Source organism: Allobosea lupini (assembly GCF_900109525.1).
Taxonomy (GTDB): domain Bacteria; phylum Pseudomonadota; class Alphaproteobacteria; order Rhizobiales; family Beijerinckiaceae; genus Allobosea; species Allobosea lupini.
Genome location: NZ_FOAN01000003.1, coordinates 503,390 through 615,353 on the forward strand (window position 1 = coordinate 503,390; position 111,964 = coordinate 615,353).

General features: G+C 66.9%; 106 protein-coding genes and 1 tRNA gene (2 of these 107 cut by a window edge). 46 read left to right on the forward strand and 61 right to left on the reverse strand.

The window, feature by feature from the left end; genetic code table 11:
* Nucleotides 1-483, reverse strand: the 5' portion of a protein-coding gene (locus tag BMZ21_RS11745; protein ID WP_425285430.1) for an ABC transporter ATP-binding protein. It extends 357 nt beyond the left edge of the window; 483 of the gene's 840 nt are visible here — the first part of the coding sequence; the start codon lies at nucleotides 481-483; its stop codon lies beyond the left edge, outside the window.
* 239 nt (nucleotides 484-722) lie between these two features.
* Here BMZ21_RS11745 and fepB point away from each other — a divergent pair, with 239 nt between their 5' ends.
* From fepB to BMZ21_RS11790, 9 genes are all read left to right on the forward strand, one after another.
* Complete coding sequence (fepB, locus tag BMZ21_RS11750) at nucleotides 723-1,688, forward strand: Fe2+-enterobactin ABC transporter substrate-binding protein (RefSeq protein WP_091833754.1); 966 nt, start codon at nucleotides 723-725, stop codon at nucleotides 1,686-1,688.
* Nucleotides 1,685-2,689: a FecCD family ABC transporter permease gene (locus BMZ21_RS11755; protein ID WP_091833757.1), complete on the forward strand. Its 1,005-nt coding sequence runs from the start codon at nucleotides 1,685-1,687 to the stop codon at nucleotides 2,687-2,689. The genes fepB and BMZ21_RS11755 overlap by 4 nt, the downstream gene beginning before the upstream one ends.
* On the forward strand, nucleotides 2,686-3,717 hold the full coding sequence (locus BMZ21_RS11760; RefSeq protein ID WP_091833760.1) for a FecCD family ABC transporter permease: 1,032 nt from the start codon (nucleotides 2,686-2,688) through the stop codon (nucleotides 3,715-3,717). The genes BMZ21_RS11755 and BMZ21_RS11760 overlap by 4 nt, the downstream gene beginning before the upstream one ends.
* A 212-nt stretch (nucleotides 3,718-3,929) precedes the next feature.
* Complete coding sequence (locus BMZ21_RS11765) at nucleotides 3,930-5,534, forward strand: ABC transporter substrate-binding protein (RefSeq protein ID WP_425285438.1); 1,605 nt, start codon at nucleotides 3,930-3,932, stop codon at nucleotides 5,532-5,534.
* 79 nt (nucleotides 5,535-5,613) lie between these two features.
* Nucleotides 5,614-6,627 (forward strand): ABC transporter permease, encoded by a 1,014-nt coding sequence (locus BMZ21_RS11770; protein ID WP_091833765.1) that lies wholly within the window; start codon nucleotides 5,614-5,616, stop codon nucleotides 6,625-6,627.
* Between the two features lie 13 nt (nucleotides 6,628-6,640).
* Nucleotides 6,641-7,531 (forward strand): ABC transporter permease, encoded by an 891-nt coding sequence (locus BMZ21_RS11775; RefSeq protein WP_199777424.1) that lies wholly within the window; start codon nucleotides 6,641-6,643, stop codon nucleotides 7,529-7,531.
* Between the two features lie 3 nt (nucleotides 7,532-7,534).
* Nucleotides 7,535-9,238: a dipeptide ABC transporter ATP-binding protein gene (locus tag BMZ21_RS11780; protein WP_091833771.1), complete on the forward strand. Its 1,704-nt coding sequence runs from the start codon at nucleotides 7,535-7,537 to the stop codon at nucleotides 9,236-9,238.
* Nucleotides 9,239-9,288: 50 nt separating this feature from the next.
* Entirely contained in the window at nucleotides 9,289-9,669 is a 381-nt protein-coding gene (gene hpxZ, locus BMZ21_RS11785) for an oxalurate catabolism protein HpxZ (RefSeq protein ID WP_091833773.1), read from the forward strand.
* A gap of 88 nt (nucleotides 9,670-9,757) precedes the next feature.
* Nucleotides 9,758-10,450: a GntR family transcriptional regulator gene (locus BMZ21_RS11790; protein WP_091834379.1), complete on the forward strand. Its 693-nt coding sequence runs from the start codon at nucleotides 9,758-9,760 to the stop codon at nucleotides 10,448-10,450.
* 98 nt (nucleotides 10,451-10,548) lie between these two features.
* Here BMZ21_RS11790 and atzF read toward each other — a convergent pair whose 3' ends face one another.
* Nucleotides 10,549-12,339, reverse strand: a complete 1,791-nt coding sequence (gene atzF, locus BMZ21_RS11795) for an allophanate hydrolase (protein ID WP_091833775.1) — start codon at nucleotides 12,337-12,339, stop codon at nucleotides 10,549-10,551.
* Nucleotides 12,340-12,624: 285 nt separating this feature from the next.
* On the opposite strand from atzF, the gene BMZ21_RS11800 reads away from it, so the two are divergent.
* From BMZ21_RS11800 to BMZ21_RS11815, 4 genes are read left to right on the forward strand one after another with little or no spacing between them, the layout of a single operon-like run.
* The gene (locus BMZ21_RS11800; protein ID WP_091833778.1) at nucleotides 12,625-13,311 is read left to right on the forward strand and encodes a cysteine hydrolase family protein; all 687 of its coding nucleotides are present in this window, start codon (nucleotides 12,625-12,627) and stop codon (nucleotides 13,309-13,311) included.
* Between the two features lie 15 nt (nucleotides 13,312-13,326).
* Nucleotides 13,327-14,937 carry a regulator gene (locus tag BMZ21_RS11805; RefSeq protein ID WP_091833781.1) on the forward strand — a complete coding sequence of 537 codons (1,611 nt, stop codon included), beginning with the start codon at nucleotides 13,327-13,329 and terminating at the stop codon, nucleotides 14,935-14,937.
* Nucleotides 14,934-15,158, forward strand: coding sequence for a DUF4089 domain-containing protein (locus BMZ21_RS11810; RefSeq protein ID WP_091833784.1), 225 nt, complete (start codon nucleotides 14,934-14,936; stop codon nucleotides 15,156-15,158). The genes BMZ21_RS11805 and BMZ21_RS11810 overlap by 4 nt, the downstream gene beginning before the upstream one ends.
* Nucleotides 15,155-16,549 (forward strand): AtzE family amidohydrolase, encoded by a 1,395-nt coding sequence (locus tag BMZ21_RS11815; protein ID WP_091833787.1) that lies wholly within the window; start codon nucleotides 15,155-15,157, stop codon nucleotides 16,547-16,549. The genes BMZ21_RS11810 and BMZ21_RS11815 overlap by 4 nt, the downstream gene beginning before the upstream one ends.
* Before the next feature lie 70 nt (nucleotides 16,550-16,619).
* On the opposite strand, the gene BMZ21_RS11820 is transcribed toward BMZ21_RS11815, so the two are convergent.
* Complete coding sequence (locus BMZ21_RS11820) at nucleotides 16,620-17,639, reverse strand: glycosyltransferase (protein ID WP_091833790.1); 1,020 nt, start codon at nucleotides 17,637-17,639, stop codon at nucleotides 16,620-16,622.
* Here BMZ21_RS11820 and BMZ21_RS11825 point away from each other — a divergent pair.
* Nucleotides 17,638-18,954, forward strand: coding sequence for a glycosyltransferase (locus BMZ21_RS11825; protein WP_244543810.1), 1,317 nt, complete (start codon nucleotides 17,638-17,640; stop codon nucleotides 18,952-18,954). The genes BMZ21_RS11820 and BMZ21_RS11825 overlap by 2 nt on opposite strands.
* A gap of 18 nt (nucleotides 18,955-18,972) precedes the next feature.
* On the opposite strand, the gene BMZ21_RS11830 is transcribed toward BMZ21_RS11825, so the two are convergent.
* The 3 genes from BMZ21_RS11830 to BMZ21_RS11840 all read right to left on the reverse strand — a co-directional run bounded on the left by BMZ21_RS11830 (nucleotide 18,973) and on the right by BMZ21_RS11840 (nucleotide 21,538).
* Nucleotides 18,973-20,439, reverse strand: a complete 1,467-nt coding sequence (locus BMZ21_RS11830) for a mannose-1-phosphate guanylyltransferase/mannose-6-phosphate isomerase (protein WP_342029029.1) — start codon at nucleotides 20,437-20,439, stop codon at nucleotides 18,973-18,975.
* Complete coding sequence (locus tag BMZ21_RS11835) at nucleotides 20,436-21,200, reverse strand: hypothetical protein (protein ID WP_091833793.1); 765 nt, start codon at nucleotides 21,198-21,200, stop codon at nucleotides 20,436-20,438. The genes BMZ21_RS11830 and BMZ21_RS11835 overlap by 4 nt, the downstream gene beginning before the upstream one ends.
* 110 nt (nucleotides 21,201-21,310) lie before the next feature.
* The gene (locus BMZ21_RS11840; RefSeq protein WP_091833796.1) at nucleotides 21,311-21,538 is read right to left on the reverse strand and encodes a hypothetical protein; all 228 of its coding nucleotides are present in this window, start codon (nucleotides 21,536-21,538) and stop codon (nucleotides 21,311-21,313) included.
* A gap of 192 nt (nucleotides 21,539-21,730) precedes the next feature.
* Between BMZ21_RS11840 and BMZ21_RS11845 the strand changes: the two genes are divergently transcribed.
* The 8 genes from BMZ21_RS11845 (at nucleotide 21,731) to BMZ21_RS11880 (ending at nucleotide 31,855) form a co-directional block, all read left to right on the forward strand.
* Nucleotides 21,731-23,068: a polysaccharide biosynthesis/export family protein gene (locus tag BMZ21_RS11845; protein WP_143079693.1), complete on the forward strand. Its 1,338-nt coding sequence runs from the start codon at nucleotides 21,731-21,733 to the stop codon at nucleotides 23,066-23,068.
* A gap of 71 nt (nucleotides 23,069-23,139) precedes the next feature.
* Nucleotides 23,140-23,763 (forward strand): LuxR C-terminal-related transcriptional regulator, encoded by a 624-nt coding sequence (locus BMZ21_RS11850; protein ID WP_091833802.1) that lies wholly within the window; start codon nucleotides 23,140-23,142, stop codon nucleotides 23,761-23,763.
* Between the two features lie 295 nt (nucleotides 23,764-24,058).
* Nucleotides 24,059-24,751 carry a sugar transferase gene (locus tag BMZ21_RS11855; protein WP_091833805.1) on the forward strand — a complete coding sequence of 231 codons (693 nt, stop codon included), beginning with the start codon at nucleotides 24,059-24,061 and terminating at the stop codon, nucleotides 24,749-24,751.
* A 75-nt stretch (nucleotides 24,752-24,826) separates the two neighbouring features.
* Nucleotides 24,827-25,984 (forward strand): glycosyltransferase, encoded by a 1,158-nt coding sequence (locus BMZ21_RS11860; RefSeq protein ID WP_091833808.1) that lies wholly within the window; start codon nucleotides 24,827-24,829, stop codon nucleotides 25,982-25,984.
* A gap of 37 nt (nucleotides 25,985-26,021) precedes the next feature.
* Nucleotides 26,022-26,714, forward strand: a complete 693-nt coding sequence (locus BMZ21_RS11865; protein WP_091833811.1) for a class I SAM-dependent methyltransferase — start codon at nucleotides 26,022-26,024, stop codon at nucleotides 26,712-26,714.
* A gap of 64 nt (nucleotides 26,715-26,778) precedes the next feature.
* A complete protein-coding gene (locus BMZ21_RS11870) occupies nucleotides 26,779-28,182 on the forward strand; it encodes a hypothetical protein (RefSeq protein ID WP_091833814.1) in 1,404 nt (467 codons plus the stop codon).
* A complete protein-coding gene (locus BMZ21_RS11875; RefSeq protein WP_091833817.1) occupies nucleotides 28,179-30,182 on the forward strand; it encodes a glycosyltransferase in 2,004 nt (667 codons plus the stop codon). The genes BMZ21_RS11870 and BMZ21_RS11875 overlap by 4 nt, the downstream gene beginning before the upstream one ends.
* A gap of 62 nt (nucleotides 30,183-30,244) precedes the next feature.
* A complete protein-coding gene (locus tag BMZ21_RS11880; protein ID WP_091833819.1) occupies nucleotides 30,245-31,855 on the forward strand; it encodes a hypothetical protein in 1,611 nt (536 codons plus the stop codon).
* Nucleotides 31,856-31,860: 5 nt separating this feature from the next.
* Here the strand turns inward: BMZ21_RS11880 and BMZ21_RS11885 are convergent, their stop codons facing one another.
* The 3 genes from BMZ21_RS11885 to BMZ21_RS11895 all read right to left on the reverse strand — a co-directional run bounded on the left by BMZ21_RS11885 (nucleotide 31,861) and on the right by BMZ21_RS11895 (nucleotide 36,552).
* Nucleotides 31,861-33,003, reverse strand: coding sequence for an acyltransferase family protein (locus BMZ21_RS11885; protein WP_167561611.1), 1,143 nt, complete (start codon nucleotides 33,001-33,003; stop codon nucleotides 31,861-31,863).
* Nucleotides 33,000-34,472, reverse strand: a complete 1,473-nt coding sequence (locus tag BMZ21_RS11890) for an oligosaccharide flippase family protein (protein ID WP_342029030.1) — start codon at nucleotides 34,470-34,472, stop codon at nucleotides 33,000-33,002. The genes BMZ21_RS11885 and BMZ21_RS11890 overlap by 4 nt, the downstream gene beginning before the upstream one ends.
* Before the next feature lie 103 nt (nucleotides 34,473-34,575).
* Nucleotides 34,576-36,552 carry an HAD family hydrolase gene (locus BMZ21_RS11895; RefSeq protein ID WP_091833828.1) on the reverse strand — a complete coding sequence of 659 codons (1,977 nt, stop codon included), beginning with the start codon at nucleotides 36,550-36,552 and terminating at the stop codon, nucleotides 34,576-34,578.
* A 264-nt stretch (nucleotides 36,553-36,816) separates the two neighbouring features.
* Here BMZ21_RS11895 and BMZ21_RS11900 point away from each other — a divergent pair, with 264 nt between their 5' ends.
* The 3 genes from BMZ21_RS11900 to BMZ21_RS11910 all read left to right on the forward strand — a co-directional run bounded on the left by BMZ21_RS11900 (nucleotide 36,817) and on the right by BMZ21_RS11910 (nucleotide 40,315).
* Complete coding sequence (locus tag BMZ21_RS11900) at nucleotides 36,817-38,166, forward strand: FAD-dependent oxidoreductase (RefSeq protein ID WP_091833830.1); 1,350 nt, start codon at nucleotides 36,817-36,819, stop codon at nucleotides 38,164-38,166.
* A gap of 75 nt (nucleotides 38,167-38,241) precedes the next feature.
* Nucleotides 38,242-39,336 carry a glycosyltransferase family 4 protein gene (locus BMZ21_RS11905; protein ID WP_091833834.1) on the forward strand — a complete coding sequence of 365 codons (1,095 nt, stop codon included), beginning with the start codon at nucleotides 38,242-38,244 and terminating at the stop codon, nucleotides 39,334-39,336.
* A gap of 46 nt (nucleotides 39,337-39,382) precedes the next feature.
* On the forward strand, nucleotides 39,383-40,315 hold the full coding sequence (locus BMZ21_RS11910) for a glycoside hydrolase family 16 protein (protein WP_091833837.1): 933 nt from the start codon (nucleotides 39,383-39,385) through the stop codon (nucleotides 40,313-40,315).
* A gap of 242 nt (nucleotides 40,316-40,557) precedes the next feature.
* Here BMZ21_RS11910 and BMZ21_RS11915 read toward each other — a convergent pair whose 3' ends face one another.
* From BMZ21_RS11915 to BMZ21_RS11955, 9 genes are all read right to left on the reverse strand, one after another.
* Entirely contained in the window at nucleotides 40,558-43,104 is a 2,547-nt protein-coding gene (locus tag BMZ21_RS11915) for an excinuclease ABC subunit UvrA (protein WP_091833840.1), read from the reverse strand.
* Nucleotides 43,105-43,345: 241 nt separating this feature from the next.
* Nucleotides 43,346-43,768, reverse strand: a complete 423-nt coding sequence (locus BMZ21_RS11920; protein WP_091833844.1) for a GlcG/HbpS family heme-binding protein — start codon at nucleotides 43,766-43,768, stop codon at nucleotides 43,346-43,348.
* A 29-nt stretch (nucleotides 43,769-43,797) separates the two neighbouring features.
* The gene (locus BMZ21_RS11925; RefSeq protein ID WP_091834388.1) at nucleotides 43,798-44,511 is read right to left on the reverse strand and encodes a type 1 glutamine amidotransferase domain-containing protein; all 714 of its coding nucleotides are present in this window, start codon (nucleotides 44,509-44,511) and stop codon (nucleotides 43,798-43,800) included.
* Between the two features lie 24 nt (nucleotides 44,512-44,535).
* Nucleotides 44,536-45,531 carry a zinc-dependent alcohol dehydrogenase family protein gene (locus tag BMZ21_RS11930; RefSeq protein ID WP_091834391.1) on the reverse strand — a complete coding sequence of 332 codons (996 nt, stop codon included), beginning with the start codon at nucleotides 45,529-45,531 and terminating at the stop codon, nucleotides 44,536-44,538.
* A gap of 97 nt (nucleotides 45,532-45,628) precedes the next feature.
* Complete coding sequence (locus BMZ21_RS11935; RefSeq protein ID WP_091833847.1) at nucleotides 45,629-46,198, reverse strand: type 1 glutamine amidotransferase domain-containing protein; 570 nt, start codon at nucleotides 46,196-46,198, stop codon at nucleotides 45,629-45,631.
* Nucleotides 46,199-46,349: 151 nt separating this feature from the next.
* The gene (locus BMZ21_RS11940; protein ID WP_091833850.1) at nucleotides 46,350-47,549 is read right to left on the reverse strand and encodes an alcohol dehydrogenase catalytic domain-containing protein; all 1,200 of its coding nucleotides are present in this window, start codon (nucleotides 47,547-47,549) and stop codon (nucleotides 46,350-46,352) included.
* Between the two features lie 67 nt (nucleotides 47,550-47,616).
* Entirely contained in the window at nucleotides 47,617-47,916 is a 300-nt protein-coding gene (locus BMZ21_RS11945; protein ID WP_091833853.1) for a putative quinol monooxygenase, read from the reverse strand.
* A gap of 466 nt (nucleotides 47,917-48,382) precedes the next feature.
* A complete protein-coding gene (locus tag BMZ21_RS11950) occupies nucleotides 48,383-49,030 on the reverse strand; it encodes an MEDS domain-containing protein (protein ID WP_091833856.1) in 648 nt (215 codons plus the stop codon).
* Between the two features lies 1 nt (nucleotide 49,031).
* Nucleotides 49,032-49,607 (reverse strand): GAF domain-containing protein, encoded by a 576-nt coding sequence (locus BMZ21_RS11955; RefSeq protein ID WP_091833859.1) that lies wholly within the window; start codon nucleotides 49,605-49,607, stop codon nucleotides 49,032-49,034.
* Nucleotides 49,608-50,268: 661 nt separating this feature from the next.
* Between BMZ21_RS11955 and BMZ21_RS11960 the strand changes: the two genes are divergently transcribed.
* The 3 genes from BMZ21_RS11960 to BMZ21_RS11970 all read left to right on the forward strand — a co-directional run bounded on the left by BMZ21_RS11960 (nucleotide 50,269) and on the right by BMZ21_RS11970 (nucleotide 53,056).
* On the forward strand, nucleotides 50,269-51,834 hold the full coding sequence (locus BMZ21_RS11960) for a PAS domain-containing sensor histidine kinase (RefSeq protein ID WP_167561612.1): 1,566 nt from the start codon (nucleotides 50,269-50,271) through the stop codon (nucleotides 51,832-51,834).
* A gap of 7 nt (nucleotides 51,835-51,841) precedes the next feature.
* Nucleotides 51,842-52,459, forward strand: coding sequence for a response regulator transcription factor (locus tag BMZ21_RS11965; RefSeq protein WP_091833865.1), 618 nt, complete (start codon nucleotides 51,842-51,844; stop codon nucleotides 52,457-52,459).
* A 120-nt stretch (nucleotides 52,460-52,579) separates the two neighbouring features.
* The gene (locus tag BMZ21_RS11970) at nucleotides 52,580-53,056 is read left to right on the forward strand and encodes a hypothetical protein (RefSeq protein ID WP_244543811.1); all 477 of its coding nucleotides are present in this window, start codon (nucleotides 52,580-52,582) and stop codon (nucleotides 53,054-53,056) included.
* A 66-nt stretch (nucleotides 53,057-53,122) separates the two neighbouring features.
* On the opposite strand, the gene BMZ21_RS11975 is transcribed toward BMZ21_RS11970, so the two are convergent.
* The 9 genes from BMZ21_RS11975 to BMZ21_RS12015 form a co-directional block, all read right to left on the reverse strand.
* Nucleotides 53,123-53,551, reverse strand: a complete 429-nt coding sequence (locus BMZ21_RS11975; protein WP_091833871.1) for a PRC-barrel domain-containing protein — start codon at nucleotides 53,549-53,551, stop codon at nucleotides 53,123-53,125.
* A gap of 135 nt (nucleotides 53,552-53,686) precedes the next feature.
* Complete coding sequence (locus tag BMZ21_RS11980; RefSeq protein ID WP_091833874.1) at nucleotides 53,687-54,229, reverse strand: DsbA family protein; 543 nt, start codon at nucleotides 54,227-54,229, stop codon at nucleotides 53,687-53,689.
* The gene (locus BMZ21_RS11985) at nucleotides 54,195-54,707 is read right to left on the reverse strand and encodes a redoxin domain-containing protein (RefSeq protein WP_091833877.1); all 513 of its coding nucleotides are present in this window, start codon (nucleotides 54,705-54,707) and stop codon (nucleotides 54,195-54,197) included. Before BMZ21_RS11985 ends, BMZ21_RS11980 begins: the two co-directional genes overlap by 35 nt.
* Nucleotides 54,708-54,729: 22 nt before the next feature.
* Nucleotides 54,730-55,341, reverse strand: a complete 612-nt coding sequence (locus tag BMZ21_RS11990) for an HdeD family acid-resistance protein (RefSeq protein ID WP_091833880.1) — start codon at nucleotides 55,339-55,341, stop codon at nucleotides 54,730-54,732.
* Between the two features lie 164 nt (nucleotides 55,342-55,505).
* Nucleotides 55,506-57,206 (reverse strand): cation:proton antiporter domain-containing protein, encoded by a 1,701-nt coding sequence (locus tag BMZ21_RS11995; RefSeq protein WP_091833883.1) that lies wholly within the window; start codon nucleotides 57,204-57,206, stop codon nucleotides 55,506-55,508.
* A gap of 327 nt (nucleotides 57,207-57,533) precedes the next feature.
* A complete protein-coding gene (locus tag BMZ21_RS12000) occupies nucleotides 57,534-58,187 on the reverse strand; it encodes a BON domain-containing protein (RefSeq protein ID WP_091833887.1) in 654 nt (217 codons plus the stop codon).
* A 218-nt stretch (nucleotides 58,188-58,405) separates the two neighbouring features.
* Nucleotides 58,406-58,909, reverse strand: coding sequence for an Hsp20/alpha crystallin family protein (locus BMZ21_RS12005; protein WP_091833890.1), 504 nt, complete (start codon nucleotides 58,907-58,909; stop codon nucleotides 58,406-58,408).
* A 13-nt stretch (nucleotides 58,910-58,922) separates the two neighbouring features.
* Entirely contained in the window at nucleotides 58,923-59,306 is a 384-nt protein-coding gene (locus tag BMZ21_RS12010; RefSeq protein WP_091833893.1) for an Hsp20/alpha crystallin family protein, read from the reverse strand.
* Between the two features lie 13 nt (nucleotides 59,307-59,319).
* Nucleotides 59,320-59,760: an Hsp20/alpha crystallin family protein gene (locus BMZ21_RS12015; RefSeq protein ID WP_091833896.1), complete on the reverse strand. Its 441-nt coding sequence runs from the start codon at nucleotides 59,758-59,760 to the stop codon at nucleotides 59,320-59,322.
* 190 nt (nucleotides 59,761-59,950) lie between these two features.
* On the opposite strand from BMZ21_RS12015, the gene BMZ21_RS12020 reads away from it, so the two are divergent.
* Together BMZ21_RS12020 and BMZ21_RS12025 are read left to right on the forward strand one after the other, a co-directional pair.
* A complete protein-coding gene (locus BMZ21_RS12020) occupies nucleotides 59,951-60,862 on the forward strand; it encodes a DnaJ C-terminal domain-containing protein (RefSeq protein ID WP_091833899.1) in 912 nt (303 codons plus the stop codon).
* A complete protein-coding gene (locus BMZ21_RS12025) occupies nucleotides 60,863-61,216 on the forward strand; it encodes a chaperone modulator CbpM (RefSeq protein WP_091833902.1) in 354 nt (117 codons plus the stop codon).
* A 3-nt stretch (nucleotides 61,217-61,219) separates the two neighbouring features.
* Here the strand turns inward: BMZ21_RS12025 and BMZ21_RS12030 are convergent, their stop codons facing one another.
* From BMZ21_RS12030 to BMZ21_RS12060, 7 genes are all read right to left on the reverse strand, one after another.
* Nucleotides 61,220-61,807 (reverse strand): nucleotide exchange factor GrpE, encoded by a 588-nt coding sequence (locus BMZ21_RS12030; RefSeq protein WP_244543812.1) that lies wholly within the window; start codon nucleotides 61,805-61,807, stop codon nucleotides 61,220-61,222.
* On the reverse strand, nucleotides 61,788-63,698 hold the full coding sequence (gene dnaK / locus BMZ21_RS12035; protein ID WP_091833905.1) for a molecular chaperone DnaK: 1,911 nt from the start codon (nucleotides 63,696-63,698) through the stop codon (nucleotides 61,788-61,790). Before dnaK ends, BMZ21_RS12030 begins: the two co-directional genes overlap by 20 nt.
* Before the next feature lie 223 nt (nucleotides 63,699-63,921).
* Nucleotides 63,922-64,632: a helix-turn-helix domain-containing protein gene (locus BMZ21_RS12040; RefSeq protein WP_244543813.1), complete on the reverse strand. Its 711-nt coding sequence runs from the start codon at nucleotides 64,630-64,632 to the stop codon at nucleotides 63,922-63,924.
* Between the two features lie 499 nt (nucleotides 64,633-65,131).
* Nucleotides 65,132-65,206, reverse strand: a tRNA-Thr gene (locus BMZ21_RS12045).
* 195 nt (nucleotides 65,207-65,401) lie between these two features.
* Nucleotides 65,402-66,064 (reverse strand): ligase-associated DNA damage response endonuclease PdeM, encoded by a 663-nt coding sequence (pdeM, locus tag BMZ21_RS12050; RefSeq protein ID WP_091834399.1) that lies wholly within the window; start codon nucleotides 66,062-66,064, stop codon nucleotides 65,402-65,404.
* Between the two features lie 44 nt (nucleotides 66,065-66,108).
* Nucleotides 66,109-68,595, reverse strand: coding sequence for a ligase-associated DNA damage response DEXH box helicase (locus BMZ21_RS12055; RefSeq protein WP_091833908.1), 2,487 nt, complete (start codon nucleotides 68,593-68,595; stop codon nucleotides 66,109-66,111).
* Nucleotides 68,596-68,650: 55 nt separating this feature from the next.
* The gene (locus tag BMZ21_RS12060; protein ID WP_425285431.1) at nucleotides 68,651-69,283 is read right to left on the reverse strand and encodes a L,D-transpeptidase; all 633 of its coding nucleotides are present in this window, start codon (nucleotides 69,281-69,283) and stop codon (nucleotides 68,651-68,653) included.
* A gap of 163 nt (nucleotides 69,284-69,446) precedes the next feature.
* Here BMZ21_RS12060 and BMZ21_RS12065 point away from each other — a divergent pair, with 163 nt between their 5' ends.
* The gene (locus tag BMZ21_RS12065; protein WP_091833914.1) at nucleotides 69,447-70,376 is read left to right on the forward strand and encodes a LysR family transcriptional regulator; all 930 of its coding nucleotides are present in this window, start codon (nucleotides 69,447-69,449) and stop codon (nucleotides 70,374-70,376) included.
* A 21-nt stretch (nucleotides 70,377-70,397) separates the two neighbouring features.
* Here BMZ21_RS12065 and BMZ21_RS12070 read toward each other — a convergent pair whose 3' ends face one another.
* Complete coding sequence (locus BMZ21_RS12070) at nucleotides 70,398-71,336, reverse strand: class I SAM-dependent methyltransferase (RefSeq protein ID WP_167561613.1); 939 nt, start codon at nucleotides 71,334-71,336, stop codon at nucleotides 70,398-70,400.
* A gap of 60 nt (nucleotides 71,337-71,396) precedes the next feature.
* Between BMZ21_RS12070 and BMZ21_RS12075 the strand changes: the two genes are divergently transcribed.
* The 4 genes from BMZ21_RS12075 (at nucleotide 71,397) to BMZ21_RS12090 (ending at nucleotide 75,221) form a co-directional block, all read left to right on the forward strand.
* A complete protein-coding gene (locus BMZ21_RS12075; protein ID WP_091833921.1) occupies nucleotides 71,397-72,452 on the forward strand; it encodes a ligase-associated DNA damage response exonuclease in 1,056 nt (351 codons plus the stop codon).
* Nucleotides 72,449-74,083, forward strand: coding sequence for a cisplatin damage response ATP-dependent DNA ligase (locus BMZ21_RS12080; protein WP_091833924.1), 1,635 nt, complete (start codon nucleotides 72,449-72,451; stop codon nucleotides 74,081-74,083). The genes BMZ21_RS12075 and BMZ21_RS12080 overlap by 4 nt, the downstream gene beginning before the upstream one ends.
* Before the next feature lie 115 nt (nucleotides 74,084-74,198).
* Nucleotides 74,199-74,864: a response regulator gene (locus tag BMZ21_RS12085; protein ID WP_425285432.1), complete on the forward strand. Its 666-nt coding sequence runs from the start codon at nucleotides 74,199-74,201 to the stop codon at nucleotides 74,862-74,864.
* A gap of 84 nt (nucleotides 74,865-74,948) precedes the next feature.
* Nucleotides 74,949-75,221 carry a DUF6460 domain-containing protein gene (locus tag BMZ21_RS12090; RefSeq protein WP_091833930.1) on the forward strand — a complete coding sequence of 91 codons (273 nt, stop codon included), beginning with the start codon at nucleotides 74,949-74,951 and terminating at the stop codon, nucleotides 75,219-75,221.
* 42 nt (nucleotides 75,222-75,263) lie between these two features.
* Here BMZ21_RS12090 and BMZ21_RS12095 read toward each other — a convergent pair whose 3' ends face one another.
* Nucleotides 75,264-75,572 carry a hypothetical protein gene (locus BMZ21_RS12095; RefSeq protein WP_091833933.1) on the reverse strand — a complete coding sequence of 103 codons (309 nt, stop codon included), beginning with the start codon at nucleotides 75,570-75,572 and terminating at the stop codon, nucleotides 75,264-75,266.
* Between the two features lie 32 nt (nucleotides 75,573-75,604).
* Nucleotides 75,605-76,636 (reverse strand): Bug family tripartite tricarboxylate transporter substrate binding protein, encoded by a 1,032-nt coding sequence (locus BMZ21_RS12100; protein ID WP_167561614.1) that lies wholly within the window; start codon nucleotides 76,634-76,636, stop codon nucleotides 75,605-75,607.
* A gap of 96 nt (nucleotides 76,637-76,732) precedes the next feature.
* Here BMZ21_RS12100 and BMZ21_RS12105 point away from each other — a divergent pair, with 96 nt between their 5' ends.
* Entirely contained in the window at nucleotides 76,733-78,319 is a 1,587-nt protein-coding gene (locus tag BMZ21_RS12105; protein WP_167561615.1) for a winged helix-turn-helix domain-containing protein, read from the forward strand.
* On the opposite strand, the gene BMZ21_RS12110 is transcribed toward BMZ21_RS12105, so the two are convergent.
* Both BMZ21_RS12110 and BMZ21_RS12115 read right to left on the reverse strand, forming a co-directional pair.
* Nucleotides 78,320-79,408, reverse strand: coding sequence for a quinone-dependent dihydroorotate dehydrogenase (locus BMZ21_RS12110; RefSeq protein ID WP_091833943.1), 1,089 nt, complete (start codon nucleotides 79,406-79,408; stop codon nucleotides 78,320-78,322).
* Nucleotides 79,405-79,746 carry a DUF952 domain-containing protein gene (locus BMZ21_RS12115; RefSeq protein WP_091833946.1) on the reverse strand — a complete coding sequence of 114 codons (342 nt, stop codon included), beginning with the start codon at nucleotides 79,744-79,746 and terminating at the stop codon, nucleotides 79,405-79,407. Before BMZ21_RS12115 ends, BMZ21_RS12110 begins: the two co-directional genes overlap by 4 nt.
* 244 nt (nucleotides 79,747-79,990) lie before the next feature.
* On the opposite strand from BMZ21_RS12115, the gene BMZ21_RS12120 reads away from it, so the two are divergent.
* Nucleotides 79,991-80,617 (forward strand): S24 family peptidase, encoded by a 627-nt coding sequence (locus BMZ21_RS12120; RefSeq protein ID WP_091833949.1) that lies wholly within the window; start codon nucleotides 79,991-79,993, stop codon nucleotides 80,615-80,617.
* A 166-nt stretch (nucleotides 80,618-80,783) separates the two neighbouring features.
* Here the strand turns inward: BMZ21_RS12120 and BMZ21_RS12125 are convergent, their stop codons facing one another.
* The 4 genes from BMZ21_RS12125 to BMZ21_RS12140 all read right to left on the reverse strand — a co-directional run bounded on the left by BMZ21_RS12125 (nucleotide 80,784) and on the right by BMZ21_RS12140 (nucleotide 87,434).
* Nucleotides 80,784-82,238: a sensor histidine kinase gene (locus tag BMZ21_RS12125; protein ID WP_091833952.1), complete on the reverse strand. Its 1,455-nt coding sequence runs from the start codon at nucleotides 82,236-82,238 to the stop codon at nucleotides 80,784-80,786.
* An 11-nt stretch (nucleotides 82,239-82,249) separates the two neighbouring features.
* Nucleotides 82,250-83,695: a dihydrolipoyl dehydrogenase family protein gene (locus BMZ21_RS12130; RefSeq protein WP_091833954.1), complete on the reverse strand. Its 1,446-nt coding sequence runs from the start codon at nucleotides 83,693-83,695 to the stop codon at nucleotides 82,250-82,252.
* Between the two features lie 248 nt (nucleotides 83,696-83,943).
* The gene (locus tag BMZ21_RS12135) at nucleotides 83,944-86,295 is read right to left on the reverse strand and encodes a putative bifunctional diguanylate cyclase/phosphodiesterase (RefSeq protein ID WP_158673360.1); all 2,352 of its coding nucleotides are present in this window, start codon (nucleotides 86,293-86,295) and stop codon (nucleotides 83,944-83,946) included.
* A gap of 176 nt (nucleotides 86,296-86,471) precedes the next feature.
* Entirely contained in the window at nucleotides 86,472-87,434 is a 963-nt protein-coding gene (locus BMZ21_RS12140; protein ID WP_091833960.1) for an enoyl-CoA hydratase-related protein, read from the reverse strand.
* 726 nt (nucleotides 87,435-88,160) lie between these two features.
* On the opposite strand from BMZ21_RS12140, the gene murA reads away from it, so the two are divergent.
* From murA to BMZ21_RS12165, 5 genes are read left to right on the forward strand one after another with little or no spacing between them, the layout of a single operon-like run.
* Nucleotides 88,161-89,450, forward strand: coding sequence for a UDP-N-acetylglucosamine 1-carboxyvinyltransferase (murA, locus tag BMZ21_RS12145; protein ID WP_091833963.1), 1,290 nt, complete (start codon nucleotides 88,161-88,163; stop codon nucleotides 89,448-89,450).
* A 31-nt stretch (nucleotides 89,451-89,481) separates the two neighbouring features.
* Nucleotides 89,482-89,922, forward strand: a complete 441-nt coding sequence (locus BMZ21_RS12150) for a DUF2948 family protein (protein WP_091833966.1) — start codon at nucleotides 89,482-89,484, stop codon at nucleotides 89,920-89,922.
* 26 nt (nucleotides 89,923-89,948) lie between these two features.
* Entirely contained in the window at nucleotides 89,949-91,241 is a 1,293-nt protein-coding gene (gene hisD / locus BMZ21_RS12155; protein ID WP_091833969.1) for a histidinol dehydrogenase, read from the forward strand.
* 46 nt (nucleotides 91,242-91,287) lie between these two features.
* Entirely contained in the window at nucleotides 91,288-91,761 is a 474-nt protein-coding gene (locus tag BMZ21_RS12160) for a UPF0262 family protein (protein ID WP_091833972.1), read from the forward strand.
* Nucleotides 91,762-91,807: 46 nt separating this feature from the next.
* A complete protein-coding gene (locus tag BMZ21_RS12165) occupies nucleotides 91,808-92,212 on the forward strand; it encodes an arsenate reductase/protein-tyrosine-phosphatase family protein (RefSeq protein WP_091834402.1) in 405 nt (134 codons plus the stop codon).
* Nucleotides 92,213-92,216: 4 nt separating this feature from the next.
* On the opposite strand, the gene BMZ21_RS12170 is transcribed toward BMZ21_RS12165, so the two are convergent.
* Nucleotides 92,217-93,896 (reverse strand): pilus assembly protein TadG-related protein, encoded by a 1,680-nt coding sequence (locus BMZ21_RS12170; protein ID WP_091833974.1) that lies wholly within the window; start codon nucleotides 93,894-93,896, stop codon nucleotides 92,217-92,219.
* Nucleotides 93,897-93,930: 34 nt separating this feature from the next.
* The gene (locus BMZ21_RS12175) at nucleotides 93,931-94,359 is read right to left on the reverse strand and encodes a TadE/TadG family type IV pilus assembly protein (protein ID WP_091833977.1); all 429 of its coding nucleotides are present in this window, start codon (nucleotides 94,357-94,359) and stop codon (nucleotides 93,931-93,933) included.
* 190 nt (nucleotides 94,360-94,549) lie between these two features.
* Here BMZ21_RS12175 and BMZ21_RS30355 point away from each other — a divergent pair, with 190 nt between their 5' ends.
* Both BMZ21_RS30355 and BMZ21_RS12180 read left to right on the forward strand, forming a co-directional pair.
* Nucleotides 94,550-94,909, forward strand: a complete 360-nt coding sequence (locus BMZ21_RS30355) for a hypothetical protein (RefSeq protein ID WP_100961151.1) — start codon at nucleotides 94,550-94,552, stop codon at nucleotides 94,907-94,909.
* Complete coding sequence (locus BMZ21_RS12180) at nucleotides 94,906-96,363, forward strand: methyl-accepting chemotaxis protein (protein WP_167561616.1); 1,458 nt, start codon at nucleotides 94,906-94,908, stop codon at nucleotides 96,361-96,363. The genes BMZ21_RS30355 and BMZ21_RS12180 overlap by 4 nt, the downstream gene beginning before the upstream one ends.
* 64 nt (nucleotides 96,364-96,427) lie before the next feature.
* On the opposite strand, the gene BMZ21_RS12185 is transcribed toward BMZ21_RS12180, so the two are convergent.
* The 10 genes from BMZ21_RS12185 to BMZ21_RS12230 all read right to left on the reverse strand — a co-directional run bounded on the left by BMZ21_RS12185 (nucleotide 96,428) and on the right by BMZ21_RS12230 (nucleotide 105,614).
* Entirely contained in the window at nucleotides 96,428-97,645 is a 1,218-nt protein-coding gene (locus BMZ21_RS12185; RefSeq protein ID WP_091833983.1) for a phosphopentomutase, read from the reverse strand.
* On the reverse strand, nucleotides 97,645-99,273 hold the full coding sequence (locus BMZ21_RS12190) for an ABC transporter ATP-binding protein (RefSeq protein ID WP_091833986.1): 1,629 nt from the start codon (nucleotides 99,271-99,273) through the stop codon (nucleotides 97,645-97,647). Before BMZ21_RS12190 ends, BMZ21_RS12185 begins: the two co-directional genes overlap by 1 nt.
* Entirely contained in the window at nucleotides 99,270-99,695 is a 426-nt protein-coding gene (locus tag BMZ21_RS12195; RefSeq protein WP_091833989.1) for a type II toxin-antitoxin system VapC family toxin, read from the reverse strand. The genes BMZ21_RS12190 and BMZ21_RS12195 overlap by 4 nt, the downstream gene beginning before the upstream one ends.
* A 10-nt stretch (nucleotides 99,696-99,705) precedes the next feature.
* A complete protein-coding gene (locus BMZ21_RS12200; RefSeq protein ID WP_091833992.1) occupies nucleotides 99,706-99,948 on the reverse strand; it encodes a hypothetical protein in 243 nt (80 codons plus the stop codon).
* A 34-nt stretch (nucleotides 99,949-99,982) separates the two neighbouring features.
* Nucleotides 99,983-101,161 carry an ABC transporter permease gene (locus BMZ21_RS12205; RefSeq protein WP_425285433.1) on the reverse strand — a complete coding sequence of 393 codons (1,179 nt, stop codon included), beginning with the start codon at nucleotides 101,159-101,161 and terminating at the stop codon, nucleotides 99,983-99,985.
* A gap of 1 nt (nucleotide 101,162) precedes the next feature.
* Nucleotides 101,163-102,254, reverse strand: coding sequence for a microcin C ABC transporter permease YejB (locus BMZ21_RS12210; RefSeq protein WP_091833998.1), 1,092 nt, complete (start codon nucleotides 102,252-102,254; stop codon nucleotides 101,163-101,165).
* Between the two features lie 76 nt (nucleotides 102,255-102,330).
* Nucleotides 102,331-102,696: a HepT-like ribonuclease domain-containing protein gene (locus BMZ21_RS12215; protein ID WP_091834001.1), complete on the reverse strand. Its 366-nt coding sequence runs from the start codon at nucleotides 102,694-102,696 to the stop codon at nucleotides 102,331-102,333.
* Nucleotides 102,693-102,983: a nucleotidyltransferase family protein gene (locus BMZ21_RS12220; protein WP_091834004.1), complete on the reverse strand. Its 291-nt coding sequence runs from the start codon at nucleotides 102,981-102,983 to the stop codon at nucleotides 102,693-102,695. Before BMZ21_RS12220 ends, BMZ21_RS12215 begins: the two co-directional genes overlap by 4 nt.
* 49 nt (nucleotides 102,984-103,032) lie before the next feature.
* Complete coding sequence (locus BMZ21_RS12225) at nucleotides 103,033-104,901, reverse strand: extracellular solute-binding protein (RefSeq protein WP_091834007.1); 1,869 nt, start codon at nucleotides 104,899-104,901, stop codon at nucleotides 103,033-103,035.
* Nucleotides 104,902-105,068: 167 nt separating this feature from the next.
* Nucleotides 105,069-105,614 carry a c-type cytochrome gene (locus tag BMZ21_RS12230; protein WP_091834010.1) on the reverse strand — a complete coding sequence of 182 codons (546 nt, stop codon included), beginning with the start codon at nucleotides 105,612-105,614 and terminating at the stop codon, nucleotides 105,069-105,071.
* A 173-nt stretch (nucleotides 105,615-105,787) separates the two neighbouring features.
* Between BMZ21_RS12230 and BMZ21_RS12235 the strand changes: the two genes are divergently transcribed.
* Both BMZ21_RS12235 and BMZ21_RS12240 read left to right on the forward strand, forming a co-directional pair.
* Entirely contained in the window at nucleotides 105,788-106,525 is a 738-nt protein-coding gene (locus tag BMZ21_RS12235) for a 3-deoxy-manno-octulosonate cytidylyltransferase (protein ID WP_091834013.1), read from the forward strand.
* A 16-nt stretch (nucleotides 106,526-106,541) separates the two neighbouring features.
* A complete protein-coding gene (locus BMZ21_RS12240) occupies nucleotides 106,542-107,396 on the forward strand; it encodes a prephenate dehydratase (protein WP_091834017.1) in 855 nt (284 codons plus the stop codon).
* 153 nt (nucleotides 107,397-107,549) lie between these two features.
* Here the strand turns inward: BMZ21_RS12240 and nudC are convergent, their stop codons facing one another.
* The 6 genes from nudC to BMZ21_RS12270 all read right to left on the reverse strand — a co-directional run.
* Entirely contained in the window at nucleotides 107,550-108,506 is a 957-nt protein-coding gene (gene nudC, locus BMZ21_RS12245) for an NAD(+) diphosphatase (RefSeq protein WP_091834021.1), read from the reverse strand.
* Nucleotides 108,507-108,588: 82 nt separating this feature from the next.
* Nucleotides 108,589-109,530, reverse strand: a complete 942-nt coding sequence (mmsB, locus tag BMZ21_RS12250; RefSeq protein ID WP_143079695.1) for a 3-hydroxyisobutyrate dehydrogenase — start codon at nucleotides 109,528-109,530, stop codon at nucleotides 108,589-108,591.
* Nucleotides 109,531-109,588: 58 nt separating this feature from the next.
* Nucleotides 109,589-110,743 (reverse strand): isobutyryl-CoA dehydrogenase, encoded by a 1,155-nt coding sequence (locus tag BMZ21_RS12255; RefSeq protein ID WP_208862264.1) that lies wholly within the window; start codon nucleotides 110,741-110,743, stop codon nucleotides 109,589-109,591.
* Complete coding sequence (locus tag BMZ21_RS12260) at nucleotides 110,740-111,159, reverse strand: type II toxin-antitoxin system VapC family toxin (RefSeq protein WP_091834028.1); 420 nt, start codon at nucleotides 111,157-111,159, stop codon at nucleotides 110,740-110,742. The genes BMZ21_RS12255 and BMZ21_RS12260 overlap by 4 nt, the downstream gene beginning before the upstream one ends.
* On the reverse strand, nucleotides 111,146-111,394 hold the full coding sequence (locus tag BMZ21_RS12265) for a FitA-like ribbon-helix-helix domain-containing protein (protein WP_091834031.1): 249 nt from the start codon (nucleotides 111,392-111,394) through the stop codon (nucleotides 111,146-111,148). Before BMZ21_RS12265 ends, BMZ21_RS12260 begins: the two co-directional genes overlap by 14 nt.
* Nucleotides 111,395-111,443: 49 nt before the next feature.
* On the reverse strand, nucleotides 111,444-111,964 hold the final stretch of the coding sequence (locus tag BMZ21_RS12270) for a CoA-acylating methylmalonate-semialdehyde dehydrogenase (RefSeq protein ID WP_091834034.1). It continues 976 nt past the right edge of the window; 521 of the gene's 1,497 nt are visible here — the last part of the coding sequence; its start codon lies beyond the right edge, outside the window; it ends in the stop codon at nucleotides 111,444-111,446.

Here is a 111,964-nt window from a genome sequence, read left to right on the forward strand (position 1 = left end):
CGCGATCCAGACCCGCTGGCGCTGGCCGCCGGAGAGCTCGTCGACCGGGCGTGTCGAAAGCGTGTCGACGCGCGTCGCCCGCATCGCGGCGGCGACCGCCGCTTCATCCGCCTTCGACCATTGCCGCAGGAAGGATTGGTGCGGATAGCGGCCGCGGGCGACGAGGTCGGCGACCGTGATGCCGTCCGGCGCGATCGCGCTCTGCGGCAGGAGGCCGAGGCGCCGCGCGACCTCCTTGGCCGGGCGCTCGCCGATCTGCCTGCCGTCGAGGACCACCTGGCCGGCGGCTGGCGTGAGCAAGCGCGACAGGGCCCGCAGCAGGGTCGACTTTCCGCAGGCATTGGGTCCGACGATCACGGTGAACGAGCCGTCGGCGATCGAGAGCGAGAGGCCGGTCGAGATCGTGCGCGCCTCGTAGCGGAGCGTCAGCGCATCGGCGTGGAGACGGGAATCGGGTCGCGAAGTACTTTTCAATTCTTCCAATCTACAGTCGATGTCGTCGGGCTCGAGGCTTTCGACGGCATCCCTTTCGGCTCTAGTTGTGGTAAAGCAGTCACCGTCGGTGGATTTACGTTCGATAACTGACTCTCTGTCCTGCGTCCATATTGCATCGCGGAATATGATCCGTCATGAGGAATGACACGCCTGGGCTCGATGGAGCAGGGCGGTGGTCGGAGCCAGGCTCCCGACCCGCAGGACGACACCGGCCAGACAGATCGACGATGCCCCTGATCAAGCTCTTCATCGCCATCATCACCATCGCGGCTGCCCTGAATGGGAATGGCCGGCCGGCTTATGGCCAGGAGGCCGGCTGGCCCCGTACCATCAGGCACGCCGCCGGCGAGTTGACGCTGGCCAGGAAGCCTCTGCGCATCGTCTCGACCACGCCGAGCGTCACCGGCATCCTGCTGGCGATCGAGGCGCCCCTGCTCGCGACTGCGGCGACGACGCCGAGCCCGCTCACCGACGCCAAGGGTTTCTTCTCGCAATGGGCCGGCGACGCCGACAAGCGCGGCGTCAAGGTGCTCTATCCGAACCTGAAATTCGACATCGAGGCGGTGCTCGGCTGGAAGCCGGACATGGTGATCGCTTCGACAACCGGCGCCGACAGCATCCTGCAGCACCGGGCCGAGCTCGAAGCGCTCGGCGTCCCGACTCTTGTGGTCGATTATTCGAGCCGGAGCTGGCAGGAGCTGGCAACCGACCTCGGCAAGGCGATCGGCCTCGAAAAGGAGGCTGCCGCCGCGATCGCGCGCTTCGACACCGATCTCACCGCCGCTGCGGGCGCCATTCCAGCAAGGGGCGCGAAGGCCAGCATCGTCGGCTACAACATCGCCGGCAGCTATTCGGTAGCGCGGACAGCGAGCCCGGTTTCCAAGCTCGTCTCGGCTTTGGGCTTCGAGATCGTCGGCCTGCCGCCGGAGCTGAAGCCGAATTCGGCGCGTCCCTCGGATTTCGAATTCTTCTCCCGCGAGAATCTCTCGGCCGCGATCGCTGCCGACACCGTCTTCCTCCTGCGCGCGACCGAAAAGGACGTCGAGGCCTTCCTGGCCGAGCCGGTGCTCGCCAATCACCCGGCGGTCATCGGCAAGCGGGTCTATCCGCTCGGGCTGACCTCCTTCCGCATCGATCCCTATTCCGGGCGCCAGGTCATCGAACGGCTGCGCGAGAGCTTCGCCAGGCGATGAGATGGCATAGGCGCCGGTGGTGGCTCGCCATCGGCATCATCGCGCTCGCTTTGCTGGCGCTGGCGAGCCTCGCGGTCGGCTCGCGGCCGATCCCGCTGGCCACGGTCGTCGCCGCGCTGCGCGCCTATGATCCCGGCAACGATCTGCATCTGGTCGTCTGGCAGTTGCGGGTGCCCCGATTGCTCACGGCCGTTCTCGCCGGTGCGGCGCTTGGCCTTGCCGGGGCGATCATGCAGGCGATCACCCGCAATCCCTTGGCCGAGCCGGGCCTGCTCGGCATCAATGCCGGTGCGGCGGTCGCCGTCGTGCTCGGAGTGACTCTGCTCGGCCTGACCCGGCCCGTCCACTATGCCGGGCTCTCCGCGCTCGGAGCGGGCCTTGCCGGCGCTGTCGTGTTCCTGCTCGGGCGGGCGCACGAGACCGGGACCAATCCCGTTCGGCTCGTGCTCGCCGGCGCCGGCCTCTCGATCGTGCTGGGCGCGATCACCGGCATCATGGTGCTCAACGCCTCGCCCATCGCCTTCGATAATTTCCGTCATTGGGCCGCTGGATCGGTGGAGGGAGCGAGCTTCGAAGTCGCCCTCATACTGGCAGTCGGCGTTGCGGCGGGCTTCGGCGTCGCCTTGTCGATCGTCGGTGGTCTCAACGTGCTGGCGCTAGGGCAGGAACTCGGCCAGGCGCTCGGAGCCACGCCGCGCACGATCTGGCTGTCGGCCTGCCTTGCGGTGATGCTGCTGGCGGGCGCCGCCACCGCCGCAGCCGGGCCGATCAGCTTCGTCGGCCTGATCGCCCCGCATCTGGCGCGGGCGCTTGTCGGCCCGGACCATCGCTGGATCCTGCCCGGCTCGGCGCTCTTTGCCGCGCTGCTCCTGCTCGGCGCCGATGTGATCGGGCGCGTGGTCGCGGCGCCCTCCGAGGTCGCCGCCGGCATCGTCGCGGCGCTGCTTGGCGGCCCCTTCTTCATCACGGCCGTGCGCCGCTTCCGGGTGAGCCGGCCATGAGTGCGCCCGCAACGCTCAGGATAGGTTCGTTCTCGCTGCGCTGGCGGCCGCGCACTGCGCTGGTCTGTGCGGCGCTCGCCGGAGCAGCCCTTGCCCTCGCCGTCGCCCTGCTGGGTATGGGCACGCTCGCCTTCACGCCGGCCGAAGTCGTCGCCGCGCTATTCGGCAAGGCTGGAAATCCGCTGGCCGAACGCGTCATCTGGAGCCTGCGCCTGCCGCGTGTCGTCACGGCGGCCTGCGTCGGGGCGGCGCTCGGCATGGCCGGGGCGATCTTCCAGTCGGTCTCGCGCAACGCGCTGGGCTCGCCCGATATCATCGGCTTCACCACCGGAGCGGCGACCGGCGCGATCGTGCAGATCATCCTGTTCGGCGCCGATCCCTTCGCCGTCGCGCTGGCAGCGGTGCTGTCGGGCATGGCGACCGCAGCGCTCGTCTTCATGCTGGCGCTGAAGGGGCGCGTCACCGGCGGTTACCGGCTCGTGCTGGTCGGCATCGGTGTCGGCGCGACGCTGTCCGGCGTCAATACGATCCTGCTTGTGGCGAGCGACCTTGACCGCTCGATCTCCGCCCAGATCTGGCTGGCGGGTTCGCTGACGGCGCGCAGCTGGTCCCACGCCGTCCCGGCCGCTCTCGGCCTGGTGCTGATCGTGCCGGTCGCGCTCCTGAATGCCCGGCGCCTCGCTCTGCTCGAGATGGGCGACGATGCTGCCAGCCAGCTCGGTGTTCCGGTCGAGCGCACGCGGCTCGCCATGGTGATGACGGCCGTCGGCCTGACGGCGATGGCGACGGCGGCGGCCGGGCCGATCGCCTTCATCGCCTTGGCCGGCCCGCAGCTCGCGCGGCACCTGTGCCGCTCGCCGGAGGTGCCGCTGCTGCCTGGGGCCGCTATGGGCGCCGTCCTGCTGCTGGCGGCGGACCTGGTCAGCCAGCGCGTTCCGTCCGGCCTCAATCTGCCGATCGGCCTGACGACCGGGCTCCTGGGCGGAATCTATCTGCTCTGGCGGCTGGTCCGCGACGAGAAGGTCTGAGCTGCGATCGGGCCTGCCAAGATGGCTGCCATAGTGGCTGACAATCAATTGCAAATTAATTGAGCAGAATTTTGCCAAATGTATGCAACGACGAGAGCGAAAGCTCGCTGATAGAGATAAGCCCATTGTTATCAAGGGGGTGTGAACCGGCACGGTAACTGCATCGGCTTCTCCGAGGTGAAGCGTTCGGGCCTTTGACGGCTCCGGCAGCAATCGGGGAGAGCACAATGGGTATCACGCGTCGGGCGGCTATAGCTGGAGGTTTGGCAGCTCCCTTCGTCATGAGGCAGGGCGCGCATGCACAGGCGCCGAGCCGCAGCGAGACATTGCTGCTCGTCCAGGAATACGGACCCAACAGCCTGGACATGCAGGGCATCGGCTCGTCGCAGCCGGTGAATGGCGTCGCGTTGAACTGCTATGATCGCCTGCTGCGCTTCAAGCCTGTGCCGATCCCCGGCGGCGGCGGCAACCAGGTCTCGATGGGCGAGCTCGAGGGCGAGCTGGCCGAGAGCTGGCAGCTCGCCTCCGACGGCATGAGCTGCACCTTCAAGCTGCGCGACGCGAAATTCCATTCCGGCCGTCCGGTGACCGCGACGGACGTGAAATGGTCGCTGGATCGGGCCTGCACGATCGGCGGCTTCGCGACCACCCAGATGAATGCCGGCTCGCTGGAGAAGCCCGAGCAGTTCGTCGTCGTCGACGACAAGACCTTCCGCGTCGACTTCGTCCGCAAGGACAAGATGACGCTGCCCAACCTCGCCGTGACGATCCCCTTCGTCTTCGATTCCGAGCTCGCCATAAAGAACGGCGGCGGTGACCCGCACGCCAAGGAGTATCTCAAGAACAACATCGCCGGCTCGGGCGCCTACAAGGTCGAGAGCTGGAAGCCGGGTGTCGAGACGATCTATGTCCGCAATGACGCCTGGGCTTGTGGGAAGCTGCCGCAGCTGCGCCGCATCATCGCGCGCGACATCGCCTCGCCCGCGACGCGACGGGCCCTGATGGAGCGCGGCGACGCCGACGTGTCCTACGGTCTGCCGCCGAAGGATTTCAAGGATCTGCTCGATGGCGGCAAGGTCAATGTCGTCGGCGTGCCGATCCCCAACGGCGTCTGGGGCTGCTATCTCAACACGCAGGTCGGCCCGTTCAAGGATGTGCGGCTGCGCCAGGCGGTCGCCTGGGTGATGCCCTATGAGAAGATCCTGCAGGCTTCGCTGTTCGGGCGCGGCGTCGACATGTCGGGCGGCACGACGCCCAAGGTCGCCTGGCCGCAGCCCTTCCCCTACAAGACCGACGTGGCCAAGGCCAAGGCGCTGGTCGATGCCGCCGGCGGCCCCTTCTCGACGACGCTGTATTTCGACGCCGGCAACGCCACCGTTGCCGAGCCAATGGCTGTGCTGATCAAGGAGGCGCTGGCTTCGGTCGGGATCACCGTCGAGATCAACAAGGTCCCGGGCGCGAATTTCCGCACCGAGATCGCCAAGAAGACCAATCCGATGGTGCTGAACCGCTTCGCCGGCTGGCTCGACTATCCCGACTACTACCTGTTCTGGACGATGCACGGCAACAATTCGATCTTCAACATCGCCGCCTACCAGAACCCGGCGCTGGACAAGCTCGTCGACGCTGCCCGCTTCGCGCCCGACAAGGCGGCCTACGACGCCAATGTCGTCGACTTCATCAAGCTGGTGAACGCCGAGGTGCCGATGGTGCCGATCAACCAGCCGACCCATGACGTCGCATTGCAGAAGTCGATCGGCGGCTACCAGTTCCAGCCCTGCCGCGAGCCGGACTTCCGCTACCTGACCAAGGCGTGACGACGCAGGAAACAGCCCGTCATGCCGGGGCGCGCCGCCCGCGCGAACCCGGCCTGACGGCAGCAGCGGAGGCTTCCCCATGCTCGGCCTGATCATCGCCCGGCTGAAGACGACGATCCCGTCGATCCTCGGCGTCATCATCGTCACCTTCCTGCTGACGCGCGTGCTGCCCGGCGACACAGCAGCCTATTTCGCCGGGCCTGCGGCGACGCCGCAGGCCATCGCCGAGATCCGCAGCAAGCTCGGGCTCGACCAGCCGTTGCCGGTGCAGTTCGTGTCCTATGTGACGGCGCTGGTAAAGGGCGATCTCGGCCAGTCGCTGACGACGGGCCAGCCGGTGACGGCCGATCTGGCCCAGCGCCTGCCGGCCTCGGCCGAGCTGACGCTGTTCGGCCTGCTGATCTCGATGGCGATCGCCTTGCCGCTCGGCGTGCTCGCGGCGGTCAGGCAGGGCTCCTGGATCGATCATCTCTGCCGCATCGTCGCGACGGCCGGGGTTTCCCTGCCCGTGTTCTTCACCGGCCTGCTGCTGGTCTACGTGTTCTATTTCATCCTCGGCTGGGCGCCGGCACCACTGGGGCGGCTCGACGCCTTCGCCTCCGAGCCGCCCCGCGTCACCGGCTTCCTGCTGATCGACAGCCTGGTCGCGCGCGATCCTGAAACCTTCCGCGCCGCACTCTCCCAGATCGCGCTGCCGGCGCTGACCCTCGCGATCTTCTCGCTGGCGCCGATCACACGCATGACCCGCGCCTCGATGCTCGCCGTGCTCGGCGCCGATTTCGTCCGCACCGCGCGCGCCAGCGGCCTGTCCACGCGGGCGGTGATCGGCACCTATGCCTTCCGCAACGCCATGCTGCCGGTGGTCACCACGCTCGGCATGGTCTTCTCGTTCCTGCTCGGCGCCAATGTGCTCGTCGAGAAGGTCTTCGCCTGGCCGGGGGTCGGCTCCTATGCGGTCGAGGCGCTGATCGCCTCAGACTACGCGCCGATCCAGGGCTTCGTGCTCACCATGGCGATCCTCTACGTCGCCCTCAACCTCGCGATCGACATCCTCTACGGCGTGATCGACCCCCGCGTCCGGCTGGAGGCCTGAGCCGATGAACGACATGAGCAAGGTCGAGCCGCCGCCGCTGCGCTTCGAGGCCCCGCCCTCGACTTCGCTGCTGGCTCATGCCCGGCACATCGTCTCCGAGAACCCGGTGACAGGCCTCGCCTTCGGCCTGTTCGCCCTGATCCTGTTTGCCGCGATCTTCGGGCCGCTGGTCGTGCCTTACGATCCACTCGCCTCGAACACCAGTTCGGCGCTCAAGCCGCCGAGCGCCGCCCACTGGTTCGGCACCGACCAGCTCGGGCGCGACATCTTCAGCCGGGTGATCGCCGCGACGCGGCTCGACTTCACCATCGCCGTCGCCTCGGTCGCGCTCGTCTTCCTGCTCGGCGGGCTCGCCGGCGTCGCCGCCGGCTTCTTCGGCGGCTGGGTCGACACGATTATCGGGCGCGTCGCCGACACGATCATGGCCTTTCCGCTCTTCGTGCTCGCCATGGGCATCGTAGCCGCACTCGGCAATTCCGTGACCAACATCGTGATCGCCACCGCGATCATCAATTTTCCGCTCTATGCCAGGGTGGCGCGGGCCGAGGCGAATGTCCGGCGCGAGGCCGGCTTCGTCCAGGCGGCCCGGCTCTCCGGCAATTCGGAATGGCGGCTTCTGCTGACCCAGATCGTGCCCAACATCATGCCGATCATGGCAGTGCAGATGTCGCTGACCATGGGCTATGCCATCCTCAACGCCGCCGGCCTGTCCTTCATCGGTCTTGGCGTGCGTCCACCGACGCCGGAATGGGGGATCATGGTCGCGGAGGGCGCGAGCTTCATCGTCTCGGGCGAATGGTGGATCGCCTTCTTTCCGGGCCTGGCCCTGATGACGGCGGTATTCTGCTTCAACCTGCTCGGCGACGGCGTGCGCGACCTCGTCGATCCGCAGAGGAGGAACTGAGCGATGGCAGCCAGTCCGCTCCTGGAAGTCAGGAACCTCACCGTCGAGTTCGCGACCCGCCGCGGCAAGGTGCAGGCGGTGAAGTCGATCGACATCAGCGTCGGCAAGGGCGAGACGGTCGCGATCGTCGGCGAATCCGGCTCGGGCAAGTCCGTCACCTCCTATGCGGTGGTGCGTATCCTCGACCGCGCCGGCCGCGTCGCCGAAGGCTCGATCGGCTTCTCGGGCATCGATCTCGTCGGCGCGAGCGAAGCGCAGATGCGCGACCTGCGCGGCCGCGAAATCTCGATGATCTTCCAGAATCCGCGCGCCGCGCTGAACCCGATCCGCAAGGTCGGCAAGCAGATCGAGGACGTGCTGCTCCAGCATGTCCAGGCGACCCGGGCGACAGCGCGCGAGAAGGCCATTGCGGCGCTGGAGAAGGTGCGGATCGCGCGCCCGCAGGAGCGCTATGACGCCTATCCCTTCGAGCTCTCGGGCGGCATGTGCCAGCGCATCGTGATCGCGCTGGCGCTCGCCTGCCAGCCGCAGCTGCTGATCGCAGACGAGCCGACGACCGGTCTCGACGTCACCACGCAGAAGGCGGTGATGGACCTGATCGTCGAGCTCACCCGCGAGCGCGGCATGTCGACCATCCTGATCACCCATGATCTCGGCCTTGCCGCCGCCTATTGCGACAAGGTCGTGGTGATGGAGAAGGGCCGCGTCGTCGAGACCGCGGCCGCAGCCGAGATCTTCCGCAATCCGCAGCACCCCTATACGCGGCGGCTGATGAAGGCGACGCCACGCGTCGGCATGCAACTGCGTGACCTCCTGCCGGACGCTCCGCCCGAAGCAATGACGGCCTCCCGGACCAGCGTTCCAAACCTGGATCAGGGCGGCGCTCCGCTGCTGATCGTCGAGAACCTGGTCAAGGAGTATCCGCGCCCGGCGGCGGGCTCGCTCCTTGCGAAGCTGACCGGCAAGGCCGAGCCGGAAAAGCCCGCCTTCCGGGCCGTCGACGGCATCGGCTTTTCGGTCCGGCGCGGCGAGACGCTCGGCCTCGTTGGCGAATCCGGCTGCGGCAAGTCGACGACCTCGATGATGGTCAACCGACTGCTCGACCCGACGGCGGGCCGGATCGTCTTCGACGGGCAGGATATCGGGTCGATCCCGGCCAGGCAGTTCGCGTTGACGCCGCTGCGCCGGCGTATCCAGATGGTGTTCCAGGATCCGACCGACAGCCTGAATCCGCGCTTCACCGCCGAGCGCGCCATCCTCGATCCCGTTCTGCGTATGGGCTCGCTCAGGGGCCGCGACGCCCTGCGCGCCCGCTGCGAGGAACTGGCCGGGCTGGTCGGACTGCCGGTCGAGCTGATCGACCGCTTCCCTCACCAGCTTTCGGGCGGGCAGAAGGCACGCGTCGGCATCGCACGAGCGATCGCCCTCAATCCCGATCTCGTCATCCTCGACGAGCCGACGGCGGCGCTCGACGTCTCCGTGCAGGCGGTGGTGCTGAACCTACTCGAGGAGCTGAGGCAGCGCCTCCGCATGAGCTACATCTTCGTCTCGCACGATCTGAACGTCGTGCGTCTGCTCTGCGACCGCGTGATCGTGATGCGAAGCGGCCGGATCGTCGAGGAGGGCACGGCCGAGGCGGTGTTGGGCGCGCCGCAGGCGGACTACACCAGGGAATTGCTGACCGCGATCCCGCATCCGCCCCTGTGAGCGGGAGCACGGCTGGCGCAAGAAGACGATGACCGGATGAGGAAACCCCGATGAAGATCAACGACCCGGCCGTGCTGGCCGAAGTCGAGGCGGCCTTCGCCGAGTACGAGCGCGCGCTGACGACCAACGACGTCGCGACGCTCGACCGGCTGTTCAAGGACAGTCCGGCCACGCTGCGTTACGGCGTCGCCGAAAATCTCTATGGCTATGCCGAGATCGCAGCCTTCCGCTCGGCGCGCTCGCCGGTCGGCCTGGAACGCGCATTGGAACGAACTGTCATCACCAGCTATGGCGAGGCCATGGCGACCGCGAACACGCTGTTCCGCCGCGACTCGATGGTCGGAAAGGTCGGCCGCCAGAGCCAGACCTGGGTGAAGTTTGAGGAAGGCTGGCGGGTGGTCGCCGCCCATGTCAGCGTCATCGCCGAATGACGTCCGTCCGCCACCGCCCCGCGTCATGACGCTGCGGTTTCCGCCTGCTAAGAACGGCCAGGCGAATCCGCCGCCCCGGACGCAATCGATGCCGCCCCAAGCCGTTCTTTCCGACAAGCCGAAACCGGCCTCTCAGCCTCGTACCAGAACGGAGACGCTGCGCGCCAGGCTCGCCGACGAGATCGTATCGGGCGTCCTGGAGCCCGGCACGCCGCTGGACGAGCATGAACTCGCCAACCGTTTCGGGGTCTCGCGCACGCCGGTCCGCGAAGCGATCCGTCAGCTTTCAGCGTCGGGCCTGGTCCGCGTCCGCCCTCATCGCGGCGCCGTTGTCGCCCTGCCGACGCCACGCGAGCTCAACGACATGTTCGAGGTGATGGCCGAGCTGGAGGCGCTTTGCGCCGGTCTCGCCGCGCGCAGCATGACCGTGGTCGAACGGCGGGCCCTCGAGACGCTGCACCAGGATCTGCGCGTGCTGGTGCACAAGGGCGATCCCGCCAGTTATCACGACAAGAACGAGGCCTTCCACGCGGCGATCTATGCCGGCTCGCACAACAGCTATCTCTCCGAGCTGACCCTGATGACGCGGGCTCGCGTCGCGCCTTTCCGCCGGGCCCAGTTCCGCGCCGCCGGCAGGCTCGGCGGCTCCTATTCCGAGCACGATCTGATCGTGCAGGCGATCCTGCGCGGCGATCAGGCCGGGGCAGCGGCGGCGATGCGCGCCCATATCGGCATCGTACGCGATGCGTTCCGGAGCTATGCGGAAACCGCGACCGGCTAGACGATGTCCCCAATTCCTAGAATCGCGGAACTGCTCCAGGTCCTTGTTTTATCGCATTGTCGTCACGCGGACTGGTGTCCACTTCGCTCGAAAATGCTCTAGATCTGCGCCGCGACGAAAGCGCGCCAGCCGCCGAAATTGCTGATGTCGCGAGCGCCGTCCGTCGCCGCCGCCTCGCAGAGGAAGCCCTTGACCCGCGATCCGTCGGCGAGCGCGAGCGTCCCGATGCCGAGCGGTGCGGGTATGCCGGCGACGAAGGCACCGAAGCCCGCGACCGGCAGCGACCAGACTTCGAGCGCGATCGGCGCGCCCTCGCCGGGGCCTAACCGCAGCAGTCCGGGCCGGGCCGGCGGCCCACCTGGCAAGGCGAAGAGACGATAATCCGCGGTCGTCGTCGTGGCGCGCAGGAAGCTGCCGCCGAGTGCCGTCAGTTCGCCGTTGAGCGGCATGCCGGAGAGATGGGCACCGACAACAGCGATCTCGACCGTATCGGGTGCAGCGCCGACAGGCAGCTCCGCCAAGGGCGGATGCGGCACGCCGGTCGCGCCGAGCGGCAAGCCGGATGCGGCGTGGAAAGCTGCGCCGATCGACGCCAGCGCAGCGTCTTGCCCGCTCGGCGCGATGAAGGTGACACCTCCCGCCGTCCCATCGTCAGCGAGGCTGGCCGGAACGGCGAGGGCGCAGAGATCGAGCAGGTTGACGAAATTCGTGTAGCGGCCGAGCATCGAATTGGCGCCGATCGGGTCGGCTGTCATCTCTGCCAGGGTCACCGGACGCGGGGCCGTCGGCACCATCAGGGCACCGAGCCCCTTCAGCGCGGCGCGAGCGGCGAGCGAAAGCTCGGCGAGGCGATAGCGGGCGGCGAAGGTCGCGGCCGCATCGGGCAAGGGCTTGCCGGCGATGACCGCGCGGATCACCGGCAGGATTTCCTCCGGCTCGCGCTCATGCAGATCGCGGATCGCGAGCCAGCGCTCGGCGACCCAGGGACCATCGTAGAGAAGCTGCGCCGTCTGGTAGAACGGTGTCATGTCGATCGGCACGATCTCGGCGCCGAGGCCTTGTGCACGCACAAGCGCTTGCTCGAAACCTGCTCGCGCTTCTTCATCTCCGGCGAAGTCCAAATCCTGCTCGCGCGGCACGCAGAGCCGCAGCCTCGGCGGGCAGGCGCCGAGGCGCCCGAGCGGGACGGCCCGGGAGAACGGGTCGTCCGCGTCCGGGCCGGCCAGCGCCTGCAGGACGAGCCAGGCGTCAGCGACCGTCAGGGCGAAGACGGAGACGCAATCGAGCGTGCGGCAGGCCGGCACGACGCCGGCCGTCGGAACGAGGCCGAGGCTGGGCTTCAGGCCGACGAGGTTCTGCAGGCCGGCCGGTATGCGGCCCGAGCCCGCCGTGTCCGTGCCGAGCGCGACCGGGACGATGCCGGCGGCGACTGCGCTCGCCGACCCCGAGCTCGATCCGCCGGGAACGAGATCGGCACGCAACGTGTTGCGAGGCGTCCCATAAGGCGAACGGGTGCCGTTGAGGCCGGTCGCGAACTGGTCGAGATTGGTCTTGCCGAGGATGATCGCGCCGGCAGCCTTCAGGCGCGCGACAGCGCTGGCGTCCCTCCGTGGCTCATAGGCATAGGCTGGGCAGGCGGCGGTGGTCGCCAGCCCGGCGACGTCGATATTGTCCTTCACCGCGACCGGCACGCCCCAGAGCGGGCGCCCTTGCGGCCCCTCCGCCTGAAGACGCTCCGCCTCGGCCAACGCCTCCGCTTCCGGCTTGAAGCTGATGAATAGGGCCTCGTCGGCATGGGCGCGCAGACGGGCATAGGCGGCAGCGACCGTCTCGGCGATCGTGCGGCTGCCGTCATGATGGCGGGAAAGGATACTGGTCAGCGTCGGCACGAGATCATGTCCATGTCTTGAGTCAGCCTATCTGTTAGGCAATTTCTCGAGCATTGCATGCAAAGATTATGCATCTCTCCGGCAGAAGGCTGGCGAGGGCGGTCGCCACGCGGTCCGTCCCGGCCTCTCCGGCAAGGGCCGCGGCCGCAAATGCCAGCGGGATTCGTCGACGTTTCAAAGCCATGGCCGCTACTCCCTGACGTCTCGCGCCCTGCTGGCCGGATGAGGAGGCCGGCGGGCACAGCCCTTGCAAAGCCCGTTCCGTCAGCCCCGACGGAGGCCGCCATGAGTCGCTCCGAGATCGCAGCCAAGCCGTTCCCGCTCAGCGTCGATCTGGCGCGCGCCGCACTCGTCATCATCGACATGCAGCGCGACTTCCTCGAGCCCGGGGGCTTCGGCGCGGCGCTCGGCAACGACGTCTCGCTGCTGATGGCGGCAGTCGAGCCCTGCCGGCGCATGCTCGCCGGCGCGCGTGCCGCCGGCCTGCTCGTGATCCACACCCGCGAGGGCCACCGGCCCGATCTCTCCGATGCGCCGCGCGCCAAGGTCGAGCGCGGCGCGCCCGAGAAGCGCATCGGCGCGCCCGGCCCGATGGGGCGCATCCTGATCCGCGGCGAGGCCGGCCACGACATCGTTCCGGCTCTGGCGCCGCTTCCCGAGGAGCCGGTGATCGACAAGCCCGGCAAGGGCGCCTTCTACCAGACCGATCTCGACCTGATGCTGCGCAATCGCGGCATCGAGACGCTGCTGGTCTGCGGCGTCACCACCGAGGTCTGCGTCCACACCACCGTGCGCGAGGCCAATGACCGAGGCTATCGCTGCCTCGTGCTGGCGGACGCCTGCGCGTCCTACTTCCCGGAGTTCCACGAGGTCGGCCTGCGCATGATCGCGGCCCAGGGCGGGATCTTCGGCTGGGTCTCGACAACGGACACCGTGCTGGCGGCGCTCGCCGCGCAGGACCAGGCAGCTTAGGAACGGGAGGGGGAGATGGCGACGACCACCGCGACGACAGCCTCACCGAAGCTCTGGACGCCGGGCGACTGGAACGCCCTGTTCGGCTTCGGCACCAACATCCTGGTCAACCTGTTGGTCCTGACCGGCCTGCTGCAGTTCGTCCTGAAGATGCCGAGCCAGATCGTCTTCGGCCGCATCCTGCCGGCGCTCGGGCTGATGATGCTGCTCTCGACCGGCTATTACGCCTGGCTCGCCTGGAAGCTGGCGAAGGAGACCGGCCGCGACGATGTTTGCGCGCTGCCGTCCGGCATCAGCGTGCCGCACATGTTCGTCGTCACCTTCGTGATCATGCTGCCGATCGCGAGCATGACCGGCGACCCCCTTAAGGGCTGGGAGGCCGGCCTCGTCTGGGTCTTCTTCCAGAGCTTCATCCTGATGATCGGCGGCTTCATCGCCCCGCTCGTCCGCAGGATCACGCCGCGCGCTGCCTTGCTCGGCACGCTGGCAGGAGTCTCGATCGCCTTCATCTCGATGCGGCCGGCTCTGGAGATCTTCCTGACGCCGGCGATCGGGCTTACTTGCCTCGCCATCATCCTGGTGAGCTGGTTCGGCGGCGTGCGCTATCCGCGCGGCATCCCGGCCGGGCTCGTCGCCATCGTTTTCGGCATGGCGATCGCATGGGGCGCGGCGTCGTTCGGGCTCGACGTCGGCGGCCTGAGCCTCGCCAGGCTCGGCGCCGCCTTCGCCAATTTCGGCTTCTCGCTGCCGCTGCCGGCGGTCGACCACGTCTTCTCGGGCTTCACCTATCTCGGCATCATCCTGGTGACGGCCATTCCCTTCGGCATCTACGACCTCGTCGAGGCGATGGACAATGTCGAAAGCGCCGAAGCGGCGGGCGACCATTATCCGACGACGCGGGTGCTGACCGCCGACGGCGTCGTCTCGCTGATCGGCTGCCTGATGGGCAACCCCTTCATCAACGCGGTGTATATCGGCCATCCCGGCTGGAAGGCGATGGGCGGACGCATCGGCTATTCGGCCGCGACCGGCGTGATCGTCGCGGCCCTGTGCTGGTTCGGCGTCGTCGCGCTGCTGCTGGCGCTGGTGCCGATCGTCGCGATCTCGCCCATCCTGCTCTATATCGGCATGCTGATCGGCGCGCAGGCGTTCCAGACCACGCCGGCGAGCCATGCCCCCGCAATCGTGCTCGCCCTGACGCCGCATCTCGCCGCCTGGGCCAAGGTGCTGATCGACGGCGCACTCGGCGCGGCCGGCACCACTGCGGCCGCGGTTGGTATCGACAAGATGGCCAATATGGGTGTGCTCTACCATGGCCTCGAGCTGATGGGCGGCGGCGCCATCCTCTCCGGTCTCGTGCTGGGCGCGATCGCCGTCTTCGTGATCGAGAGACAGTTCCTGAACGCTGCCGCCTTCGCCGCCGCCGGCGCGGTGCTGACCTATTTCGGCCTGATGCACGGCGAGGCGATCGGGATCGGCAAGGGGTTCGGCGTCACGCCCGCGATCAGCCTGGGCTATGCGATGGTCGCGGGCTTCCTCTGGCTCTGCGCGCGCCAGCTCGCGGGCGAGGGGGCCACGAAGACGATGACGAGCGAGCCGCATGCGCGGCTGGAGCCGGCGGAATGAGCGAGGCGAAGCGCGAGTTCGATCCGGCTGCGCATCTCGATGCGACGGCACCTTCGCTGGGGCTTGCGATCACGGCGGAGCAGCGGCCGGGCGTGATCCGCTTCCTGGCGACCGCGGAAGCGATGGCGAGGATCGTGCAGGCGGCACCGGTCGGCGACGACACGCTCGAGCTCGCGCCGGTCTTCCGACCAGGGCGGGTGCGGGTGGAGGAAGAGGCGTGAGCGTCGATGTCTTCGCACCGGCGCATCGAATCGCAGCCCAGGTCAGATCAGGAGAGGTGGGCGCCGAGGTCATGGCCCGCGCCTTCCTCGACCGGATCGGCCGGATCGACGGCAAGATCAACGCCTTCACCGATGTGACGGCGGCACGCGCGCTCGCGCAGGCGGCCGCGATCGACAGGGCCCGCGCGGCGGGCGAGCCGCTCGGCCCGCTCGCTGGCGTCCCCTTCGCCGCCAAGAACCTGTTCGACATCGAGGGCCTGCCGACACGGGCGGGCTCGAAGATCAACCGCGAGCGGACGCCAGCCTGGCGCGACGCGGTGCTGATCGAGCGCCTGACGGCGGCCGGCGCCGTGCTGATCGGCGGGCTCAACATGGGCGAATACGCCTATGACTTCACCGGCGAGAACGTCCATGACGGGCCTTGCCGCAATCCCCATGACCTCTCGCGCATGGCAGGGGGCTCCTCCTCGGGCTCCGGTGCGGCGACGGCCGCCGGCATGGCGCCGATCTCACTGGGCTCCGACACCAACGGCTCGATCCGCGTGCCGTCCTCGCTGTGCGGCGTGTTCGGCCTGAAGCCGACCTATGGCCGCTTGCCGCGCACGCGCAGCTTTCCGTTCTGCGACTCGCTCGATCATCTCGGCCCATTCGCACGGGATGTCACCGATCTCGCCTTGGCCTACGACCTGCTGCAAGGCCCGGACCCGCATGATCCGGCCTGCGCGCAGCGGCCGGTCGAACCAGTCTCGGCGCAGCTGACGAAAGGTGCCTCGGGCCTGCGGATCGCCGTGGCGGGCGGATATTTCGCCACCGACGGCCTGCCGGAGGCTGCGGCTGCGGTCGGTGCCGTGGCGCAGGCGCTTGGCGCAACACGTACGGTCGCGCTCGATGGTGCTGAGATCGCGCGGGCGGCGGCCTTCCTCGTTACCAATGCAGAGAGCGCTGCCCTGCATCTCGGCCGTCTGCAACTGCGAGCGGACGATTTCGACCCTGATACGCGCGATCGCTTCCTCGCCGGGGCCATGTTGCCGGCTGCCTGGTACATCCAGGCGCAGCGGGCGCGGCGCTGGTTTCACGACCAGATGATGCGGACCTTCGAGGAGGTCGACCTGATCATTGCGCCAGCGACGCCCTGTCCGGCGCCGCCGATCGGCCAGAAGGTGCTTGAGATCAGGGGCCAGACGCTGCCGCTGCGCCCCAGTCTCGGCCTCTTCACCCAGCCGATTTCCTGCATCGGCCTGCCGGTCGCGGCGGTGCCGGTCGCGGGCGGGGGGCTGCCGATCGGGGTCCAACTCATCGCTGCGCCCTGGCGAGAGGACATCTGCCTGAGAGCCGCTCGCGCTTTGCAAGAGATGACGATCTGCAGCGCCGAGCCGCCGAAAGGGATCTGATTCTCGGAGATGATGGCCCGCTGGGCGATCGAGCAGTCGGCTCGGAGCCTGGTCCCGGGCCTGCCTGGCCTCAGTTTCCGGTACCGATCAGCGTCCTCGCGAGCGCGCTGGCGGATCGGCGTTCCGGGCGATAGCGAATCTCGATGAGACGACGTGACATCCCGACGGGCAGGAATGCGATCAGGATGTGGAAGAGCGAGAGGGCGAGCTTCCGCTTCGGAGAGAAATCATCGGCGCTGATGACCTTGATGAGGTTCGGAAGCTGCCGAAAGCGATCCATCCGGCGATCGATGGAGGCAAGAATCGACCGCTTCTCCAGGTAAAAGAAGGTTCGTTCGACATCGAGTTGCGGCGGCCTGCTGCCCGCGGGCACGGCTCGATTGAGATGGGCGATGAGGCTTTTGAAGCGCTGCATGTGCTGCTCGATCCTGCCGGTGTCGATCGCCCGCCCGACACCGGAGATGTTGCGATCGTGGACGCGGTAGAGCCCGAGTTCCTTCGGCAGGGAGACGACCTCGCCGAAAAAGGGGGCCGCGAGGACGATGATTCCGTCGACTGCGTCGTCATAATCGGCATCGCGCAGCAATTCGCAGAGGTCGCGCCTGAAGACGTTTCCGGAGGTTGGCGGGCTGATATAGACGCCGGTTCGGCGGACACGTTCGCTGAGGTCTCCCGTTACGCGGATCTGATCGGGTTCGGGAACGGCCGAGCCCAGCTTGTTGCCGTCTCCGTCGATGCGGCTGAGGCAGAATTGCAGCTTGGCGATCGATGGCCCGAGCCGCGGGATGATCGCATCGAGTGCGCCGGGAGCGAGTTCGTCGTCGGCATCGAGGAACAGCACGAAGGGCGCCGTCGTCCGGTCGAGGCCGAAGACGCAGGCCCGGCGCTGGCCGCCGTTCTCGATCCGGTAGGCTGTGACCCCCGTCCTGCCGATGACCTCCCAGGAAGAGTCGGTCGAGCCATCGTCGACGACGATCAGTTCGAAGTCGTCGCGACCCTGCGCGAGCACGCTGCGGATCGCGCGCTCGACATAGTCCGCATAGTTGTAGCAGTTCACGATCACCGCGAGCCTTGAGGTCGAACCGGTCATGCGCTGCTCCGCTGAAGCCTGGACCCGGGCGGCGCTCGCATGGCGACTGGTCTGCGCCATCGGCGACGAGGCGCCCCCTTGGCGCAGACATTGCAAGAGCCGTACCGGGCCGATCGACGGCGCCGGAACGATTGTCGAGCACGCAATGCCGGACAGGAAGACTAGGGTTCTCTATATCGTGCCGCCGACGCGGTCCTTTGCCGGCATAGAGCGTGTCACGGATTCGATCTGTTCGGCGCTGGCGATCGAATACCAGATCGACCTCGACGTTTCAGTCCTCTACACGTCGCCCTTCGAGCAGATCGTCGGCCAACCGCGGCCATACCACGTCATTCTCAGCTTCTCCGACGGGCGGCTTGATCTGCTGCGGCGGGTCCGGAAGACGATCGCCGGCGGCCGGTTCGACCTCGTCGTGGTGCCGCAGGTCGAAGCGACCGCCGTTTTCTGGCTCGCCTGTCTCGGCATCAGGCGCCGCTTCATCCTCTATCTTCACGGCAATCCCCGCCTCGAGCGACGTTCCTTCAAGGCGAGCGCGCTGTTCGAGGCGATGCGGTTTCTGGTCTTGCCGCGGCTGGCGCGCGTCTTCGGGACGTCGCCGCGCCAACTCGACGCCTTCCGAAGCGACTATCCCAGCAAGGTCGAACATGTCTGGGTGGCCAACCCCGTGCGCTCCTTCGATACGCCCGTCCCTGTGCCGGCCCCCGCCATCGGCCGCCCGGTCCGCTTCGTCACAGTCGGTCGCTTCGCCTATCAGAAGGGCTACGACATCCTTCTGCGCGCCTTCGCGGCCTTCTGCGAGAAGCGCGGGGATGCCGAGCTCGCGCTCGTCGGCTATGGCGAGGAGGAGCCCGCGATCCGCAGCTTGATCGACGAGCTCGGCCTCGCCGGCCGGGTCACGATCCAGCACTACCCCGATAGCCCCGCCATTCCATTGTCGAACAGCGACGTCTATTTGTCGGGCGCGCGCTGGGAAGGCTGGTCCCTCGCCATTTGCGAGGCGCTTCGCTTCGGCCTGCCGGTGGTCGCCTTCGACTGCGAATTCGGACCGAGCGACATCATCGTCGATGACCGGCTCGGCCGGCTCGTCCCGCTGGGCGATACTGCCGGTTTCGTCAAGGCGATGGTGCATTACCACGACCATGTCGTGTCGGAGCGCCGCCATGCGCAGTACCGCATCGACTACATCGATCGTTTCAGCCTCGACAAGGTGGTGCACGCCCATGCGCGAGCCTTGCTCGCCGCCGACGGACGTGTCGAGACACGGACCAGTGCCGCTGCGGACAGCCTGAGAGCTGAGCCAGCCGGAGCGTCCTGACTCCGGGGACTGCTCCGCTCATACCCGGCGGTAAACGTCCTCGTAGCGGACAATGTCGTCCTCGCCCAGATAGGAGCCGGACTGGACTTCGATGATCTCGAGCAGGATCTTGCCCGGATTCGCCATGCGGTGAACGCAGCCGATCGGCAGATAGATCGACTCGTTCTCATGCACGAGGATGGTTTCGGCATCGCGCGTCACTTCGGCCGTGCCGCGAACCACCACCCAGTGCTCGGCGCGATGATAGTGGCTCTGCAGGGACAGCTTCTGGCCGGGATCGACGACGATGCGCTTGACCTGGAAGCGCGCGGCGAGGTCGAGCGTCTGATAGTACCCCCAGGGCCGATCGACACGGCGGGAGCTCACCACCGCCGGATGGCCGTCGGCCTTGAGCCGCTCGAAGGCGCCCTTGACCTCCTCGGCGCGCTCGCGCTTCGTCACCATCACCGCGTCGTTCTCGACCACGACCACGGCATCCTCCATGCCGACGAGCACGGTGAGCGGGCCGCTGCTCTGAACATAACAGTTGCGGCTGTCGACGAACTCGACATTGTCGCCGCCGGCATTGCCGGCCTCGTCCCGTGCCGAAGCCTCCCACACGCTCGACCAGCTGCCGACGTCAGACCAACCGAAGGAGGCGGGAACGACGCTGGCGAGTTCGGTTCGCTCCATCACGGCGTAGTCGATCGATTTGCGGGGCGCGCTGGCAAAATGTTCGGCGTCCAGGCGATGGAAGCCGATATCCTCCTTGGCATGCGCCACGGCCGCCGTCGCGGCGCTCGCGATCGCCGGCTCGTGCCGGCCGAGTTCAGCCATGAAGCTGTCGGCGCGGAACAGGAACATGCCGCTGTTCCAGAGATAGCCCTCGTCGAGATAGCGGGCCGCGGTCGGCGCATCTGGCTTCTCGACGAAGCTCAGCACCTTGCGGGCGCCGGCATCGCCCGGTTGGGGGCGGATGTAGCCATAGCCTGTCGCGGGCTTGTCCGGGACCATGCCGAAGGTGACGAGCTGGCCTTGGATCGCGGCAGCGGCCGCGATCTCGACGGCGCTGCGGAAGGCCGGCAGGTCGCCGATCAGATGGTCGGAGGCGAGCACTAGGACGAGCGCTTGGGGATCGCGCTGCTGGATGAAGCTCACGGCGGCGGCGATGGCCGGTGCGGAATCACGGCGCGCCGGCTCGAGCAGGATCTCGCCCGCCATCTGGACCTGCTTCATCTGGCTCAGCACGAGGAAACGGAAATCCTCGTGGGTCACGATCACGGGGGCGCCGAATAGCGGGTGCCTGATCCGGCACAGCGTCTGCTGGAACATCGACTCCTCGCCGAGCAGCGAGATGAACTGCTTCGGGAACGCTTCGCGCGATGCCGGCCACAGCCGTGATCCAGCGCCGCCGCACAGCACGATCGGCACGATCGTGCCGGCGCGAGCGACGAGAGGTGGCTCGACCGCGGTCGCAGAAGCCTGGGTGATAGGATCGATCTTCACAAGCTCCTCGCAGATGGTTTGAGCCGCTCGACGCCGGAGACGAGCGCAAAGCCCAGCCCAAGGCCGATGGCCTTGATCCAGACGTCGTGGATGGTGCCGTGCCGCGTCGGCGACCAGTTCTGGGCGAGTTCGAGCGAGATCACCGCAGCAAGACCGACAGCGAAGATGAGAAAGCGCTGCCGCGGATAGCCGATCGCGAAGGCGGCGGCCGCGGCGAGAAAGGCGAGTCCGCGTTCAAGATCGGGGATCAGCCATGAGACGGACGGCCGCTGCTCGATGCCGGACAGCGTCGCATAGACGATGACGAGCATCAGCGCCCAGCCGGAGAAGCGTGAGAGGCGGCGGATGGCCGCCATCCGCGCCCGCACCAGCCGCACGAGGCGGGAGAGCCACCTGCTCGCTCTGGTTCCGCCACGCAGCGCGCCGCCGATGCCGGTGTCCTCGATCTCTGTGCGCCAGGCTGCCAGCATCGACCTTTGCGCCCGCAGCTGTTCCAGGCGGCGGAATGCGGCCATCATCTGCGCCTCCGCCTCGACCAGCCTGGCCTCGTCGGCCGGCTCGCGCTCGAAATAGATGCCGTCCTCGTTCCCGAGCAGCGCTGCGGCGCGGGTGCGCGCCTCGTCGAGCCGCCGCGACAACCCGGCGCTTTCGCGCTCGATCCCCGCAAGCGCCTGCTCGAGGTGGCGGTAGAGCGGTCCGAGCCTGTCGAGATCGGTTTCGCGATCTCGATCCAGGCTACGAAACCGGGCAGGCAGCGTCATTGCCCTGTCTCCCCTCGCAATGCGGGTAGCGGCACGACGCGCGATCGCGCCAACCGCTGTTGCGGGGATGATCAGCAATTCATGTGCCAGAAGGCCGGCGCAGCGAAGCGTCAGCGAGGCTGACGCGGCCCAAGGATGTCGAGGACGCCGCGCGAGCGCGGTTCTTTGCCGGTTGCGGTCCGCGACCTGAGGACTGTGACGAGCGCGGCGAAGGCGGCGACGGCCGCGCTGGCGACCACGGCGGTGGCGATCAACGCGACCACCAGCCCATGCGGCCACATGAGCCAGAGGGTCAGCGCGCCGCTGGCAATGGCAGCCAGGAAGAAGACGATCAGCATCACTTGTGCTTTCGCGGCTCGCTATCGGCCAGTGACTATAGCTTTGCTCGCCGGTTCGAGAAAGGCTTCACGGGCGTGCGGACTATCCACCAGCCTGAGCCGTCGTGGTTAAGGGCGCGCTAACGGCGCTCGAAGGGGGCTGGCAACGGATTTGCTTGGGAGCTGCCGGATCAGTCCGCAGCGGAGAGTTTCGTGAGACGTCTCACCCTCCTCGACCATTTTTTCCCAATGCGTATGCACGCTTGTGCCTGGGCACTCGCCCCCTTGCTGACGGTGTTGTCTCTGACGCTTGCCGGCGCTGGGCAGGCCTGGGCGAATGACTTCGAATACCGTGTCGCCGCGCAGGATCGGCTTAAGATCAAGGTGTCCGAGTGGCGGCCGAACTCGCGCGAACTCTTCGAATGGTCGGCGCTGAGCGGAGAGTTCGCCGTCAGCTCGACCGGCATGCTTTCGCTGCCGGTGGTCGGCACGTTCTCGGTCGATGGCAAGGCCCCGGCCGAGATCGCGGCACTGATCTCGGAGCGGCTGAAGGGAACGGCCGGGCTCGTCAACGCGCCTGCAGCCGCCGTCGAAATTGCCCAGTATCGGCCGATCTATGTCGTGGGCACCGTCGAGAAACCCGGCGAGTACGCGTTCAGGCCGACGATGACCGCGTTGCAGGCCGTCGCGATTGCCGGCGGATTCCAGCGCATGGAGCTGGCGCTGGGCCGTTTCGAGCGCGAGACGATCGTCGCCGAGGGCGAAATTCGCGTCCAGCAGACGCAGTTGCTCGCCCTGCAGGTGCGCCGCGACAGGCTGCTGGCGGAAACGCGCCAGGCGGAAGCGATCACCTTCTCCGAGGATATCCGCAGGAGCCTCGATGACAGCGCCGCTCAGGCGATGCGCGAGGAGAACGCATTGTTCGGCTCGCGGCGCAAGGCGGTTCGCTCGCAACTCGATCTCCTGCAGCAATCGCGCGGGCTGCTTGAGGAGGAATTGCGCACGCTCGGCGCCAAGGCGGTGACCCAGCAGCGTCAGCAGGATCTGATCCGGCGTGAGCTCAACAATATCAACAGCTTGATCAGCAAGGGACTGGCCGTGAGCCCCCGCCAGCTCGCGGTCGAGCAGAATCTCGCGCAATCCGAGAGCCAGGCGCTCGACCTGATGCTCGCAACGGCGCGCGCCAAGCAGGAGATCAGCCGCATCGACCGCACGCTGGCCGATCTGGAGAACCAGCGCGAGATCGATACCAGGCGCGAACTGCGCGAGACCCAGCTTTCGCTCAAGCAGTCCGAGGACCGGATCGCGGCGCTACGCGCGCTCATCCACGAATCGACCGCACTAGCGCCAAGGCTGCAGAGCCAGCAGGAGAAGCAGCTCGCGCGCATGCGCTTGAGTGTGCAGCGCCGCCAAGGCGACGCGGTGAACGAGATCGCGATCGAGGAAAGCTCGCCGATCCTGCCCGGAGATATCGTCAGGGTCGAGCGAGCCTCACTGCAATCGATCATCTCGTCGCTGCCCTCCACCAGCACGGCCGGGGCGCAGAACTAGATATCGCAGGAAACCCCCGGGTCGATTTGCGGCCGCTGAAAGCAGGCTCCCGTCCATGCGGAGGTAGGCCTATGTTGTCATTCTCGCGACCTGCTCGCATTTTTCTTGCAGACGAACATCCGATCTTCCTGGCAGGACTGCGCTTCTGCTTGGCCGACCAATCGAACATGATCGTCGTCGGCGAGGTCCATTCATCCGCAGACCTCGCACGGGTGGTCGAGAAGGCAGCTCCCGATGTCGCCGTCGTCGGCGAGCATTTCAACGGTGTTTCGGTCGTCGAAAGCCTGCTGAACGACCTTCCAGCCCTGCGGATCCTCGTCGTTGCCGAGGAGCGCGACAATGCCCGCGCCCATCGCCTGCTTGCGTTCGGCGTACGCGGCTATGTCCTGAAGCAATCGCCTGGCTCGATCATGTGCAAGGCGATCGCGACAGTTCTCCGCGGCGGCTGCTTCCTCGATTCAGTGGAGCCCGTTCCGCTTCAGGCAGGGGGGCGGCGGGCAGCTGTCCTGACCGAGCGCGAGCAGGAGGTTCTGCGCTTGATCGCGCTGGGATTCAGTATTCGCGAGGCAGCCGAACGCATCGGAATCACCGCAAAGTCCGCGGAAACCTATAAGATGCGCGCCAGTGCCAAGCTGAGCATCGATAGCCGGCAGCAGATCGTGCAATACGCCATCACGCGCGGATGGTTTGAGTAGCGCTTCTAAAGAATTTAGATCGCGGTCGGTTCATCCATTTGTTTTATTCGGATCTCCCGCTGCGTCACCGCGACGCAGCGGAGGGCTGGTGCGCGGCTGGGCGCAGTTCGCCGATATGCTCCCGAAAGAAGCGAATTTCCGTCAAATCTGTCAGGAATTTTACTGACAAAGCTCAGCTTGCAGTCAGGCAGCTGCATTGCTGAACAAATATGCTGCATCGCACAAAAGCCTATTGTTATGTATTCGTTGCGCGTTAATAATCTATTAAGATGCGGTTTATGCGTAGGGTGCTGCAATGAGCCGATTTCCGGACTCGCAAAATTTGTCGGCGTCCTTCTCTCTACCCATGCGTGTATCGCAAGGGGAGTACAGATTCGCCAGGGGCGTAGTAAAGAGAGGGTTCGACCTTACGGCGGGAATCCTCCTTCTCTTTCTGCTCGCGCCCCTTATGCTGCTCATAGCTGCCCTGGTCAGGGCCGGCGATGGCGGTCCAGCCCTCTTCAAGCAGCCGCGGGTTGGCCGCGGCGGGAAAAGCTTTCGCTGCTGGAAGTTCCGCACCATGGCCTGCAACGCCGATGAGGCGTTGCAGCATCTGCTCGCCACCGATCCCGCTGCCGCCAAAGAATGGGCCGAGAGTCAAAAGCTGACACGCGATCCGCGGATCACGCCGGTCGGCGCCTTCCTGCGGCGCTCGAGCCTCGACGAACTGCCTCAGCTCTTCAACATCATCGCCGGCGAGATGAGCTTCGTAGGGCCGCGCCCTATCGTAGCAGCCGAGCGCGAACGCTATGGCGAGGCCTTCAATCACTGCTTTTCGGTCCCGCCCGGGCTCACCGGTCTTTGGCAGATCAGTGGCCGCAGCGATTGCTCCTACGCCACCCGAATCTCGCTCGACAGCCAGTACGCGTCGGAATGGCACCTCATGCTCGACGCCAAGATTCTGGTGAAGACGGTCCCGGCAGTGCTGATGCAGCGGGGGAGTCGATAAGGCCCGCCGAAGTCCGCGAGCCTGATCCGCAAGTTCACGCCCAGCTCAGATGGGTTCCATGGAGTTCCTCGGCCCATGAAAATCGCGATCGTCCACTACTGGCTCGTCGGCATGCGCGGTGGCGAGAAGGTGATCGAGGCGCTGTGCCGGATGTATCCGGACGCGGACGTCTTCACCCATGTCTACGTTCCCGAGGCGGTCTCCGACGAGATCCGGCGACACAAGGTGACGACGAGCTTCATCGGCAGGCTGCCGCGGGCCGCGAAGCTCTACCAGCGCTACCTGCCGCTGATGCCGCTGGCCCTCGAGCAGCTCGACCTGCGCGGCTACGACCTGATCATTTCCAGCGAGTCCGGTCCGGCCAAGGGCATTGTGCCGCCACCGGGTGCGATGCACATCTGCTATTGCCATTCGCCGATGCGCTATATCTGGAACATGTTCCACGAATACAGGGAGCGCTCCGGACCGATCACTCGCCTGCTCATGCCGACATTGGCCCATTACATCCGCAATTGGGATAGTGTCTCGGCCAATCGTGTCGATCACTTCGTCGCCAACTCCGAGACGGTGGCCACCCGGCTGCATCGCTACTATCGCCGCGCCTCGACGGTGATCCATCCGCCCGTCGATGTCGACGCCTTCGAGGTGCTGCCCAACGGTCTCGTCGAGGATTACTGCCTCATGGTCGGCGAGCTCGTCGGCTACAAGCGGCCGGAGCTCGCAGTCGAAGCGTTCAATCGCACCGGCCGACGCCTCGTCGTGATCGGCGGCGGCGAGATGCTCGCCGAGCTCCGCCGCATCGCCAAGCCGAATGTCCAGGTGCTTGGGCCACAGCCCTTCAGCGTCCTGCGCTACCATTATTCGCGCTGCCGCGCCCTGATCTTCCCCGGCGAGGAAGATTTCGGGATCGTGCCGGTCGAAGCCATGGCGAGCGGGCGGCCGGTGATCGCCTTCCGCCGCGGCGGCGCCACCGAGACGGTGGTCGACGGCATGAGCGGCGTCTTCTTCGACGAGCAGAGTGTCGATGCGCTCATCGCTGCCGAGGAGAGGGCCAGGGCGATTGCCTGGCAGCCGCGGGAGATCGCGGACTATGCCCGCAGTTTCTCGACCGCCGTCTTCGAGAAGCAGATGGCGCTGCACATCAACCAGCTGCTCAAGCCGCTCGCCGGGACGATCTCGATGGCCATGCCGCCGGTGCAGCCACGCCCTGCCCTGGTCCAGAGCCTGGCGTGAACGAGACCTGCCCTTCGCGATACCGAGGAAGAACCCGATGCAGACGATCTACCAGAGCGACGTCTATGCCGACCTGAACCCGACCTGGCACGAGGAAGACTCGCCGTGGAAGGCGCGGCAGATCGAGGCGATCCTGCGCAAGAACGCGATCGCCTTCGACAAGGCCTGCGAGGTCGGCTGCGGCACTGGCGAGATCCTGTTCAACCTGGCGAAGGCTTTCCCGCAGGCACGTTTCGATGGCTACGAGATCTCGCCGCACGCATTTCAGCGCGCCAAGTACAAGGAGACCGACAAGGTCAACTTCTCGCTCGGCGATTTCACGACCGAGGGCCCATCGGATTACGACCTGCTCGTGATCGCCGACGTGATCGAGCATGTCGAGGACTACATCGCCTTCATCAAGGCCTTGCGCGGCAAGGGCCGCTACAAGGTCTTCCACATTCCGCTGGATCTGTCCGTCCAGTCGCTGCTGCGCGGCTGGCCGATCACCAAGCTGCGCGAGAACGTCGGCCACCTGCATTACTTCTTCAAGGAGACCGCCCTCGCGACCCTCGCGGACTGCGGCTACCGCGTCATCGATCACGCCTACACCGCGAGCCGGCTGGAGCTGCCGAACCAGGCGCTGAGCAGCCGATTGATGCGCCTGCCGCGCCGGCTCTGCTTCTCGCTCAATCCGGACCTGACGGTCCGCGTGCTGGGCGGCTACTCGCTGATGGTGCTCGCCGAATGACCATGGCGCGCGGATACGATCAGGGCGGAGGCGGGCTGGCGCCACCGCGGAAGGCTCCGCTGCCATGAGCATGGAGCCGATCGGCGTGCTGACTATTCTGATCGGCCTGATCTGCCTGACGCTCGGGACGGGCGCGCTCGTCCATGGGCTCGCGATCCTGGCGGTCCTGGGGGCAGCCGCGGCCATGCTGATCGGTGCCGCCAACATTCAGCCCGGGCATGTGATGCTGGTGTTCCTCGCCTTCGGCGCGCTGAGCCGCCGCCGCGAGGCCGCAGCCGCCATCCGCGCGCTGCATCCGAACGAGCCCGGCTTCTGGTTCGCCTGCCTCGTCATCTATGGTGTCGCCACCGCCTTCCTGATGCCACGCCTGTTCGCCGGCATCACCGAGATCGTCCCACTCGGCACCACGGCCTTCGACGATACCGGCTCGACCGTGCCGCTCGCACCCGTCTCGAGCAACGTCACCCAGAGCCTCTATCTTTCGACCACTCTGCTCTGCCTGGTCACACTGACCGCCATCGCTGGGACGCGTCAGGGCTTCTCGGCCGTCTTCAATGCGCTGCTCGCCTGCTGCATCGCCAATACGGTCTTCGCCGTCCTCGACATCGCGACCTATGCGACCGGCACGCAGGAGTTGCTCGGCTTCATCCGGAACGCCCGCTACACGCTGCACACCGACACCGAGATCGCCGGTATGAAACGGATCGTCGGCTCCTATACGGAGGCTTCGGTCTTCGCACGCTCGACCCTCGGCGTGCTCGGCTTCACCGGCACCTTGTGGCTCTGCGGCGTGCGACCGGGGCTCACCGGCTCGATCGCCGGGCTTTCGCTCGTCCTGATCGTCCTCTCGACCTCCTCGACCGGCCTGGCCGGCGCTCCTGTGATGCTGCTCCTGCTCCATGCCTTCGCCATGACCCGGCTCGTGCTGGGCAATGCGGCGCGGCAGGCGGCCTTCTTCGCCCTCGGCGCTCCGGTCATTGGACTGGCGGTCGTCCTGCTGCTTCTGCTCGATGCCGAAGCGATCGCGAAGATCTACGGCTATGTCGACCTCGTCGTGCTGAACAAGGCGAGTTCCGATTCCGGCATCGAGCGCAGCTCCTGGAACGTGATCTCCTTCCAGAATTTCCTCGACAGCTGGGGGCTCGGCGTCGGGGTCGGCACCGCGCGCGCCTCGAGCTTTGCGGTCGCATTGCTCGCGAGCGTTGGCGTTCCCGGCGCACTCTTCTATGCGGTCTTTGTCTTCGAATGCTTCCTGCGCCCGCGCGGCCAGCCGGGCAGCCTCGAGGCCGACATCGCCGTCGCCGCGCGCAACGGCTATGCCGGCTTGCTGATCGGCGATCTGCTCGTCGGCCCGATCATCGATCAAGGCTTCTCCTTCTGCATGCTGGCCGGGCTCGCGGCCGCGATCAGGCCGCGAACCTCCAGCGTCCCCAGGCCTGTCCCTTCGTTCACCGGAGCGAGAATATGACCGAGACCTTCGCGGTGAACGGCCGCTTCATGGCGCAGGCAATGACCGGCGTGCAGCGCTATGCGCACAACGTCGTCGCCGCGCTTGACGAGAGCCTGGCGGCAGGCGGCCAGAGAGCCGTCCTCGTTGCACCGCAGGATACCGACACCCCTGCGCTGCAGGCGCTCGATACGATCCGGGGCGGGCGATTGAAGGGGCACGCCTGGGAGCAGATCGAGCTGCCGCGCCTTTGGGGAGGGCGCCTCCTCAACCTCTGCAACACGGCGCCGGCCATGAAGGGCGACCAGATCGTCTGCATCCACGACGCCAATGTCTTCACGGCACCCGAGAGCTACAGCCGTGGCTTCCGCGCCGCTTACACCACGCTGCAGCCGCTGCTGGCACGCCGCAGCGCCAGGATCGCCACCGTCTCGCACGCCTCCGCCCGGCAACTCGCGCGCCACCTGCCGCTTCGCGCCGCCGAGATCGCGGTTCTCCCGAACGGCCATGAGCATGCCCTGGCCTGGGACCCGGCCAAGGCGGATCGGGCTCGGGCGCTGTTGGCGGCACCGGAGGTTAATGAGCGGCCTTTCGTCCTGGCTTTGGGCTCGCAGGCCCGCCACAAGAACCTCGCGCTTCTCGCCACGATCGCGCCGGCCCTGGCCGAACTCGGCGTCGATATCATCGTCGTCGGCGGCGGCAGCGGCATCTTCGCGCCGGAAGAGCGCGCGCAAGCCGCCAACCTCAAGCTTCCGGGGCGGGTCAGCGACGACGATCTTGCCTTCCTGCTCGAGCGGGCGCTTTGCCTGGCTTTCCCATCCTGGACCGAGGGGTTCGGCCTGCCGATCGTCGAGGCGATGGCGCGGGGCTGCCCGGTCGTCTCCTCGAACTGCGCCAGCATGCCTGAGGTCTGCGGCGACGCCGCGTTGCTGGCATCGCCCGCGGATCCGGAAGCGTGGGTCGAGCATGTCAGAACACTGCTGGGGTCGGCGGCGCTGCGGCAGGAGCTGAGCGGGCGCGGCCGCGAGCGTCTGCCGCTGTTCTCCTGGCGCAGCAGCGCCGAGGGCTACCTCGAGCTGGCGCAATCGCCGAAGGCACATCGCGCCACGCCGCCCGCGCCGACGATCCAGGCCCCGCGCATCGCCGCCGTGATCGCCACTCGCGGCCGGCCGGAGGTGGTGACGCAGACCGTCCTGCATTTGCTCGCCCGGCAGAGCTTGAAGCCCGACAGCGTCATCGTCTCCTGTATCGATCCGGCCGATGCCGGCGAGTTGCAGGGGCGAAACGACGTCGTGGTGCTGACCGGGCCGGCCGGGCTCGCTGCGCAGCGTAACACCGCGCTCGCGAACCTGCCGCCCGGCACCGAGATCGTCGCCTTCTTCGACGACGATTTCGTCGCCCATGAGGATTGGCTGGCGACGGCCGCCCGCACTTTCCGCGACGAGGCCAGCGTCGTCGCCTTCACCGGCCGGGTCCTGGCCGACGGGGTGGGGGGCCCCGGTATCGAGCTTGCGGAGGCGATGAGGCTGGTCGCGGCTCCGCCGGCGAGCGACTGGTCCTGGGTCGAGCCCTACAGCCCCTATGGCTGCAACATGGCCTTTCGCCTCGCCAGCATCGGCGACCTGCGCTTCGACGAGCGGCTCGTACTCTATGGCTGGCTGGAGGATCGCGACTTTGCGGCAGGGTTGGCCCGCCGTGGCGGCCGCTTGGTCAAATCCGCCGATGCGATCGGCGTCCATATGGGCGTCAAAGGTGGGCGCATGGCCGGCGAGCGCTTCGGCTATTCGCAGATCGTCAATCCGCTCTACATGCTGCGCAAGGGCACGATGACGCTCGGCCAGGTCGCCGATCACCTCTTCCGCAACATGTCCGCCAATCTCGGCCGCTCGCTGCGCCCCGAGCCGTTCATCGATCGACGCGGCCGTCTCTTGGGCAATCTGCTCGGGATCGCCGACATCCTGCGCGGGCGCATGCAGCCCGAGCGCGCCGCCGCCTTGCAGCCTAGGGGTAAGTTCAGATGATGCTGGGAAAACCGGGCGCATCCGGCGCGCCATTCCGTATCCTGCCACTGCCGGACCCGGCCATGGCGCCGGTAAGCGATGGCCCGGTCGCCCTGCTGCGGACGATCGGTGCCGCCGGCCTGCGGCACAAGGGCAAGCTGGCCGTCTGGGTCGCGCTCTGCCTGGCGGCAGGCTTCTTCTATGTCCGAACCACGCCGCCGACCTATAGCGCGGCGGCGACCGTGCTGCTGGAGCCGCGGCGGCAGGCTCCGAGTTCGGCGCGCGAGATCGCGGCACCGAGTTCGCTCGACCTCAATGCCGCCGACAGCGAACTGCAGGTGATCCGCTCGGAGCGCTTGCTCAGCACCGTTTTCGACGCGCTGGCCCTGAGCGATCATCCTGAGCTCGGACCACAGTCGCCAGGTCCGTTGCAGGCATTGAGCGGTCGCATCACGGGCGCGCTTCGCGGTGCCTTGGTGGCATTGGGACTGTCCCAGCCGCCGAGCCGGAGCGCGGAAGCGTCGCTGCGTGTCGATCCGCGCCGCAACGCCTTCGAGAATTTTGTGCGGCGTTTCTCGGCGCGCCGTGTCGGCCAGTCCTATGTGCTGGAGATCGCCTATTCCTCAGCCGATCCGGAGCTTCCGGCGCGCGTCGCCAACGCGGCCGCCTCCGCCTATCTGCTCCAATCCGTCTCCTTCAAGGCCGACGCCGCGCGTAGCGGCGCGGAGTTCCTGCAAGGCAGGCTGGACACGCTCGCGACCCAGGTCCGGACCGCGGAAGCGGCTGTCCGCAGCGGCACGCTGCCGGCGCAGCCGATCCCCGATGCGGATGCCAGGATCATCGGTGCCGCCCAGATGCCGCTCGGCCCGTCGGCACCGCGCGGCAGCCTGATCATGGCGTTCGCCGGCGTCTTCAGCCTGCTCAGCGGCCTGTTCGTCGCCGTGCTCGCTTCGGTCTTCGACCGCCGGGTCCGGCTCCCGCAGGACCTCGTACGCGAAACGGGCCTGCCCTGCCTCGGCGTTGTGCCCCAGGTCGGCAGCTGGGGCGGGCAAGTGCGAGCCTCGGGCCCGGACAAGTCGCTGCTGGTGACGCGCGAGGACGCCGGTCCCTTTGCCGCGGCGATCCGTGATCTGCAGACGGCGATCGAGATCGCCTGGGGCGCGGGCCGCTCCCAGGGCAGCCCGGTCGTCGCGATCGGAGCGTGGCGGGCAGGTGCCGGCGCGACGCTGCTGACGATGAATCTCGCGCAGCTGATCAACCATCGCGGCCGGCAGGTCAGCGTCATCAGCCCTGATGCCGCCCGCACGCAGGCCGACCACGGCAAGGAGGGGGCATCGCTGACCGACGTGATCGCCTCGGGCAGCGCGGCGCCTGCGGCCTATGCCAACGTCGAGGGGGTTCACCTGCTGCCGATCCGCTCGGCGACGCCGCAGCTCAACCGGTTCGTCGACTTTCGGGATCCGCGCGCTGCCCTGGTCGTCGCTCAGGCGAGACAACGCGGCGAGGTGCTGATCGACCTGCCGCCGCTGGGCGAATCCTCCGATGCGGTCGCCCTCGCGACCCATGCCGACATCGTCGTCCTCGTCGCCGCTGAAGGCGTGACGAGCCATGACGAGCTCAACGAGGCACTGGGTTCTCTGCGGCGCGCCGGCATCACCGTCATCGGCGCCGTGATCAATCGCAGTCGATCCTGATTGTCTCAGCCGGCTGCGCCGCGCATGTCGCGGCGCCCGATCGGGATTGTGCGAAGCCGCCGGCGCAAGCGACCGAGCAGTCCAAGGAAGGGCCGCTCGAGCCAGCGCTCGGCGGCGTAGGCGATGGCGACCATGAGCAGCAGGCTCCCGGCGACGAGGCAGGCGAGCAGCGGCGCGTGTCGGCCTGCGCGCAGGGCGGCTTCTGCCACGACCGTGTAGATGAGCGGGACGTGGATGAGATAAAGCGGGAACGAGATCGCGCCGAGGAAGCGCCCGCTCCGGCCCGAGAGCCAGGTGACAAGCAGACCGGAGCGCAGGCAGCCATAGACCACGAGCATCGCGCCGAGCGGATAGAGCAGGCCGCCCTTCTTCTCCGGATTCAGCGGCTCCGGCAGCCAGTCGAGACCGAGCTGGCGCGCCGCATCGCCGCTTTGGGAGCCGATCAGGAGACCCAGGAGCAGCGCGGAGATCGGCAGGGCTGATGGGAGTCGGCCGGCCGCCCAGGCCTCGCGCAGGACGATGCCGAGCGGGAAGCAGACATAGTCGTAGCGTCGCAGGGCGATGAAGATCACGGCGCTGCCGATCGCGATCGCCAGCCGGGATCGGGAGCTTGTGAAAGCGCAGGCGGCAAAGCATAGAATCGAACCGAGCAACTCGGGCCGCATCGTCCACAGGACGTTGTTGAAGAACGAGCCGCCGGTCAGGAAGATGCCGGCCATGCCGTTGTAGATCGCGGCTGCCGGACCGGGGATGGTCTCCTGATAGGTCCAGCCGAGCCAGCGGCTGCCGGTGAGCGCCGCGAGGTCGGTGGCGGAGGTCGGAAACAGGCTCAGCAGCAACCAGGCCACGAGCGTGCTGGCGGTCGCCGGGATCGCCAGCCGCAGATAGCGGATGACGACGTCGATCCAGATCGGATCGGATTTGCGCAGCGTTGCATTCGTCACGACGAAGCCGCTCAGCACGAAGAACACCGAGACGGCGAAGGTGCCATTCCAGAGCACGGCGAAGGGCGTATAGGCGAGCCAGTGCGCGCCGGGCTGCTGTTCCGCCACGAGCCATGGCACCAGCGCCGACATCAGGTGGAAGATCACGACCGCGACCGCAGCGACGCCGCGCAGTCCGTCGAGGTGGTCGAGTCTCGGGTTCACCAGCCTTCCCCGATCTTGGCAGATCCGCTCCGCGGTCGCCACCAGCGGTCGGAAAGATCAAGGCGTCCGGCGCCGATCGCGAGCCGCATGCCGCAGGCGAGAAGCCCCAGCCCGTAGAGCAGAGCTCCAAGGGTCGCGATGGCGATGAGCTCGGCCAGGGCCGGCAGTTGCCAAGCGGCGATCGGGCCGCGCAGGGCGAGCACCCCGGCCGTCATGATGGCGCCAGCGAAGGCGACCTTCCAGAGATTGAGCAACTGCTCGGCGATGCCGATCGCGAGCAGGCTGCGAAGCCAGCGCAGGAAGAAGGCCGCCATGACCGCGGCCGCGACCAGCCGGCCGGCCGCCATGCCGACGGCCCCCCATTGCAGGAAGCCGATGGTGACGGCGGGTACGCGAATGGCGAGGTCGTAGAGATTGAGCCGGAAGATTACCTCGGGACGGCCGAGCGCCAGGCTCAGCGAATACAGCGTCTGGAAATAGGGCGTTGCCATCACCGAGAGCGAGAGCAGGCTGAGCAGCCAGTCGGCACCATGCCATTTCGGGCCGAGCAGGACCTCGACGATCAGGTCCGAGGTCAGGGCGATGCCCAGACTGCACGGCACCGAGGCCAGCATGCTGAAGCGCGCCGCCTTGAGGAAGGCGAGCCGCAGCCGCTGATCCTCTCCCTTGATCCGGGCGAAGGCGGCCATGATCGGCTGCAGCGCCGGGCCGATCAGGCTCTGGGTCGGCATGACCGAGAGATCGGCCGCGACCGCATAGCGCCCGAGCACTTCCTTGCTGCCGCCGAGCCCGAGCAGGATGCGATCGAACTGCCAGTTCACCGCCGAGACGAGCTGCGCGCAGGTGAACCAGCCGACGAAGCTGGCGAAATCCGACAGGCGGGACAGCGACAGTGCCGGGCGATAGGGCGCGAGACGATAGGAGATGGCGCAGCCGAAGACGGGGGCGGCGACGAAGTTGACGACGAGCGCCCAGTAGCCGCCGCCGAGCAGGAGCGTCGCGATCGCCAGGCAAAAGGCAGCGAGCTTGCCGCCGGTCTCCAGCAGGAAATTGCGCAGGAAGCCGAGCTCGCGGATGAACAGGATGAGGCCGGGACTGGCGAGGCCTCGCGCGATCGGCGCGAAGGCGAGCGCGAGGATCACCGGTACGAGTTGCGGGTCGCCGTTGATCCAGGAAAACGGCCAGGCGACGGCGAGCAACAGCAGCGCGATGGCAAGGCCGCGCAGGGCGCCGAGAGTGAAGCCGGTGTCGAGATGGGCCTTGTCGACATGGGGCAGGCGAACCAGGGCCTGAGTCACCGGGATCTCGAGCACCATGTCGACGATCGCGACGCAGGACATGGCCAGCGCCGTCAGGCCGAAATCGGCCGGCGTCAGCATCCGCGCCATGATCAGCAGCGTGAAGAAATCGATGAACCGGCCGAGGAAGCGCGAGGCGACCAGCCAACCGGCGCCCCGGAGGGCTTTCATGGCCAGCATGGCGATCCCTTCTCGAGCAGAGCGGGCAAGCGCAGATGCCGGGCGCGCGTTACCACCGCAGCTATCGACTTGGCCTCGATCACCCCATTCCGCATCAGCGATGGAAGCCGGCGGAGAGCCCGCGCAGGGCATGAAAGGCTTCGAGTGCCGTGAGCAGCGGCAGGCGCGTGCGGGGGAAGGCGCGCGCGATGGCGCCCTCCCGCCAGAGCTGGCTGCGGATCGATGCGATGCGGGACAGCATGCCGCCGGACAACGCCTCGCCATCGCCGACGACGCCGGCCCGGCCGAAATCGACGGACCGCTCGCCGATTGCCAATGCCGCGAGATCGGCATCGACCGGGCGAGTGACCGCCCGCCTAAGCCAAGGCCAGGCACGAGCCGCATCGGCCATGACTGCTGCGCCGCTGCCAACGCCGTCGATATAGGCGAGTGCGCCGGCCAGCAGCGGGTTGCCGATGCTGGGATCGACCGCGCCGAAGGCGATGTCGCCGGCATTGCAGATGACTTCGCCGTTCTCGTCTTCCGTGAACGAGCGCACCGACGGGATCGCCGGCTCGAACAGGCTTTCGATCAGTTGCCAATAGCGCAGCACCGTGGAGCGGACTGCGAAAGGACTGTAGCGGTTGCGTTCCACCGCGAGCCCGACCACCCGCGGAAAATGGTCTTCGCTGAGACCCTTGTAGTTGCAGCGCGCGAACTGGATGGTCTCGAAGCTCAGATCGGGCAGGCCGGCTGCGAGCAGGCGCTGCGTGCTGCCGTAAAGGCCCGTATCGCACAGGATGATCCGTTTCGCGCCAGTGCTGACCGAGGCGAGATGGCGCCGGAAGAGCGCGTTCTGCCGATCGATGTCGGCCAGGATGTCTTCGCCCGCAGGCCGCTCGAGCATTGCGAAGAAGCGCTCGGGGACGAACGGCTCGTCCCATGACTGGAGAAGCTCGTAGCGTTTGCCGCCGAGCGCAGCTGCGACGCCGGCGAAGCTGGCGCCACTGAATTCGCGGCCGAGCTCGTCCAGCGCAGCGCCGCTACGGGCCATGATGGCGGCCCGGGCCGCAACCAGCCGAGAAATCATGAGGTTCTCGCGCGGCAGCGCGAGCGGCAGGCTCAGGCGTTCTGCAAGGCGCTCGAATGCCGCCCGGATGCCAAGACCGCCGCGGGCACAGAATAGCAGCGCCGCATCTCCGCGCTTGCCTGCTTCGTCGGCGTAGAGCCAGATCGCCAGGCAGAACTCGGCCACGATCGGCCCGAGCACTTCGCGTCCGAAGCCGTGGGGGTCGCTGACATGTCCCGCCGGCATGCGTCCAGGGGCCGTTGGCCGGCGAAGCACCCGGCCGAGTTCGCTCGCCGCGCCGTGCAGGCGCGACAGGCGGCGGCGCAGCTTGGGGCGCGGGAGATGGAGGGTCCGCAGGCCGAGCGCCGAGGGCACGACGTGGTCGGCGAGCCGATCATCGCCGACATGCAGGGTCCGCCGGGCGTCGATCCTTTCCGTGGCGAGGACGGCATGGAAGAGGTCGCCGCGCCGCTTGGTCAGGCCGAGATCGGCGCTGGAATAGATCCTGTCGAGCAGGTCGGGGCCGTGGACATGCGCAACGAGCGCCTCGAGCGTCGCGGTCGGCAGCGCGATGTCACTGATCGCGACGACGCGGCGGCCTTCGCCACGGCAGCGGCGCAGCAGCGCCGCCAGCTCTCGGTTTGGCCGCAAAGAGTCCTTTTCGATGGCGAGCTCGATCGCGAGACGGATCTCGCACAGCTCCTCCACCCCCGCCTTCGGTACTCCGAGCACGAGGAGCTGACGCCGGATGATGTCGCGCAGCACGACCTCGCCGTCCTGATCGGCCATGTCGAGTGCGCGATAGGCAAGGCGCTGCGCTGCGAGGCGCGCTTCGACCAGCGAGCTTTCCGCCACCGTCAGGCCTTGTTCGACCAGTTTGCGAGCAAAGCGGCGTTCGCCGGCGATAATCCGTGCGCGCTCCGAGCGGACTGTGCGCAGCAGCAGGGTGTCGAACAGGTCGGTCGAGATCAGCTCGACCCCGTCCAGCAGAGCCGCTTCGTCAGGATGTGGCCAGCCCGGCATCATACGCTCCGTGCCCAGACGCAATGGTCGAGACCGTCGCGACAACGACGGCTGCATGCACAAAGGCACGCGTTACGCAGATGAAAGCAGGGACCGTGCCAGTCCAGCCCGGGCATCTTTTTCAATCGCGGGGGCAATTGCTCATTCGAATCGCAATCGCTGCGCGAATGAGCAGGAAAAGGATCGCCATGGTGACGAGTCTTGCTTTCAGCTGATCTTGCAGGCGACTAGCCTTGTTGCATGTCCGATCGATGGGGCTCGGGGATGGAAGAGACTGTCCAGCGAATCGACGATGCCGACAGCATGGCTGCCCAGCACTGCGATGCGATCGTCCTCGGCGCGGGCGTTTCGGGCCTGGTCGCGGCCTCGGTCCTCGCCCAGCAAGGTTGCAGGCGGATCGTCGTCGTCGACGAATACGCGCATCTCGGCGGGAACCATATCGACTGGTCGTCCGGCGAGTACACCTTCGACATCGGCAGCCTGATCTTCCAGGACGACTCGCCGCTGCTGCAGCATTTCCCCGAGCTGCTGCCGCTCTACGTGCCGATCGAGCCGCGCTGGGCCAGGCTGAACCCGCAAGGATTGATCACCGCTTATCCGATCTCGGTGAAGGACGACATCCTGCGCGCCGGGGCGGCCGAGGTCGCCCGGATCCTGATGTCGGCGGCCTATGCCCGCCTGTTCAAGCGGCGTATGCGCAACGCCCGCGAATTCGCCCGTCACTGGATCGGAGCGAGGCTGCTGCACCGCTCGGGCCTCGATGCCTACATGACCCGGTTCTACGGCATTGCCTCCGACCAGATCGGCATCGAACTGGCCCGCAAGCGCATGCAATGGATCAGCGAGCACGCTTCGCTGCGCGGCCTTCTCGGCCGTCTGCGCCGGGCGAAGCCGCAGGGCCCGGCCAACCGGCAGATGGCGCGACCGCGCGAAGGCTTCGCCACGCTTTACGCTGCCGCCGCTGCATCGCTGACGGCGCGCGGCGCCAGTTTCCTGCTGGGGGCAAAGATCGACCGGATCGAGAAACTCGACAATCGCTTCGTCCTTTTCCGCGAGGGAAGGGCGATCGTCGCCGATCGGATCGTCTCGACCATTCCAATCCGGCGCCTGCAGGCGCTCTGCAATCTGCCGGTCTCGCAGGAACTGGAGACGATCACGCTGCTGGCGCTCTATTTCAGCTTTGACGGCGCACGCGGCTTCGATGAGGAGATCATCTACAATTTCTCCTATGACGGCGCCTGGAAGCGCCTGACCATGTATTCCGATTTCTACGGCCGGGCGCAGGGGCGCGAATATTTCGGTGTCGAGGTGATCGCCAACCATATCGGCAAGTCCATCGCCCAGGCCGAGGCGGATTTCCGTGCCCATGTCGCGGCGAATGGATTGTTCCGCGGCGATCTCAGGCTCGAGGGTGGCCAGCTCCTCGACAATGCCTATCCGATCTATCGCGACGGCGCCGACGAGAGCGCCGCCGAGGCGGTCAAGGCGCTGAAGACCTTCGGCATCGAGTCCTTCGGGCGGCAGGGCGGCTTCAATTACCAGCCGACGGCGCGGGTCTCGACGATCGAGGCCGAGGCGGCATTGCGGAGCGCCGCAGCGATCCCGGCACGGTAAATGCAAGGCTCGTAGTGCCCAGCGGCGCAGAGGCGCGAGCGCAGGCGAGTTGCGGTCCGAGCAGCGTGATGGGCCATGCGTATCCTCCATTTGCTGAATCACACGACGCAGTCCAACGGCCATGTCCATGCCGCCGTCGATCTCGCCTGCGAGCAGAGTCGTCTCGGCCATGTCGTCGCCGTCGCCAGCGGTGGGGGCGATTTCGATGCGCTGCTCGTCCGCAACGGCATCAAGCTCTTCACGATCGACCATCGGCGAAAGGCAACGACGCTGTTGGGGTCGGCCTGGGCCCTGCGGCAGGCGGTGGGCAGTTTCGGCGCCGACATCGTCCATGCCCATATGATGACCAGCGCGGTACTGGCCTGGCCGATCTGCAAGCTCGCCGGCATCCCGCTGATCACCACCGTTCACAACGAGTTCGAGAAGAGCGCCATCCTGATGGGCCTCGGCACGCGCGTCATCGCTGTCAGCGCCGCCGTGGGCGCCTCGATGCGCCGGCGCGGCGTCCCGGCCGCCAAGCTCCGCGTGATCCTCAATGGCACCATCGGCTCGGCCCGCTTGGCGAACCGCGAGACCACGCCCGTCACGCTCGCCTCGCCGAGCATCCTCTTCGTCGGCGGCCTGCATCCCCGCAAGGGCCTGGCCGATCTCTTCGCGGCCTTCGATATGGTCCATCGCCAGCACCCGCAGGCGCGCCTGCATATCGTCGGCGACGGGCCCTTCGCCCAGACCTATCGGGAGATGGTCGCGGGCCTCTCCTGCCATGAGGCCGTGCGCTTCGAAGGCAGCAAGGCGGACCCCTTTCCCTGGATGCGCGGCGCCGACATCTTCGTCCTGCCCTCCCATGCAGACCCTGCGCCGCTCGTCCTGCCGGAGGCGCGGGAAGCGGGCTGCGCCGTCGTCGCGACCCGCGTCGACGGCATTCCCGAACTGCTCGAAGGTGGCGAGGCCGGCGTGCTGGTCCCGCCCCGCGACCCCGATGCGCTTGCCGCCGCTCTGTCCAGGCTGATCGCGGAGCCAGATGCGATCAGCCATTGGCGGGGGCGCAGCCAGTACCGGGTCGACCATCTCAGGATCGCGCGCGTCGCTCGCGAAACGCTCGATCTCTACGACGAGGCGGCCCTGCAACTGGGCCGCAAGGCCGGATCGGTTCTGCCGCGTACCGGCTGAACACGCCGGAGCCGCCTCGGCGCTTCCCACCAGACGGAGATGAGCCATGCCGACCATGCCATCCCGCCGGGCGCTGCTGCGTGCGGCAGCGGCCCTCGCGACAGCGGCGAGCGCGCGCCCGACACCAGCAGGCGCACAGCAGGACCCGGGAGACCCGACGCTCGGCCGCAGGCTCGTCTTCGACGAATCCTTCGCAAGCATCGATCCGGCGATCTGGCAGGCCGGTCCGAAGGCGACCACCCATGAGCCTGGCTTCTATGGGCGCTCGGCCTTCAGCCGCCGCGGCGGCGAAGAGGGGTTCGACCCCTACGCCATCGTCGCCGACCCGCTGGCCTCGGGCGGTCACGCGCTCGAGATTTCGGCCCGCTATCTCGGCCGGCAGATGAACGTGCCCGCCTATTACGGCAATGCGCTCCCGGAGTTCCAGTGGGTCTCCGGCAATCTCCAGACGGCGCGCCGGGACGGCACGATCCTGAAGGGCTGGCGCAGCGGCTATTTCGAGGCGCGGATGCGGTTCCCTGCCCATCCGCTGAGCTTCCCGGCCTTCTGGCTGATGAACGGCCGCAGCATCCTGTTCCCCAGGACCAGCGTCGAGATCGACATCGTCGAGCACAAGGGTTGGGAGCACCGGCTCTACGGCGCGTATCTGCACGAATGGGGGCAGCCCGGCGAGCGCCACGAGGGCCTCGGCGTTCCAACGGATGTTGACCTGACCAGCGGCTATTTCCGCTATGGCGGGCTGATCGAGGGCGATCGCTGCGTGCTCTATTTCGAGCGCCGGCCGATCCACGATCCAAAGACCGGCCGCGCGATCGACTGGCGCATCGGGCGCGCGAGCGAACTCGACGCCCAGAACGACGTCTTCTGGCCGCTGATTACGCTCGCCCTGCGATCCGACGTACCCTTTCCGCAGCCGCTCAGGCCGGAGGACCGCGAGGCACGGCTGCGGGTCGATTATGTCCGCGTCTACGGCAGCTGACCGAAATTCTGTTACATGCGCTTCCGGGCTGCGCCGCAGCTCGGGCGACCGTGGCGCGGCCATGGCACGAGCGCGTCTTTTTCGCGGGCGAAACCTGTTCGGCCGGTGATGTCTCGACCGCGCACAGAGCCTTCCAGACGGGGGGCGATGCGGCTAGTGCTCTCCTGGGCATCCGTCATTTCATGGGCGTCGGACTGGTTGATCGCCGCGGCGGCGGGTCTTGCAGGCCGTATCGCTGTCGATCAGATGGTCGTGGCGACCACGCCTTTGCCGAGCGCGCGAGCGAGATAAGGCGCGGTGCGGCTCGCCCGGCAGGCCGCGACCGTAGCCGGCGGGCCGCTCGCGACGATCCCGCCGCCCTCGTCGCCGGCGCCGGGCCCGATGTCGATCACCCAGTCGCTCGCCGCCGCGACCTTCATGTCGTGATCGACCAGGACCACGCTGTTGCCGGCATCGACCAGGGCGTGGAGCTGGCCGAGCAGGCGCTCGACATCCGTCGGATGGAGGCCGGTCGTCGGCTCGTCGAGCACATAGAGCGCGCCGCCGCGCTGGGCGCGCTGCAATTCCGTGGCGAGCTTCACGCGTTGCGCCTCGCCGCCTGAGAACTCGGTCGCGGGTTGTCCGAGGCGCAGATAGTTGAGCCCGACCTCGCGCAGCACCTTGAGCGACCGGCAGACATGGGGCGCGTCGTCGAAGAATGCCCAGGCGCCCTCGACGGTGAGCGCGAGCACCTCTGCGATCGTCTTGCCGCGATAGCGGATCTCGAGCGTCTTGGGGTTGTAGCGGGTACCGTGACATGTCGGGCAGGGGGCGTAGACGCTCGGCAGGAACAGCAATTCGACCATCACGAAACCCTCGCCCTCGCAGCGCGGGCAGCGGCCCTTGGCGACATTGAAGGAGAAGCGGCCGGCGTCGTAGCGGCGTTTCCTGGCTTCGGGCGTGGCCGCGAACAGCGCCCGGACATGATCGAATAGGCCGGTATAGGTCGCGAGGTTGGAGCGCGGGGTGCGGCCGATCGGCTTCTGGTCGACCTCGATCAGCCGCCTGATCCCTTCGAGCCCACCGACGATCCGACCCTCCGTCGCGCCGGCGGGGCGGTCCTCGAGCGCGGCTTCGGCGTCCCTCTCCTCCTCGGCCGCGACCGGGGCGCCGAGGGCACCGGCGACCAGCTCCACCAGCGCCTGGCTGACCAGGCTCGATTTCCCCGAGCCGGAGATTCCAGTGACGGTCGTCATCACGCCGAGCGGGATCGCGCAGTCGACCCGCTTGAGATTGTTGCGCGAGACTCCCTCAAGTCGCAGCCACCCGGCGGGCTCGCGGCCTCGGCTCGGCATCCCGCCGCCTTCGTCGAACAGATGGCGCCTCGTCTCCGACGCCCCGACCCCGCGCAGCCCCTCGATCGGGCCGCTATAGAGAATCTCGCCGCCATGTTCGCCGGCGGCGGGCCCGACATCGACGATCCAGTCGGCACGACGGACGACGTCCATCTCATGCTCGACCACGAACAGCGAATTGCCGACCGTCTTCAGGCCGTCGAGCGCCCGGATCAGCGCTTCGGTATCGGCGGGATGGAGACCGGCGGACGGCTCGTCCATCACATAGACGACGCCGAACAGGTTGGAGACGACCTGGGTGGCGAGCCGCAGGCGCTGCAACTCGCCTGGCGACAGGGTCGGCGTGCCCCGTTCCAGCGTCAGATAGCCGAGGCCGAGGTCGAGCAGCACCGAGAGCCGGCGGCACAGATCGCCTGCGATGCGCGCGACGACGAGGGCCTTTTCCGGATGGGTCTTGCGCAGGGCTTTGAGCTTGGGGGCGTTAGCCTCGGCATAGGGCGCGAAGATCGTCGAAAACCGGGCCATCGGCAGGCGGCTCATCTCGGCGAGATCGAGCCCCTCGAAACGGACCGACAGCGCTTCCCGGCGCAGCCTCTTGCCGTCGCAGACCGGGCAAGGCCGGGCGATCATGAAGCGTGCGGCGCGCTTCTTCATCATCGCGCTCTGGGTCGTCGCATAGCTGTGGGTGACATGGCGCTTGGCGCTCGAGAAGGTGCCCATATAGGCAGGCTCGATCTTCTGCCGGATCGCGCGCTGGATCCGGTCATGGTCCCAGCCGGGATAGACCGGGACCTGGGGCTGCTCCTCGGTGAACAGGATCCAGTTGCGGACCTTCTTCGGCAGGTCGCGCCACGGCGTGTCGACGTCGACGCCGAGGCTGATCAGGATGTCGCGCAGGTTCTGGCCGCCCCAGGCCGTCGGCCAGGCGGCGATAGCGCGCTCGCGGATCGTCTTGGACGGATCGGGCACCATCGAGGCCTCGGTGACCTCGTGGATGCGGCCAAGGCCGTGGCAGCGCGGGCAGGCGCCTTCGGGCGTGTTGGGCGAGAAGGATTCGGCGTCGAGATGGGCCTGGCCCGGCGGATAGTCGCCGGCACGCGAATAGAGCATGCGCAGCAGGTTCGAGAGGGTGGTGACGCTGCCGACCGAGGAGCGGGTGGTGGGCGATCCGCGCTGCTGCTGCAGCGCCACCGCCGGAGGTAGGCCCTCGATCTCGTCGACCTCGGGCACTTCCATCTGGTGAAACAGGCGCCGGGCATAGGGCGAGACCGACTCCAGATAGCGGCGCTGCGCCTCGGCATAGAGGGTGGAGAAAGCCAGCGACGACTTGCCCGATCCCGACACGCCGGTGAAGACGACCAGGGCGTCGCGCGGAATGTCGACATCGACATTCTTGAGATTGTGCTCGCGGGCGCCGCGAACGCGGACGAAGCCCGAGGCCTTGATGTCTCGCACGCGACCCTCCAGGCCTTAGGACACCGGAGAGTTATGCCCCGGCATTTGCGCATTGCGTACCCGCGACAGGCGGTCGTTCAAAATCCAAGGCCTTGGAAGCCGGTGCGATAACGGGCCCCGCGCAGCTCGACTGCGCCTTCCCACGCTGCCTGGAGCCGGACCGCGCCACGGCGAGCCATGGTATGTCTTGCCTTATCCGGGCGTCGTCATCACTGCATTCTTCTGCGCCAGACGCCCGGGCTCAGTCGGACGCGGCCAGTTCGCGTGCGGCGAAGTCCGCAGCGCCCGCTTCTGCGACCGCCTGATCCTGGACGCCCGAGCCGCCACTCACCCCAATCGCGCCAACCACACGGCCTTCCCGGTAAAGAGGAATGCCGCCGGCGAAGATCATCACGCGGCCCTGGTTGGACGTGTTGATGCCGAAGAACTCTCCGCCGTCCGGCGCGAGCTTCGCAAGATCACGCGTCGAGATGTCGAAGGCGCGCGCCGTAAACGCCTTCTTGATCGCAATGTCGATGCTGCCCAACCACGCTCCATCCATCCGAATATGCGTGATCAGATGCCCGCCCCAATCGGCCACCGCGATGTTCATGGGCTGGCCGATCTCATCTGCCTTCGCCTCGGCCGCGGCAATGATCGAGCGTGCCTGCTCGAGCGTGATCATAGGCTGCTCCGCCTTTTGAGGGATGTGATTCACGCCGATTGAAGCGGGCTGGCCGCTCCGTCACGCGCCGTCAGCCGATCAAGGAGGGCCTTCGCACCAGCCTCCGAAGAGGCCGGGTTCTGGCCGGTGATCAGATTGCCGTCGACGACGACGTAGGGCTGCCAGTCGGCGCCCCTCGAGAACAGTCCGCCGTTTCGCTTCAACTCGTCCTCGACCAGGAACGGAACGATCGCGGTCAGCCCCACGGCCTCCTCCTCCGTGTTGGTGAACCCGGTGACGTTGCGGCCCTGGACAAGCGGCTTGCCGTCTGCGGCCCTCACATGACGGAGCACGCCGGGCGCGTGGCAGACGAGCGCGACGGGCTTGCCTGCCGCTATCGTCGCCTCGATCAGCGCGATCGAGCTGCGGTCTTCCGCCAGGTCCCAGAGGGGCCCATGGCCGCCGGGATAGAACACGGCATCGAAAGCCTCGTGCGAGACCGTGGCGAGCCGCTCTGTCGCCGCCAGCGCGGCCATGGCCGCAGCGTCGGCCTCGAAACGCCTCGTGTCGTCGGTCTGGGAATCAGGCTCGGCGCTCTTGGGATCGAGCGGCGGCTGGCCGCCCTTGGGCGAAGCCAGAGTGATCTCCGCGCCCGCGTCCTTGAAGGCATAGTAAGGTGCCGCCAGCTCCTCGAGCCAGAAGCCGGTCTTGCGGCCGGTGTCGCCGAGGCGGTCGTGCGAGGTGAGTACCATCAGTATCTTCACGTCAGTTTCCTCCTCGGCCAGCACTCAGTGCGGGACGGTGACAACGATCTTCCCAAACTGCTCGTTGGATTCCATGTAGACGTGCGCCTTGACGATCTCGTCGAGCGTGAACGTCTTCGCGACGACCGGCTTCAGGCGGCCTCCGGCGAACCCATTTTCGATGAAAGCTGACGCTCGGGCCAGCCGCTCCTTGTCACGGACGAATTCGAACAGGGTATAGCCGCGCAGCGTCAGCGCCTTCTGCATGGCCGCGATGATCGGGAACGGCGTAGGCGCGGCGGCGAGCGCACCGTAAATGAAGAGGACGCCATCGCGGCTCATCGCCTCGGCCAGCCTTTCCACCTGCGGTCCGCCGACCGGATCGAACACGAGGCGCGCCCCCTTGCCGCCTGTCGCGCGGTTGATCCCGGCCACCAGATCCTGCTCGGAGGTGACGACAACATGCGCGGCGCCCAAGTCTTCCAACGCCGCAGCCTTGGCGCGCGTGCGGGTCGTCGCGATCGAGATCGCGCCGACGCTGTTCGCGATCTGGATGGCAGCGAGTCCGACGCTCGAGGACGCCGCCGTAACGACGACCGCGTCGCCTTCTCCGAGATGACCGATGTCGATCAGTGCACCCCATGCCGTGAGGTAGGCCATCCATATCGCCGCTGCCTCTATTGCCGATGCGCCGCTTGGGCGCCGCATGACGGCGTATGCCGGCACGATGGCCTTGTCGGCATAGACGCCGTAGTCGTTCATGGAGAAGGCCGGGATGACGCTGACCGGATCGCCTGGCGCGAAGCCGGTGACGCCGTCTCCAAGAGATTCGACCGTGGCAGAGGCTTCGTAACCGAGACGTGCCGGCAAACGCGGCGCTTCCAGGTAGGCGCCCGACCGGAACATCGCTTCGGCGCGGTTGAGACCGATCGCCTCGACGCGAACGCGCATCTCGCCTGGTCGCGGATCGCCGACCGGGAGGTCATCAAACTGCATCACATCCGGTCCGCCGGTGCGATGAAACCTGACCATGCATGTCATGGCGATGCGCCCCTTCAGTCGGAACGAAGCGAGAAATGCGTGTGCCTCACTCTCGCCAGGCCGCTCGCCATCTGGCGGGAGCAGCATGACCGCCGCTTCAGGCCGCCGGCGCTACATGCCCTCGCGCGTCCGCGAACAGCTTGATGGTCTCACGGTTGAAAGCGGGCATGTCGTCGGCGCTGCGGCTGGTGACGAGGCCTTGGTCGACGACGACCTCCTCGTCGACCCAGTTGGCCCCGGCGTTCTTCAGATCGGTCTTGAGCGAAGGCCACGATGTCATGCGGCGGCCGTGCGCCGCGCCCGTCTCGATGATCGTCCACGGGCCATGGCAGATCGAGGCGACGGGCTTCTTGGCGTCGAAGAACGATTTGGCGAAGGCCACGGCCTTGACGTCCTCGCGCAGCGCGTCCGGGTTGATGACGCCGCCGGGCAGGAGGAGCGCGTCGTAATCCTGGGGATTGGCGGAAGCGAGCGGGACATCGACCGGATAGCTGCGGCTCCAGTCGGTGAAGTCCCAGGCGAGGACCTTGTTGGGCTTCGGCGAAATCAGGCTGGTCTGGGCGCCGGCTTCGTCGAGCGCCTTGCGGGGCTCGGTCATTTCGACTTCCTCGAAACCGTCGGTGACGAGGATCGCGACGTTCATTCCCTTGAGCGTGTCGCTTGCCATTGATGATCTCCTTCGAGCCGGGCGCGGCTGGGGCAGGTCGCCATTGGGAGAGGTCGCGGACGCGCGCACCGAGGGGCTTGGCGTGCGCGCCCGCTGTTTCGGCGGAATGAAGCGCCCAGGGGCACGGGCGCGGGAGGCATCCGCCGACCACTCAGGCTACCAGTTTCGTGGTGTTGTGCGGATCGATGACGAACTTCTTGGGCGAGCCCTGGTCGAAGATGCGGTAGGCTTCTGGCGCCTTTTCGAGGGGGATGACCTCGACGTTCGCGAGCTTGCCGAGATACGGCATCCGGTCCCAGAGGATCGCCATCATCAGATCGCGGTTGTAGTGCATGATCGGAGCCTGTCCGGCCGAGATATGCGGCGACTTGATCCAGGCCTTGCCGAAGTCGATGCGATACCGCCCGGCCTTGGCATCCTCGTCGATCGCCTCGCTGTCTCCCGCCGTGTAGATGCCGGGCGCGCCTATCGCGCCGTTGGCGCGAACGACCTCGATCAGCGAATTGAGCACTGCGGCCGGATCCTCGCCTGCGCCGGGGCCGTTTCCATGGGCTTCGAAGCCGACAGCGTCGACGCCGCAATCCACTTGCCGCTGGCCGAGAATGGCCTCGATCTGGTCGGCGAGCGGCGTCGAAGAGGACACGTTCACGGTCTCGTACCCCGCGCTCCTGACCAGGGCGAGACGCTCGTTGTTGGTGTCCCCCACGATGATGCAGGAGGCGCCGAGGAGATGGGCGGAGGCCGCGGCGCAACGGCCGACCGGGCCGGCGCCGGCGATGTAGACGGTCGATCCGGGCTTGACGCCGGCCTGGATGCAGCCGTGAAAGCCGGTGGGCAGAATGTCGGAGAGCAGGGTCAGGTCCTTGATCTTCGCCATGGCCTGATCCTTGTCGGGGAACCGAAGCAGGTTCCAGTCCGCGAACGGAACCATCAGGTAGTCGGACTGCCCGCCCTGCCAGCCGCCGAGATTGAACCCGTAGGCGCCGCAATCGGCCTCGTCGTTCACGTTCATGCAGGTGTCGGTATGGCCTTCCTTGCAGTTGCGGCAGCGCCCGCACGAGACATTGAACGGGACCGAGCAGAGGTCGCCCTTCTTGATGAAGTGCACATCGGGGCCGGTCTCGATCACCTCACCCGTCATCTCGTGGCCGAGCACCATGCCCGAGGGCGAGGGAAAACGGCCGCGGTAGATGTGCTGGTCACTGCCGCAGATATTGGTGGTGACGATCTTCAGGATCGCCCCGTGGGGCGTCTTGTTGCCCCTGGGATCGACGAGCTTGGGATAGTCGTAGGTTTCGACTTTGACAGTCCTCGGTCCCATATAGGTGACCGCACGATTACCTGAGGCCATGGCTGTGTCTCCAGCGGTTGTTTCCGGATCGGTCCGGCGGGGTTCGTTGACTTTTGGTCGACCGGTCTCAGGGCAGCTTCGCCGCGAGCACGTCGAGCTTGTCGATGCGGGGGGACGAGGCGAAAAGATCGGGCGCCTTCTCCATCAGGGCCGCCGCGACGAGGCCGGAGAGATGCGCGTCGCGTCCCGCCTCATCGCGAAACACGTCGAAGATCCCGAAAGTCGAGGGACCCATGCGGACGCCGAACCACGCTATGGTTCCGGGCTCGTTCTCGACGAGCGGCTGGCCGCTTCGCAGAAATGCCTCGACCTCCGCCTCCTTTCCGGGCTTGGCGTCCATGGTGACGAGAAGCGCAAACTTGACCATTCGCTCATTCCTTCCGGGGAGTTTCGGCGAAGCTGCGTCCTCGATTGCGTCGGAGGCCGGCGCATTCGTCGGATTAAGGCCGGTATGCAGCCTCCCGCCTATCGAGCCTCAGGCGCGAGCGGGCCGCGCTGACGATCGTCAGCTTTGCAGAATTCTCGCGACGCCGGTCGATCCGGGCGGCAACGGAGCATGGTTCTTCATCCGGCGACCGCAGCCGCAAAGCGGTCTTCGTCGGAGCGAGGCTCCGCCACGCTGCTTGGCCGGACGAGCTGAGCCGGAATCGACCGCTCGCCCGACCCGGCGCGCTGATCGCGAGCCGCTGTCGCGGCAGCGGTCGCGCCTGGTGGCCACGTTACGGTGCTTGTGGATCGAGGGCTTCACCTCGCCGCGGCAGCCTTCTCGCGGCCTGGCTCAGGGTCCCGGCCGGTCGGCCTCAGCTGCAGGCGCGACCGGCGCGGTCTGCGGACTATCCCCGATAGGAGCGGCTCGGTCCGGTGCGCAACTGGACCTCGCGAATGAAATCCTGCGGGCGCGTGAAGAAGCTGTTCTCGACGAAGACGCCGCCGATGATAACCATCGGATGCGTGCGCAGGATATCGATGGCGTGCGGCACCGTCAGCAGATTGGCGTCGAAGGTGCAGATCACCGGGTCGTCGTAATTGGGCAGGACGCTGTTGAGCCGCATCTCGTATTCCACCCAATCGTTGCTGCTCTTCCAGTCGTCGACCGCCGCCTCGGCATGCGCGATCATCCGCGTCAGGGGAAAGCCGAGATCGGCGCCGGCCTTCAAGGCCTCCTGGATGAGGACGAGCATGGCGTCCTTGTTGAAACGCGCGGTCCTGAGATAGGTGTCCTCCGGCACGGCGACCTCAAGCTGGCGGGTCTTCATCACCCTCTCGACATCGATCCCGGCGATGCGCAGCCGCTGGAAGTGATCCTCCTTATGGTGATCGGGGAGGACATGATAGGCGCGATGGCCGCAGTTGATGCCGTCGCAGATGAACGGGAGCAATGTCTCGTATTCTTCCACCGCCGAACTGAAGAATGTGCAGACATGCCGGTGCTCGCGCAGCATGCTTCCTCCGAAAGCAATGGGCTGGGCCGTCGAACTCATGTCAGTCTCCCCCGATGCGATCTTCCAACATAGTCCGGTGTGGCGCCGATCTTTCGCTCTTTACGAGGCGGTCGGCGATCTGGACGGCGAGCCGGTCGAGCGGAGCGAGATCGAACGCGCTCTCCTTTTGCGTGGCGCGAAAATGCGTCGAAAGCCCACCCCAGAGACGGCTATTGCTGCTGATCAGTGGCGTTGACTGCACGGCGGCAACGCCGCCGGCGCTCAACATGGCGAGCTCGCGCGTGCCCACGAACAGATAGCTCGTCGAGATGTCCTCGACGAAGACGCGCATGCGACGCGCGAAGGCGGCGGCGCAACTCGTATTGGTGTCGCGGCGCACGATTACGAAAAAGCTCAAGGACTGTTGCGAGAATCCGCGGCTGGCGATGAGTTCGAGACAGTCGGTGCTTTCGTCGAAGCGCTGCAGGGTGCCCATGTCGGCGCCCGTCATCCCGATCGCCATGTCGAGGACCGGCATCAGGTCCGAGCTGCGGTCCCTGGCGTTGTTCAGCCGCGCAAAAGCGGCGTCGACCCGTCGGCCGGTCTCGGCTGCGAGCGGCCTGGTGCGTTTTGCCATTCGTCGATCCTCACGCCGACGGTGCTGCGCCTGCGGCCGCGCGAACGAAAAATGTGATCGAGGACGGAGACGGCGGCCATTAAGCAATTTTGCGTAATGGCCGTCTTCGCCACGCCCGTAGACCATTGTCAGAACGAACAGTCGGCGCCATGCGGGCAGATATCTGCACGCGTGGCTTGAGGCAGGTGGACGGATGAATCCCGACCAGAGGCTAGCGAGTGACGACAGCCCCCTTGCCGAACCGCCGGCCCGCGCCTCTGCGATCAATTCCTTGGGCAATCGACGCGGGAGGTGTATAGTCTATTCAGGATGCGTTTTCCGCGCGACCGGCCTTTCCGCCGCCTCGATGTCGTCGACAGACACGGACAATGGCGCTCCCGGTCCTTGCGTAACCATTTAGTTCGCAATTGCGGATGGCGCGTCGCCATCCGGCAAATCCGGATGTGAATCTCTGCCGCGCGACTTCGGCGTTCTGGACAGACGCTGAAGATCCGATGTGCGTCCTGTATTGGGATCAGGCGGAATGCTCCGGGTCGATGAGCTTTTCGAGCCGCTGGAGCTCAGGCACTGCATTCGCGATCTCGTCGCGCTCTCGACGCTGCCTGCGATCTGGAAGGACTACAGCGCGCGGCAGATCGCCGACAGCGTCGCCGCCGCGTTGATGTCGATGCTCGATGCGGACGTCGTCTATATTTCCGTGCCGGCGCTGCGCGACGAAGCCGCGGTCGATGTCGTCCGAACGGGCCTGCGAGTGCCCGCTGGATCACTGAGCGATGTCGAACGCAGCCTGCGCGACGCGTGGCGTGGCACCCGCGAGCAGACATTGATGATCGGCAGTCCGTTCGCGGAGGGAACGCTGCACATCGCAGCGGTGCCGATGGGCTTTGGTGGCGATGCCGGGATCATGGCCGGTTCGCTCGATTCGCGATTTCCGAACGAGACGCATCGCCTGCTGCTCGGCATCGCGGCAAGCCATGCGACGCTCGCGATCCAGCGCTGGCACGTGGAAGGTCAGCGGCGGCGCATGGTGACCCTGATCGAGCGATCGTCGGAGTTCGTCGGCTTCGCCGGTCTTGAAGGCCGGGTGCAATATCTGAACACGGCCGGCTGCGAACTCCTCGGGCTCTCCGGCATCGAGGAAGCGCAGCGGCTGTCGATCTTCGAATTTCTCTCGCCGCCGGATCGGGTGCGCGCACATCAGGAGCTGATGCCGCTGGTGGAGGCGAGCGGCCGCTGGCTCGGCGAGCTCAATTTCCGCCACTTCAAGACGGGGGAGGACATTCCCTTCCTGGTCGACTGGTTCCGCATCGACGACTTTCGCACGGGCCGCCCGATGAACATGGCGACCGTCAGCCGCGACCTGAGAGGTCAGAGAGAACTCGAGGAGAATCTGCGACGCCTGAACGAATCGCTGGAGCAGCGCGTATCGGACCGGACATCGGAGCTGGCGGAGGCGCTCGAACGGCTGACGCTCGAGGCCAAGGAGCGCCAGCGCGCCGATGTCCGCGCGCAGGAACTGCAGGTGGAGCTGCTTCATGCCTCCCGGCTGAGTGCCGCCGGGCAGATGGCCGGCGCCTTGGCGCATGAATTGAACCAGCCGCTGACGGCATTCACCAATTCCGTCAACGCCGGGCGCCGGATGATGGCCAACGGCGCACACAGGGTCGAGACCATACGCGACGTGCTCGACGAAGCGGCTGGCCAGGCGCTTCGCGCCGGCGAGATCATCCGGCGTCTGCGCGAGTTCGCCACGCGCGGCGAGACGGACATGCGCATCGAACGACTGCCTGATTTGATCCGCGAAGCCAGCGATCTCGCCTCGGCGGGCACCGGTGCGCATGGCGTGCAGGTCCGGCTGAGTTTCGATCCGCGCGCCGAGGCCGTGTCGGGAGACCGGATCCAGCTGCAGCAGGTCGTGCTCAACCTGATCCGCAACGCGCAGGATGCAATGGCGGATAGCGAGCGGCGCGAGTTGGATGTGGTTACGGCGCGGCTCGACGACGGGTCGATCGAGATCGCGGTCGCGGATCGTGGCTCGGGGCTGTCGGACGACATCGTCGAGCACTTGTTCGAGCCGTTCCACACCACGAAGAGCAATGGCATGGGTTTGGGCCTCTCGATCTGCCGGACGATCGTCGAGGCCCATGGCGGCAAGCTGCGATACGAGCCGAACCAGGGCGGTGGCGCGATCTTTCGCGTGACGCTGCCTGTCCCCCCGGAGCGATGAGCGCAAGATGGCCGATGCCAGGTTCGTTTATGTCGTCGATGACGATCCGGCCATCCGCCGGTCGCTGGAACGACTCCTGGATGCCGCCGGCTTCCGCGTGACGTCCTTCGCCACGCCGGCGGCCTTCCTCGGCGTCGCGGACGACCTGGCCATGGGCTGCGTGATGCTCGATCTGCGCATGCCGAAGATGGACGGCTTCGAGGTCCTCGCTCGCCTCCTGCAGCTGAACCCGGACTTGCCGGTCATCGTGATAACGGCACAGGGCGACGTCCAGACCGCTGTCCGAACGATGAAGGCGGGAGCGGTCGATTTCATCGAGAAGCCCTACGGCGACGACGCATTGATCGCGGCGATCGAGGCCGCGCTGAACACGGGTGCGACGAAGGGGCGAGCCGATGACGTCGTGGCGGCGTCCCTCCTGGTCGATTCGCTCAGTCCGCGTGAGCGGGAGGTGCTCGAGGCGCTGGTGGCGGGGCAACCGAACAAGATCATCGCCTTCAGTCTCGGCATCAGCGTGCGCACGGTCGAGGTTCACCGCTCGCGCATGATGGACCGTCTGGGCGTGCGTCAGCTCGGCCAGGCCGTCCGCCTTTCGGTTCTCGCGAGCCTTGCCAAAGCGGTGTGAGCCCGCTTTTTAGCGCCCTGCCATGACGTATTCGCGAGGTTGAATCCGGCCGGCGGTCACCTACCTTCGTGGCTGAAGCGAATGGCAAGAGGACATGGGCTTATGAGCCTTCTTCCCCGCGTGAGCGAGCTGACCCGGGAATGCGTGTCGAGGCAATTCGACGAGCTGGGTCCAGAGGCCTGCATGGGAGACATCACCGACGTCCTGAGGCGCGAAAATCCAGAACTTCTGGAGATGGCCCGCAAATGCGCCGCCGATATCGGCGATGCACCGAGGATCATGGTCGGCTTCGGCATGTTCTACCAGCTGCTGATCACGGCATCGGCCGATGCCGCCGGCAGGCCGGTCATGCACGCCCTGCCGAGTGTCACGGCCGAGACGCGCGACGCTCTGGTGCGAGAGATCGACGAGTCGGGCCCCGATGCCTTCACGATCACGGCGATTGGAGAGCTCGAACGCAGCAACCCCGAGCTGATGCAGATGGCGCATGGTTTTGCCTCGCGTCAACGCGATTATGGGCGGGTCATGCAGGGATTTGCCCTGCTCTACAGATCGCTCGACGCACAATTGGCGGCAGACAGGACATATCTGCACTGAGGGGTCGACCGGTCCGGCGCCGATGCGCCGGAGCCGAGCGTTCAAGGCGAGCGACGGCGTCGTGCCCTACTGCTGCGGATACTTGAATTCCGGCAATTTCTGCAATCGTTCCTTGCTGCCCTGTGCGAGGACGATCTTCGAGCCATCCCCGCTGATCTCCAGGGCGGGGTAGGGGATCGCGACGAGGTGCGCGCCGAGACCGAGAAATCCGCCGATCTGAAGGATGGCGAACAGAACCTTCTCCCGGTCGACGATCAGGTCGCTGATCGAGCCGATGCGCTCCCCGGCTCCGTTTTGGACATTGGAGCCGGAGAGCTTCGAGGCGCGGTAACCCTTGGCGACCTCCTTTACATCGACGTCGAGCACCACGACGCTCTGCGAGAATGCCGGTCCTGTGCCGTATGGCATCAGGACGGCGGCCGTCAGCATCGTGATCGAGGCGGCTGCGAGCGCGCGGTGGAGTCGGCGGCGTAGGGCGTCGCTATTGGGCTGCATCACGAGACCTCCGGTTCTTGAACGATGCCTGCGCGCGGGGGCAGTGGCTTTGCGCGGCGTCGAGGGTGCCGACAAGGTGAACTGAGACCGTCGCGACCGCCGTGACGGGTGTCAGTTTTTCGCGCCAGCGCGCACTCAGCGCGCCGGCGCCAGCGCACCCATCTCGTCTTGGATCGATGCGGCGAGCTCCGGCGCCGAGAACCCGCCCTGATGACGCACGCCGTTGACGAAGAAGGTCGGCGTTCCGTTGACGCCGCTGCGAATGCCGCCGATGAAATCCTCGCGGATCCTGTCCGCGTGCAACGAGCGGGCGATCGAATCCCGAAGGCCCATCTGCGACAACTGCAACGTCCCGGCCAGGGCAAACAGCAGCTGCGTGCTCAGCCGGTTGTTGTTGGAGAAGATCGCATCATGCATCTCCCAGAACCGGCCGTGATCGCCGGCATATTCCGCAGCCTCCGCCGCCGGTGCCGCGAGCGGATGGACCTCGACCAGCGGGAAATGCCGGAAAACGACCGACAGGGCCGGGCCGAAGCGGCTCTCCAGGAAGCGGACGACCGGATGGGCGGCCGCGCAATAGGGACATTGGTAGTCGCCGTATTCGACCAGCGTGACGGCCGCGTTGGGCCCGCCGCGGCGGTGGTCACGCGGGCTGACGGGAACTTTGAGCGTCGACATGATTCTGCTCCAGGTTTGGCATCTGGTCGAGGGCGTCGAGAATGCCGTCCGCGCCGGGATTGACCGCGACCGGAGACAGGTGGCTCCATGCGATCATGCCGTGCTGATCGATGATGAAGAGAGCGCGGGCGCTCTCGCCGACATCGTCGCGGTAGGCGCCGTAGGCGCGCGAAACCTCTCCCTTCGGATGGAAATCGGCCAGCAGCGGAAAATGCAGGTTCCGGTCGCGGGCGAAGGCCTGATGGCACCACGGGCCGTCCACGGAGATGCCCACGAGGTCGGCGCCTTTCTTGCGAAACTCCGTCAGCACGTGGTTGTAGAGCGTCATCTGGTCGCCGCAGACCGGGCTCCAGTCCGCCGGGTAGAAGGCCAGGATCAGGCGCCGCCCGGCGAATTCGGACAGGGACAGGGTCTGGTCGGGCGTGACGCGAAGCGTGAAGGCGGGCGCTTTCGTGCCGGATGCGAGAATTGTGGCCATGTCTAGATCCTTTCCCGATCGCTCAGGCCGCGCCGGAGGCGGCGAGATTGCCCGGCAATCCGGTTCGGTGGGATCGCAGCCTGTACGCCAGCACCAGAAGCGTGCCGCCCAGCACGAGCGCATGCGCGCCGGTCCAGAAGGTGAGCACCAATGCGCCGATGAACGGCGATATGACGAGGAGAACCCCGAGCACGATGCTGGCGATGCCGCCGATCACCAGCCAGACACGGCCATGGTCGATCTTGAGCCGGAAAGCCGAGATCAGCATGAGCGTGCCCGATATCAGCGCCCATGCCGCCATCAGGAGGACGAAGGCCAGCACTGTGAGGCCGGGCCACAGCGCCGCGACGACGCCGGCGGCGATACCGAAGATGCCGCTCAGCAGCAGCCAGACCCAGCGCTCGCCCTTTCGCGCTCCCCGCACCGACATGACGATCCCGAAGACGCCGTCGACGATGCTGAAGGCGGCGAAGACGAAGACCAGCGACAGCATCGTGACGACCGGCATCGCAAAGGCGGTGATGCCGAACAGGATCGCGACCGCGCCGCGCAGCGCGACGGCCCACCAGTTATCGGCGAGCATGTCGTTCATCGCCTGGGTTTTCGCGCCGTCATTCACAGGGAGATCCGTCATCGTGCTCTCCGTTCAGATCCGTGGCCGAAACCTACTCCGCCAGGCCCGGTGGAACCTTGATGGCCGTCAGTTTTGCCGCAACGGCTCGACCTTTCGGATCGCCCGGGCGCCGCGCCGGGAAGGACGATCGGCTGAGCTCGGTCGCCCGCGCCGGTCCTCGGCAGTCAGGCCGCAAGCCCGTTGACCTCGACGAGCTCCGCCCTGACCCCGTTCACGATGCGAGCTGCGTCGTCCTGCGACTTCCCGCACAGCAACAGCGCCCGGTCCGCAAGCGCGAGGCCGGCCGCGAGGTTTTCCGGAAAGACCGCGGTCGCCTCGAGGCGCGCGAAGTGCGCCATGTCGAGATCGTCGGCGGTCGACACCAGGGATGCCGGCCCTGGCTCGATCGCCCTGACCCGGTGCAGGATGCTTTCCACCGTGTTCAGATGATCGAAGGTGATCGCGACCAGAAGGGCCCGGTCCAGACCCGCCGCCTCGAGAATGCGGTGATGTCTCGCATCGCCGAAGACGACCTCGTGACCTTGGCGGCGAGCCGTCCGGAATCGGGGCAGATCCGTCTCGATGGCAATATACGCAATCCCCGCGGCTTCCAGGACGGTCGCTACGAGCCGGCCCACGCGACCACAGCCACACAGGATGACGTGATCATGCAGGCTGCCGCTTTGCATGCGAATCGATGCCTCTGTGGCGGCGATGCGACGTTCGCGACGGTCGAATAGCCATGCGGCCCAATGGTTGCGCTGGATCAGGAGGGGGGCGAACCCCATCGTCAGGGCAAGCGCGATCAGCGCCGGTTGGCCCAGCGCCGCCGGCACCAGGCCGGACTGGAGGGCGAGCGATGTCAGCAGCAGCCCGAACTCGCCGCCATGTGCCACGATAACGGCGGTCCGCGCGGAGGCCTCACGTGGCGCCCCGGCAATCAGGCCGGTCACGAAGGCCACGAGCGGCTTCGCCAGAACGAGCACGAGCAGCCAGACAACGATCATGCCGGGAAAGCTCGCTGCAGCCGACGTGTCGATGCCCATGCCAACCGTGATGAAGAAGAGGCCTACGAGCACGTCACGGAATGGCCGGATGTCTTCCTCGACCCGATGACGGAATTCGCTCTCGCCGATGACCATGCCCGCGACGAAGGCTCCGATCGGCGCAGGCAGCCCCGCCAGATGGACGACATAGGCGGTGCCAAGTGCGGTCATCAGCGCCCACAGCAGGAAGAGGTCGGCGGAGCGCGACTTGAGCACCCAAGAGAAGCCGAGACGGATCAGAGGCCGCGCGATCACGGCGGCGGCGACGAGAGCCCCGGTCGCAACCGCGATCTGCTTGAGAATCTCCATCGGCGCCAGCGATCCGTTCTGGGCCCAGGCGCCGACCAGAATGATGAGAGGCAGCGTCGCCAGATCTTGGAATAGCAGTATCCCGAGCGCGAGCCGTCCGTGGCGGCTGCTGATTTCGCCCTGCTCGGCGAGTTGCTTCAGCGTGACGGCGGTCGACGACATGGCGATGGCGCCGCCCATGATGACGGCCGGCTGCACCGGCACGCCCGTCAGTACAAGCCCCGCCGTCACAAGCGTCATCATGAGGCCGACATGCACGCTGCCCGCGACGAGCACGTCCCGCCCCGCGCGCAGAATTGTCGGCATCGAGAATTCGAGCCCGACCATGAACATGAGGAAGATCAGGCCGAGCTCCGCAAGAAACTTCGTGTGCTCGGCATTGTCGATCAGGTTGAGCGCATGCGGCCCGAGCACCGCGCCCACGACGAGGTAGCCCATCACCGCGGGCATTCGCAGCATGGTGAGAAGCCCGACCGCGAGGCCCGACGCGGCGAGGAGAATGAGTGTGCGGGCCAGGAGATCGTCCATCATGCCCTCGACGATCCGCGACGGACCTGTGTCATCACGGCAGGATCAGCTGGAGACGTTTCGTCAGCCTGGCGACGGGTCTCGTCGACACCAGGCGCCGTGGCAGTGTCCGACGGCTGCGCTGTCGAGCGGCGGCCGACATGCAAGGGCGCCCACGAAGGCGGGTCGCTCGCAGGAAACGAGTCCAGACTGGCTTGCTCGACCGGGTCGGGACCTACGGTCTCGGGCAGATCAGGTTTGCGCGCCCACGTGTGGTTCACGTCGAAAGCTCCTCTGCGACAGTGACCGGCCGGACCGGCCAAAGGTCCGGCTGGTCCCTCCTCTGCTGCATCACGGAGAAATGATGATGCGGTTCTCGACCTTGGTGACGCCCGGCGCCCGCCAGGCTGCGCGCTCGGCCTCCTGGCGCTCCGCCCAGGACCGGACCGTTCCCGAGAGGGTCACGACCCCGCCGTCGGTGGCGACCGTCACGCGCTTCGCGTCCACCTCCGCCATCCGCGTCAACGCCTCCTCGATCTTGGACTTGATCTCCGAAGGCGCGATGCGTGGCTTGAGCGTCACCAGGTTCGATATGCCCTTGACGCTCCTGACCTTTCGCGCCGCCGCCTCCGCGCGGTTGCGCTGATACTCCCACTCGGCCGTGCCCTCGAGGGTCACCCAGCCGCTCTTGACCACGACCTTGATGTTCTCGTGGGAATAGGGAAGCTCGTTCTTGATCGCCTCGACGACGGCGCGGGCGACTTCGGGATCGGGCTTTTCGTGGACCAGCGGGAGACGGACCTCGATGTCGTTGGCGATGCCGAGCACTCCCTTGACCCGCTTCGCCGCCTTCTCGGCCTCATACTTCTGGCTGTAGCTGCGGACGAAGCCGCTCAGCGTGACGACCCCATCCTTGGCCGCGACGCCGATGTCGGAAGCGTCGATGTCCGGATCCCATTTCAGTTCGCTTTCCACGTCGCGCTTGATGTCGCTGTCTGCTCTCATGATGCAATCCTCCGTGGCGGGTGATTGGCCTGGGCTGGGCGAAGACATCCCCGCACAGCGATGGGAGGCTAGCGTCTGCGCACCGCCGCCAGCCTTGACGGCCATCAGTTTTGGGGCAGGGCGTGTCCTCCCCGTCCGCCGGTGCTGCACAAGAAAAGTCCGCAACCGTCGGGCGGTCGCGGACAGTGAGGCGGGTCGCGGGGCAATGGGGAGGGAGGTCAACCCGCCTGGACTGGAATGCGTTTCGTTTCGGCCTGCGCCTCTGCGGACTTCGGAATCACGATCGTCAGCACGCCGTTGTCGAAGCTGGCCTTGGCGGCGCCGGCGTCGATACCCGCCGGCAGGGGAACGATCCGCTCGATGGCGCCGTAAACCCGCTCCCTGACGAGAACGCCGCTTTCCTCGGCTTCACGCTCGGACTTCTTCTCGCCGCGGATCGTCAACTGGCCATTGCCGACCGACAGCTCGACATCCGTGTCGCTCAAGCCGGGCAGCTCCGCGGTGACCGTGATCTCTTTGCCGTTGTCGGCGACATCAACGCTGACAGGCTGCGTTGGTGCCAAGGCGCCGACCGGGGCGAACGGGCTCAGCACCATGCGCCAGAACCGGTCGAAGGCGCGGTCGACGTCGAGCTGCAGTGCACGGACGGGGTCCGTCGCGTCGGTTCCGGCGGCGACGTGGCGGCCCGCGCCACGCCATGGGACGAGGTCCGTGATCTTCATCGGGCTTGCTCCCTCAGTCGGCTTTGACATTGATCTTGGCGGCTGGGGACGGCGCGGCCTTCGGAAGGGTCAACCGGAGCACGCCATCCTTCAGCACCGCCTCGATCCTCCCGACGTCGATCGGCTCGGAGACGGTAAAGCTGCGCTCGTAACTGCCGTCCCGATACTCGGCGTGGACCAGGGCGTAGCCGTCCGGCCCGCTCGATTGGGATCGGGCCGAAATCCGCAGGACGCGATTATCGAGGGTGACGTCGAGGGTGTCGGGATCCGCGCCCGGCATGTCGAGGACCATCTGGACGCCGGCCGTGGTCTCGACGATGTCTGTCGGCGGGGTGAAAGCAGGCTCGCTGCGCGTGGCTTCGGCCGGTTGGAGGCCATTGGGCTGCTGGTCGCTCATGGCGGCTTCGTCCTCAGATGCGGCTGACGGTGATCTTGTGCGGCTTGTCCGCCTCGGGTCTGGGCAGATCGAGCCGCAGCACACCGTTCCGGAATGTTGCCTTGACGCGGTCCCCGTCGACGCGGAAAGGCAGGACGAGATTGCGGGCGAAAGCCCCGGTGATGCGTTCCTGGCGGTGGACGACCGCGTCGTCCGCCGGCGGCTGGGCCGTGCGGCGGCCGCGCAGCGTCACCGTGTTCTGATGGACGGCGATATCGAGTTCCTCGGGCACAACGCCGGGAATCTCGGCCGTGACCACGGCGCCGTCGCTTCCGGCCCAAACGTTCATCGGCGGAAATTCGGGAGGCGCGGCGACACGGAGATTGTCGAAAAGCCGGCTCATATCCCTCTGGGCGAAGCGCATCTGGCGTACCGGGTCAAACCCGCGCCCCGTATTGTCGAGATTGTGCAGCATGCCGATCGTCCTTCTGCGCGCGTGAGACGCCGATGTCCCGGACACCGTGCCTCGGCTGGACGCGGGCGGCATTGATGACCGTCAGTTTGGGAGCACTGAATTCCGGCTAGGTCTTGCCAGCATCCCGACGCACGCCGCCAACGGCGATCATCACGCCGGGGCCGCGCCCGCGAAGGACAGGTCCGCGATCATGCCGACGAGCAGCGGCGATCCCTATGAGACCCTCGGCGTCAAACGCGACGCCTCGCAGAGCGATATCCAGGCTGCCTATCGCCGGAGGGCCAAGAAGCTGCACCCGGACCTCAATCCCGGAAACAAGCAGGCCGAGCAGGACTTCAAGGCCCTGTCGGCGGCCTACGAGATTCTGCGCGACGAGGACAAGCGCGGGCGCTTCGATCGCGGCGAAATCGAAGCGACGGGAGCCGAAAAGGCCGAACGACGCTACTATCGCGACTTTGCCGGCGCGGATGCGGGCGCAGGGTCCTATGGCGAAGGCTTCGCGGATTTCGGCGGCGACGACCTCTTTGCCGAGTTCTTCTCGCGCCAGAGGAGTGGACCGTTCGGCAAGCGCGGCGGCGACATCCGCTATTCCATGGAGATCGATTTCCTTGAGGCGGTCAATGGCGGCACGCATCAGGTGACGCTGCCCGGAGGCCAGACGCTGGACGTCAGGATCCCACCCGGTGCGCGCGATGGGCAGACCCTTCGGCTGCGGGGCAAGGGCAGCGCCGGCGACGTCGGAGTGAAAGCCGGTGACGCGCTGATCGAGCTCCATGTGCGCGCCCATCCCTTCTATCGGCGCGAGGGCGACGACATCCGGCTTGATCTCCCGATCTCGCTCCGCGAGGCCGTGCTCGGCGGCAAGGTCAAGGTGCCGACGCCGGCAGGCACGGTAGCCGTATCCGTGCCGATGAATTCATCCAGCGGGCGCACGCTGCGGCTGAAGGGACAGGGTGTCGCCCGGCGGGACGGGAGCCGGGGCGACGTCTACGCAACACTCAAGATCGTCCTTCCGGAACAGCAGGATCCCGAGCTGAAGGCATTCGTCGTTGGCTGGTCAGCCGGCAAGGACTTCAATCCGCGGCAGGCAATGGGGGTCTAGATGCTCGATCACTTCGAACCCAAGAGACATCGTCCTGTCGACGATGACACGCTGCAGGCCTTCGTCGACAGGGGCTGGATCTTGCCGCCCGTTCGCGAAGGTCAGCGCGTGATCCGCGACGTCGATGTCGCGCGTGCGGCCCTGATCGTGGATCTGACCGATGGGATGGGTCTGAACGAGGAAGGCGTCGATCTGGTGCTGGATCTGATCGACCAGCTCTATGGCCTGCGTTCCGCCCTCGGCCATCTGATCGATACGCTGGCGGTGCAGCCTGATGGCGTTCGGGCTCGCCTCGTGAGCGACCCGAGGCGGCTTTACACGCTGAGCTACCGCCGGCCCCCGGCTGTCCGCTGACTCCTAGCCGGCGGCCGGGCCGCCATCGTGCGGTTCGCGAACCGCCACGCCAACCATCGCCGGGCGAAGCACCCGGTCGTGAAGCGTATAGCCTGGCTGCAGGATCTCGACGACGGTGCCGTCCGCCGCTGTCTCGTCCGGTCGCTGGAAAATGGCGTGATGGATATGCGGATCGAAGGCCGCGCCGAGCGGATCGATGCGTCGCATGCCATGCCGCGCCAGCGTCGCCAGCAGATTGCTTTCGGTGGTCTCGACACCTTTCAGCAGCGGCCCGATCGACGCGTGAGCCGAGTCCCCCGTGGGCACGCTCTCGATCGCGCGGCGCAGATTGTCGAGCGTGTCCAGAAGGTCGCCGACCAGTTGCGAGGCCGCGAACTTGACGGCCTCCTCGCGCTGGCGCTGCATCTGCTGGCGGATGTTCTGCTGCTCGGCCAGAGCACGCAGCAGCTTGGTCTTCGCATCGGCGAGCTCGAACTCGAGCGCCGCCTGCGAGGCCGGGGCGGCAGATTGCGCGGAGGGCGTGTCCGGTGACTGCGGCATCGGCTCCGTAGTTTTCTGTCCGTGGGAAGCCTCAACCATGGCGCTGACCATTCTTGTCGTTCACCTCCTCGAAATCCGCGTCGACGACATCGTCTCCCACGGCCGACGCTTCGCCGGAACCGGGGCCCGGGGCACCTGCGGACTCCTGCACCTTGGTGCTGAACTCCGCCGAGGCGACTTGCAAGGCCTTGGCCTTGGTCTCGATCTCGTCGGCCGAGGCCCCGGCGATGGCCGACTTGACCTCCTGGATGGCCTTCTCGACGGTCGTCCGGTCCACCGAGGGCGCCTTGTCCTTCGCCTCGTCCAGAGCCTTCTGGCTGGTTCCGATCTGCGCATCCGCCTGGTTGCGGGCTTCGACCAGAGCACGCCTCTGCTTGTCGGCCTCCGCATTGGCCTCCGCCTCCCGCACCATGCGGTCGATATCGGACTGCGTGAGGCCGCCGGAGGCCTCGATCTTGATCTGCTGCTCCTGGCCGGTGGCCTTGTCCTTGGCCGTGACGTGGACGATGCCGTTGGCGTCGATGTCGAAGGTGACCTCGATCTGCGGCACGCCGCGCGGCGCCGGGGCGATGCCGACGAGATCGAACTGGCCGAGCAGCTTGTTGTCTGCCGCCATCTCGCGCTCGCCCTGGAAGACGCGGATCGTGACCGCATTCTGGTTGTCCTCGGCCGTCGAGAAGGTCTGGCTCTTCGTCGCCGGGATGGTCGTGTTGCGGTCGATCAGGCGCGTGAACACGCCGCCGAGCGTCTCGATGCCGAGCGAGAGCGGGGTCACGTCGAGCAGCAGCACGTCCTTGACGTCGCCTTGCAGCACACCGGCTTGGATCGCGGCGCCGATCGCCACCACTTCGTCCGGATTGACGCTCTTGTTCGGCTCCTTGCCGAAAATGTCGGAGACCACGTCCTGCACCTTGGGCATGCGCGTCATGCCGCCGACGAGAACCGCCTCGTCGATGTCCGACGTCTTGACCTTGGCGTCCTTCATCGCCGCCCGGCAGGGGCTCTCGGTGCGCTGGATGAGGTCGTCGACCAGATCTTCCAGCTTCGCCCGCCTGAGCTTGATCTCGAGATGCTTGGGGCCGTTCTGGTCGGCCGTGATGAAGGGCAGGCTGACGGTTGTCTCCAAGGTCGACGACAGCTCGATCTTGGCCTTCTCGGCGGCTTCGCGCAGCCGCTGGATCGCCAGCCGGTCTTGTCGCAAGTCGATGCCCTGGTCCTTCTGGAACTCGGTCGCCAGCCAGTCGACGACGCGCTTGTCGAAGTCTTCGCCGCCGAGGAAGGTGTCGCCATTGGTGGCCTTCACCTCAAACACCCCATCGCCGATGTCGAGCAGCGAGATGTCGAAGGTGCCGCCGCCGAGATCGTAGACCGCGATCTTGCCGGTCTTCTTCTTGTCGAGCCCGTAGGCGAGCGCGGCGGCCGTCGGTTCGTTGATGATCCTCAGCACGTCGAGCCCGGCGATCTTTCCAGCGTCCTTCGTCGCCTGCCGCTGGCTGTCGTTGAAATAGGCCGGCACCGTGATGACGGCCTGGGTCACCTTTGCGCCGAGATAGGCCTCCGCCGTCTCCTTCATCTTCACCAGGATGTGGGAGCTGATCTGGCTTGGGCTGTGTTTCTTTCCCGCCACCTCGATCCACGCATCGCCATTGTCGCCTTTGACGATCTTGTAGGGAACCAGCGTCTTGTCCTTCTCCACCACCGGATCGTCGTAGCGGCGCCCGATCAGGCGCTTCACGGCGAAGATCGTGTTCTCCGGGTTGGTCACGGCCTGCCGCTTGGCCGGCTGGCCGACCAGAATCTCGCCATCCTTGGTGAACGCGACGATGGAGGGGGTGGTGCGGCCGCCTTCCGCGTTTTCGATGATCTTGGCCTGCGCCCCCTCCATCACCGCGACGCAGGAGTTGGTCGTGCCCAGATCGATGCCGATCACCTTCGTTGCCATCTTCCATCTCCATCGAAATTGGGCGCCTGATGCGGCCGGTGCGACTGCGCCCGCATCCGAAGCCTTGCTGATGGCTAGGCCGCCGGCCTTGACGGTCGTCAGTTTCAAGCCTGTCGACGATTTTGCGCTGCGACGGCGGCTCGGCGTCGAGCCGGGTTTTCTCGAGGAGAAAGGAGAGGCGACGTTACGGATGGCAGGTAGTTCGGCGCCGCGTCATCCGCCCTCAGCCATTTTGGCCGCCTCGCCTCCGGGTGATCCTGATGCGGCGCGGGCCCTCCAGCGAGATGACGCCGCGCGCCTGCAGATCGGTAATGGCGCGGCAGACCGTTTCGGGCGAGATACCCAGCATGTCGGCGATGTCGTAGCGCGAGATCGGCAGCGCCATGCCCTCGTCCTTGTCGGCCGAAAGCCTCCGGTGAAAGTAGAGCAGGAATTCCCGGACCTTTTCCTGGGCCGTCATCGTGCCGATCACCAGGAGCTGCTGCTGCAGCCGTTCCAATGCCTCGAGGATCTGCCTTCTGATTTCGAGGGCGGTCTCGGAATCTTCCCTGGCCAGCGCCTCGACACGCTGGCGCGGGTAGCAGGCGATCACTGTCCCTTCAGTCACGGCCTGGACGGCAAACCGATGGTGCAGGCGGGAGGTGAAGCCGAACAGATCTCCCGGCAGATAGATGTCGACCAGTTGCCTGCGCCCGTCGGCGCGCATCAGAAATTTGCGCGCCGAGCCGGACATGACACGATACCAGGTGTCGCTGCGCTCCTCCTGGCCGTAGATGTCCTGCTCGCGATCGAAGCGACGCAGGTGCGCCAGCGACCGCAGCCGTGTCGGCTCGGCGGTCGGCGCGCTTGGCAGGCGTTGCAGGGTCGCGGACGTCGCGGATGCGTCGAGCATGGTGGCCTCCCCATCCTCCGCCAGCGCGCGAAGGCTTGCCATGCACCATTCGTCAGCCTTCGTCGAAGGGGAATTTGGGGTCTGTCCGTATCGTAGAATCCCGCATCCCGCTGATCAGGGCGTCTCCCTTCGATATGGCTGGCGGTCATGGGGGTAAGACGCGCCTGGTCCTTCGCGGCTGTCACGACGACGCAAGCCTGTATCCACCCGGCCCCAGGCGGGAAAGGGCCATGCTTGGCCACCGTCAGTCGCCTCGGCACCAGGAGGTCAATGGGCTGATAGACGACGGCGCGCACGAACTCCGCGAGCGACCCACTAGCCCATACCTTCCCTAGGGACGAAAGTCAGGCGCACGTCCGCTGAACGTTGTGCGGCCCATGACCGCGTCCACAAGGTCCTTGGGGACGCGTTTGCGGTGGTAGTAGACCCGGGTCTTCGGATGTTTCCAAGGATTGGCCACGCAGAGTACCAAGTGTACCACTCGGTGGTCGCCAAACCCTTGCTGGTGCAGCCTTATTCCGCAAAATAAGGGGGGTGGGGCTGGTGCTGCGAGAGAGGATTGAACTCTCGACCTCTCCATTACCAATGGAGTGCTCTACCACTGAGCTACCGCAGCAGGACCGGGGATGTGCTGGCGTTTCGGGTCGATCGAGGACCTGGAAAGCGCCGCGCCGTTCCGAAGCGGCGTCCTGATGCCACAAGCCCCGCCCCGACGCAACCTGTTCCGCACATATCCCTGCACATGAAAATGAAGGGCTGTTGAGCACTCCCTTCACACGGGAGGGGTCACAGGTCCGATCTCCGTGCGCCTTCAGTCCGGCAGCAGCAGGCGCGGGTCGATGCGGAAGAGCCTGCCGTCGCCGAGAAGATGGGCGCAAAAGCCCAGGCTGAACAGCGGCCGGAAGGCGATGTCCCGGACATTGAGCCCACCGGCATAGGCGCCCATCGCCGGCATGACGCAGCGGCTCGGCGAGATCGCAAAGCAGCGCCGGCGCAGCGCCCGGCCGCGCATGCGGATCTTGGCGGCAGGGTGCAGATGCCCGGCGATCTCCGGCAGCGCACCGGCGGGGCTTGGCTCGTGCCGCAGCATGACGCCGCGGAGATCGAGCTCACCGGTTACCGTGCCGCCCATCGCCGCCGAGATCATCGGGTCGTGGTTGCCACTGATCCAGAGCCAGTCGCGGCCGGCCTGAGAGGCGCGCAAGCTCGCAAGGCAGCTTTCGTCGATCCGCGCCTCGGCGCCGCGGTCATGGAAGGAATCGCCGAGGGCGATCACGCGTGCCGGCTGGTAGCGCAGGATCGCGGCGCCGAGCAGCCGCAATGTCGCGGCGGAATCATAGGGCGGCAGCAGCACGCCGCGCGCCGCATAGGCCGAGCCCTTCTCAAGATGCAGGTCGGCGACGACGAGCGTGCGCTCGTCCGGCAGATAGAGCGCGCCGGACAGGTCGGGCACGACAGCCAGCCGGCCGAGCATGAACGCCTCGGCTGCCACCTCTCCGGTTTCCTTCGCCGCCAGGTTCACGCCATCGCCTCTTCGAGCATCTGCGCTTCCGCCTCCGCCAGGATCTCGTCGGCCGCTTCGCCATGGACCGCCTCGCGTCCGATCTCGAGCATGACCGAGACCGAGAGCGGCGAGACGTGATCGAGCGGCTGATGCACGATTCGCCCGCTGATCCGTGTCAGCATCTGACCCAGGCGGCCGATGTCGAGCAAGCCCGTCGCCGCGTCGGCGCGCGCGGCGCGCAGGAGCACATGGTCGGGCTGGTGCCTGCGCAGTACGTCATAGACGAGGTCGGTCGAGATCGTCACCTGCCGCCCGCTCTTCTCCTGGCCGGGGAAACGGCGCTCGATCAGGCCGCCGATCACGGCGCAGGAGCGGAAGGTGCGCTTCATCAGCGCCGATTCGGCCAGCCATTCCTCGAGATCGTCGCCGAGCATGTCCTGCGCGAAGAGATCGTCGAGCGAAAGCGCCCCGCGCGCGATCGCCGCGCCCATGTCGCCGAGCGTCCAGACGGCGATGCCATAGTCGTTGCAGACAAACCCGAGCGGCTTCAGCCGGGCCCGCTCCAGCCGTCGCGTCAGCAGCATGCCGAGCGTCTGGTGGGCGAGGCGGCCTTCGAACGGGTAGGCGACGAGGAAGAAGCGCCCGGCGCGCGGGAAGGTCTCGACAAGGAGCTCGCCGGGCTTGGGCAGGCGCGATTTCAGCCTTTGCGCATGCAGCCAGGACGAGACCTCGTCGGGGAGCTTCGCCCATTCCTTCGGCGTCGCCAGGATGGCGCGGACCCGCGCCGCAAGGAAGGTCGAGAGCGGGAACTTGCCGCCGGCATAGGACGGGATCTTCGGGTCGGTGCCGGCGCTGGTGCGCGAACAGACCACCTCGTTCTCGACGATGCCCTCGAAGCGCAGCACCTCGCCGGCGAAGACGAAGGTGTCGCCCGGCGTCATCGTCTCGGCGAAATACTCTTCGAGCTCGCCGAGCACGCGCCCGCCGCGGCTGAGCATTTTCTGGCCGCCGGGACGAGCCGGCCTGGAGCGGCCGAGCCGGACCTTGAGCATGGTCGACTCGACGATGGTGCCGACATTCATGCGGTATTGCTGGATCACGCGGGCGTTGCTGGCGCGATAGAGCCCGTCCTTGCTCCGCCGCAGCTTGGCGAAGCGTTCATAGCTCTTCAGCGCATAGCCGCCGGTCGCGACGAAATCGACCACCGCGTCGAAATCGGCGCGGTCGAGACCGGCATAGGGCGAAGCTGTGAGGATCTCCCGATAGAGCGCGTCGGGCTCGAAACCGTCGGAGCAGGCGACCCCCAGCACATGCTGGGCGAGCACGTCGAGCGCCCCTAACCGCGGCGGCGGCGTATCCTGCGCCGCCTCCACCACGGCATCGAGCGCGGCACGGCATTCGAGCAGTTCGAAGCGGTTCGATGGCACCAGCAGGGCCTGCGAAGGCTCGTCCATGCGGTGATTGGAGCGGCCGATGCGCTGCATCAGGCGGCTGGCGCCCTTCGGCGCGCCGACATTGACGACGAGGTCGACATCGCCCCAGTCGATGCCGAGATCGAGCGTCGCGGTGCAGACGACGGCTTTCAGCTTGCCCGCCGCCATCGCCGCCTCGACCTTGCGGCGCTGGCCGACATCGAGCGAGCCGTGATGCAATGCGATCGGCAGCGTCTCCTCGTTCACGCTCCACAGCGCCTGGAACATGAACTCGGCCTGCATGCGCGTGTTGACGAAGACCAGCGTCAGCTTGTGCGCTTGGATCGCCGCATAGATGTCGCCGACTGCATGGGCGGTGACATGGCCCGCCAGCGGCAGCCGCCGGCTCGTATGCATGATGCCGATCTGCGCTTGTGCGCCGCCCTTGACGGTGACGAGGCCGGACGGAGTGCCGGCGCCGCCCAGATAGGCTTGCAGGTCCGCCGGCTCGCGCACCGTCGCCGACAGGCCCACGGCGCTCATCTGCGGCGCCAGCATGCGCAGACGGGCGAGGTCGAGCGAGAGCAGGTCGCCGCGCTTGGAGGTGACCAGCGCATGCAACTCGTCGAGCACGACGCGGCGTAGGTTCGCGAAGAACGGCTTGGCGTCGCGGTGAGAGACCAGGAGCGCGAGCTGTTCCGGCGTCGTCAGGAGGATGTCGGGCGGGCGCTCGATCTGGCGCGCGCGCTTGGCCGGCGAGGTGTCGCCGGTACGCGTCTCGACCTTCACCGAGAGGCCCATTTCCCTGATCGGCGTCTCGAGATTGCGGGCGATGTCGACCGCGAGCGCCTTCAGCGGCGAGACATAGAGCGTGTGCAGGCCGTCGCGTTCGCCGCCGCGCTGGGTCAGTTCGACCAGCGAGGGCAGAAAACCGGCGAGCGTCTTGCCGGCGCCGGTCGGTGCGACCAGCAGCGTCGAGCGCCCGGCCCGGGCTTCCTCCAGCAGAGCGAGCTGATGCGCCCGCACGCTCCAGCCACGGCTGGCGAACCAGGCGGAGAAGGCGGGCGGGAGAGGCGAGGGCGCATCCATCGAGCGACAGAGATAGGCTCTGCCGAACGAAAAGGGAACGGTGGTCTCTCGCCTTTCAGACGGCCGGGTTGCCGCTTGATCCCAATACGACGACCCTGCTGCCGACCGGCACGCGCCGATAAAGATCCATGATGTCCTGGTTCAGCAGCCGGATGCAGCCGGACGAAACCATCCCCCCGATCGTCCACGGCTCGACGGTGCCGTGCAGCCGGTAGAGCGTGTCGCGACCGTCGCGATGGAGGTAGAGCGCGCGCGGGCCGAGCGGGTTGCCGGCGCCGCCTGCCAGGCCGCCCGCATAGCGGCCATAGCGCTGCGGTTCGCGGCGGATCATATCCTGCGTCGGCGTCCAGCGCGGCCATTGCGCCTTGCGCGCTATCGTCGCGGCGCCGCGGAAATTGAAGCCCTCTTCCTTGCCGACGCCGATGCCGTAGCGGATCGCGCGTCCGCCTTCGCCGACGAGGTAGGCGTAGCGCTCGCCAGGATCGACGACCACGGTTCCAGGCCGCTCGGCCGTGCGATAGCCGACCTCCCGCCGCAGGAATTCGGGCTCGATTTCGCTGAGGTCGATGGCCGGCACCGGAAAAGGCTCGCCGTCGACGGCTGCATAGATCGAGGCATAGTCGGCATCGAACGTGTCGAGGCGTCCGGCGGGCGATTGGCCGGAAAGTTCGGGCGCGGGTCTCGTCACGCAGCCGGACAAAAGGAATGGGCTGCCGAGCAGCAAGCGGCGTCGGTCGATGGGCATTTCAGGCTATCGGCTCGCGTGACGGGATCGGTGCGGCGATAGAGCAATTTGCCGCGGCAGCGTCGATCCGTTATGAGGTCATGGATATCATAACCAATGGCTATGCATGGATATCGCCGCCGCCCTGAGAGCTTTCGTGCACGTCGTGGAACGTGGCTCGGTCACCGCCGCAGCGCGCGATCTGTCGGTGTCGCAACCGGCCGTCACCAAGCAGCTGCGCAATCTCGAACGGCATGTCGGAGCGCGCCTGTTGGAGCGCTCAGCCCGCATGGTCCGGCCGACCGCGCAGGGCATAACGCTCTATGAGGCCAGTCGGAGCGCCCTCGCGACAATCGATGCGGCGTTGGAAGGCGTTCGCCACGAGATGGGCGCGATCGAAGGGCTGTTGCGCGTGCATGCGCCGTCCTGCATCGGCGCCAAGCATCTCCACCCGATCGCGCTTGCCTTTCAGGAGCGCCATCCCAGCGTAACCATCGATCTGGTTCTGGAGAATCGCGCGGTCGATCTGGTTTATGAGGGGTTCGATCTCGCGCTGCGCTACGGCCGGCCGGATGGCCAGGAGCTGATCGTCAGGCGCCTTGGCCTGGTGCGCCGCATCCTTGTCGCTTCCCCGCAGTTCCTGGCCCGATCGGGGCCGATTGGGACGCCGGCGCAACTGTCTGAGATCGATGTCGTGACTTCTGCGACGCTGCTATCGCCCCGCGATAGCCTCCCGCTGCAGCGAGGAGGAGAGAGCATCAACGTACCGGTGCGGCCGATCATGCGTGTCAACCACGCCGACGCTGTCACCGCGACCCTGCTGTCCGGCCGGGCTGCCGGCCCCGTCCAGCATCTGCTCGTCACGGAAGAACTCGCGGCAGGAAGCCTCGTCAGAATCCTGCCGGATTACGAGGTCAAGCCGACCGAGGCCTTCTGGACCTTTCCTTCGGTGCGCTTCATGCGCCCGGTCGTGCGCGCCTTCACTGATTTCGCCATCCCGGCCCTGCGCGCCGTCGAGGGCGTCGATGCCGGGGATATGCGGTCGGAGGCGGCCTAGACTGGCGCCGGCCTCGTGCCCTCAGTGGCGCTCGGCGATGACCAGCAGCCCCGGCACCGGCTGGCCGCGATCGATCCTCGTGCTACGTGGCTCGACCAATACGGGCCTCAGCCCGGCTTCGGCAAGCGCCTCCCTGATCCAGCTCTCGGCATGGGCGAAGCGCCGGTCCTGCCCGACGGTGATGCCCTCGCCGTCATGGCTCTGCACGGTGAAGGCGAGGAGCCCGCCTGTCTTGAGCACCCGCGCGCTCTGATGGAAGCACGGGGCGAGATCGCCGAGATAGACGAAGACGTCGGCGGCGATGACGAGATCGGCGCAGGCGTCGGGCCGGCTCGCCAGAAAGGCCGTGAGGCCGGCGGTCGCGAGCTTGTCGTAGAGCGGCCCGCCATCCTCGCGCGTCTTGGCCTGCGCCTTGGCGATCATCCGGGGCGACAGATCGCAGCCGGCGAGGAATTCGGTTTCGGCGCGGATCGCTTCGCCCATCAACCCGGTGCCGCAGCCGAGATCGAGGACCGTCCCAAAATGAAGAGGATGGTCCGCCTGCACGCAATGCCTCGCCAGCGCCTCCTTCAGCAGCGCCGGCGCCTGATAGTGCAAGGCACCGACGAGGTGGCTGTCGAAGCGCTCGGCGTAAGCATCGAACAGTGCGCCTGAAAAATTCTCCGAGGTCGCCTGCTCGGCCGGCAGCGCGCCGATGCGGGCGAGGTCGAGCTTGGCGCCGACATGGTCGTTTGGATCGAGGTCGAGGCATTGCCGCCAGGCGGTCGCGGCCTCCTCATTGTGCCCGAGCGCCTCCTGGGCCAGCCCGTAAAGATGCCAGGCGGCGGTGAAACCGTAGTTCTCGGCGAGCGTTTGATCGAGGATGTCGATCGCCGCCTGCGGGTCGCCATCCTTGAGCGCTGCCTCGGCCCAGGCATAGCGACGGTCGAGACGTTCATCCCCGGAACTGGCGGAGTACACGCTGCTGCCCTTTTCGATCATGCTGCGGGTTTACCGAAGGCAGATGACACTGGCCAGACGATGAAGCCTTCCGATCTGCTGACGCCGACGCCGGCCGGGCTCTATTGCCCGGCGGCCGATATCTACATCGATCCAGTCCGCCCGGTGGCGCGGGCGCTTATCACCCATGGCCATTCCGATCATGCCCGCGCCGGCCATGGCGCGGTCCTGGCGACGCGTGAGACGCTGGCGATCATGGCGCTGCGCTATGGCGAGGCTTTCACCGGCTCGCAGCAGGTGGCCGCTCCCGGCGAGACAACCCGCATCGGCGCGGTCGATTTCCGCTTCGTCCCGGCCGGCCATGTCCTCGGCTCCGCCCAGATCGTGGTCGAGCACAAGGGCCTGCGCATCGTCGTCTCCGGCGACTACAAGCGCGAGCGCGACCCGACCTGCGCGCCCTTCGAGCCCGTCCCGTGCGACGTCTTCATTACCGAGGCGACCTTCGGCCTGCCGGTGTTTCGCCACCCGCCAGCCCATGCCGAGGCGGCTAAGCTGCTCGATTCCGTCCGGCTCTTCCCCGATCGCACCCACATCGTCGGCGCCTATTCGCTGGGCAAGGCGCAGCGCCTGATGGCGCTGATCCGCGAGGCCGGCTATGAGCGGCCGATCTTCATCCATGGCGCGGTCGAGAAGATCACCGAGTTCTACCAGGCGCAGGGCATCCCGCTCGGCGAAATCCGCAAGGTCGAGCCGAGCGGGCGCAAGGCCGAGGGACGCAAGGCGTTCGCCGGCGAGATCGTCATCTGCCCGCCGAGCGCGATCCAGGACCTGTGGTCGCGCCGCTTCCCCGATCCGGTCACCGCCTTCGCCTCGGGCTGGATGCGGGTCAGGGCACGAGCGCGCCAGAAAGGCGTCGAGCTGCCGCTGATCATCTCCGACCATGCCGATTGGGACGACCTTCAAGCGACGATCCGCGAGGTCCAGGCGAACGAGATCTGGATCACCCATGGCGAGGCCGAAGCGCTGGCGCATTGGTGCGGCACGGTCGGCCTCAAGGGCATGCCGCTCCATCTCGTCGGCTATGGCGACGAGGGCGAGGCCGAACCCGAGGCCAAGCCTGCGGAGGCGTCCGCATGAACCGCTTCGCCTGGCTGCTCGACCGCCTCGCCTATGAGCCGCGCCGCAACGGCAAGCTCGCGCTTATCGCCGATTACCTGCGCACGACGCCCGACCCCGATCGCGGCTATGCCCTGGCGGCGATGACTGGCGGGCTGGTCTTCCAGAACGCCAAGCCCGGCCTGATCCGCGCCTTGATCGCCGAGCGCGTCGACCCTGTCCTGTTCGCACTCTCCTATGACTATGTCGGCGACCTCTCCGAGACGGTCGCGCTGATGTGGCCGGCCCGGCATGGTGCGAACGACGTGCCGCATCTGCCCGACGTCGTCGCCGGCCTGCGCAACTCCGGCAAGACCGAGCTGCCGCGCCTGATCGCCTCCTGGCTCGACGCGCTTGACGAGACCGGCCGCTGGGCCCTGCTCAAGCTGATCACCGGATCGCTCCGTATCGGCGTCTCCGCCCGCCTCGCCAAGACCGCCGCCGCGAGCCTCGGCGGCATACCGGCCGACGAAGTCGAGCAGGTCTGGCATGGGCTGGAGCCGCCTTACACCGCGCTCTTCGCCTGGCTGGAGGGCGCGGGCGCACGGCCGGAGGCGACCGATCCGGCGCCGTTCCGCCCGGTCATGCTCTCGCATGCGATCGAGGACGGCGATTTCGGCAAGCTGAACGCCGACGAATTCGCCGCCGAATGGAAATGGGACGGCATCCGCGTTCAGGCCGTCGCCGGCACGCGCGTCGATGGCAGCCGCGTCGTGCGCCTCTATTCCCGCACCGGCGAGGAGATCGGCGGCGCCTTTCCGGATCTCACCGAGGCGCTGACCGAGGACGGCGCGATCGACGGCGAATTGCTGGTGATGCGCGATGGCGTCGTCCAGAGCTTCAACACCTTGCAGCAACGGCTCAACCGCAAGCAGGTGACGCCGAAGATGCTGGCCGAATTCCCGGCCCATATCCGCGCCTACGATCTCCTGGCCGAAGCCGACGATGATCTGCGTGCCCTTCCCTACACGGAGCGGCGGACCCGGCTCGAGGCCTTGCTCGGCAGGCTCGACAACGCCCGCTTCGACCTCTCGCCGCGCATTACCTTCGCAAGCTGGGAGGAACTGACCGAGGCGCGTGCCGATCCGGCTTCCGCCGGGGCGGGCGCAGATGCCGAGGCGGTCGAGGGCTGCATGCTGAAGCGGCTCGATTCGCCTTACTTGCCGGGCCGCCCCAAGGGCTACTGGTATAAATGGAAGCGCGATGCCCGGCTGGTCGATTGCGTCCTGATGTACGCCCAGCGCGGCCACGGCAAACGCTCCTCCTTCTATTCCGACTACACCTTTGGCGTCTGGCGGGTTGGGGAGGCGGGCGCGGACGAGCTGGTGCCGGTCGGCAAGGCCTATTTCGGGTTCACCGACGAGGAACTCATCGAGATCGACCGCTATGTCCGCAAGAACACGCTGAATCGCTTCGGCCCGGTGCGCGAGGTGACGCATACCCTCGCGAGCGGTCTCGTCTTAGAGGTGGCTTTCGAGGGTCTGCAGCGCTCGACGCGGCACAAATCCGGCGTCGCCATGCGCTTTCCCCGGATCAACCGAATCCGCTGGGACAAGCCGCCGGGCGAGGCCGACCGGATCGAGACATTGGAGGCGCTGCTCCCCGCCAATTAGCGATCCGCTGTGTCTCCCTGCGATTGGAGCATTGACAGGGTAAGATGGGGGGCGCTTGAACGTTCAAGGGGGAATCGCGCGGCATCTTGCCGGGCTTCGGCGCGCGGAGGGCATGATGACACGGATCGTGATCGCGGACGATCATCCGCTCTTCCGCGGCGCATTGCGCCAGGCGGTGTCGCATGCACTCGCCGGCTCGGAGGTCAGCGAGGTCGGCTCGCTCGAGGCGCTCGGCCAGGCGCTCGCCGAAGCCTCGGACATCGACCTCATCCTGCTCGATCTCTCCATGCCGGGCGTGCAGGGCTTTTCCGGCCTGCTCTTCCTGCGGGCATCCTATCCCGAGATCCCGGTGATCGTCGTCTCCGCCAATGACGATCCCGCCGTGATCCGCCGCTGCATCGAATTCGGCGCGCTCGGCTTCCTGCCCAAGACCGCCGAGGTCGCGCAGATGGGCGAGGCGATCCAGGCCGTGCTCGACGGCGGCGTCTGGACCCCGCCGGGCGTCGATCTCTCAGCTCCGGTCGACCACGAGACCGCCGACATGGTCCGCCGTTTGGCGACGCTGACGCCGCAGCAGGTGCGCGTGCTGATGATGCTGTCCGAGGGGCTGCTCAACAAGCAGATCGCCTATGAGCTCGGCGTCTCCGAGGCGACGGTCAAGGCGCATGTCTCGGCGATCCTGACCAAGCTCAACGTCGACAGCCGTACCCAGGCCGTGATCGCCGCCGCCAAGATCGCCGGCGCCGGCTGGGCGGCACAGGGCGCCTCGGCGACGAGCTGAACGCTCGGCGGTTGACGGCGGCGTTCAGGCCCGGTTCAAGCAGGGTCTGATTTATCTCGCATGTCGATCCGAGGGGAATTTTCCATGGCCAATGGCGGCGGCACCGAGCGTTTCCTGGGCGGCTCCGTCCTCAGCGTACTGGTGCGCCTGTTCTTCATCTCGCTGCTGGTCGGGGCGGCCATGGCGTTCCTCGGCCTGTCGCCGAGGGGCCTCTTCGACTCGGCGCTGCGCTTCGTCCGCTCGATCACCGATATGGGCTTCGATGCGGTCCGCGAGGTCGGCGGCTGGGCGCTCGCCGGCGCTCTGGTCGTCGTGCCGCTCTGGCTGATAAGCCGCCTCTTCGCCTCGAAGCGATAGCCGGGAGCGGGCCCCCGGCACGCCTGCGAGGCAAGCGCGCATTCAGCCTCGGTGTGAGCCCAGCACGGGCCGGCTCATTCGACGCTTCCAGCACAGCAGGCCGACGATCACCGCGCAGCAGACCGTGTTGGCGGCGAATGCGACGAGCATGGCCCGGTCCCCGGTCACGCAGCCGGCATAGAGCGCCGAGCACAGGTTCGAAACGCAGAAAAGGGTCCATGTCGCGGCGGAGACGGTCTTCGCCCGGCCATCATCGCGGGCGATCGCGATGATCTGCGGGAGGTAGGCGAGAATCCGCGCCAGATTGGTGATCAGGAAAGCGAGCATGACGGCGGTTTCGGTCGTGACCATGACCATCCTCCTCGAATCGCTCGAGAAACGGTTCACTCGGTAGCCCGCAGGCCGAGCCGCGCGATCACGGCGTTCCATCGCCTGGCCTCGGTCTCCTGGAGCCGTTGAAGCTCCTCGGGGTCGGTGCCGAGCACTTCGCTGCCGGACCGGTCGAGCCCGCCGCGCGCTGCGGGGTCCGTGGCGAGCGCCGACCGGATGACGGTGGCCAGGCGTCTGGCCATGGCTTCGGGGAAGCTTGCCGGCGCGATCATGCCGGACCAGCCGAAGAAGGGCGCCGAAGGCACCTTGAGCTCCTGCAGGGTCGGGATGTCGGGCAGGAAGCTGGTCCGCGTCGCGCCGGTCTGCGCGATGCCGACCAGCCTGCCGGCGGCAATGTGCTCGGCTGCCGCGGCGGCGACGTTGAACATCAGCTGGCACCGACCCGCGGCGAGATCGAGGCTGGCCTGCGGAAAACCCCGATAGGGCACATGGACGATGTCGAGATTGAGCGTCGCCTTCAGTTCCTCCATGGCCAGATGCGTGACGGTGCCTGGGCCGATGGAGGCATAGGACAGCCGGCCCGGCTGGGCACGGGCCTGGTCGATCACGTCGGCGAAGCGTGCCCCGGGGCTGAAACTGCCTGCATGCACGGTCAGCACGAAGGAGGAGCGGTTGAGCAGGCTGATCGAACGGAACGCGGTTGCCGGGTCATAGGAGAGGTTGGGGTTCATGGCCTTGGCGGTCGTGGTCGGCCCACCCAGCACGATCCCCAGGGTGTGCTCGTCATCGGCTCGCGCGACGGCGGCCGCGGCGGCGGTGCCGCCGGCGCCCGGCATGTTCTCGATTACGAAGGGTTGACCGAAGGCGGCGCTGAGATGCGGAGCGAGCCCGCGGGCCATCGGATCGGAACCCGATCCGGCCGGCTGACCGAGCAGGAGGCGCACCGGCCGGGTCGGCCAGTTGCTCTGGGCGAGGGCGATGCCGCCGAGGGCCGGCATCGCGCAGAGGGAGGCGACGAGGCGGCGACGCGACATGGCGCGGGGTGCTGGCTGCGTGGTCGCAAGCTGCGGTGAGAAGGTATCCATCGGTGGGGCTCCTTGGTGATCCATGATGGCGCCACCATGCCGGCGATGCAGCGGTCTCGTCCTGACAGCACGCTGAAGCTGTGCTGAAATTCGATGATGACGCAGAACCAGCCGAATTATGCTCCCGAGGAGAACGCCGTGCCGGAGGCGATCGGCTTCGAGGGGTTCGTCATCGAACCGGCCAGGGGCCGGCTGCTCGGGCGCGACGGCGGCGAGATCGCCATCCGGCCCAAGGCGTTCGAGCTGCTGGCGGTGCTCGCCGGGGCCGGCGGCCGTCCACTGGGCAAGGCCGAGCTGCTCGACCGGATCTGGGCGCGTGTCAACGTGACCGAGGACAGTCTCTTCCAGGCCGTCAAGGATGCGCGCAGGGCGATCGACGACGGCGAGGGCAGGCTGTTGCGCCATCTACCGCGGCGCGGCTATCTGCTGGACTGCAGATTGAGCCTGGTGGACAGCAATGCCGCCCCGCCGGCGATCACGCACCAGGACGATCGGCCTTCGCTAGCGGTCCTGCCATTTCGCCTGCTCGGCGAGGCAGGCCATGCCTATCTCGCGGAAGGGCTGGTGGAAGAGATTTCCATTGCCTTGTCCCGCTTCCGCTGGCTGATCGTCATCGCGCATGCCTCGGCGGCGCGCAGCGGCGCCGGCGATGGCGAGGACGTCGCCGCCATCGGCTCGCGCCTGGGGGCTCGCTATCTCGTCGATGGCTCGTTCGGGGGCGAGGGGGGGAGCCTACTCGTTCGCTGCCGTTTGATCGACGCGCAGTCCACCCGGCAGATCTGGCAGGAGAGCTTCCGGGCCGGCCGCGGCGAGATCGTCGCCCTCTACGAGACGATGACTGGCGCGATCGCAGCTGCGATGGAGCCACGCCTCCTCAAGGCGGAGATCGACCGCGTGCTACGCAAGGGCACGGGCGATCTCGACGCGTTCGACTGCTACCTTCGCGCGCTGCCTGGCTATTATGCTCGGTCGCGAGGCGGCAATGCCTCGGCGATCGCGCTCTTGGAGCGGGCGCTGGCCCGCGATCCCCATTTCGTGCTGGCGCGCGCATTACTGGCGCGCTGCGTCGCGACCGCGATCTGGCTCGGCGCCGAGCAGGACTATCAGTTCGGCAAGCAACGGGCGCTGGAACTGGCGCGCGAGGCGCTGACCGCGGACCGGTCCGATCCGCAAATCCTGGCGCTGTGCGGCCATCTGTTTTCCGTTCTGGGTGGCGAGCATGACGAAGGCCGTGCACTGCTCGACCTGTCCTTGCGCCTCAACCCGAACAGTGCCGAAGCCTGGCGCCTGGGAGCGTGGGTGGCGGTCTGGAGCGGCGAAGCCGACCTGGCGCTGTCGCGCGCTGCAGAGGCCGAGCGACTTGACCCGCTGTCGCCGCTGCAGGCCGATCTTCTCGCAGTCCGTTCTGCGGCGCTCTTCTATGCGGGGCGGTACGATGAGGCCGTGACGGCCGCTCGCCGCTCGCTTGCGAACGTCCCGGAAGCGACGACACCGAGACGCTATCTCACCGCGGCGCTCGTCCATGCCGGCGACCTGCCGGGGGCGCGTGCCGAACTCGCCGAACTCGTCAGGCTTCAGCCGAACGCCTCGCTGGGCCGGACGCGGGCGATGCACCCGTTGAGGGACAAGGCGTCGCTCGAACGCTATGTCGAAGCGCTTCGTCAGGCGGGCATGCCTGAATAGCTACAGCGCCTCTCCACGCGCCACCGCCTCGGCATCGCGCCCGACCAGAGCGTCGAGCCGCGGCAGGCCGGCTTTGCGCATCTGCATGTCGAGCCCGCGCTTGACCTCGCCGACCAGCCTCGGACCCTTGAACACCATCGCCGAATAGAACTGCAGGAGGCTCGCCCCGGCACGGATCTTGGCGAAGGCGGTCTGCGCCGAATCGATGCCGCCGACGCCGATCAGCGGGAACTGGCGTTCGACCCGCAGGAAGGTCTCGGCGAGGATCCGCGTCGAGGCCGAGAAGAGCGGCTTGCCCGAGAGGCCGCCGGTCTCGGCCTTGCTTGTGCTGCGCAGGCTGTCTGGTCGCGCGATCGTGGTGTTCGAGACGATCATGCCGTCGACCTTGCGGCGGCGGGCGACGGCGACCATGCCGTCGAGTTCGGCCATGGAGAGGTCTGGCGCGATCTTGATCAGGACCGGCGTCGGCTTGCCTCCGGCGGCGGCCTCGTCGCGGGCGGCGAGGGTGCGCGCGATCAGGTCGTCGAGCGCGTCCTCGGCCTGCAGGTCGCGCAGCCCAGGCGTGTTCGGCGAAGAGACGTTGACGGTGAGGAAATCGGCGAGCGGGGCGAGCCGGCCGGCCAGCACCGCGTAGTCGGCGCTGCGATCAACCGAGTCCTTGTTGGCACCGAGGTTGACGCCGACGATGCCGCTCTTCTTGCGGCGGGCTTGAAGCCTTGCCGCGACCGCCTCCATGCCGTCGCTGTTGAGGCCGTAGCGGTTGATCACGGCCTCGTCCTCCGGCAAGCGGAAGACGCGCGGGCGTGGATTGCCCGGCTGCGGCAGCGGCGTCACCCCGCCGACCTCGACGAAGCCGAAGCCGAGGCCCAGCGCGCCGTCGACAGCTTCGGCATGCTTGTCGAAGCCGGCAGCGAGACCGACCGGATTGGCAAAGCGTAGTCCGAAGGCCTCGACCGCCAGCGACGGCGGATCGGCCGCCGGCCGCAGCGGAGGCGCGGCCGACAGTGCCGCGATCGTCAGCCGGTGAGCCTGCTCCGCGTCGAGCTTGTGGATCAGCGGCCGCGCCAGGCCGAACAGCGCTCCGATCACGCGACATCCTCCGGAAACACATGGCCGGCTTCGCCCAACGGCAGCGGCGCGATCCAGCGCGCCTGCTTGGGGGCGAGCGTGGCGTAGAGATGCGGGAACAGCGCCCCGCCGCGCGATGGCTCGTAGCGCAGGGCCGCGCCGAGCACGGCATCGTCGATGGCGATCAGCAGCAGCCCGTCCTGGCCGGCGAAATGCCTGGCAGCGGTTTCGCGGGCCTGCGCGCCGGTCGAGAAATGGATGAAGCCGTCGGCGAGGTCGACCGGCGCTCCTTGGAACAGGCCTACGGCCTCGGCTTCGCGCCAGAGCGCCTCGGGACAGATCTTGTAGATGAGCGGCATGTTGCGGACATATCGCCTGACGGCCGTCGGCAAAAGGGGAAAGCGTGTCGCGCCGGACCGGTTCGCCGTTTTCTTTGCCGGGTGCCGGCCCGCGCCCGTCGGCGCGCTGTCTGAAAGTGAAAAAGCGGCATGCCTAGCCAATCAGAGCGATAAATCAGATTGAATTCTTATAGGATAGGGGATATTTCCTATTTCAATCCCCGCTTTGCGCCGCCGGCACCATCAGGAACGAGGCCTCCCCGCGATGCTGTCCCATGACCAGATCTGGAGTGCGATCGACACGCTCGCCCAGCGTTATGGCCTGACGCCGTCGGGCCTCGCTCGCAAGGCCGGGCTCGACGCCACCACCTTCAACCGCTCGAAGCGGCTTAGTGCTGACGGGCGCGAGCGCTGGCCTTCGACCGAATCGATCGCCAAGATTCTCTCCGCCACCGGCGCCTCGTTCGATGAGTTCATGAACGTGCTGCGCCGCGGCATGCCGCCGGCCCATACGATTCCGCTGATCGGCTTCGCCCAGGCCGGCTCCGGCGGCTTCTTCGACGATGGCGGCTTTCCGGTCGGCTCCGGTTGGGACGAGGTCGCCTTTCCCGGCCTGCAGGACGAGAAGGCCTATGCGCTCGAGATCGCCGGCGATTCGATGCTGCCGCTCTATCGCGACGGCGACACCATCATCGTCTCGCCCGGCGCTGCGATCCGCCGCGGCGACCGGGTCGTGGTCAAGACCGTCGAGGGCGAGGTGCTGGCCAAGCAGCTCAGGCGCCAGACCGCCAAGACGGTCGAGCTCGCCTCGCTCAATCCCGAGCACGCAGATCGCGTGCTCGCGCTCGCCGAGATCGCCTTCATGGCGCGGGTGATCTGGGCGAGCCAGTAGGCGTAGCCGAGGGCGCTTCCTTACCGAAAAGGCGCGGGTCGTCCCGGGCGTAGCGAAGCGAAGACTCAGGGACCTGTTCCGGAGCCTGAATCGAAAAGGTTCCGGAATGGATCCCGGATCGGCGCGGCTTCGCCGCTTGTCCGGGATGATCGGTTAGGGTTGAAAATCAGGCAGCTATGCGCTGCGCCGGCAGTGACACCGTGAACACCGCGCCGACCTCGGACGGCTCCAGCGCGATCATGCCGCCATGCAGCCGCACCAGCTCGGCGGCGATGGCGAGGCCAAGCCCGGTGCCGCCAGGGTTGACCGAGCCGCGGAAGGCCTGGAACAGGTTCTCGCGCGCCCGCGGCGGCACGCCCGGCCCGTTGTCGGCGATGCGCAGGACGATCTCCTCATGACGCCGGCCGGCGCTGATCCGGAGCATCGGGCTGCGCTCGCCGGCTTCCATGACGCTGTCGAGCGCCTGGATCGCATTGCGCATCAGGTTGGAGAGCACCCGCGCCATCTGGTCGGGATCGCAGGGGGCGACCACCTCGGCCGGGACCTCGTTGACGAAGCCGATCGCGCCGTTCTCGCCGAGGCCGAGCAGCTCGGCCTGTTCGGCGACGAGCTGTCGCAGCGCCACATCGCGCAGTGTGGGCGTCGCCTCGGTGGCCCGGCCATAGGCGAGCGTCGCCTGGCAGAAATCGATGGCGCGCCCGAGCGTCGCGATCAGCCGTGGTGCGAAGCGCCGGATCTTCGGGTCGCGCGTCTCGGTCAGCCGGTCCGACATCAATTGCGCCGCGGCCAGCATGTTGCGCAGGTCGTGGTTGATCTTGCTGACGGCCAACCCGAGCTCGGCGAGATGCTTCTTGGCTCTGAGGTCGTCGGCAAGCGTCGCCTGCATGCGTGCCAGCGCCCGCTGCGCCTCGCCGATCTCGTCGGCGCGTTCAGTCGGTTCGATGATACGGCGCGGATTCTCCGGGTCGTGCTCGAACTCCATCACATTGGCGGCGAGATGCCGGATCGGCTGCACGATCAGCCAGTTCAGCGAGAGATAGACCAGCCCGGCGGTCAGGATCGAGATGATCAGCGTGACCATCGTCAGGTTGACCGAGAATTTCAGCATGGCCCGGTGCAGCGGCCGCTCGTCGATGACGATCTCGACGAAGTCGGCGGCGCCGACCGCCTGTCCGACCACCCGGATCGGCATCTCATGCGAGGGGCTGACCAGCGTCGCCACCGATTCGACGATCGACTGCATCCAGCTCTGGTCGCGCAGGTCGACGGTCCTGGCGACTTCGTGCGGCATCGAATCGAGGCTGAGCAGCCGGCGCGCCCCGCCGACGCGTGCCGCGATGGCGGAGGCGCCGACGCCGGCCAGCAGCCGCTCTTCGCTGCCCTCGGGCAGGCCCTCCGCGGGGGCGTTTTCGAGCACCAGCACGGCGATCTGCGCCGCTGCGAGCCGATCGTTCAGCCAGTTGCGCCGGAAGTTCGCGACCGAAGGCAGGTAGATCAGCACCTCGGCCAACATCACGAACAGGACGGTGAGCACGAGCAGCTTGGCCGAGAGGCCGAGCTGCGTCGGCCCGCGCGCTACGCTGATCGACAAGGTGTTGGGATCGAACCGTCTTACTGACATCAACAGCCAGTCTATCCGAAACGGCTGAGGAAGCCGATGAGGCGGCGGATGCCCGGCTTTGCCGCGAGCGGCGCCTGGAAGGAGAGCGCCGCTTTCTGCGACAGCTCCGACAGGCTTTGAGATGGCACGATCAATCCGGCCATCTCCTTGACGTTCACCCGCTTCTGGATGGCGAGCCCCCAGGGCACGATCAATTCGGACGCCTGAGCCCCGGCGATGACGACACCGAGAATACCGCCCTTGCGATCGGTCATCAGCTTGATCAGCCCTTCCGTTTGTCGCTCGGCTTGGGCGCGTCCGCTCTCGGCATAGGGGAAGCGCAGCACCCGGATTTCGCCCAGCGCGGGCGCCTGCGCCTCGCTCAGGCCGACGCATGCCAGTTCGGGCCGGCCATGGACGGTGCGGGGGACCCATTCACGCCTGAAGCGGGTCGGCTGGCGGAACAGGGCGTTGCGTAGCACCAGCCCGGCCTGATGCTGCGCAGCCTGGCTGGACGTCGTTCCGGCGGCCGCGCCTCCGGCGCAATCGCCGACGGCGTAGATGTTGCGATTGGCGGTCCTCAGCGAGGCATCGACGACGATGCCGGCTTCGTCGCTGCGCACGCCGGCGAGGTCGAGTTCCAGGCCTGCGATATTGGGTTTGCGCCCATTCGCGACGAGTAGATGTGTGCCGTCGATCCTGATTTCGCCTTCGAGAACGAGGCGAGGGCGCTGGCGATGGCTCTCGGCCCGCAGGATCGGCCGGCCTTCGTGCAAGGCGATGCCGTCGCCGAGCAAGGCCCGACGGAGCACCCCGACCGCTTCGGGGTCTTCGTCCAGCAGGAGCCCGTCCCGCGCGATCAGCGCGACCTCGCTGCCGAGCGCGCGCATCGCTTGCGCCAGCTCGACCGCAGCCGCCGTGCCGCCGAGCACGATCAGCCGCTCGGGGCGCTTGACCAACTCGAAGATGCTGTCCTCGGTGACGACGGGCAGCTCGGCCAGGCCGGGAATATCGGGCAGCGCCGGTAGCGATCCCGTTGCGACGACGAAGCGGCGCGCCTTGACCACGCTCTCGCCCACGGCGATCTGGCGGCGATTCTGGAAGTGCGCCTCGCCCTTGAGCACGAGCACGCCTAAGGCGACGAGGCGTTCGTCCGAGTCGTTCGCGGCCAGTTTCGCCGATACCTGGTCGAGATGGGTGCGCACGCGCCCGTAATCGATCTCGCTGGTCCCCGCTGCGATGCCGAAGGCCTGGGCATCAGCAATGGCCCGCGCGTGCTGGGCCACGGCCCGCAGGGCCTGGCCGCGTGCACCCTGGCTGAAGGACGGCGCGCTGCCGCTCTGCCGGACCAGCACCGTCCGGACGCCGAACAGCGCGGCCGCGGTCGCGACTGCGAGCCCGCCAGGTGTATCGCCGATGACGCAGATATCCGGCGTCAGCGGCTCCTTGCTGGCTGCAGGGCTGGCGGTTTGGCTCACGCCGCATCTCCCGGTCGCTAGAGCCGGATGATTTCAGTTGGAATCGCAAGGCGATGCCAACTGAAATCTGAATCCGTCTCTCCTCAAAGGGTTAGAGCAGGATCGATGCGAAAAGCCGGTTCCCACTTTTTCGCATCCTGCTCTAGCTTGCTCGTGCAGATGCGTTGCCGTTGCGGCGGAATCAAGCTCGTTGCTGCGATAACCGGGTGGAAGCAGTCAATTCGGGCGGGACGATGGTCCAGCCGCCATCAGGCGATCTTGCGCGGCTCGTCGCCCTTGCTGAATTCCGATACCGGCTGCGGCCGGCCGAACAGATAGCCCTGGGCGCGCTGGGCGCCGAGCAGTTGCACCGCCATGCGCTGTGCCTCGGTCTCGATCCCCTCTACGACGACGTTCATCGACAGGCGCCGGGCAAGCTGGCAGACCGCCTCGATCACCGCCTTGGAAGCCTCGTCGCTGTTGACGTCGCGGCTGAAGCTCTGGTCGATCTTCACCTGCGAGAACGGGTAGGTCGAGAGATAGGCGAGGGAGGAATAGCCCGTCCCGAAATCGTCGAGCGCGAACTTCACGCCGATCGCGCGCAACTCGTTGATGACGTCGAGCGTCGTCTTGTTGTCCTCGATGAGCAGCGATTCCGTCACTTCGAGCGTCAGGCGGCCCGGCGCGAGATGTGCGAGCAGCAGCGCATTCTTGACGGTCTCGACGATCCGGCCCGGCTCGCGGAACTGCAGCGGCGAGATGTTGACGGAGACGCCGATGCCGCCCGGCCATTTCGCTGCGTCGCGGCAGGCCTGGCGGATGGCCCAGTCGCCCATGCCGGCGATCAGGCCGGATTGCTCGGCGATTGGGATGAAGACGCCTGGCGGGACCATGCCGCGGGTCGGGTGCCGCCAGCGCATCAGCGCCTCGCGCGTCACGATCTCCTGCGTGCGCAGGTCGATGATCGGCTGATAGTAGAGCTCCAGCGCGCCTTCGGTGGTCGCCTGACGCAGGTCGACCTCGATCTCGTGGCGTTCGAGCATCTCCTCGGCCATCGCCGGGTCGAAGAAGGTCGCAGTGTTGCGACCGGCCGCCTTGGCCTTGTAGAGCGCGGTGTCGGCATGGCGCAGCAGGTCGGCCGGGATCGCGCCGTCCACTGGGGCGAGCGCGATGCCGATGCTGGCCGTGACGTAGACGGTCTTGGTGTCGAGCTCGAAGGCGCGGTCCATCGCCTCGATCATACGCTGCGCGATCATCCTGACCGTCGCGACATCGGTCGCCGGCAGGATCAGGACGAACTCGTCGCCGCCGAAGCGGGCGAGCAGGTCGTTGTGGCGGATCGCGCTCTTCAGCCGCGCCGCCGTCTGGACCAGCACCCGGTCCCCGATGTCGTGGCCGAGATTGTCGTTGACCTGCTTGAAACCGTCGAGGTCGATATAGAGCAGCGCGAAGGTCTCGCCGGTCCGCTCCTGCCGGCGGAAAGCCTCGGCGAGCTGTGTATTGAACTCGAAGCGGTTGGCGAGCCCGGTCAGCTCGTCGAAGCGCGCCATCTGCTCGATCCGCGCTTCGGTCGCCTTCCGCTCGGTGGCGTCTTCGGTCAGCATCAGCACGCCGCCCTCGGCCGCGGGCGCGATGGTGACGACGAGCATGCGGCCGTTACGCGACTGCAATTCGTAGATGGCCGCCTGCTGCGTCGCCTGGACGCCGTCGAGGGCTGCCTTGATGTCGCGGACCTGCTCTGGCGTCATCACTTGCCGCTCGACCAGGAAGCGCGCGATCGCGCTGATCGGCGTGCCCGGCAAGGCGAGTGTCTCGGGAATGCCGTAAAGGGCTGCATGTGGCGCGTTCGAGACCGCAAGGTCGAGCTTGCGGTCGAACATCGCCAGGCCGTGGATCATCGTGTTGAGCGCGGCGTCGAGCGTCAGGTTCTGCGAGCGCAGTGCTGTCGCCAGCGCCTTGGATTGCTTGGTCGCGTCGCTCAGCGCAAGCAGGTTGCGGTGCAGCGAGTTGGTGATCGCGATATTGGCGACGACATACAGGAAGGCGAAATAGCCGATGTACTGGTAGTAGGGATTGTGCGCCTGGATCAGGCCGACCGCCATCGGCACGCAGAAGGTCAGCAACTGGACGGCGACGAATTTCGGCCGCCCGGCATTGCGCGCGACATAGCCGGAGGCAAGCGCGATCGTCGACGATACCGAGGTGATGTGGGCGGCAGGATCGTCCGTCCAGGCCAGCGCGGCATAGCAGCTGAAGCCGAGCACGGCGCTGAATACGGTTGCGCCGAAGAAATACTCCCGGTCCCAGCGCGTGGTCTGGGCGAGCGTGTCCTCGGCATGGTCGAGGCGGCGATAGCGGACCACGGTGATGATCCGCATGACGACGACCAGCGCGACGCAGATCGTCAACGCCATGAACAGCTCGGCACCGGTCGAGATCCAGCACAGGAAAGGCGTGAGAATGCCGGCGATCCCGCCCGGGATGATCGAGCCCGGCGAGGAGAACAGCGAGGAGACCAGCAGGCGATAATCGGCGAGATCGACCGCGCTCCGGCCGTCGTGTCCGGCCGGCTGCTCTGCGATCGCTCTATCGGCGCTGGCGCTATGCAACCGGTTCGCCACTCCCGCCATCCACTCCTGCCTTGTGACGGTCACTGGAGAGGCGGGTGAACGACCCCTTCCTTCGCCGCATCATCTAACGGCTTTAAGAGGGAAAGGTAAAAGTTTCATGAGGGTTACGCGGCGGAGTCGCGCGATCGGCGCGAACGCCGACCGCACCGGGGCTTTCCGCTGTCCGCTCAGGCGGCGCCGACGTTGGCGAGTGCCTCCTCCGGGCCGCGCTGGTAGACGCGGGCCAGCATGCGGTCCTGCGTCTGGGCGATACGCTGCAGCTTGGAGATCGCGCTCGGGTGCAGGCGCAGCATGCAGTCGGTCCAGAGCTGGCCGAGATATTCGAGCTCTTCGCGCAGATTGCCGGCACGGCGATTGAAGGCCGAGAACAGCGCGGTGCGGGCTGCGTGGATCGGCAGCGAGTCGGAGGCGTATTTGCGGATCCAGTCCTCGCCCGTGCCGATCGGCACCACCGCCTCCAGCCCGCCCGCCGCCAGGAACTCGGCCGCGCTCATCTCCTCGCCCGATTGCAGCATGTGCTCGGCGGCGCGCGCGCCCATCCGGCGCGACAGCACGCCGACGGCGGTGATCGGGAAATGGTTGAACTTGATCTCGGGGTAGACGAACGAGGCCTGCTCCTCGGCGATCATGACGTTGCATGAGCGCGGTGCGTCGATGCCGCCGCCGATCGCCTTGGCATGGATCGTCGACAGGGTCACGGCCATGCCGTTGAGGCCGCTGGCATTGCGCAGCGCGCCTTCGACCGAGAGCCGGGCATATTCCGCAAGCGCCGGGCGGTCGTTCTTGGCGAGGCAGTCGAGATAGAAGTCGAGATCGCCGCCGAGGGTGAAGAACGGCCCGGTACCGCGGAAGGCGAGGAAGCGCACCGGCGCGCTATGATACTGCTCGGGCGTGCCCCAGAGGTCGATGATCGCCTGCTGCACCTTGCCGAGGCTTTCGAGCAGCTGCAGCGTGAAGACCGGCTTCAGCTCCGGCTTGATCGTGACCCAGAGCAGGCGCAGCTCCTGCTCATAGGCGAGCTGGACCTCCGGCAGGAATCCGGCGTGACGGCGGATCGTCTCGATCACCTCTCCATCGGCGATCTCGGCAGCAGCCTGGCCGCCCACCGTCGGTGCATAGCTCTGAAACATCGTGTCGTCTCCGCCTAGTCCCGCACCCCTCGACGCCGCCGAGGGTAGAGAAAGTTAATAATCTGTAAACGCAAACTGCCGGAAATGGTTAATTTCGTTAGGCTTTGTTCGCTAATGCCAAAGTCGGCTCACGGTCTGGAAGCACATCCATCGGTTGTTCTGCCGTCGCCGCTATCGCTGTCGTCGATGCACGCAATGGGCGTGCCAGCATAACACCCGTCGGTCAGGGTTGCCGAGATAATAAAAATTTTACCAATCGCGGCAGGGCCTTGCGGCCTCTCTCGGCCGGAGCGGCGCAGCTTTCCGATCGGGTGGGCCGATGCGGCTGCAGGCGGGCTTGGAGCAGGGCTGTTTCATCCGGAGACCGGCGACGCCGCAGTTGTGCCGCAATCGACCGTGCAAGGAATGTTGTGCCGCCGCGCTGGTCTTGTCCGGGGCGGGTTCAGCGGCTAACCATGAACCAACGTCCGCCGCCGCAAGGTTGCGGGCATTCCGACGAGCTGACGCCTTGAGCCGCCAGACCGAAGCCGAGGATGAGAGAAGGGCGCGCCTCGCCGCCGCCCTCCGCGAAAACCTGAAGCGCCGCAAGGCGCAGGCAAGGGCCCGGCGTGCCTCGGATACGGCGGCCGAGGACACGCCACCGCCCGCCCAGGCCGAACCTCCCCGGTCCTGATCCCCATTCTTTCCGGCCGGCGCCTCCGCCGGCCGTCCTGCAGGACGAGCCCGATGGACCGTATCCGCATCACCGGCGGCCAGCGCCTCAATGGCGTGATCCCGATCTCGGGCGCGAAGAACGCGGCCTTGCCGCTGATGATCGCGAGCCTCCTTACCGACGAGACGCTGACGCTGACCAATGTCCCGCGTCTCTCCGACGTCAGTGCGCTCTCGCGCATCCTTTCCAACCACGGCGTCGACCGCTCGGTCGCCGGCAAGCGCATCGGCCAGAGCGCCGAAACCGGCCAGACCGTCGCGCTGACCGCGCGCCAGATCGTCGACACCTGCGCGCCCTACGAGCTGGTGTCGACCATGCGGGCGAGCTTCTGGGTGATCGCGCCGATCCTGGCCCGCATGGGCGAGGCCAAGGTCTCGCTGCCCGGCGGCTGTGCCATCGGCACGCGCCCCGTCGATCTCCTGCTGATGGCGCTGGAGCGCCTCGGCGCCACCATCGCCATCGAGGGCGGCTATGCTCTGGCGCGCGCACCGAAGGGGCTGAAGGGCGCCGAGATCGTCTTCCCGAAGGTCACGGTCGGCGGCACCCATACCGCGCTGATGGCCGCTGTCCTCGCCGATGGCACCACGGTGATCGAGAACGCGGCGCGTGAGCCCGAGGTGGTCGATCTCGCCATCTGCCTCGAGAAGATGGGCGCCAAGATCGAGGGCGCCGGCACTTCCACCATCACCATCCGCGGTGTCTCGCGCCTCGGCGGCGCGCATCATGCCGTGCTGCCGGACCGGATCGAGACCGGCACCTATGCCATGGCGGTGGCTATGGCCGGCGGCGACGTTCTGCTCGAAGGCGCGCGCGCCGATCTGCTGCAGGCGGCGCTGGACGTGATCAGCCAGGCCGGCGTCGAGGTTTCCGAGACCAATGAGGGCATCCGCGTCCGCCGCAACGGCGCCGCGCTGGAGCCGGTCGACGTCACCACCGATCCGTTCCCGGGCTTCCCGACCGACCTCCAGGCCCAGCTCATGGCGCTGATGACCAAGGCCAAGGGCACATCGCGCATCCGCGAGACCATCTTCGAGAACCGCTTCATGCACGTGCAGGAGCTCGCCCGTCTCGGCGCCAGGATCCGGCTCGACGGCGATGCGGCCTATGTCGACGGCGTCGAGAAGCTCACCGGTGCCCCGGTGATGGCGACCGATCTGCGCGCCTCGGTCTCGCTCGTCATCGGTGGCCTCGTCGCCGAGGGCGAGACGATGATCAACCGCGTGTACCATCTCGACCGCGGTTTCGAGGCACTCGAAGCCAAGCTCGGCCGCTGCGGCGCCCAGGTCGAGCGCATCAGCGGTTGACGCAAGGCACGGCCCCCGCCAGATAGGATCCATGTCCGATCCCGCCGCCGAGCCGCTGAAACTGATCGCCCTGGACGCCGAGGATCTCTCGGTGATCTCGGCGCATCTGCAGGACGCGGTGCTGAAGCGCGGCGACATTGCCTATCGGCCCGCCGAGAAGCGTTTTGCCCTGGCGCTGCGCCGTTTCGACTGGGAAGGCGCGGCGCAAGGGCAAAAGCGCCGGCGGCTCGCCGCTCTCCATTTCGAACGCGTGACGGCCGCGCGCAGCAGCAAGGTCGCGGCCGGCGATGTGGTGCTCAGTCTGCTTGCCGTCACCTTCGCCGAGACCGACGGCCCTGCCGGGGAGGTTACCCTGCATTTCGCCGACGGCGCCGCCATCCGCCTCGATGTCGAGTGCATCGAGGCGCAGATGAAGGATCTCGGTCCGATCTGGGAAGCCGTCGCGACGCCGGCCCACCCGGACGCCGGCTGAATCACACCTGCGGTCAGGACAGCACCATGCCGATCAGGCTTGACGCACGCAATGCCGGTTTCGAGCGGGAGTTCTCTGCCCTGCTCGCGATGAAGCGCGAGGTTTCCGAGGATGTCGACCAGGTCGCGGCCGCGATCATCGCCGATGTCCGCGCCCGTGGCGATGCGGCGCTGATCGACTACACCGAGCGCTTCGACAAGCTCTCTCTGACGCCGCAGACCCTGCGCGTCACGCAAGGCGAGATCGAGGCGGCCTTCGCCGCTTGCACGCGCGAGCAGCTCGCCGCGCTCGAAACGGCCCGCGCCCGGATCGAGGCCTATCACCTGCGCCAGAAGCCGGCCGATTCCTGGTCGCGCGATGCGCTCGGCGTCGAGAGCGGCTGGCGCTGGAGCGCGGTCGAGGCGGTCGGCCTTTACGTACCGGGCGGCACGGCGAGCTATCCGTCTTCCGTGCTCATGAACGCTGTGCCGGCCAAGGTCGCCGGTGTGAAGCGCCTCGTCATGGTCGCCCCGACTCCGCGTGGCGAAGGCAATCCGCTGGTGCTCGCCGCGGCGAAGCTCGCCGGCATCGACGAGATCTACAGGATCGGCGGGGCGCAGGCCGTGGCCGGGCTCGCCTATGGCACCGCGACGATCGCGCCCGTCGCCAAGATCGTCGGCCCCGGCAACGCCTATGTCGCCGCCGCCAAGCGCCGTGTCTTCGGCACGGTCGGCATCGACATGATCGCCGGCCCCTCCGAGGTCCTGGTCCTGGCCGATGCCAACGCCAATCCCGACTGGATCGCCGCCGATTTGCTCGCCCAGGCCGAGCACGACACCGCCGCCCAGTCGATCCTGATCACCGACGACGCAGCGCTGGCGGACGCGGTCGAGCGCGCGGTCGAAGGCCAGCTCCGCACCCTGCCACGCGCCGAGATCGCGGGCGCAAGCTGGCGCGACTTCGGCGCGGTCATCCTGGTCGAGACGCTCGCCAGCGCGATCCCTCTGGTCGACCGGTTGGCGCCGGAGCATCTCGAGATCATCGCCGACGATGCCGAAGGGCTGGCGGGGCGTATCCAGAACGCCGGCGCGATCTTCCTCGGCGGGCACACGCCCGAGGCGATTGGCGACTATGTCGGCGGCTCGAACCATGTCCTGCCGACAGCGCGCTCGGCCCGCTTCTCCTCCGGGCTCGGCGTCCTCGATTTCATGAAGCGCACCTCGCTGCTGAAATGCGATCCCGAGTCGTTGCGGGCGCTTGCCGGCGCCGCGACGGAACTCGCTGAAGCCGAGGGCTTGCAGGCTCACGCGCGTTCCGTGACGATCCGACTCAACGGCTGACGGCAGGCTGGCGATTCTGCGCCTGCACGGAGCTGGCGGAGGGCACATGTCGGAACGCAACCACTTGGTCGCCGTCACGCTCGACGAGGCCTCGCTCGGCCGCGGCAGCGCCGACCAGGAGCATGAGCGGGCCGTTGCGATCTACGACCTGATCGAACGCAACCACTTCGCCCTTCCCGATTTCGACGGCGGCCCCTATGCCGTCCATCTCGCCCTGGTGGAGCGCCGGCTTGCCTTCGAGGTGAAGAGCGCGGACGGCGCCCCGATCGTCACCCACCACCTCTCACTGACTCCGCTCAAGCGCATCATCAAAGACTACGAGATGGTCTGCGACAGCTATTACGCCGCCATCCGCACCGCGACGCCCTCGCAGATCGAGGCGATCGACATGGGGCGCCGCGGATTGCACGACGAGGCGGCGGTTCTGTTGGTCGAGCGGCTGGCGAACAAGGTCGAGATCGACAACGAGACGGCCCGGCGCTTGTTCACCTTGATCTACGCATTGCACTGGAAGGGCTGAACGCTTGGAGCCGCCCGTATCGCGCAAGCTCCAGAGCGTCCTGTTCATGTGCGCCTACAACGCGGTGCGCTCGCCCATGGCCGAGGCCATGGCCAAGCACTTCTTCGGCAAGTCGGTCTATGTCCAGTCGGCTGGGGCCCGTAAAGGCGATGTCGATGCCTTCGCGCTGGAGGCCCTCGACGAGATCGGCATCGATGCGCGCAAGCACAAGCCCAAGACAGTCGAGGAGCTGGAGGAATGGGAGGGGCTCAATTTCGACCTGATCGTCTCGCTCTCGCCCGAGGCGCACCACAAGGCGCTGGAGCTCACCCGCACCCTCGCCGCCGAGGTCGAGTACTGGCCGACCCCGGACCCGACCATCGTCCAGGGTTCCCGCGAACAGGTGCTCGACGCCTATCGCGCCGTTCGCGACGGGCTGATGCAGCGGATCAAGGTGCGGCTGCGGTCCTGAATCCCTACTGGATCAGGACCGCGCCGCCGCAGCGCACGCCGCTGACCCAGCTGTCGGCCTGACCGAGGCCGATGCCGAGCGTGCTGAGCAGGCTCGTCAGCACCTGGTCGAGCGGGGCTGCCGCGCCGGCGATGACGCCGGTGACGGCCCCGTCGAGCCCGGGTATGGGCAGACCCAGCCCCAGCAGCTCGACGCGCAGGTCGAGATCCCCGACCAGCCGCGACAGCAGGCTTGCGACGAAGTTCTGCGTCGAGGTCGTCTTCTTGTCGGCTCGCTGGATCTCGGCATAACTGAAGCTGACGGCGGTCTCGCTGGTGTTGCTGATCGTGACATGCGCCCGAGCCTTCACCTTGGCGAGACCGAGCAGGTCGAGCACAGTGGCAGCCGGTGGATTTGGCCGTGTGCTGAAATTGCCGAATTCGGCGTTGGAGACCTGCCCGATCCAGGCATCCACGACGGCCGGCGTCACGCCGAGCGTCACCCGCGAACTGGTGACGTCGCCGGCGCCGCAGGAGATCGCGGTCAGCCGGGCCGTCGCGGAAGCGAGCTCCAGATACAGCGGCAGTCTCACCAGCGAGGCCTGGCCGCTGCCGACCAGGGTGAGCGTGAGCAGCAGGCGTGTCTGGGCGGTGTGAACGCTTGCTCCGGCACGGCCGACCCGGACGAGGCTGGTCCCAACCGGCCGTTCGCCGATGGCCAGCTTGAGCGAGACCGCGGCGAGGCCGGGCACGTTGACCGCGAGACCGAGGTCGAGCTGGCGTGAGCCATTGGCAATCTGGGCCGCTGCCGAGATCAGGTCGAGCGCCGCCAGCGAGGCCTTGAGCGGGACCTCTTCACTGAGCTGCCGGCCGCCGTAGACGCCGAACGAGACGAGGCTCTGCAGGTTGATGCGCTGGCCCGAGCTGCCGAGGGCGCTGGAAAGGCGCCCCAGCGCCGCAATCGCGTCGCTGCCGGCTCCCTGGTCGCGAGCCGCATCCTGGGCTGCCAGAACGATGTCGCCGATGCGGACATTGGCGCGCAGGACCTCCTCGAAGGTCAAGGCGGAGATCGAGGCACGCGTCGCCAGCCGGCGCGCGAAGCTGAACAGGTCGATCCGCGCTCGGGCCAGCCCCTCATAGTCCATGACCGACAGCGACAGGCTGGTTCCGAGCAGGCCGCCGAGCAGGCCGTTGAGGGCGCCGCCCTCGACGCGGGCCAGCCGAGAGCCGATGGCGAAGGCTGCCTGCGCATCCTGCGCGGCGATGGCCTGCGTCACGATGGCGACCTCTCCGCTCTCGCCGCCCAGGCTGGAGGCCAGGACGCGGCCGAGGATCAACGGCGTGGTCGCCCGCATCTCGACCCGGGCGGCGTTGGCCGCGGGTCCCGAGCCCTGTTGGAAGCGTGCTGCCGGCGCCAGGCGCGGATCGGGCGTATAGGTGCCGGCCTGGACGGTGCCGACGGCGTCGGCCGGAAAGCCGTTGCGGCTCGCGCTGGCCCGGGCCGCGTTCGTGGCACGCTCGATATCGGCCGCAGCCGCGAGCGCCGCGAGATCGGTCGCGGTCTGCTGCCGGCGCTTCTGGTAGAAGATGCTCCCGACATCGACAGCCATTGCACCGAACCCGAACAGGACCAGGGAGGTGCCGGCGAAGACGATGGTCGAGAGGCCGCGGCGGTCGGCCAGGAATGTCCGGAACGAGCGGATCATGAGGGCCTCCTGTCCGGTCGGTTCGGGGATCGCGTCAGTAGCCGCCGCGCTGGACGACGGCGCGGCGCTCGACGACCGGCATCGGCAGTGCGACCATCGAGCTGAGCCGGTTGAAGACGCTGTCCGAGTAGTCGTAGACGACCGTGACCTCGAAGCTCGGCGCCGGGGCCCCGAGCGCTGTCGTCCGGACGGTCAGCTTGCTCGGTTCGAGGAAAGCGTAGGAGCCGATGTTGCGGGTGATGAAGGAGCGGGCCAGCCGCTCGCGCTCGGCATCGTCGAGGCCGGCGACGGATGCCCGAGCTGCTTCCGCGGCCAGCTGCTGCACGCCATGGTAGACGCCGAAAGCGTGGCCGTAGCCGATGATCCCGAACAGCAGCAGCAGCAGGATGGGGGCGATGAAGGCGAACTCGACCGCCGTGCTGGCCGACTGGTCGGTTCCGAGCGCAAGAGGATCATGGCGCATGGCGTGCTGCTCATCGTTTTAACAACTATAAGTTGTAAGGACGAGCGATTGACGAAACGTAAAAGTTGTACTCTCGGCCGGCGCCGAATTGTGAAGCTCCTCCAGAGGCTTAACAGAAATTTAAGAAACCCAGATCAGGAACATTGCTGAGGGCAACGTTACGTTAGCCATGCCGAGAGCCGAGCCGAGGATGAGTTCAGTCGCGATATCGACCGCATCCCGTTTCAGGCTCCGGCAATGGCGCGACATCGGCCTGATCGCAGGTCTGGCGCTCTGCTCCGGTTTCCTGGCCCTCGCGAGCCTGCCCGGGCCCGTCGCGGGGCCGCCCGCTCCGCTGGCTGCTGTCTTTCCGCCCTGGGTCGTGGGCGAGGAGGCCGTGGCGCGCAGCCTGGCGACCGGCGCCAGGGTCCTGCGGCAGGGGACTGTCCCCTTCGTCGTCGTTCTCGCGCCGGAGACGACAGCAAGGCCCGTCGGCGCCCTGCTGATGCTGCGCCTCGACGGCCTAGCCGGCTGCATCATCTCACCCGAGGCCGAAGCGAGCCGCTCATGACATTGACTTTGCCCGGCTTGCGGGACCTCGTTGCGCGCTGCCTCCTTGGCCTTGCCTTCCTCCATGTCCCGCTGCTCGTACTGGCGTCTCTGGCCCAGGCCGGCGACGGTCTGATACCTGGGCTCAGCGCGTTGATGCTGGCGCTCGCGGCGCTGATCGCCTATCGCAGTGCCGGGGCCACGCTGATCGCGCAATTCGCCATCGCGATTGCCCTGATCGGTCAGGTTTCGATCCTGGTCGCGGTCTTCTCCGGGCATCCCTGGCAGCCCGACATGCATATGTATTATTTCGCCGTGCTGGCGCTGCTCGCCGGCTTCTGCGACTGGCGACCGATCATCCTCGGTGCTGCACTCACGGCGGCGCATCATCTGGTTCTGCAATTCGTCCTGCCTGCCGCCGTCTTCTACCAGGGCGGCAATCTGCAGCGGGTGGTGCTGCACGCGGTGATTGTGGTCATCGAGACCGCCTTCCTCGCGGTGATCGCGTTGATGACCGCGCGCATCTTCGCGCAGACCGAGGCGAACCTGCGCCGCGCCGAGGAGGTTGCCGGGCGCGAGCGTCTGGCGGGAGAACGCGAACGGGCGCTTGCCGATGATGCGGAGACCCGGGCCCGGAGCCTGCGCGCCATGGTCGAGAAGTTCCGCGACGAGATGGACGGCGCCATGGTCATTCTCGACAAGGCGTCCGAGGCGATGCAGGTCGATGCCCGCGGCCTCACTGGCGCGTCCGAACGGGCGCGGCAGCAGATCGCCTCCGTTTCGCGCAATTCGAACGAGATGACGATCAGTATCGAGCAAACGGCGGCCGCCAGCCAGGAACTCGCCTCTTCGATCGCTGAGATCGGCCGCAACGTCTCGCAGACCGCCGACAGCTCGCAATCGGCGGCAAGGTTGGCGCGTGCTGCCAGCACCGAGATCGAGGCGCTGGCGCGCACCGGCGAAAGCGTTGGGGCGGTCGTCGAGATCATTCGCGGAATCGCGGCGCAGACCAGCATGCTGGCTCTGAACGCGACCATCGAGGCGGCTCGCGCGGGCGCCATGGGCAAGGGCTTTGCCGTCGTCGCCAGCGAGGTGAAGACGCTCTCGGCCCAGACCGCGAGCGCAACCGACGAGGTCGCGCGCTCGATCGAAGCGATCCAGATCGCCTCGCAACGCTCGCTCAAGTCGATCCGCGAGATCGTCGCGGCGATCGGCGAGGTCGAGACCGTCTCGATCGCGATCGCTTATGCGGTCGGCGAACAGGATCGCGCCACGGCAGAGATCGCCAAGGAGGTGCAGATCTCCTCCGACGGCATCAGTCGCAGTGCCCAGAGCCTGCAGAGCTTCGAGACGGTGACGGAGCGCACCTATGCTGCTGCCGGCAGCCTGCAAAGCTCCTCCAGCGATCTGGCGACGCAAGCCCAGCGCATCCGCCGCGAAGTGGCCGAGTTCTGCGAGCGCGTCGCGGCCGCCTAGAGCATTTCCGAGCGAAGTGGATTCCGGTTCGCGTGAAGAAAATGCGATGAACCGGAAGCTCTGACTACCAGGCGCGGCCTGGACCGATCGCGCCGAGCGTCAGCCACTCTCCGAGCGTCGCGGCGATGTCGGCGAAGCTCTCGCGGCGGCCGAGCAAACCGGCCGGCACATCCGGCCCGAAGGCCAGAATCGGCACGTGCTCGCGCGTATGGTCGGATCCCGGCCAACTCGGGTCGTTGCCATGGTCGGCTGTGATGACGGCGAGGTCGCCCGGCAGCAGCAGGGCCTCCAGCTCGGGCAGATCGCGATCGAAGGCTTCGAGCGCCGCCGCATAGCCGGGAATGTCGCGGCGATGGCCGTATTCGGTGTCGAAATCGACGAGATTGACAAAGCAGAAGCCGCCATCCGGCAGACGTTCGAATGCCTCGAGCGCCGCCGCGAACATGGCGGCGTTGCCGAAAGGCTTGATCTCCTCGCCGGTGTTCCGGTGGGCGAAGATGTCGCCGATCTTGCCGACCGTGACCACGCTCCGGCCCTTGGCCACGAGCCGGTCGAGGATCGTTTCGTCCGGTGGCGGGATCGCGAAGTCCTTGCGGTTGCCGGTTCGGGTGAAGCCGGTCTCGGTCGTGCCGATGAAGGGCCGGGCAATGACGCGTCCGATCCGCAGCGGATCGACCAGGACACGAACCCTCTTGCAGAGCGCATAGAGCCGCTCCAGGCCGAAATGCTCCTCATGCGCCGCGATCTGCAGCACAGAGTCGACCGAGGTGTAGCAAATCGGCTTTCCGGTCGAGATATGTTCCTCGGCGAGCTCGTCGATCACGGCCGTGCCCGAGGCATGCTTGTTGCCGAGGATCCCGGGCAGGGCGCCCTCGCGGATGATGGCGGCGACGAGGTCCGGCGGGAAGGTATTCTCCAGCGCGGTGAAATAACCCCATTTGAACGGCACCGGGCAGCCGGCGATCTCCCAGTGGCCAGAGGGCGTGTCCTTGCCCTGGCTGATCTCGACACCATAGCCGTACCGGCCTTGCGGTGCCGCTGGCCGTGCCACGCCGGCGAGCGGCTTGCCGGTCGAAGCCTCGCAGGCATGGCTGAGGCCGAGGCGGGCGAGATTGGGGATGTGGAGCGGCCCCTCACGCAAGCCTTCGCGGTCGCCGCGCCCCTGGGCGCAGGCCTGCGCGATATGGCCGAGCGTGTCGGAACCCTCGTCGCCATAGGTCGCCGCATCCTCGGCGCCGCCGCAGCCGACGGAATCGAGCACGATCAGGATGGCGCGCGCCATCAGTCGCGCACCGCGGCGTTGTTCGCAGGCTCAAGATTGAGGGCCGCGGCGAGCAACGCCTGCGTATAGGCCTCGCGGGGGCGCTGGAAGATCTCCTCCGCCGGCCCTTCCTCGACGATCCTGCCGTTCTGCATCACCACCACCCGGTGCGACAGCGCCCTGACCACCTTGAGGTCGTGGCTGATGAAGAGATAGCCGAGCTTGCGCCTGGCCTGCAGCCCGCGCAACAACTCGACGATCTGCGCCTGGACGGACATGTCGAGCGCCGAGGTCGGTTCGTCCAGAACGACGAATTTCGGGTCGAGCGCCATGGCGCGGGCGATCGCGATGCGCTGGCGCTGGCCGCCGGAGAATTCGTGCGGATAGCGGTCCATCGTCGCCGGGTCGAGTCCGACATCGGCGAGCGCCTGCGCCACGATCTCGCGCTGGCGCTGATAGCTCAGCCCCTTCTGCTGGACGGTGAGCCCTTCGGCGACGATGTCGGCGACCGACATGCGCGGCGACAGCGAGCCATACGGGTCCTGGAAGACGACCTGGAGATCCCGGCGCTTCGGCCTGATAGCCTTGCTCTTCAGCCCGTCGATGCGGTCGCCGAGGAAGACGATCGGCCCCTCGGATGAAATCAGCCTGAGGATGGCGAGGCCGAGCGTCGTCTTGCCTGAACCGGATTCGCCGACGATGCCGAGCGTCTCGCCCTCGCGCACCGTCACCGAGATGCCGTCGACCGCCTTCACATGGCTGGTGGTCCGGCGCAGCAGCCCGGTCTTGACCGGGAACCAGACCTTGACCGGCCCGGCCTCCAGCAGGGTCGGCGCGCCGTCCGGCACCGGTTCCGGCCGGCCTTTGGGCTCGGCCGCGAGCAGGCGTTGCGTATAAGCGTGCTGAGGATTGCCGAAGATCTCGGCGACGGGGCCCTGCTCGACGATCTTGCCCTTCAGCATCACGCAGACCCGGTCGGCGATGCGCCTGACGATGCCGAGATCATGCGTGATGAACAGGATCGCCATGCCGAGCCGTGCCTGCAGCTCCTTCAGCAGCGTCAGGATCTGCGCCTGCACGGTGACGTCGAGCGCCGTGGTCGGCTCGTCGGCGATCAGCAAATCGGGCTCGTTGGCGAGCGCCATCGCGATCATCACGCGCTGGCGCTGGCCGCCGGAAAGCTGGTGCGGATAGGCGTCGAGGCGGCTCGCCGCGTCACGGATGCCGACCAGGGTGAGCAGTTCGAGCGTGCGGGCGCGCGCCTTCTCGCCGCGCAGGCCCTTGTGCAGTTCGAGGATCTCGCCGATCTGCCGTGCGATGGTTTGCAGCGGGTTGAGCGAGGTCATCGGCTCCTGGAACACCATGGTGATGTCGTTGCCGCGGACCTTGCGCATCGCGTCTTCGTTGGCCGCGATCAGGTCCTGGCCGTTGAACAGCACCTTGCCCGACGGATGATGCGCCGCCGGATAGTTCAGCAGCTTCAGGATCGACAGCGCCGAGACCGACTTGCCCGAGCCGGACTCGCCGACCAGCGCAAGCGTCTCGCCCTTGGCGATCTCGAACGAGACCTTGTCGACCGCGAGCGTTTCCTGCCCGCCTTGGCGGAAGGCGACGGAGAGGTCCTGGATGGAGAGGAGGGGGGCGATCATTCCCAGATATTCATCTCTCTAACGGCCTCGGCGTCGATGCGCCTCATGCCGTCGGGCAGATGGATGCGCAGATCGGAGGATATGAAAACCGAGCACCCGGCAAGCGCCGCAGTGGCGATATGAATTGCGTCGGGAGCCTTGTTGCCGAGCGTAGCGCGGAGTTCTGCGCTTCGGCGCAGGATCGCACGGTCGACAGGAGTAATGTCAATTTCGTTGTCCACCCCGAACAGCGTCTCGTAGACAGACAGCAATTCGGTGTTGTTTTCCCGAAGCGGCAGCACCAAAACCTCAGCCAGTGTGAACTCGCTCGTATAAAGTCGCTTCTCACCGTCCCGAGTGTGATCGAGCAACGAGTCGAACAGATCGTAGTCGGTTTCCACAAATCGGATGATGTCGTTTGCGTCCAAATAGACTGACGTCACTTACGATTGCTCATGAGGGCCATTCGTCGCGCAGCTTGCGGATGCGGTCCACGGCTTCTTGCGAGGTCACGCGCTTTATCTGCCCTGAACGGACCAACTCGCGTGCCCGCCGAAGCGCGGATCGCGTGCACGAATCCGTCGAGGTCTCGGGGGTTTCGATCGTTAGGCGCACAGATGTCGCTGTGCCGACCGCAATCCGCAGATCCTCGGGCAGCTTCTCGACCGGATAGTGCTCGCACACGATCTTGTTCATCGCCTCTCTCCTTGCGGCGATCATAGCACGGTGCTCACGCGAAGGTCTTCCTCGGGTCGAAGGCGTCGCGGACGGCTTCGCCGATGAAGATCAGCAGCGATAGCATCAGCGCGATCACGACGAAGCCGGACAGGCCGAGCCAGGGCGCCTGCAGGTTCGCCTTTCCCTGCGCCAGCAATTCGCCGAGCGAGGGCGAGCCCGGCGGCAGGCCGAAGCCGAGGAAGTCGAGCGAGGTCAGCGTCGTGATCGAGCCGTTGAGGATGAAGGGCAGGAAGGTCAGCGTCGCCACCATGGCGTTGGGCAGGAGATGCTTGACCATGATCGCACTGTTGGAGAGGCCGAGCGCGCGCGCCGCGCGGACATATTCGAAGTTGCGCGCCCGCAGGAATTCGGCACGGACCACGCCGACCAGCGCCACCCATGAAAACAATAACAGGATGCCCAGGAGGACGAAGAAGCTTGGCGTGATGATCGCCGCGACGATGATCAGGAGATAGAGCGCCGGGATCGAAGTCCAGATCTCGATGACGCGCTGGAAGATCAGGTCGGTCCAGCCGCCGAAATAGCCCTGGATCGCGCCGGCGGCGATGCCGATCACCGATGAGATCGAGGCCAGGATCAGCCCGAACAGCACAGAGATCCGGAAGCCGTAGATCAGTCGGGCGACGACGTCACGGCCCTGGTCGTCGGTGCCGAGCCAGTTCCATTCGAGCTCGCGGCAGGTCATGCCGCCGGTTCGCTCGGCGATCGGGCGGCACTGCTCGTCCTTGAGCAGCCAAGTCGGCGGGGCAGGGGCCGGCACCGGCAGGTCGAGGTTGTGCGTGCGGTAGGAATAGCGGATCAGCGGCCATAAGGCCCAGCCATTCGCTGCGATTTCTCTGGCGATGGTCGGGTCGCGGTAGTCGGTGGTGGCGAGGAAGCCGCCGAATTTCTCCTCGGGATAGTTCACCGCGACCGGAAACAGCGTCTCGCCCTTGTAGCGTACGATCAGCGGCCGGTCGTTGGCGATGAACTCGGCGAAGAGCGAGAGCACGAACAGCGTCAGGAAGATCCAGAACGACCACCAGCCGCGCTTGTTGGCCTTGAAGCTCTCGAGGCGACGTCGGTTGATCGGCGAGAGCTTGAGCCAGCCCTGCTTTGTCTGCGGGGGGGCAGCGACAGGCGCGGCGGAGCGCAGGGCCGGTGGCGGGGCGTCGAGGAGGGTATCGCTCACTTCACGCCTCCCGCGATTCGAAGTCGATGCGCGGGTCGACCCAGGCATAGGTCAAATCGGTGATCAGGTGCACGATGAGGCCGATCAGCGAGAAGATGTAGAGATTGGCGAAGACGACCGGATAGTCGCGGTTGACGATCGCCTCGAAGGACAGGAGCCCGAGCCCGTCGAGCGAGAAGATCGTCTCGATCAAGAGCGACCCTGCGAACAGCGCATGCACGAAGGCCCCGGGAAAGCCTGCGATTACGATCAGCATGGCGTTGCGGAAGACATGGCCATAGAGCACGCCGCGCTCCGACAAGCCCTTCATCCGCGCCGTCAGCACGTACTGCTTCCGGATCTCGTCGAGGAAGGAGTTCTTGGTCAGCAATGTCGAGGTCGCGAAGGCGCCCAGCGCCATCGCCAGCACCGGCAGGGCGATGTGCCAGAAATAATCGCCGATCTTGCCGATCAGGCTGAGCTGGGCCCAGTTCTCCGAGGTCAGGCCGCGCAAGGGGAATATCTGCCAGAACGAGCCACCGGCAAAGAGCACGATCAGCAGGATCGCGAAGAGAAAGCCCGGTATGGCGTAGCCGACGATGACGACGGCGCTCGTCCAGGTGTCGAAGCGCGAGCCGTCCTTGACTGCCTTGCGGATGCCGAGCGGAATCGAGATCGCATAGGAGAGCAGGGTCATCCACAGGCCGAGCGTGATCGAGACCGGCAGCTTCTCCTTGATCAATTGCAGCACCGGCGCATCGCGGAAATAGCTGCGGCCGAAATCGAAGGTGGCATAGTCCTTCAGCATCTTGAAGAAGCGCTCATGCGCCGGCTTGTCGAAGCCGAACTGCTTTTCCAGCTCCTTGATGAAGGCGGGATCCAGCCCCTGCGCACCGCGATAGGCCGAGCCCGAATCCATCGACTGCGCGCCGGCATCGCCGCCGGAGCCGCCGCCGACGCGCTCGGCCGCGCCGCTATTGGGATTGTTGAGCTGCGAGATGATCCGCTCGACCGGCCCGCCCGGAGCGAACTGCACGATGACGAAGGAGATCAGCAGGATGCCGAACAGGGTCGGCACCATCAGCGCCAGACGCCGGGCGATATAGTTCAGCATGAGCGGCAGATGCTGGAGAGAAGGGTGGAAAATTGCAACATGGAACGGGACGAGTGCGGTTGCCGCCTGGTGACGATCATGGCTTCTCCTCGGCGGCTGCAATGATCTCCGGCAAGCGAGCGACGAGTTGAGGCAGAGCGGTTCGCGCCGTTTCCCAGACGATGCCTAGATTGATGTCGAAGTAGCCATGCGCGATCCGGTTGCGCATCCCCTTCATGCTTTTCCACGGCACATCGGCATAGTTGTCGAGAAAATCGGCATGGGTTTGCAGCAGCTTAGTTGCGGCTTCGCCGATGATCACGAGGTTGAGAACAACAGCCTGCTGAGTGCGTTCGTCGGCCAGAAAGTCGGCCCTCTCCATGCCATCGATATAAACGCCCGACTTGCGCGCTGCATCGAACATATGTCGCAAATAGTCAGCCAGCCTCTGATGGCGATTCATACCGGCCGCGCCTCGGCCAGTACGTGATTGCGGAAACTGGGCGGCAGGTCTTCGGCGGTCAGGACGTCGACGTTGACGCCGAGAAGTTCCTCCAGCGCGACCTGCAGACCGCCGATATCGAACAGCGTCGCGCCCGGCAAGGGGTCGATCAGGATATCCAGGTCGCTGCCTTGTCGATCCGTGCCGTGCAGGACGGAGCCGAAGACGCGAGGATTGCTGGCCCGGAAACGGCTCATCGCCTCGCGCACCGCGTCGCGATTGAGAGCAAGGGCGGTCGATGGCTTCATGGCAGCTTCTTACCCGCTTCGGCGTCCAAACGTCTCGCCCTGCAATCAATTACGCCTTCCCGATCCGCTTGGCCTTTTCCGCATCGTACCACCAGGTGCCCGGCGCGCCGGAACCGAATTTCGGCTTGGTCTGCGGGCGCTCGTACATGTCCCAATAGGCCAGCCACTCGCTGGCATTCCACCACATCGGGATCCAGTAGCGCCCGGCCCGCAGCAGCCGGTCGAGGCATTTGGCGGCGACCACCACCTCGGCATAGCTCTTGGCCTGGCCGACCTTGTCGATCATCGCGTCGATCGCCGGATCGGCGATCCCGCCGACATTACGCGAGCCGCGCGTCCTGGCTGCTTCCGAGCCGTAGATCACGCGCATCGTGTCGCTCGGGATGGCGCTGCCGCTCATCGCCCGGCTGATCATGTCGAAGTCGAACTCGTCGAGTCGGCGCTGGTACTGGGCGCCATCGACGATGCGCGAGGTCGCGTTGATGCCGAGCCGCTTGAGATTGGCCTGGAAGGGCTGGGTGTGCGGTTGCAGCGAGGGGGTCGAATCGAGGAACTCGATCTCGAAGGGCTGGCCGTTCGGCAGCTTCATGACATTGCCGTCGCGCTTGCAGCCGGCGGCACGCAGCATCTCGTCGGCCCGGCGCAGCAAGGCGCGGTCGCTGCCGGAGCCATCCGAGACCGGCGGCAGGAAGGGCTCGCCGAAGACCTCGTCCGGGACCTTGCCGCGGAACGGCTCGAGCAGCGCGAGCTCTTCCGGCGAGGGCTTGCCGACCGCCTTCGAATCCGAGTTCTCGAAATAGGATGTCGCCCGCGAGAAGGACGAGAACATGATGTTCTTGTTGGTCCACTCGAAGTCGAAGGCGAGGCCGAGTGCCTCGCGGATGCGCGGGTCAGCGAACTTCTCGCGGCGCAGATTGTAGATCCAGCCCTGCGAGCCGATCGGTTCGGTCTTCGGCAGGGCCTCTTTCTTGACCTTGCCTTCGTGGATGGCCGGGAAGTCGTATCCCGTCGCCCAGATCCGCGAGGTGAACTCCTCCTGGAAGGTGATCACCCCGCTCTTGAAGGCTTCGAAGGCGACCTGCCGGTCGCGGAAATACTCCCAGCGGACACGGTCGAAATTGTTCTGCCCGACATTCACCGGCAGATCCTTGGCCCAGTAATCCGGCACGCGGTCGAACTCGATGAAGCGGCCCTGCTCGAACTTTCCGACCTTGTAGGCGCCCGAGCCGAGCGGCGGCTCCAGTGTCGAGGCCTCGAAATTGCGGGTCGACCAGTATTTCTCCGAGAAGACCGGCAGGCCGGCGACGACGAGATGCAGATCGCGGCTGCGCTTCGCCGAGAGCTTCACCACGAGAATGTCGTCGCTCTCGGCGACTGCCGATTCCATCTCGCCAAGGATCAGCCGGTAGGTCGGATGGCCCTTGCTCTTCAACAGGTTGAACGAGAAGGCGGCGTCGCCGGCGGTGACCCGCGAGCCGTCATGGAACTTCGCCTCCGGCCGCAGGCGGAAGCGGTAGGTCAGCTTGTCCTGCGAGACCGAGACGCTCCTCGCGATCAGGCCGTAGAGCGAGCCGGGTTCGTCGCCCGAGCCGGCCATCAGGCTGTCGAAGCAGGCATCCATGCCGGCCGCGCCGTCGCCCTGCAGCACATAGGTGTTGAGCGTGTTGAAGGTGTCGAAGCTCTGATTGCCGCCGGCACGCTTGATCTGGATGGTGATCGAACCGCCCTTCGGCGCTTTCGGATTCACATAGGCGAAATGCGGGAAGTCCGGCGGCAGTGCCAGCTCGCCGAAGGTCGAGAGGCCATGGACCTCGTTCTCCTGCGCCAGCGCCGCCGTGAGCGAGACCGGCAGCGTGGCCGCGCCTGCGATGGCACCGCCGGCTTCGAGCAGCCTGCGGCGGGTGATCCGGATCGCCATGCGATACCCCTTGCGATTCGTCGTCCGATTATGTCGTTACGCCGAGCTAACGCCAGCGCTGCGCGCATTTCCGGTCATGGTGACGGCAATTGCATGGCGCCGACAAGCAAAAGCCGGGCTTTCGGCCCGGCTCATGACGTCACATCGGCGCGAGGCGCGCTATCAAATCAGGGCTTCGGCAGCGGCTTCGGCGAATCGGCGAGGCTGTTGAGATAGGCGACCACGTCGGCGCGGGCCTCGGGGCGGGCGATGCCGGCAAAGGCCATCGCGGTGCCGGGGACGTAGGCCTTCGGGTTCTTCAGGAAGTGGTCGAGCGCGTCGGCGTCCCAGCTCTTGTCGCCGCGGGCCTTCATCGCCGCGGAATAACCGAAGCCGGCGACCGAACCCTCGGCGCGGCCATAAACGTCATAGAGATGCGGGCCGACCTTGTTGGCGCCGCCCTTCTCGAAGGTGTGGCAGGCCTTGCAGGCGCCGACGGCCTTCTCGCCCTTGGCCACGTCCGCCTTGGCGAGGCGCACCGCGATCGGCTCTTCGACTGCCGCTGCAGCGCCCGCGCCGCCAGCTGCCGCCGCCGGCTCGAGGCTAGGCAGGTCATAGCCAGGGACAACCGGCTTCTTCGGGGCGAAGACGATGCCGGCGCCCATGTTCAGGGCCATAACGACGAGCAGGGTCGACAAACCCGCGCCAGCGATCTTGTTCAGTTCGATATTCATCGTCTCTCACAACCCCCGGCCCGCCCGTCGGCGAAGCAAGACAGCGCTGCGGCCGGACCCTTGCGGGAACCGGCACGTCTGCGCTGCTTAACCGCTTTGCGCGCTGCATTGCAACTCGTATAAGCACGCTCCGCTTTGAGACCTTTTGCCGCCCCCGCGAGCTTCCACAGCCAATGCCCAACCCGCTGATCCTGATCCCGGCCCGCATGCAGGCGACGCGCCTGCCGGGCAAGCCGCTGGCCGACATCCTGGGCGAGCCGATGATCGTCCGCGTCTGGCGCCGTGCCATCGAGGCTGGTGTCGGCGATGTCGTGGTCGCGACCGATGACGAGCGCATCCTCGCGGCGATCGAGCAGGCCGGCGGCCGGGCGGTGATGACCAGCCCCGCGCACCAGACCGGCTCCGACCGGATCAAGGAAGCCGCCGACATCGTCGATCCGAAAGGCGAGCACGACATCATCGTCAACGTCCAGGGCGACTTCCCGACGTTGGCGCCGGCTGCAATCGCGGCTGCGGTCGAGCCGCTCGCCGATCCGGCCGTCGACATCGCGACGCTGGCCGGCGAGATCACCGAGGACGAGGAGAAGACCGCGCCGAGCGTGGTCAAGCTGATCGGCAGCGAGGTTTCGCCCGGCCGGATGCGGGCGCTCTACTTTACCCGCGCGACGGCCCCTTATGGCGATGGCCCGCTCTATCACCATGTCGGCCTCTACGCCTATCGCCGCCGCGCGCTCGACCGCTTCGTCTCGCTGCCGCAATCACCGCTGGAGCTGCGCGAGAAGCTCGAGCAGCTGCGGGCGCTAGAGGACGGCATGCGCATCGACGCGATGATCATCGATCACGTCCCGCGCGGCGTCGATACGCCCCCCGATCTGGATCGCGCCCGCGCGTTCCTGACATCCAAAGCCTGAGCCTGAAAGTCCTAGAATGTCAGTCGTCGTTTCCTATCAGGGTGAGCCCGGAGCCTTCTCCTCGCAGGCCGCCCTCCAGGTCTTTCCGGATTGCGAGCTCTTGCCCTGCCGGACCTTCGAGGACGCGCTCGCCGCGGTCTCGGACGGCGCCGCCCGCTACGGCATGATCCCGATCGACAATTCGATCGCGGGCCGCGTTGCCGACATCCATCATCTGCTGCCGCGCTCTGGGCTCCACATCATCGGCGAGCACTTCCTGCCGATCCGCTTCCATCTGATGGCGGTCGAGGGTGCGACGCTGGCGACGCTGAAGACGGTGCAGAGCCACATCCACGCGCTCGGCCAGTGCCGCAAGATCATCCGCAAGCTCGGACTCAAGGCCGAGGTCGCGGCCGACACTGCCGGCTCGGCCCGGCAGGTCGCCGAGGCCGGCGATCCGACGCGGGCCGCGATCGCGCCGCACATCGCCGCCGAGGTCTACGGGCTCAACATCCTGATGGAGGACATCGAGGACGAGAAGCACAACACCACGCGCTTCGTCGTACTCTCGAAATATCCGGAATTCGCCCGCCAGGGTTCTGGCAAGACGGTGACCACGCTGATCTTCCAGGTCCGCAACCTGCCGGCGGCGCTCTACAAGGCGCTTGGCGGCTTCGCCACCAATGGCGTCAACATGACCAAGCTCGAGAGCTACATGGTCGATGGCCATTTTTCGGCGACGATGTTCTACAGCGACGTCGAGGGGCATCCCGACGACCCGGCGCTGCGTCGCGCGCTCGACGAGCTCGCCTTCTTCTCGAAGGAGCTGAAGATTTTGGGCGTCTATCCCGCGCACGAATTCCGCGACAGCTTCCCCGAGCCGGGGGAGTAAGGCGCACCTTCTCCCCTCTGGGGAGAAGGTGCCGGCAGGCGGATGAGGGCGGTACGACCGGGTGAGACGAAGGCAGGTTGAGCCTATTCTTCCCTCATCCGTCTCGGCTTCGCCGAGCCACCTTCTCCCCCGAGGGGAGAAGGATTCCGAGCGCTACGGCTCCTCGCCGTCGACCGCCCACGCCTTCAGGATGGTGTTGGCGATCGCCATATGCGGCGGGCAGAACAGATTGTCGGGGTGCTTGCCCTCCAGCATCTGCAGTGCCTCCGCCCGGCTGAACCAGCGGCCGGCTTCGAGCTCGGTGCCATCCAGCACGATGTCGTCGTTCAGCGCTTCGGCGATGCAGCCGATCATCAATGAGCCGGGGAAAGGCCAGGGCTGCGAGGCAATGTAGCGAACCGTGCCGGTGCGCAGGCCGGCTTCCTCCCAGGTCTCGCGCCTGACCGCGTCCTCGAAGGTCTCGCCCGGCTCGACGAAGCCGGCGATGCAGGAATACATGCCGGGCGCGAAACGAGACTGGCGGGCCAGCAGGCAGTTGTCGCCGCGCACCGCCAGCATGATCACGACCGGGTCGGTGCGCGGGAAATGCTGGGCGCCGCAAGCCTCGCATTGCCGTTTCCAGCCGGCCGAGCCGAGCTTGGTCGGCGCGCCGCACTGGGCGCAGCAGCGATGGCGGGCATGCCAGTCGAGCAGGGCCTTGGCCTCGCCGAGCGGGCCAAGCTCATCCTTCGGCACCAGCCGCTTTAGCGCGACGCTGCGCAGATCAGTGACGACGAGTACGGCCTGCTCGCGCAGGCCATCGAGCAGTTCGCGGTCGATCAGCCGGCCGAAGCGCGGCGCCCCGTCCGGATCGAGCCCGAGGAAGACCTCTTCCTGCGCCGGGCCCAGGCCATCGGCACCGCTCTCGTCGAACCAGACGGTCTGCGTCTCGGCACCCGTCCGCAATAGGATCGGCGTCTCGCCGGCAACGACGGCGAAACGCGTGTCGCTGCGTTCTCGCAAGGCGGCGACCTCGTCCGGCCGGTCGCGCAGATCGGCGCGGCGGTCGAGCGGGCTGGTGGCGAAGCCGGTCTGGGCTGAGCGTTCTTTGCGGCGGGAGGCGTCGTTCATGCCTCCCGTCCTACTCCGCTTTCGGTCCGACCGGAACGGGGTCGAACGCAGAATTATACGTATGCGAACGTTCGCGGGCTGCTCAGCTGTTTCCGCGCCCACGCAGCAGATGGATGATGCCGGAGAAGTCGGTGCCGCCTTCGCCCCAGGCATTGTGCAGGCCGTAGACCTGCGCGGCCGCCGAGCCCAGCGGCGTCGAGGCGCCGGCGGCCTGCGCCGCCTCCTGGGCGAGCTTCAGATCCTTCAGCATCAGCGCCGAGGCGAAGCCGGGCTTGTAGTCGTTGTTGGCCGGGGAGGTCGGCACCGGGCCGGGCACCGGGCAATAGGTCGTCAGCGACCAGCACTGGCCGGACGAGGTCGAGGCGACGTCGAACAGCGCCTGATGCGACAGGCCGAGCTTCTCGGCCAGCACGAAGGCCTCGGAGACGCCGATCATCGAGATGCCGAGGATCATGTTGTTGCAGATCTTCGCCGCCTGGCCGTTGCCGGCGTCGCCGCAATGCACGACCTTCTTGCCCATCGCGGACAGGATCGGCTCGCCGCGCTTGAAGGCATCGGCACTGCCGCCGACCATGAAGGTCAACGTCGCGCCCTGGGCGCCGCCAACGCCGCCCGAGACCGGCGCGTCGAGCGAAAGGCAGCCGCGCTCGGCGGCGAGCGCATGCGCCTTGCGGGCGCTCTCGACGTCGATGGTCGAGGAATCGATCAGGAGGGTGCCCGGCTTCACGGCGGGGAGGATGTCGGTCCAGACCCCCAGCACATGCTTGCCGGCCGGCAGCATGGTGACCACGATCTCGGCATCCGCGACCGCCTCCTTGGCCGAACCGGCGATGCCGACGCCGAGCGCCGCGGCGGCGTCCTTGGAAGGCTGCGACAGGTCGAAGGCGGAGACCTTGTGCCCGGCCTTGACCAGGTTGCCGGCCATCGGCCCGCCCATATGGCCGAGCCCGATGAAGGCGATGGTGCTCATGGTCGTATCCTTCCCGCTACCGTTCGCGTCATGCTCGGGCGCAGACCCGAGCATCTCTTTCAGGAGATTCTCGGGTCTGCGCTTCGCTTCGCCCGAGAATGACGTCTGAGTTTCAATTCCCCTTGGCGCGTCCGACCAGCGAGCGCGCCACGATCATCCGCATCACCTCGTTGGTGCCCTCCAGAATCTGGTGGACCCTGAGGTCGCGGACGATCTTCTCGATGCCGTAATCGGCGAGATAGCCGTAGCCGCCATGGATCTGCAGCGCCTGGTTGGCGACCTCGAAGCCGGTGTCGGTCGCGACCCGCTTGGCCATGGCGCAGAGCTTGCTGGCATCCGGCGTCTTCTCGTCGAGCGCTGCCGCAGCACGCCACAGAAAGGTGCGGGCCGCCTCAAGCTCGGTCGCCATGTCGGCGAGCTTGAACTGCAGCGCCTGGAAGTCGGCGATGCGTGCGCCGAAGGCCTTGCGCTCCTGGGCATAGCCGAGGGCCTTGTCGAGCGCGCCCTGCGCCCCGCCGATCGAGCAGGCGCCGATATTGAGCCGGCCGCCGTCGAGGCCGGCCATGGCGATCTTGAAGCCGATGCCTTCCGGGCCGATCCGGTTGGCGACGGGCACGCGGCAGTTCTCGAAGATCACGGCGCGCGTCGGCTGGGCGTTCCAGCCCATCTTCTTCTCGTTGGCGCCGAAGGAGAGGCCGGGCGTGCCCTTCTCGACGACGATGGTCGAGATGCCGGACGGGCCGGCCTCACCGGTGCGGACCATCACGACATAGATGTCGGAGACGCCGGCGCCGGAGATGAACTGCTTCTGGCCGTCGAGGACATAGTGGTCGCCGTCGAGCACGGCCTTGGTCTTCAGCGCGGCGGCGTCCGAGCCGGCGCCCGGCTCGGTCAGGCAGTAGCTCGCCAGATGCTCCATGCTGCAGAGCTTCGGCAGGAACTTGTGGCGCTGCTCTTCCGACCCGTAGCGGTCGATCATCCAGGCGCACATGTTGTGGATCGAGATATAGGCGGCGACTGTCGGGCAGCCGGTCGACAGCGCCTCGAAGATCACCGCCGCGTCGAGGCGCGACAGGCCGGAACCGCCGACATCGTCGCGGATGTAGATGCCGCCCATGCCGAGCGCAGCCGCCTGGCGCATCTCCTCGACCGGGAAATGCTTCTCCTCGTCCCAGCGCACGGCGTGCGGCGCCAGGGTTTCGGCAGCGAAACCCTGGGCCATGTCGCGGATCGCGATCTGGTCTTCGGTGAGGGAGAAAGCGGTCATGGCTTCCAGTCCGCGAGATGGATGATGCGATCCGCGTGGGCGGTCGCCGAGAATTTTCGCAGCATGCGCTCGTCGGCCGTGATCAAGTAGGAATCGATGTGGCGTGCCAGCGCGATATAGAAACAATCATAGGCCGAATGGTCGAATTCCAACGCCATCGTCCACGCTATGTCAGTCAGATCTCCCAGCGGGAAATAACCTGCCATCAGGCGATCGATCGTCGCGACCATTGCTTTGGCCTGCTCTAGGCTCAGCTCGCCTTTGCGACGGTAGACCAGCGCCGTATTTCTAACCTCGGCAATAAACAGATCGGGAGCAACTAACGGCAGATCGGTCGCTGGAAGCGGATAGACCGCTGCGCCAGGTGAGGCGGGAATGAACCAGCGAAGGGCTGCGCTTGCATCAACGACGATCATCGCGCCGGTCACGCTCGTCGCGAATGATGTCTTCGGGTGGGGTCACCATTCGCAACTGGCCGTGCTTCTCATGAAACTCGGCCAGCAAGGCGATCTTTTCGCTGCCAGTCAGCGGCGCAGCCGCGCGCAACGTGTCGCGCGCGAAGGTTTCGAGAGAAACACCGGCCAAGCGAGCCTTGACCTTGAGGCCAGCGATTGTCTCGTCGTCGATGTTGCGGACAAGCATCTGGCCCATAGGCTTCTCCTTATGCTATCATAAATGATAGCACGATTGCTCTTGCCGCTCAACCCATCGTCGGGATGACGAAGCTGGCGCCGTCCTTGATGCCGGACGGCCAGCGCGCCGTCACCGTCTTAGTCTTGGTGTAGAAGCGGATCGAGTCCGGGCCGTGCTGGTTGAGGTCGCCGAAGGAGGAGCGCTTCCAGCCGCCGAAGGTGTAGTAGGCCAGCGGCACCGGAATCGGCACGTTGATGCCGACCATGCCGACCTGGACCTTCGAGGCGAAGTCGCGGGCGGCGTCGCCGTCGCGGGTGTAGATCGCGGTGCCGTTGCCATATTCGTGGTCGTTGGTCAGCTTCAGCGCCTCGTCATAGCTCTCGGTGCGCAGCACGGAGAGGACCGGGCCGAAGATCTCCTCCTTGTAGATGCGCATGTCCTTGGTGACGTTGTCGAACAGGCAGCCGCCGACATAGAAGCCGTTCTCATAGCCCTGCATCTTGAAGTCGCGGCCGTCGACGACGAGCTTGGCGCCTTCCTGGATGCCGATGTCGACATAGGACTTGATCTTCTCCATCGCCGCCTTGG

Coding starts and splice junctions, on each gene's coding strand:
- BMZ21_RS12200 (WP_091833992.1), bottom strand. CDS start 99,948: ATGAACAAGATCGTGTGCGAGCACTATCCGGTCGAGAAGCTGCCCGAG.
- BMZ21_RS11755 (WP_091833757.1), top strand. CDS start 1,685: ATGAGATGGCATAGGCGCCGGTGGTGGCTCGCCATCGGCATCATCGCG.
- BMZ21_RS30355 (WP_100961151.1), top strand. CDS start 94,550: ATGAGTTCAGTCGCGATATCGACCGCATCCCGTTTCAGGCTCCGGCAA.
- BMZ21_RS12125 (WP_091833952.1), bottom strand. CDS start 82,238: ATGTCAGTAAGACGGTTCGATCCCAACACCTTGTCGATCAGCGTAGCG.
- BMZ21_RS11810 (WP_091833784.1), top strand. CDS start 14,934: ATGAGCGAGGCGAAGCGCGAGTTCGATCCGGCTGCGCATCTCGATGCG.
- BMZ21_RS11930 (WP_091834391.1), bottom strand. CDS start 45,531: ATGACATGCATGGTCAGGTTTCATCGCACCGGCGGACCGGATGTGATG.
- BMZ21_RS12210 (WP_091833998.1), bottom strand. CDS start 102,254: ATGCTGAACTATATCGCCCGGCGTCTGGCGCTGATGGTGCCGACCCTG.
- BMZ21_RS11990 (WP_091833880.1), bottom strand. CDS start 55,341: ATGACGGATCTCCCTGTGAATGACGGCGCGAAAACCCAGGCGATGAAC.
- BMZ21_RS12100 (WP_167561614.1), bottom strand. CDS start 76,636: ATGGATACCTTCTCACCGCAGCTTGCGACCACGCAGCCAGCACCCCGC.
- BMZ21_RS12010 (WP_091833893.1), bottom strand. CDS start 59,306: ATGAGCGACCAGCAGCCCAATGGCCTCCAACCGGCCGAAGCCACGCGC.
- BMZ21_RS12065 (WP_091833914.1), top strand. CDS start 69,447: ATGGATATCGCCGCCGCCCTGAGAGCTTTCGTGCACGTCGTGGAACGT.
- BMZ21_RS11895 (WP_091833828.1), bottom strand. CDS start 36,552: ATGCCGGGCTGGCCACATCCTGACGAAGCGGCTCTGCTGGACGGGGTC.
- BMZ21_RS12230 (WP_091834010.1), bottom strand. CDS start 105,614: ATGAATATCGAACTGAACAAGATCGCTGGCGCGGGTTTGTCGACCCTG.
- BMZ21_RS11960 (WP_167561612.1), top strand. CDS start 50,269: ATGTCGATGCTCGATGCGGACGTCGTCTATATTTCCGTGCCGGCGCTG.
- BMZ21_RS12225 (WP_091834007.1), bottom strand. CDS start 104,901: ATGGCGATCCGGATCACCCGCCGCAGGCTGCTCGAAGCCGGCGGTGCC.
- BMZ21_RS11980 (WP_091833874.1), bottom strand. CDS start 54,229: ATGTCGACGCTCAAAGTTCCCGTCAGCCCGCGTGACCACCGCCGCGGC.
- BMZ21_RS11835 (WP_091833793.1), bottom strand. CDS start 21,200: ATGACGCTGCCTGCCCGGTTTCGTAGCCTGGATCGAGATCGCGAAACC.
- BMZ21_RS11900 (WP_091833830.1), top strand. CDS start 36,817: ATGGAAGAGACTGTCCAGCGAATCGACGATGCCGACAGCATGGCTGCC.
- BMZ21_RS12020 (WP_091833899.1), top strand. CDS start 59,951: ATGCCGACGAGCAGCGGCGATCCCTATGAGACCCTCGGCGTCAAACGC.
- BMZ21_RS12015 (WP_091833896.1), bottom strand. CDS start 59,760: ATGCTGCACAATCTCGACAATACGGGGCGCGGGTTTGACCCGGTACGC.
- BMZ21_RS12115 (WP_091833946.1), bottom strand. CDS start 79,746: ATGCCGCTCATCTACAAGATCTGTCCCGAGGCGCTCTGGCGCGAAGCC.
- BMZ21_RS11800 (WP_091833778.1), top strand. CDS start 12,625: ATGAGTCGCTCCGAGATCGCAGCCAAGCCGTTCCCGCTCAGCGTCGAT.
- BMZ21_RS12190 (WP_091833986.1), bottom strand. CDS start 99,273: ATGATCGCCCCCCTCCTCTCCATCCAGGACCTCTCCGTCGCCTTCCGC.
- BMZ21_RS11950 (WP_091833856.1), bottom strand. CDS start 49,030: ATGAGTTCGACGGCCCAGCCCATTGCTTTCGGAGGAAGCATGCTGCGC.
- BMZ21_RS12005 (WP_091833890.1), bottom strand. CDS start 58,909: ATGAAGATCACGGACCTCGTCCCATGGCGTGGCGCGGGCCGCCACGTC.
- BMZ21_RS11945 (WP_091833853.1), bottom strand. CDS start 47,916: ATGGTCAAGTTTGCGCTTCTCGTCACCATGGACGCCAAGCCCGGAAAG.
- BMZ21_RS12095 (WP_091833933.1), bottom strand. CDS start 75,572: ATGGTCACGACCGAAACCGCCGTCATGCTCGCTTTCCTGATCACCAAT.
- BMZ21_RS11905 (WP_091833834.1), top strand. CDS start 38,242: ATGCGTATCCTCCATTTGCTGAATCACACGACGCAGTCCAACGGCCAT.
- BMZ21_RS11995 (WP_091833883.1), bottom strand. CDS start 57,206: ATGATGGACGATCTCCTGGCCCGCACACTCATTCTCCTCGCCGCGTCG.
- BMZ21_RS11890 (WP_342029030.1), bottom strand. CDS start 34,472: ATGAAAGCCCTCCGGGGCGCCGGTTGGCTGGTCGCCTCGCGCTTCCTC.
- fepB (WP_091833754.1), top strand. CDS start 723: ATGCCCCTGATCAAGCTCTTCATCGCCATCATCACCATCGCGGCTGCC.
- BMZ21_RS12030 (WP_244543812.1), bottom strand. CDS start 61,807: ATGGTCAGCGCCATGGTTGAGGCTTCCCACGGACAGAAAACTACGGAG.
- BMZ21_RS12215 (WP_091834001.1), bottom strand. CDS start 102,696: ATGAATCGCCATCAGAGGCTGGCTGACTATTTGCGACATATGTTCGAT.
- dnaK (WP_091833905.1), bottom strand. CDS start 63,698: ATGGCAACGAAGGTGATCGGCATCGATCTGGGCACGACCAACTCCTGC.
- BMZ21_RS12265 (WP_091834031.1), bottom strand. CDS start 111,394: ATGGGCCAGATGCTTGTCCGCAACATCGACGACGAGACAATCGCTGGC.
- BMZ21_RS12240 (WP_091834017.1), top strand. CDS start 106,542: ATGTCAGTCGTCGTTTCCTATCAGGGTGAGCCCGGAGCCTTCTCCTCG.
- BMZ21_RS11850 (WP_091833802.1), top strand. CDS start 23,140: ATGTTGTCATTCTCGCGACCTGCTCGCATTTTTCTTGCAGACGAACAT.
- BMZ21_RS12105 (WP_167561615.1), top strand. CDS start 76,733: ATGACGCAGAACCAGCCGAATTATGCTCCCGAGGAGAACGCCGTGCCG.
- BMZ21_RS11985 (WP_091833877.1), bottom strand. CDS start 54,707: ATGGCCACAATTCTCGCATCCGGCACGAAAGCGCCCGCCTTCACGCTT.
- BMZ21_RS12000 (WP_091833887.1), bottom strand. CDS start 58,187: ATGAGAGCAGACAGCGACATCAAGCGCGACGTGGAAAGCGAACTGAAA.
- BMZ21_RS11855 (WP_091833805.1), top strand. CDS start 24,059: ATGAGCCGATTTCCGGACTCGCAAAATTTGTCGGCGTCCTTCTCTCTA.
- BMZ21_RS12160 (WP_091833972.1), top strand. CDS start 91,288: ATGTCGGAACGCAACCACTTGGTCGCCGTCACGCTCGACGAGGCCTCG.
- BMZ21_RS12075 (WP_091833921.1), top strand. CDS start 71,397: ATGAAGCCTTCCGATCTGCTGACGCCGACGCCGGCCGGGCTCTATTGC.
- BMZ21_RS12255 (WP_208862264.1), bottom strand. CDS start 110,743: ATGACCGCTTTCTCCCTCACCGAAGACCAGATCGCGATCCGCGACATG.
- BMZ21_RS12165 (WP_091834402.1), top strand. CDS start 91,808: ATGTGCGCCTACAACGCGGTGCGCTCGCCCATGGCCGAGGCCATGGCC.
- BMZ21_RS12180 (WP_167561616.1), top strand. CDS start 94,906: ATGACATTGACTTTGCCCGGCTTGCGGGACCTCGTTGCGCGCTGCCTC.
- hisD (WP_091833969.1), top strand. CDS start 89,949: ATGCCGATCAGGCTTGACGCACGCAATGCCGGTTTCGAGCGGGAGTTC.
- BMZ21_RS11840 (WP_091833796.1), bottom strand. CDS start 21,538: ATGCTGATCGTCTTCTTCCTGGCTGCCATTGCCAGCGGCGCGCTGACC.
- BMZ21_RS11825 (WP_244543810.1), top strand. CDS start 17,638: ATGCGCTGCTCCGCTGAAGCCTGGACCCGGGCGGCGCTCGCATGGCGA.
- BMZ21_RS12120 (WP_091833949.1), top strand. CDS start 79,991: ATGCTGTCCCATGACCAGATCTGGAGTGCGATCGACACGCTCGCCCAG.
- BMZ21_RS11875 (WP_091833817.1), top strand. CDS start 28,179: ATGACCGAGACCTTCGCGGTGAACGGCCGCTTCATGGCGCAGGCAATG.
- BMZ21_RS11975 (WP_091833871.1), bottom strand. CDS start 53,551: ATGCAGCCCAATAGCGACGCCCTACGCCGCCGACTCCACCGCGCGCTC.
- hpxZ (WP_091833773.1), top strand. CDS start 9,289: ATGAAGATCAACGACCCGGCCGTGCTGGCCGAAGTCGAGGCGGCCTTC.
- BMZ21_RS12260 (WP_091834028.1), bottom strand. CDS start 111,159: ATGATCGTCGTTGATGCAAGCGCAGCCCTTCGCTGGTTCATTCCCGCC.
- BMZ21_RS12170 (WP_091833974.1), bottom strand. CDS start 93,896: ATGATCCGCTCGTTCCGGACATTCCTGGCCGACCGCCGCGGCCTCTCG.
- BMZ21_RS11955 (WP_091833859.1), bottom strand. CDS start 49,607: ATGGCAAAACGCACCAGGCCGCTCGCAGCCGAGACCGGCCGACGGGTC.
- pdeM (WP_091834399.1), bottom strand. CDS start 66,064: ATGCTCGGCCGGCTGGCTGTCGTGCCCGACCTGTCCGGCGCGCTCTAT.
- BMZ21_RS11865 (WP_091833811.1), top strand. CDS start 26,022: ATGCAGACGATCTACCAGAGCGACGTCTATGCCGACCTGAACCCGACC.
- murA (WP_091833963.1), top strand. CDS start 88,161: ATGGACCGTATCCGCATCACCGGCGGCCAGCGCCTCAATGGCGTGATC.
- BMZ21_RS12040 (WP_244543813.1), bottom strand. CDS start 64,632: ATGGCAAGCCTTCGCGCGCTGGCGGAGGATGGGGAGGCCACCATGCTC.
- BMZ21_RS11770 (WP_091833765.1), top strand. CDS start 5,614: ATGCTCGGCCTGATCATCGCCCGGCTGAAGACGACGATCCCGTCGATC.
- BMZ21_RS11880 (WP_091833819.1), top strand. CDS start 30,245: ATGGCGCCGGTAAGCGATGGCCCGGTCGCCCTGCTGCGGACGATCGGT.
- BMZ21_RS11870 (WP_091833814.1), top strand. CDS start 26,779: ATGAGCATGGAGCCGATCGGCGTGCTGACTATTCTGATCGGCCTGATC.
- BMZ21_RS12090 (WP_091833930.1), top strand. CDS start 74,949: ATGGCCAATGGCGGCGGCACCGAGCGTTTCCTGGGCGGCTCCGTCCTC.
- BMZ21_RS11920 (WP_091833844.1), bottom strand. CDS start 43,768: ATGATCACGCTCGAGCAGGCACGCTCGATCATTGCCGCGGCCGAGGCG.
- BMZ21_RS11805 (WP_091833781.1), top strand. CDS start 13,327: ATGGCGACGACCACCGCGACGACAGCCTCACCGAAGCTCTGGACGCCG.
- BMZ21_RS12185 (WP_091833983.1), bottom strand. CDS start 97,645: ATGGCGCGCGCCATCCTGATCGTGCTCGATTCCGTCGGCTGCGGCGGC.
- BMZ21_RS11965 (WP_091833865.1), top strand. CDS start 51,842: ATGGCCGATGCCAGGTTCGTTTATGTCGTCGATGACGATCCGGCCATC.
- mmsB (WP_143079695.1), bottom strand. CDS start 109,530: ATGCTCGGGTCTGCGCCCGAGCATGACGCGAACGGTAGCGGGAAGGAT.
- BMZ21_RS12085 (WP_425285432.1), top strand. CDS start 74,199: ATGACACGGATCGTGATCGCGGACGATCATCCGCTCTTCCGCGGCGCA.
- BMZ21_RS11910 (WP_091833837.1), top strand. CDS start 39,383: ATGCCGACCATGCCATCCCGCCGGGCGCTGCTGCGTGCGGCAGCGGCC.
- BMZ21_RS12235 (WP_091834013.1), top strand. CDS start 105,788: ATGCCCAACCCGCTGATCCTGATCCCGGCCCGCATGCAGGCGACGCGC.
- BMZ21_RS11820 (WP_091833790.1), bottom strand. CDS start 17,639: ATGACCGGTTCGACCTCAAGGCTCGCGGTGATCGTGAACTGCTACAAC.
- BMZ21_RS11775 (WP_199777424.1), top strand. CDS start 6,641: ATGAGCAAGGTCGAGCCGCCGCCGCTGCGCTTCGAGGCCCCGCCCTCG.
- BMZ21_RS11860 (WP_091833808.1), top strand. CDS start 24,827: ATGAAAATCGCGATCGTCCACTACTGGCTCGTCGGCATGCGCGGTGGC.
- BMZ21_RS12080 (WP_091833924.1), top strand. CDS start 72,449: ATGAACCGCTTCGCCTGGCTGCTCGACCGCCTCGCCTATGAGCCGCGC.
- BMZ21_RS11790 (WP_091834379.1), top strand. CDS start 9,758: ATGCCGCCCCAAGCCGTTCTTTCCGACAAGCCGAAACCGGCCTCTCAG.
- BMZ21_RS12175 (WP_091833977.1), bottom strand. CDS start 94,359: ATGCGCCATGATCCTCTTGCGCTCGGAACCGACCAGTCGGCCAGCACG.
- BMZ21_RS12220 (WP_091834004.1), bottom strand. CDS start 102,983: ATGAAGCCATCGACCGCCCTTGCTCTCAATCGCGACGCGGTGCGCGAG.
- BMZ21_RS12055 (WP_091833908.1), bottom strand. CDS start 68,595: ATGGATGCGCCCTCGCCTCTCCCGCCCGCCTTCTCCGCCTGGTTCGCC.
- BMZ21_RS12150 (WP_091833966.1), top strand. CDS start 89,482: ATGTCCGATCCCGCCGCCGAGCCGCTGAAACTGATCGCCCTGGACGCC.
- BMZ21_RS12025 (WP_091833902.1), top strand. CDS start 60,863: ATGCTCGATCACTTCGAACCCAAGAGACATCGTCCTGTCGACGATGAC.
- BMZ21_RS11760 (WP_091833760.1), top strand. CDS start 2,686: ATGAGTGCGCCCGCAACGCTCAGGATAGGTTCGTTCTCGCTGCGCTGG.
- BMZ21_RS11940 (WP_091833850.1), bottom strand. CDS start 47,549: ATGGCCTCAGGTAATCGTGCGGTCACCTATATGGGACCGAGGACTGTC.
- BMZ21_RS11935 (WP_091833847.1), bottom strand. CDS start 46,198: ATGGCAAGCGACACGCTCAAGGGAATGAACGTCGCGATCCTCGTCACC.
- BMZ21_RS12140 (WP_091833960.1), bottom strand. CDS start 87,434: ATGTTTCAGAGCTATGCACCGACGGTGGGCGGCCAGGCTGCTGCCGAG.
- nudC (WP_091834021.1), bottom strand. CDS start 108,506: ATGAACGACGCCTCCCGCCGCAAAGAACGCTCAGCCCAGACCGGCTTC.
- BMZ21_RS11780 (WP_091833771.1), top strand. CDS start 7,535: ATGGCAGCCAGTCCGCTCCTGGAAGTCAGGAACCTCACCGTCGAGTTC.